Annotated in this window: 98 protein-coding genes and 2 pseudogenes (1 of these 100 running past the window's edge); 46 read left to right on the plus strand and 54 right to left on the minus strand. The window is 70.7% G+C overall.

Going from position 1 to position 115343, the window contains the following annotated elements:
- Positions 1-28: 28 nt before the first annotated feature.
- The gene (locus ACIOHC_RS11455; RefSeq protein ID WP_365689231.1) at positions 29-796 is read right to left on the minus strand and encodes a calcium-binding protein; all 768 of its coding nucleotides are present in this window, start codon (positions 794-796) and stop codon (positions 29-31) included.
- 313 nt (positions 797-1109) lie between these two features.
- On the opposite strand from ACIOHC_RS11455, the gene ACIOHC_RS11460 reads away from it, so the two are divergent.
- Positions 1110-2606 (plus strand): immunity 49 family protein, encoded by a 1497-nt coding sequence (locus ACIOHC_RS11460; RefSeq protein ID WP_351075977.1) that lies wholly within the window; start codon positions 1110-1112, stop codon positions 2604-2606.
- A 204-nt stretch (positions 2607-2810) separates the two neighbouring features.
- On the opposite strand, the gene ACIOHC_RS11465 is transcribed toward ACIOHC_RS11460, so the two are convergent.
- The 4 genes from ACIOHC_RS11465 to ACIOHC_RS11480 all read right to left on the minus strand — a co-directional run bounded on the left by ACIOHC_RS11465 (position 2811) and on the right by ACIOHC_RS11480 (position 6720).
- On the minus strand, positions 2811-3698 hold the full coding sequence (locus tag ACIOHC_RS11465; RefSeq protein ID WP_401842642.1) for an isocitrate lyase/phosphoenolpyruvate mutase family protein: 888 nt from the start codon (positions 3696-3698) through the stop codon (positions 2811-2813).
- A 38-nt stretch (positions 3699-3736) separates the two neighbouring features.
- Positions 3737-4456 carry a hypothetical protein gene (locus tag ACIOHC_RS11470; RefSeq protein WP_351075972.1) on the minus strand — a complete coding sequence of 240 codons (720 nt, stop codon included), beginning with the start codon at positions 4454-4456 and terminating at the stop codon, positions 3737-3739.
- A gap of 62 nt (positions 4457-4518) precedes the next feature.
- Positions 4519-4800: a hypothetical protein gene (locus ACIOHC_RS11475; protein WP_351075970.1), complete on the minus strand. Its 282-nt coding sequence runs from the start codon at positions 4798-4800 to the stop codon at positions 4519-4521.
- Positions 4801-4902: 102 nt separating this feature from the next.
- Positions 4903-6720, minus strand: coding sequence for an MFS transporter (locus ACIOHC_RS11480; RefSeq protein ID WP_401842566.1), 1818 nt, complete (start codon positions 6718-6720; stop codon positions 4903-4905).
- 270 nt (positions 6721-6990) lie between these two features.
- On the opposite strand from ACIOHC_RS11480, the gene ACIOHC_RS11485 reads away from it, so the two are divergent.
- On the plus strand, positions 6991-7353 hold the full coding sequence (locus ACIOHC_RS11485) for an acetyltransferase (RefSeq protein WP_401842567.1): 363 nt from the start codon (positions 6991-6993) through the stop codon (positions 7351-7353).
- A gap of 85 nt (positions 7354-7438) precedes the next feature.
- Here ACIOHC_RS11485 and ACIOHC_RS11490 read toward each other — a convergent pair whose 3' ends face one another.
- A complete protein-coding gene (locus ACIOHC_RS11490) occupies positions 7439-9940 on the minus strand; it encodes a serine hydrolase (protein WP_401842568.1) in 2502 nt (833 codons plus the stop codon).
- Between the two features lie 194 nt (positions 9941-10134).
- Here ACIOHC_RS11490 and ACIOHC_RS11495 point away from each other — a divergent pair, with 194 nt between their 5' ends.
- The 3 genes from ACIOHC_RS11495 (at position 10135) to ACIOHC_RS11505 (ending at position 12519) form a co-directional block, all read left to right on the plus strand.
- A complete protein-coding gene (locus tag ACIOHC_RS11495; protein WP_351075964.1) occupies positions 10135-10857 on the plus strand; it encodes a GPP34 family phosphoprotein in 723 nt (240 codons plus the stop codon).
- Between the two features lie 329 nt (positions 10858-11186).
- Entirely contained in the window at positions 11187-12056 is an 870-nt protein-coding gene (locus ACIOHC_RS11500; protein WP_351075962.1) for a helix-turn-helix transcriptional regulator, read from the plus strand.
- A 256-nt stretch (positions 12057-12312) separates the two neighbouring features.
- Complete coding sequence (locus ACIOHC_RS11505; protein ID WP_351075960.1) at positions 12313-12519, plus strand: DUF397 domain-containing protein; 207 nt, start codon at positions 12313-12315, stop codon at positions 12517-12519.
- A gap of 352 nt (positions 12520-12871) precedes the next feature.
- Here the strand turns inward: ACIOHC_RS11505 and ACIOHC_RS11510 are convergent, their stop codons facing one another.
- Complete coding sequence (locus ACIOHC_RS11510; RefSeq protein WP_351075958.1) at positions 12872-13711, minus strand: hypothetical protein; 840 nt, start codon at positions 13709-13711, stop codon at positions 12872-12874.
- 80 nt (positions 13712-13791) lie between these two features.
- Here ACIOHC_RS11510 and ACIOHC_RS11515 point away from each other — a divergent pair, with 80 nt between their 5' ends.
- Together ACIOHC_RS11515 and ACIOHC_RS11520 are read left to right on the plus strand one after the other, a co-directional pair.
- Positions 13792-14574, plus strand: a complete 783-nt coding sequence (locus ACIOHC_RS11515; protein WP_401842570.1) for an SDR family oxidoreductase — start codon at positions 13792-13794, stop codon at positions 14572-14574.
- 360 nt (positions 14575-14934) lie between these two features.
- Complete coding sequence (locus ACIOHC_RS11520; RefSeq protein ID WP_351075953.1) at positions 14935-16512, plus strand: sodium:solute symporter family protein; 1578 nt, start codon at positions 14935-14937, stop codon at positions 16510-16512.
- Between the two features lie 88 nt (positions 16513-16600).
- Here ACIOHC_RS11520 and ACIOHC_RS11525 read toward each other — a convergent pair whose 3' ends face one another.
- Positions 16601-17716, minus strand: coding sequence for an ADP-ribosylglycohydrolase family protein (locus ACIOHC_RS11525; RefSeq protein WP_351075951.1), 1116 nt, complete (start codon positions 17714-17716; stop codon positions 16601-16603).
- 469 nt (positions 17717-18185) lie between these two features.
- Complete coding sequence (locus ACIOHC_RS11530) at positions 18186-18977, minus strand: DUF2785 domain-containing protein (RefSeq protein WP_401842571.1); 792 nt, start codon at positions 18975-18977, stop codon at positions 18186-18188.
- Between the two features lie 231 nt (positions 18978-19208).
- Here ACIOHC_RS11530 and ACIOHC_RS11535 point away from each other — a divergent pair, with 231 nt between their 5' ends.
- Together ACIOHC_RS11535 and ACIOHC_RS11540 are read left to right on the plus strand one after the other, a co-directional pair.
- Positions 19209-19865 carry a helix-turn-helix domain-containing protein gene (locus ACIOHC_RS11535; RefSeq protein ID WP_351075947.1) on the plus strand — a complete coding sequence of 219 codons (657 nt, stop codon included), beginning with the start codon at positions 19209-19211 and terminating at the stop codon, positions 19863-19865.
- Positions 19862-21139: an MFS transporter gene (locus ACIOHC_RS11540; RefSeq protein WP_351075944.1), complete on the plus strand. Its 1278-nt coding sequence runs from the start codon at positions 19862-19864 to the stop codon at positions 21137-21139. Before ACIOHC_RS11535 ends, ACIOHC_RS11540 begins: the two co-directional genes overlap by 4 nt.
- A gap of 248 nt (positions 21140-21387) precedes the next feature.
- On the opposite strand, the gene ACIOHC_RS11545 is transcribed toward ACIOHC_RS11540, so the two are convergent.
- Positions 21388-22632, minus strand: a complete 1245-nt coding sequence (locus ACIOHC_RS11545; RefSeq protein WP_351075942.1) for an MFS transporter — start codon at positions 22630-22632, stop codon at positions 21388-21390.
- A gap of 106 nt (positions 22633-22738) precedes the next feature.
- Here ACIOHC_RS11545 and ACIOHC_RS11550 point away from each other — a divergent pair, with 106 nt between their 5' ends.
- On the plus strand, positions 22739-23263 hold the full coding sequence (locus ACIOHC_RS11550) for a MerR family transcriptional regulator (RefSeq protein WP_351075939.1): 525 nt from the start codon (positions 22739-22741) through the stop codon (positions 23261-23263).
- 500 nt (positions 23264-23763) lie between these two features.
- A complete protein-coding gene (locus tag ACIOHC_RS11555) occupies positions 23764-24654 on the plus strand; it encodes an alpha/beta hydrolase (protein WP_351075937.1) in 891 nt (296 codons plus the stop codon).
- A 133-nt stretch (positions 24655-24787) separates the two neighbouring features.
- Here the strand turns inward: ACIOHC_RS11555 and ACIOHC_RS11560 are convergent, their stop codons facing one another.
- The gene (locus ACIOHC_RS11560; RefSeq protein WP_365689215.1) at positions 24788-27370 is read right to left on the minus strand and encodes a bifunctional FO biosynthesis protein CofGH; all 2583 of its coding nucleotides are present in this window, start codon (positions 27368-27370) and stop codon (positions 24788-24790) included.
- 337 nt (positions 27371-27707) lie between these two features.
- On the opposite strand from ACIOHC_RS11560, the gene ACIOHC_RS11565 reads away from it, so the two are divergent.
- The 3 genes from ACIOHC_RS11565 to ACIOHC_RS11575 all read left to right on the plus strand — a co-directional run bounded on the left by ACIOHC_RS11565 (position 27708) and on the right by ACIOHC_RS11575 (position 29020).
- The gene (locus tag ACIOHC_RS11565; RefSeq protein WP_351075933.1) at positions 27708-27815 is read left to right on the plus strand and encodes a phosphogluconate dehydrogenase C-terminal domain-containing protein; all 108 of its coding nucleotides are present in this window, start codon (positions 27708-27710) and stop codon (positions 27813-27815) included.
- Between the two features lie 347 nt (positions 27816-28162).
- Entirely contained in the window at positions 28163-28564 is a 402-nt protein-coding gene (locus ACIOHC_RS11570; protein ID WP_389636554.1) for an RNHCP domain-containing protein, read from the plus strand.
- 39 nt (positions 28565-28603) lie between these two features.
- On the plus strand, positions 28604-29020 hold the full coding sequence (locus ACIOHC_RS11575; RefSeq protein WP_351075931.1) for an RNHCP domain-containing protein: 417 nt from the start codon (positions 28604-28606) through the stop codon (positions 29018-29020).
- Between the two features lie 768 nt (positions 29021-29788).
- Here ACIOHC_RS11575 and ACIOHC_RS11580 read toward each other — a convergent pair.
- Positions 29789-30643: an NmrA/HSCARG family protein gene (locus tag ACIOHC_RS11580; RefSeq protein WP_351075928.1), complete on the minus strand. Its 855-nt coding sequence runs from the start codon at positions 30641-30643 to the stop codon at positions 29789-29791.
- Between the two features lie 181 nt (positions 30644-30824).
- Here ACIOHC_RS11580 and ACIOHC_RS11585 point away from each other — a divergent pair, with 181 nt between their 5' ends.
- The gene (locus tag ACIOHC_RS11585; RefSeq protein WP_351076124.1) at positions 30825-31487 is read left to right on the plus strand and encodes an HAD family hydrolase; all 663 of its coding nucleotides are present in this window, start codon (positions 30825-30827) and stop codon (positions 31485-31487) included.
- Positions 31488-31769: 282 nt separating this feature from the next.
- Positions 31770-34541 carry a hypothetical protein gene (locus ACIOHC_RS11590; protein ID WP_401842574.1) on the plus strand — a complete coding sequence of 924 codons (2772 nt, stop codon included), beginning with the start codon at positions 31770-31772 and terminating at the stop codon, positions 34539-34541.
- Between the two features lie 139 nt (positions 34542-34680).
- On the opposite strand, the gene ACIOHC_RS11595 is transcribed toward ACIOHC_RS11590, so the two are convergent.
- Positions 34681-38175 (minus strand): hypothetical protein, encoded by a 3495-nt coding sequence (locus tag ACIOHC_RS11595; RefSeq protein ID WP_401842575.1) that lies wholly within the window; start codon positions 38173-38175, stop codon positions 34681-34683.
- A gap of 395 nt (positions 38176-38570) precedes the next feature.
- Between ACIOHC_RS11595 and ACIOHC_RS11600 the strand changes: the two genes are divergently transcribed.
- Entirely contained in the window at positions 38571-39356 is a 786-nt protein-coding gene (locus tag ACIOHC_RS11600; protein WP_365689211.1) for a hypothetical protein, read from the plus strand.
- 164 nt (positions 39357-39520) lie between these two features.
- On the opposite strand, the gene ACIOHC_RS11605 is transcribed toward ACIOHC_RS11600, so the two are convergent.
- Both ACIOHC_RS11605 and ACIOHC_RS11610 read right to left on the minus strand, forming a co-directional pair.
- Positions 39521-41005 carry a peptidoglycan D,D-transpeptidase FtsI family protein gene (locus tag ACIOHC_RS11605; protein ID WP_401842576.1) on the minus strand — a complete coding sequence of 495 codons (1485 nt, stop codon included), beginning with the start codon at positions 41003-41005 and terminating at the stop codon, positions 39521-39523.
- Between the two features lie 73 nt (positions 41006-41078).
- Positions 41079-41924, minus strand: coding sequence for an LLM class F420-dependent oxidoreductase (locus ACIOHC_RS11610; RefSeq protein ID WP_351075915.1), 846 nt, complete (start codon positions 41922-41924; stop codon positions 41079-41081).
- A gap of 214 nt (positions 41925-42138) precedes the next feature.
- Between ACIOHC_RS11610 and ACIOHC_RS11615 the strand changes: the two genes are divergently transcribed.
- Positions 42139-43629 (plus strand): CehA/McbA family metallohydrolase, encoded by a 1491-nt coding sequence (locus tag ACIOHC_RS11615; protein WP_351076121.1) that lies wholly within the window; start codon positions 42139-42141, stop codon positions 43627-43629.
- Here ACIOHC_RS11615 and ACIOHC_RS11620 read toward each other — a convergent pair.
- Complete coding sequence (locus ACIOHC_RS11620; protein WP_401842577.1) at positions 43626-45041, minus strand: MFS transporter; 1416 nt, start codon at positions 45039-45041, stop codon at positions 43626-43628. The genes ACIOHC_RS11615 and ACIOHC_RS11620 overlap by 4 nt on opposite strands.
- Positions 45042-45275: 234 nt before the next feature.
- Here ACIOHC_RS11620 and ACIOHC_RS11625 point away from each other — a divergent pair, with 234 nt between their 5' ends.
- Positions 45276-45920: a DNA polymerase ligase N-terminal domain-containing protein gene (locus ACIOHC_RS11625; protein ID WP_351075909.1), complete on the plus strand. Its 645-nt coding sequence runs from the start codon at positions 45276-45278 to the stop codon at positions 45918-45920.
- Positions 45917-46624 (plus strand): endonuclease, encoded by a 708-nt coding sequence (locus tag ACIOHC_RS11630; RefSeq protein WP_351075906.1) that lies wholly within the window; start codon positions 45917-45919, stop codon positions 46622-46624. The genes ACIOHC_RS11625 and ACIOHC_RS11630 overlap by 4 nt, the downstream gene beginning before the upstream one ends.
- A gap of 146 nt (positions 46625-46770) precedes the next feature.
- On the opposite strand, the gene ACIOHC_RS11635 is transcribed toward ACIOHC_RS11630, so the two are convergent.
- Complete coding sequence (locus ACIOHC_RS11635) at positions 46771-49554, minus strand: GNAT family N-acetyltransferase (RefSeq protein ID WP_351080146.1); 2784 nt, start codon at positions 49552-49554, stop codon at positions 46771-46773.
- Between the two features lie 97 nt (positions 49555-49651).
- On the opposite strand from ACIOHC_RS11635, the gene ACIOHC_RS11640 reads away from it, so the two are divergent.
- Positions 49652-50401 (plus strand): siderophore-interacting protein, encoded by a 750-nt coding sequence (locus ACIOHC_RS11640; protein WP_401842579.1) that lies wholly within the window; start codon positions 49652-49654, stop codon positions 50399-50401.
- 208 nt (positions 50402-50609) lie between these two features.
- Here the strand turns inward: ACIOHC_RS11640 and ACIOHC_RS11645 are convergent, their stop codons facing one another.
- From ACIOHC_RS11645 to ACIOHC_RS11690, 10 genes and pseudogenes are all read right to left on the minus strand, one after another.
- Positions 50610-52172 carry an APC family permease gene (locus tag ACIOHC_RS11645; protein ID WP_401842581.1) on the minus strand — a complete coding sequence of 521 codons (1563 nt, stop codon included), beginning with the start codon at positions 52170-52172 and terminating at the stop codon, positions 50610-50612.
- Positions 52173-52419: 247 nt separating this feature from the next.
- Positions 52420-53901, minus strand: coding sequence for an aldehyde dehydrogenase family protein (locus ACIOHC_RS11650; protein ID WP_351080140.1), 1482 nt, complete (start codon positions 53899-53901; stop codon positions 52420-52422).
- Positions 53898-55637 carry an amidohydrolase family protein gene (locus ACIOHC_RS11655; protein ID WP_401842582.1) on the minus strand — a complete coding sequence of 580 codons (1740 nt, stop codon included), beginning with the start codon at positions 55635-55637 and terminating at the stop codon, positions 53898-53900. The genes ACIOHC_RS11650 and ACIOHC_RS11655 overlap by 4 nt, the downstream gene beginning before the upstream one ends.
- A 297-nt stretch (positions 55638-55934) precedes the next feature.
- Positions 55935-57065 (minus strand): LLM class flavin-dependent oxidoreductase, encoded by a 1131-nt coding sequence (locus ACIOHC_RS11660; RefSeq protein ID WP_351080136.1) that lies wholly within the window; start codon positions 57063-57065, stop codon positions 55935-55937.
- Between the two features lie 109 nt (positions 57066-57174).
- Positions 57175-57960 (minus strand): glucose 1-dehydrogenase, encoded by a 786-nt coding sequence (locus ACIOHC_RS11665; RefSeq protein WP_351080134.1) that lies wholly within the window; start codon positions 57958-57960, stop codon positions 57175-57177.
- A gap of 11 nt (positions 57961-57971) precedes the next feature.
- On the minus strand, positions 57972-58916 hold the full coding sequence (locus ACIOHC_RS11670; protein ID WP_401842585.1) for an LLM class F420-dependent oxidoreductase: 945 nt from the start codon (positions 58914-58916) through the stop codon (positions 57972-57974).
- Positions 58917-59193: 277 nt separating this feature from the next.
- A complete protein-coding gene (locus ACIOHC_RS11675) occupies positions 59194-59928 on the minus strand; it encodes a helix-turn-helix domain-containing protein (RefSeq protein ID WP_351080130.1) in 735 nt (244 codons plus the stop codon).
- Positions 59929-60289: 361 nt separating this feature from the next.
- Entirely contained in the window at positions 60290-60805 is a 516-nt protein-coding gene (locus ACIOHC_RS11680) for a hypothetical protein (RefSeq protein WP_351080128.1), read from the minus strand.
- Positions 60806-61280: 475 nt separating this feature from the next.
- A complete protein-coding gene (locus ACIOHC_RS11685) occupies positions 61281-61430 on the minus strand; it encodes a hypothetical protein (protein ID WP_351080159.1) in 150 nt (49 codons plus the stop codon).
- 1305 nt (positions 61431-62735) lie between these two features.
- Positions 62736-63152, minus strand: a pseudogene (locus tag ACIOHC_RS11690) (SH3 domain-containing protein); the annotation flags it as partial.
- Positions 63153-63417: 265 nt separating this feature from the next.
- On the opposite strand from ACIOHC_RS11690, the gene ACIOHC_RS11695 reads away from it, so the two are divergent.
- Positions 63418-64593, plus strand: coding sequence for a glycosyltransferase (locus tag ACIOHC_RS11695; RefSeq protein WP_365691232.1), 1176 nt, complete (start codon positions 63418-63420; stop codon positions 64591-64593).
- Positions 64594-64758: 165 nt separating this feature from the next.
- Here the strand turns inward: ACIOHC_RS11695 and ACIOHC_RS11700 are convergent.
- Together ACIOHC_RS11700 and ACIOHC_RS11705 are read right to left on the minus strand one after the other, a co-directional pair.
- Positions 64759-65015, minus strand: a pseudogene (locus ACIOHC_RS11700) (long-chain fatty acid--CoA ligase); the annotation flags it as partial.
- A gap of 89 nt (positions 65016-65104) precedes the next feature.
- Positions 65105-66373: an acetyl-CoA C-acetyltransferase gene (locus ACIOHC_RS11705; protein ID WP_389637547.1), complete on the minus strand. Its 1269-nt coding sequence runs from the start codon at positions 66371-66373 to the stop codon at positions 65105-65107.
- 71 nt (positions 66374-66444) lie between these two features.
- Here ACIOHC_RS11705 and ACIOHC_RS11710 point away from each other — a divergent pair, with 71 nt between their 5' ends.
- Complete coding sequence (locus tag ACIOHC_RS11710; RefSeq protein ID WP_389637564.1) at positions 66445-67764, plus strand: 3-oxoacyl-ACP reductase; 1320 nt, start codon at positions 66445-66447, stop codon at positions 67762-67764.
- 6 nt (positions 67765-67770) lie between these two features.
- Positions 67771-68628 carry a MaoC/PaaZ C-terminal domain-containing protein gene (locus ACIOHC_RS11715; protein ID WP_351080123.1) on the plus strand — a complete coding sequence of 286 codons (858 nt, stop codon included), beginning with the start codon at positions 67771-67773 and terminating at the stop codon, positions 68626-68628.
- 60 nt (positions 68629-68688) lie between these two features.
- On the opposite strand, the gene ACIOHC_RS11720 is transcribed toward ACIOHC_RS11715, so the two are convergent.
- On the minus strand, positions 68689-69324 hold the full coding sequence (locus tag ACIOHC_RS11720) for a TetR/AcrR family transcriptional regulator (protein ID WP_351080157.1): 636 nt from the start codon (positions 69322-69324) through the stop codon (positions 68689-68691).
- A gap of 281 nt (positions 69325-69605) precedes the next feature.
- Here ACIOHC_RS11720 and ACIOHC_RS11725 point away from each other — a divergent pair, with 281 nt between their 5' ends.
- The 5 genes from ACIOHC_RS11725 to ACIOHC_RS11745 all read left to right on the plus strand — a co-directional run bounded on the left by ACIOHC_RS11725 (position 69606) and on the right by ACIOHC_RS11745 (position 73853).
- Positions 69606-70793 carry an alpha/beta hydrolase family protein gene (locus ACIOHC_RS11725; RefSeq protein ID WP_389637546.1) on the plus strand — a complete coding sequence of 396 codons (1188 nt, stop codon included), beginning with the start codon at positions 69606-69608 and terminating at the stop codon, positions 70791-70793.
- Between the two features lie 149 nt (positions 70794-70942).
- Complete coding sequence (locus ACIOHC_RS11730) at positions 70943-71284, plus strand: PadR family transcriptional regulator (protein WP_365691230.1); 342 nt, start codon at positions 70943-70945, stop codon at positions 71282-71284.
- Positions 71281-72243 carry a hypothetical protein gene (locus tag ACIOHC_RS11735; RefSeq protein ID WP_351080118.1) on the plus strand — a complete coding sequence of 321 codons (963 nt, stop codon included), beginning with the start codon at positions 71281-71283 and terminating at the stop codon, positions 72241-72243. The genes ACIOHC_RS11730 and ACIOHC_RS11735 overlap by 4 nt, the downstream gene beginning before the upstream one ends.
- 95 nt (positions 72244-72338) lie before the next feature.
- Positions 72339-73319, plus strand: a complete 981-nt coding sequence (locus ACIOHC_RS11740) for a phosphatase PAP2 family protein (RefSeq protein WP_389637562.1) — start codon at positions 72339-72341, stop codon at positions 73317-73319.
- 111 nt (positions 73320-73430) lie between these two features.
- The gene (locus ACIOHC_RS11745; protein WP_351080114.1) at positions 73431-73853 is read left to right on the plus strand and encodes a hypothetical protein; all 423 of its coding nucleotides are present in this window, start codon (positions 73431-73433) and stop codon (positions 73851-73853) included.
- 84 nt (positions 73854-73937) lie between these two features.
- On the opposite strand, the gene ACIOHC_RS11750 is transcribed toward ACIOHC_RS11745, so the two are convergent.
- The 5 genes from ACIOHC_RS11750 to ACIOHC_RS11770 form a co-directional block, all read right to left on the minus strand.
- Complete coding sequence (locus tag ACIOHC_RS11750) at positions 73938-75284, minus strand: dicarboxylate/amino acid:cation symporter (RefSeq protein WP_351080112.1); 1347 nt, start codon at positions 75282-75284, stop codon at positions 73938-73940.
- A 444-nt stretch (positions 75285-75728) separates the two neighbouring features.
- Positions 75729-76025, minus strand: coding sequence for a DUF4229 domain-containing protein (locus ACIOHC_RS11755; protein WP_351080110.1), 297 nt, complete (start codon positions 76023-76025; stop codon positions 75729-75731).
- 147 nt (positions 76026-76172) lie between these two features.
- Positions 76173-76697 (minus strand): GNAT family N-acetyltransferase, encoded by a 525-nt coding sequence (locus ACIOHC_RS11760; RefSeq protein ID WP_401842587.1) that lies wholly within the window; start codon positions 76695-76697, stop codon positions 76173-76175.
- A 111-nt stretch (positions 76698-76808) separates the two neighbouring features.
- Positions 76809-77972, minus strand: coding sequence for an aminofutalosine synthase MqnE (gene mqnE / locus ACIOHC_RS11765; protein WP_401842589.1), 1164 nt, complete (start codon positions 77970-77972; stop codon positions 76809-76811).
- 97 nt (positions 77973-78069) lie between these two features.
- Positions 78070-78525, minus strand: coding sequence for an Lrp/AsnC family transcriptional regulator (locus ACIOHC_RS11770; protein WP_351080104.1), 456 nt, complete (start codon positions 78523-78525; stop codon positions 78070-78072).
- A gap of 132 nt (positions 78526-78657) precedes the next feature.
- On the opposite strand from ACIOHC_RS11770, the gene ACIOHC_RS11775 reads away from it, so the two are divergent.
- On the plus strand, positions 78658-78792 hold the full coding sequence (locus ACIOHC_RS11775) for a hypothetical protein (protein ID WP_351080102.1): 135 nt from the start codon (positions 78658-78660) through the stop codon (positions 78790-78792).
- Between the two features lie 8 nt (positions 78793-78800).
- On the opposite strand, the gene ACIOHC_RS11780 is transcribed toward ACIOHC_RS11775, so the two are convergent.
- Positions 78801-79475: a UbiX family flavin prenyltransferase gene (locus ACIOHC_RS11780; protein ID WP_351080155.1), complete on the minus strand. Its 675-nt coding sequence runs from the start codon at positions 79473-79475 to the stop codon at positions 78801-78803.
- 191 nt (positions 79476-79666) lie between these two features.
- Between ACIOHC_RS11780 and ACIOHC_RS11785 the strand changes: the two genes are divergently transcribed.
- Complete coding sequence (locus ACIOHC_RS11785; protein ID WP_365691245.1) at positions 79667-80230, plus strand: rhomboid family intramembrane serine protease; 564 nt, start codon at positions 79667-79669, stop codon at positions 80228-80230.
- A gap of 54 nt (positions 80231-80284) precedes the next feature.
- Here the strand turns inward: ACIOHC_RS11785 and ACIOHC_RS11790 are convergent, their stop codons facing one another.
- The 3 genes from ACIOHC_RS11790 to ACIOHC_RS11800 all read right to left on the minus strand — a co-directional run bounded on the left by ACIOHC_RS11790 (position 80285) and on the right by ACIOHC_RS11800 (position 83734).
- On the minus strand, positions 80285-80962 hold the full coding sequence (locus tag ACIOHC_RS11790; protein WP_365691225.1) for a DUF4232 domain-containing protein: 678 nt from the start codon (positions 80960-80962) through the stop codon (positions 80285-80287).
- 397 nt (positions 80963-81359) lie between these two features.
- Positions 81360-82280 carry a menaquinone biosynthesis prenyltransferase MqnP gene (gene mqnP / locus ACIOHC_RS11795; protein ID WP_351080099.1) on the minus strand — a complete coding sequence of 307 codons (921 nt, stop codon included), beginning with the start codon at positions 82278-82280 and terminating at the stop codon, positions 81360-81362.
- Positions 82277-83734, minus strand: a complete 1458-nt coding sequence (locus tag ACIOHC_RS11800; RefSeq protein WP_351080098.1) for a menaquinone biosynthesis decarboxylase — start codon at positions 83732-83734, stop codon at positions 82277-82279. Before ACIOHC_RS11800 ends, mqnP begins: the two co-directional genes overlap by 4 nt.
- 235 nt (positions 83735-83969) lie before the next feature.
- On the opposite strand from ACIOHC_RS11800, the gene ACIOHC_RS11805 reads away from it, so the two are divergent.
- The 3 genes from ACIOHC_RS11805 to ACIOHC_RS11815 all read left to right on the plus strand — a co-directional run bounded on the left by ACIOHC_RS11805 (position 83970) and on the right by ACIOHC_RS11815 (position 88366).
- Positions 83970-84374, plus strand: a complete 405-nt coding sequence (locus tag ACIOHC_RS11805) for a PLD nuclease N-terminal domain-containing protein (protein WP_351080096.1) — start codon at positions 83970-83972, stop codon at positions 84372-84374.
- Between the two features lie 271 nt (positions 84375-84645).
- Complete coding sequence (locus tag ACIOHC_RS11810; RefSeq protein ID WP_401842591.1) at positions 84646-86814, plus strand: hypothetical protein; 2169 nt, start codon at positions 84646-84648, stop codon at positions 86812-86814.
- The gene (locus ACIOHC_RS11815; RefSeq protein WP_401842593.1) at positions 86807-88366 is read left to right on the plus strand and encodes a hypothetical protein; all 1560 of its coding nucleotides are present in this window, start codon (positions 86807-86809) and stop codon (positions 88364-88366) included. Before ACIOHC_RS11810 ends, ACIOHC_RS11815 begins: the two co-directional genes overlap by 8 nt.
- Positions 88367-88373: 7 nt before the next feature.
- Here the strand turns inward: ACIOHC_RS11815 and ACIOHC_RS11820 are convergent, their stop codons facing one another.
- The 8 genes from ACIOHC_RS11820 to hemL all read right to left on the minus strand — a co-directional run bounded on the left by ACIOHC_RS11820 (position 88374) and on the right by hemL (position 97069).
- Positions 88374-88901, minus strand: a complete 528-nt coding sequence (locus ACIOHC_RS11820; protein ID WP_401842594.1) for an SRPBCC domain-containing protein — start codon at positions 88899-88901, stop codon at positions 88374-88376.
- A gap of 55 nt (positions 88902-88956) precedes the next feature.
- Positions 88957-90042: a c-type cytochrome biogenesis protein CcsB gene (gene ccsB / locus ACIOHC_RS11825; protein ID WP_351080088.1), complete on the minus strand. Its 1086-nt coding sequence runs from the start codon at positions 90040-90042 to the stop codon at positions 88957-88959.
- Complete coding sequence (locus tag ACIOHC_RS11830; RefSeq protein WP_401842596.1) at positions 90039-91817, minus strand: cytochrome c biogenesis protein ResB; 1779 nt, start codon at positions 91815-91817, stop codon at positions 90039-90041. Before ACIOHC_RS11830 ends, ccsB begins: the two co-directional genes overlap by 4 nt.
- A gap of 5 nt (positions 91818-91822) precedes the next feature.
- Entirely contained in the window at positions 91823-92587 is a 765-nt protein-coding gene (locus ACIOHC_RS11835; protein ID WP_401842598.1) for a cytochrome c biogenesis CcdA family protein, read from the minus strand.
- Positions 92588-92591: 4 nt separating this feature from the next.
- Entirely contained in the window at positions 92592-93203 is a 612-nt protein-coding gene (locus tag ACIOHC_RS11840) for a TlpA disulfide reductase family protein (RefSeq protein ID WP_351080084.1), read from the minus strand.
- 67 nt (positions 93204-93270) lie between these two features.
- Positions 93271-94524 carry a hypothetical protein gene (locus tag ACIOHC_RS11845; protein ID WP_365691221.1) on the minus strand — a complete coding sequence of 418 codons (1254 nt, stop codon included), beginning with the start codon at positions 94522-94524 and terminating at the stop codon, positions 93271-93273.
- A gap of 548 nt (positions 94525-95072) precedes the next feature.
- Positions 95073-95765 carry a histidine phosphatase family protein gene (locus ACIOHC_RS11850; RefSeq protein ID WP_351080081.1) on the minus strand — a complete coding sequence of 231 codons (693 nt, stop codon included), beginning with the start codon at positions 95763-95765 and terminating at the stop codon, positions 95073-95075.
- Positions 95762-97069 carry a glutamate-1-semialdehyde 2,1-aminomutase gene (hemL, locus tag ACIOHC_RS11855; protein WP_351080150.1) on the minus strand — a complete coding sequence of 436 codons (1308 nt, stop codon included), beginning with the start codon at positions 97067-97069 and terminating at the stop codon, positions 95762-95764. The genes ACIOHC_RS11850 and hemL overlap by 4 nt, the downstream gene beginning before the upstream one ends.
- Positions 97070-97396: 327 nt before the next feature.
- Here hemL and ACIOHC_RS11860 point away from each other — a divergent pair, with 327 nt between their 5' ends.
- From ACIOHC_RS11860 to ACIOHC_RS11880, 5 genes are all read left to right on the plus strand, one after another.
- Entirely contained in the window at positions 97397-97987 is a 591-nt protein-coding gene (locus ACIOHC_RS11860) for a hypothetical protein (protein WP_365691220.1), read from the plus strand.
- A gap of 145 nt (positions 97988-98132) precedes the next feature.
- Entirely contained in the window at positions 98133-98645 is a 513-nt protein-coding gene (locus tag ACIOHC_RS11865; protein WP_351080079.1) for a hypothetical protein, read from the plus strand.
- 211 nt (positions 98646-98856) lie between these two features.
- A complete protein-coding gene (locus tag ACIOHC_RS11870; RefSeq protein WP_401842601.1) occupies positions 98857-99390 on the plus strand; it encodes a hypothetical protein in 534 nt (177 codons plus the stop codon).
- 22 nt (positions 99391-99412) lie between these two features.
- The gene (locus tag ACIOHC_RS11875; RefSeq protein WP_401842602.1) at positions 99413-100426 is read left to right on the plus strand and encodes a hypothetical protein; all 1014 of its coding nucleotides are present in this window, start codon (positions 99413-99415) and stop codon (positions 100424-100426) included.
- A gap of 17 nt (positions 100427-100443) precedes the next feature.
- On the plus strand, positions 100444-101778 hold the full coding sequence (locus tag ACIOHC_RS11880) for a Dyp-type peroxidase (RefSeq protein WP_351080074.1): 1335 nt from the start codon (positions 100444-100446) through the stop codon (positions 101776-101778).
- Positions 101779-101960: 182 nt separating this feature from the next.
- Here ACIOHC_RS11880 and ACIOHC_RS11885 read toward each other — a convergent pair whose 3' ends face one another.
- A complete protein-coding gene (locus tag ACIOHC_RS11885) occupies positions 101961-103211 on the minus strand; it encodes a mannosyltransferase family protein (RefSeq protein ID WP_401842603.1) in 1251 nt (416 codons plus the stop codon).
- A 102-nt stretch (positions 103212-103313) separates the two neighbouring features.
- On the opposite strand from ACIOHC_RS11885, the gene ACIOHC_RS11890 reads away from it, so the two are divergent.
- A complete protein-coding gene (locus ACIOHC_RS11890) occupies positions 103314-103673 on the plus strand; it encodes a hypothetical protein (protein ID WP_351080072.1) in 360 nt (119 codons plus the stop codon).
- 48 nt (positions 103674-103721) lie between these two features.
- On the opposite strand, the gene ACIOHC_RS11895 is transcribed toward ACIOHC_RS11890, so the two are convergent.
- The 3 genes from ACIOHC_RS11895 to ACIOHC_RS11905 all read right to left on the minus strand — a co-directional run bounded on the left by ACIOHC_RS11895 (position 103722) and on the right by ACIOHC_RS11905 (position 107924).
- Complete coding sequence (locus ACIOHC_RS11895; RefSeq protein ID WP_351080070.1) at positions 103722-104219, minus strand: SigE family RNA polymerase sigma factor; 498 nt, start codon at positions 104217-104219, stop codon at positions 103722-103724.
- Positions 104220-104601: 382 nt separating this feature from the next.
- Entirely contained in the window at positions 104602-107163 is a 2562-nt protein-coding gene (locus tag ACIOHC_RS11900) for a glycosyl hydrolase family 65 protein (RefSeq protein ID WP_351080066.1), read from the minus strand.
- Complete coding sequence (locus tag ACIOHC_RS11905) at positions 107160-107924, minus strand: HAD-IA family hydrolase (protein WP_351080065.1); 765 nt, start codon at positions 107922-107924, stop codon at positions 107160-107162. The genes ACIOHC_RS11900 and ACIOHC_RS11905 overlap by 4 nt, the downstream gene beginning before the upstream one ends.
- Before the next feature lie 290 nt (positions 107925-108214).
- Here ACIOHC_RS11905 and ACIOHC_RS11910 point away from each other — a divergent pair, with 290 nt between their 5' ends.
- From ACIOHC_RS11910 to ACIOHC_RS11925, 4 genes are all read left to right on the plus strand, one after another.
- On the plus strand, positions 108215-109216 hold the full coding sequence (locus ACIOHC_RS11910; protein WP_351080063.1) for an Acg family FMN-binding oxidoreductase: 1002 nt from the start codon (positions 108215-108217) through the stop codon (positions 109214-109216).
- Positions 109217-109295: 79 nt separating this feature from the next.
- Positions 109296-110210, plus strand: a complete 915-nt coding sequence (locus ACIOHC_RS11915; RefSeq protein WP_365691214.1) for a universal stress protein — start codon at positions 109296-109298, stop codon at positions 110208-110210.
- 135 nt (positions 110211-110345) lie between these two features.
- Positions 110346-111176 carry a helix-turn-helix domain-containing protein gene (locus tag ACIOHC_RS11920; protein WP_351080059.1) on the plus strand — a complete coding sequence of 277 codons (831 nt, stop codon included), beginning with the start codon at positions 110346-110348 and terminating at the stop codon, positions 111174-111176.
- Positions 111177-111305: 129 nt separating this feature from the next.
- Positions 111306-111842, plus strand: coding sequence for a GNAT family N-acetyltransferase (locus tag ACIOHC_RS11925; RefSeq protein WP_351080057.1), 537 nt, complete (start codon positions 111306-111308; stop codon positions 111840-111842).
- Positions 111843-111860: 18 nt separating this feature from the next.
- Here the strand turns inward: ACIOHC_RS11925 and ACIOHC_RS11930 are convergent, their stop codons facing one another.
- Entirely contained in the window at positions 111861-112298 is a 438-nt protein-coding gene (locus ACIOHC_RS11930) for a GNAT family N-acetyltransferase (protein WP_351080055.1), read from the minus strand.
- 199 nt (positions 112299-112497) lie between these two features.
- On the opposite strand from ACIOHC_RS11930, the gene ACIOHC_RS11935 reads away from it, so the two are divergent.
- Together ACIOHC_RS11935 and ACIOHC_RS11940 are read left to right on the plus strand one after the other, a co-directional pair.
- Positions 112498-113376 (plus strand): NAD(P)H-binding protein, encoded by an 879-nt coding sequence (locus tag ACIOHC_RS11935; RefSeq protein WP_401842606.1) that lies wholly within the window; start codon positions 112498-112500, stop codon positions 113374-113376.
- A gap of 157 nt (positions 113377-113533) precedes the next feature.
- Positions 113534-114277 (plus strand): Mut7-C RNAse domain-containing protein, encoded by a 744-nt coding sequence (locus ACIOHC_RS11940; protein ID WP_401842607.1) that lies wholly within the window; start codon positions 113534-113536, stop codon positions 114275-114277.
- 24 nt (positions 114278-114301) lie between these two features.
- Here ACIOHC_RS11940 and ACIOHC_RS11945 read toward each other — a convergent pair whose 3' ends face one another.
- Positions 114302-114862, minus strand: coding sequence for a MarR family transcriptional regulator (locus ACIOHC_RS11945; protein WP_351080050.1), 561 nt, complete (start codon positions 114860-114862; stop codon positions 114302-114304).
- Positions 114863-115026: 164 nt separating this feature from the next.
- On the minus strand, positions 115027-115343 hold the 3' portion of the coding sequence (locus ACIOHC_RS11950; protein WP_401842608.1) for a TetR family transcriptional regulator. The gene runs 256 nt beyond the window's last position; the window shows 317 of its 573 coding nt (coding positions 257-573); its start codon lies off the right edge, out of view; it ends in the stop codon at positions 115027-115029.

The following is a 115343-nucleotide window of genomic DNA, read 5'->3' on the forward strand; positions in this document are numbered from 1 at the left end:
AGGTCTCAGGGAAGCTCTCGGTACGCGGCTATCGGACGTCGACGAAGTCGCCGGTCGCGTTGACCGCCGGAGTCGTCGCCGTGCCCGCGAAGCTGTAGCGGAAGTAGCCGTCGGTGGAGGCGGTGACGGTCGTCCTGAGGTTGCCCGTCGAGTTGGACTTGATCGTCTTCACCGTGGTGTAGGTGTTGCTGCCCTTCTTGCGGAACTGCAGCTTCACCGACTGGTTCGCGTAGCCGTGGTACTTGTTGTCCTCCCAGTTGGCCCGGGAGAGCTTGCCGGTGACCGTGATGGTCTTGCCCTTCTTCACCGGCTCCGGCGAGGCGTCGACCGTCAGCTTCGAGTAGCGCTGCACCTTGAACGTGGTGGCCGCGTCCCGGTGGATGTAGTCGTAGTCGTTGGCGGAGACCAGCGTGCCGAGTTTCCAGGTGGCCGCCGCGCTGTTGTTGACGAAGCCGGTCGACGCCTGCGGGTCGAACGTCAGCGTGCCCGTGCAGGTCGACGTGGTGGCGCTCGCCTTGACGCATGTGATTTCGTCGTCCCAGACCTGCGCGAAGTTCGGCTTCGGACCGACGGCGCTGATGTACGTGGTCTTGGCGATGCCCGAATCGTCCGACGCGGTCACGGAGACCTTGGCGGACACCACCTTGGTGGTACCGACCACGACCGGCTTGCCGCCGTTGATGACGACCTTGTCGATCGTGATGTCGCCGCTGCCGCCGTCTTCCGCCTGGGCGGCGGTGGCGCCGATCGCGGTGGCGACCAGCGCGACGCCGGTGCCGAGCAGGGTAAGCCGCATGGTTGTACGCATGAATGTCCCCCCACGGAGTCTTTGATGGACCAGAGGGAGCGTACGGCGTCGGCCAATGGTCCACCACGCTGTCGGGGGCAGCTGCCAGTGGAGGCCGGTACCAGCCGGGCGGGCCGACGCCGAAACGCTCGCGGTCGAGCACTTTCCCCCCTGCCCCGGGCAACGTCGTCCAAGGCGGCCCGAACAGTGTCGCCGCTCGCGTCAAGTGCCTTATCTGGAAGTCCACTTGGACCCTCTGGTCCGACTGGCGCGGCCGGGGCCGCGTCACCCGTCGGTACACCACTTTCGTAGAGTCGGGGCAATGAACCCGGACCACACGCCCGACACCGACGAGCTGCTGCGCGGTACGTACGCCCGGCTGCTGCCCGCCGACTCGATCACACCCGAGATCGCCGGCTCCCTGCGCTACGCACGGCTCGTGGCCGACGGCCTCGTCTTCGCCTACGCCCTCGACCGGCCCACCGACGTACGGATCCTCACCGACCCGGACGTGGAGCGCGTCGGCCTGGAGGAGCTGGGGCAGGCGGCGTACGGGAACCTGATGCGCGTACCTGTCACACACGAGGAGATCCCCCTCGAAGGAACGATCCTGCATTCCTTCTACGGCGACTCGCACTTCGTCGGCAGCAAAGCCCTGTTCCTGTCCGCCGCGGTCCAGCAGGTCACCGGCGAGTCGCTTCCGCACTCCGGTGCCCTTGTCGTCATGCCGAGCCGCCACAACCTGGTGTACCACCCGATCGCCGACGGCACGGTGGTCGACGCCGTCAACAGCCTCGCCGCCTACGCGCTGGGGGCCTTCGAGGACGGGCCGGGCGCGCTGTCCCCGCGGGTCTACTGGTGGTACCGCGGCGGCCTGAAGTCGCTCACGGTCATCGACGAGGACACCCGGTCCTTCTCCATCCAGCCGCCGCCACGACTGCTCAGCCTGATGAAGGGCCTGGTCCGCCTCGACCGCGCCGGACGACTCGCGACCCGTACCGCCGACGAGGCAGCCGCCCCCGGCCTCGCCGAACTCGCCCGTGCCACAGCCGAGTCGACAGCAGGTCTCTCCCAGGCCCCGACCGCCGACCTGGGAGACTCCTTCGCCTCCGCCGTCGCCCACGCCCACGCCCGCTGTGCCACCGATCCCGGGGCAGCGCACATCGATACGTGGAATGCCTGGGCCACCGCCGTACAGCTCGGCTCCGCCCTCTTCACCGGTGCGCAGCCGCAGGACTGCCGACTGGGCGAGGACCTGATCCGGCAGCTGCCGGCCACCCCCGCAGCACCGCCCGCGGACGCCCGTGCCTGGCTCGACGCCCTCTACCTGGCGATCGTGTGCCGGGAGGGCGAGCGGATCCGCCGACTGTGCCAGGTGCCGCTGGAGACGCTGCGGCAGGACGACTCCGTCGACGAGTACGTGCTGTGCTGGATCGACACCCTGCAGACCTACTTCTCCGAACGCGACTCCATGGACGCGGTCGTGGAGAAGCTGGTCGCCACCATGAAGGCGTCCGGGCCCGACGTGAGTCACGCGCCGATGGAGTTCGTGAACGGGATCGACTACCAGCCGATCGCGCTCTTCCACCGTCTCATCGCGCGGGACCACGACATCTTCGCCGAGGCACTCGCCGAAGCCCTCGCGGAACACGGCTCCCACTGGGGCGAGTCGGCGGCACCGCGCGCCCAAGTGGCCCTGGGGCCACTGGCGATCGCGAGCCTCGCCTTCGACCACGGGTTCCCCATCGCTCCAAACCAGCCACACCTGCCCCTGTTCCTGCTGAACCGCGAACGGATCGAGGAGATCCCCAGCCCCTGACCCTGGTGGGGACGGAAGGCGCGTGATGCTGTGGCTTTGAGGAACCGGCAGGATCCGCACAGGCGTCGTCGCCGGAGCGACGTCGCGCAACCACATCAAGGAGGCAGGGTATGGAGCCGGACCCCTCGATAGGGGAGTTGCTGGTCACATTTCTCTTCGTGGGGATCATCGCCGTCGTGACGATGTCGTTGATCGTGTTCCCCATCATCGGGGTCGGGATCTGGACTGTGTCGCGAGTGCGCCGCAGACGTAGTCGCAGCCGTCAGTGACCGGACCGGTCAGGGTCTGCACCTGCGCATACGTGGGCCCTCCCCCGGCCACCGGCCTGCCCGCCCGGATGTCCGCCGCCGCGTCCAGCGCCGCCCCGAGCGCCGTCCGGAACAGCAGCGAGCCGAGGCTCACCCGGCGTACCCCGAGGTCACCGAGTTGGCGGACGGTGGGACCGGAGGGCGTGTAGAGAATGTTGAGAGGGGTTTCGAGCCGCTTCACCAGGGTGGCGATCTCCGAGGGATCGGTCAGCCCCGGTACGAACACACCGTCCGCGCCCGCCTGTTCGTACGCCTGGAGTCGGGACGTCGTCGCGGCCTTCTCCCGGCCGCCCAACCAGTACGTGTCCGTACGGGCGTTGACGAATAGGTGCGGTACGGCGGCCCTCACCGCGGCGATCTTCGCCGCGTGGAGCGCCACCGGAGCGAGGGTGCCGTCACTGCGGCCGTCCTCCAGATTGATGCCGACCGCCCCGGCGTCCGCCAGTTCACGGGCCAGTAGCGCCACCTCGTCGGGGTCGTCGCCGAACCCGGACTCGGCGTCCACGGAGAGCAGACAAGGCCCCGTCCCGAGCCGCCGGGCCAGCAGCAGCGTCTCTGCCCTGGTCGCTCCCGCACCGTCCGGCAGGCCCGCCGCGGCGGCCACTGCGAGGCTGGTCGTGGCGATGGCCGGAAAGCCCTGCCCGGCAAGGGCGGACGCCGAGGCATGGTCCCAGGCGTTGGGAATCAGGAACGGCGGACCGGACGAGCGGTGCAGCGCGGCAAACACGGTGGCGGCGGTGGCCATGGGCAGCGCGGCTTCGCCGGGCGCGTTGTGCGGTGTCATGGCTTCCGTGTCCGGCGTCATGGCTTCCGTGTCCGGCGTCACGGCTTCCGTGTCCGATCCGGGTGGGAAGCGGGTGCACCGGCCGCCGACAGGTCCCCCACGGAGTCCGCGTAGTACGCCGATCCCTCCAGATGGAAGGCGAGTTGGCGGAACGTCCACCCCTTTCCCGGCGACCGGTCGAGCTGGTCGGGTGTCAGGGCGTCCAGACGGTTCGCCCAGATCCTGGCCAGGCGGACGAGCCTGCTGCGCGCCTCGTCGAGGTCGGCCTCGGTGAACGGGGCGAGGTCCGCCTCGGTCGTGGTGGCGGAGGCGTGCCAGTGGTCCGGCTGCGTCTCCTCACCCACGAGTCTGGCCTCCATCTCCGCGAGATGGTCGACCATGTGGTCGGCGACACGACGGATCGCCTTGTGCGGGGTGTAGATCCGGTCGTCGGCGGGGATGGGGCGACCGTCCCATCCGGTCCAGGTCCCGGCGAGGCCCAGGACGTGGTCGACCATGGCCGTCAGGATCCGCGCGGGGTCGCGGTCGTCGGTCACCGGGGCTTCGTCGAGGGTGTCGGGGGCATCCTGCGTGACCAGGCCGGACGCGTCGGGCGCGTGCGATGCGTCGGACGTGTGTGGTGCGTCGGACGCGTGCAGTGCGTCGGGCTCGTGCAGTGCGTCGGGCTCGTGCAGTGCGTCGGACGCGTGCAGTGCGTCGGGCTCGTGCGGTGCTTCGAGTGCGTCGAGTACGTCGGGTGCGTGCTTCATGTCCGTCATGCCTCGACGCTAGATCCGTAAGGCTTCGGTGCCCGCCGAACCGTTGTCGGCGCTTCCCGGGTTCAGGACGACGTGACGTCCCTCGACCGCGGGCGCCGCCCCGGCGAGGCGCAGTTCGGGCACCAGTAGCCCTCCTGTCGGATGAATATCCATCCGAGCTCCCCGATGTACGGGGAGGCGACGGTCGCGCTGTGCAGCACATGGCCGAACAGGTCGGTCTCGATGTCCGGGGGCGGCTCGGCGACGACCAGGTCGAACACGGCTCGTGTCTGGCAGCCCCGGCGGTCGCACGCGAGGTGGAACCGCACAGGGCCGGGCGGCTCTCCGTCCGTGGTCAGGCTCATACGTCAACTATGACCGCGGAGTCGGCCCCGCGATGCGGATTCCGGGTCATCGAGCCACCGGCCCGGGATGTCACCCTCGACCGGGTGACTCCGGGGCCGGGTTCAGCGCAGTTCCTCCGGGCACGGTGTGCCGGGTGACAGCTGGTAGGGCGCGGCAAGCCGGTACACGCCCGGCCGCGGCGCGAGCAGTTCCGTCCACTCGTCGCCGTCCGCGTCCTCCTCGACCTTGATCAGGCAGCCGTTGGTGTTGAGATACGTCCGGGGGCTGTTCTCGTCCTCGCGCTGCTTGGACGCCTCGGTCTCCTGCGGCCGCTCCACGCTCTTGCCCTTCTCGTCCACCAGGGCGAGCCAGCGCGAGTACGGGATGCGGATCAGGATCCGGCCGGGTTTCTTCACATGGATGGTCAGTTCGCCGGCACCGGCCCGGTCCACGGTGGCCGGTGGGTCTGCCAGCGGTACCGGGCTGTCGACCTCGAAGAGCCGCCAGTTGGCGTCCGACCAGATCGGCTTCAGATAGGGCAGCCCCTCGTCGACCAGCTCCGCCTCCTGCACGGCGCCGGTGGAGTCCGGGGTTCCCTTGGGCAGCACCACGTAGTGCACGGCCCAGCGGTCGAGCCACTCGCGGTATTCGGCGCTGTTCAGGGTGTCGTCGTAGAAGAGCGGATTGCGTTCCATGTCCGCCTGCCGGTTCCAGCCACGGGCCAGATTGACGTACGGCGCGAGCGCGGACGCCTCCCGGTGGCTGCTGGCGGGCACGACCTCGACCCTGCCGCGTTCCGCGCCGACCTTCTGGAGCTCATTGACCAGGGGGGCCAGCTCACGCGTCCAGGAGGCGGCGGGAGCGGTCCGGACGATGTCGTCGACGCTCTTGAGGCCGATCCAGAAGTTCATCCCGACGAACGCCAGGACCAGTGCGTACCAGCGCCGGGAGCGAGGCTTCGCGTACGGCAGCGCGGCAAGCAGCACCACACCGGCGAACAGCATCGCCAGCCGGGTGACGTTCGAGCCGATCTGCGAGTCGATCACATAGGTCAGCAGCGTCCCGACCCCGTACACGGCGGCGGCGGTGCGGACCGTCTTCCAGTCGCGCGGTACGAGGACGAAGACGAGGGCCGCGAAGAGGAACGGCAGCGACAGGGTCGCGAGCGACATCGGCTGCGTGCCGGAGAACGGGAACAGCCACGCGGAGAGCGCCACGACCACGACCGGCGCCAGGCCCAGCGCGTACGCCCCGGGGCGCCGTTTGTTCAGGAAGAGCGCGGCGGCGACCACGCCGAGAAACAGTCCGGCCACGGGGCTGCTCGCCGTCGCCAGCCCGGCGAGCGGGGCGGCGACGGCCGCCTTCGCCCACCGCTTGTACCGCCAGCGGTGCGGCCAGCAGAACACCGCGGCGACCGCCCCCACCGCGAACATCATGCCGAGCCCGAACGTCACCCGCCCGGACAGCGCGTTGCACAGGTACGCGAAGACCCCGGCGAACGAGCAGGCGAGCGGGTTGCGTACGGCCCGGACCCGGACCAGGATCAGCGCCGTCAGCGCCGCCGAAACGGTCCCGGCGATCATCATCGTCGTCCGCACGCCGAGCACGGACATCAGATACGGCGACACGACGCTGTACGAGACGGGGTGCATGCCCCCGTACCAGGCGAGGTTGTACGCCGTACCGGGATGCCGGCCGACGAACTCCGCCCAGGCGTCCTGGGCCGCGAGGTCACCACCGCTGTTGGCGAAGAAGAAGAACCAGAGCAGGTGGGCGACCGCGGCGACCACGGTCGTCAGTAGGACCGGATGGCGGTGGCACCGCTGCGCGAATGCGGCCGCGGGACCTGCGCCGTCCGGCGCGGACCGCCGCGCGGAGCCCTGTTCGGGGTCCACGAGGCCCGTGCTGTGCTTCGCCCGTCGCGGCTCAGCAGTGGTCACTGCGACTCTCCCCGTCCTTGCCCGGACATGTGGTCGGAACCGACGGTGTACCGCGCGGGCCTCATGTGCCGGAAGACGCGTCCCGGGATCCACGCGTTGCTTCCGGGACGCTAGCACGCACCGCATCACTGCCCGAAAGGGGTCGTACGGAACGGGTCATTCCAAAGCGGGCTGTCGCAATCGCCCAAGATCTTTTATTCACACGATCAGGGAGTTCCCATGCGCGGATGACAAGCACGCACCGCAACGCTCGCGGCCTCGGTGGGCGTGATGGCGCTCGGCACCATGGCCGCCCCCGCCCAGGCCGCCGCCGCCGATCCGGTGGGCCTCTGCGGTTCGGGATATTCGGTCATCGACTCGCACAAGTTCCAGTCCGTCCCGGGCACCGTCTATCTGCTCTACAGCGCCAGTGCCGGCAAGAACTGCGTGGTCACGATCCGCAACACGGCCGGAAAGGCCGCCTACATGGAGGCGGGGCTCCAGGTGCAGGGCGGCGCGACCCAGTACGACAGCGGCTCCTTCACCGCGTACGCCGGGCCGGTGCGCCTGGCTGCGGGCGGCAAGTGTGTGAAGTGGGGAGGCATGCTCGGCAGTGACGAGTCGTGGACGAGCGGGTGGAGCCACTGCGGTTGACCGGTACGCCACCGGAACGAACCGGGCCACGCAGCGCCTGCCGCGCTGCGTGGCCCAGGTGCGTTCCGGACGCCTGTCTGCTCGATCAGCTGATTCGCGCCACTTTCTGGCCGAAGCCAGGAGCCTTCAGATCCTCCTGGAGCGCCACCGGGGCGCTGACCCTTCCGGTTCCCGTACCCACGGTCACCACGCCCACCTCGGTGCCCGCCGAGGCGTCGTGCGGGATCTTCTTGCCGTTGTCCGACACGGACAGCTCGACCTTGAGGCCGGGCCAGCCCTTCGCCTTCAGGTCGCGGGTCGCGACCACCGGGGTCCGGCCACCGAGACCGTCGTCCACATACCCGACGACGTCGCCCTTCTTCACGACCCGGGCCGAGGTGACGGCCTTCTGTGCGCCCTTGATCAGCTTGAGGCTGTTGTTCAGCGACATCACAAGGCTGTCGTACGGCTGGCCGGTGCCTGCCTGCTGCCCCATGACGGCGCCGTAGATCCAGAGCTTCTTCCCGTCCACGACGGTGTTCGCGGACCAGAGCAGGTTCCCGCCGGCCGGGGTGGACGAGCCGGTCTTGATGCCGCTGACCCCCGGCTCCAGCAGGATGGTGTTGTTGTTGTAGATCACCTGGTCGATGCCCGGGATCTTTATCTGCGGGGTGTCGACGATTTCCCGGAACACGTCGTTCTGCATGACCGCCCTGGCCAGCTTGAGCTGGTCCTCGGCGGTGGAGACGGTGGTCTTCTGCAGGCCGCTGGGGTCCGTGTACGTGGTGCTCGTCATCCCGAGCTCCTTGGCGGCGGCGTTCATCTTCGCGACGAACTCCTTCTCGGACGGCGAGTCCCAACGGGCGAAGAGCCGCGCCGCGTTGTTCCCGGAGGGGATCATCAGCAGCTGGAGCAGCTGCTTCTGGGTGAACTGCTGCCCCTTCGTGATCGGTGCCGTCGACTCGTCCTCACGCTTGGACTCGTCCTCCGCCTGCTGGTCGACCGTGATCTTCTCCCCCTCCTCCTTGCCGGTGAGGGGGTGGTCCTTGAGGACCACGTACGCCGTCATGACCTTGGCGACGCTGGCGATGGGCGCGGGCTTCTGCGCGCCCGCGCTGCCCATCGAACCGACACCGTCCACACTCACCGCCGACTGCCCCTGCGCCGGCCAGGAAAGGTTCAGGCCCTCTCCCTTGAAGGTGTAGGCCGGATCCACCGACAGCCCCAGCCCGGGGTCCGGGAGCGGGCGCACCATCTGCACGATCGCAAAGACGATCAGCAGAAGCAGGACCAGCGGGGTCCAGATCTTGACCCGGCGCACAGCGGTGCGGACCGGTGTCTCGGGCGGCGGAGGCGTGTTCGTCAGCTCGGCGAGCAGGTCGAGCGGCGGCTTGGGCGGCATCGGCTGCTGCGTGGTCCGCTCGGCGGTGGAGAGCGCGGGAGCGGGAGCAGTCGCGGCGGAGGCGGCCGCCGGTGCCTCGGGCTTGCGAGGTGCGGGCGCCGGCGCCCGCACCTCGTCGCCGCGCAGGGGTACGAACTTGCTGGTCCGCTCGGCGGCGGACTCGGGCTTCGACTCCGTGTCCGGCTTCTGCGCGGGCCGAGTGATCTTCAGCGCGGTCGTCGGCTGGTCGACCTTGGCCGCGGCGGGCGCCCTGAAGACGGCGGTCGGCTGATCGCCGCCGCGCTTGCCCTCGGAGGTGTCGTTCTTCTCTTCACCGTCCACGTCGTCGGCGTCGTCGGCGTCCTTCGCCCCGGCGGCGTCCTTCGCGTCGTCGGTGCGCTTGGCGTCGTCCGTGTCCTCGGCCTTCGCCGCGTCGTCCGCGCTCTCCGCCTTGTCGGCGTCGCCCGCACCGGCCGTGGCCTCGGCGCCGTCGACTTCTTCGGCGTCCTCGGTGTCCGAGGTCTTCTCGCGTGACCCGGTGACCCGGGCCTCGTCGGAAGCATCGTCGCCCGACACGGTCGCCCCGTCCGGGGCATCGTCGTCCGAAGCGTCCGCACCGGCGTCCGTGTCCGGCTCGGCCGCGCGCTCGGAGGTGGCGCCCTTCGCGTCGCCAGCGTCCTTCGAGCCCTCGCCGTTCTCGTCGCCGTCCTTCGACACCCAGGCGGCGACCGCCGCGCGCAGCCGCGCGTCGCCCGCCTCGGGCTCTGCGGCAGCGGCAGGCTCGGCAGCGTCCGTGCCCTCCGTGCCCTCCGTGCCCACTGCGCTCTCGGCGGGCCCAGGGGCCTCAGACGCCTTCTCCGGGCCCTGAGCGGCCTTCTCCGCCCCCTCGGCGCCCACAGCGGCTCCGGAGCCGTCAAGGTCGCCGGAGGCCTCGTCGTCGGAGGTCTCCCGAGCGGCCGGGCTCTCGTCGCGCTCCCCGTCCTCGTCGTCCCCGGACGGCCGCGTACGGAAGACGGCCGTCGCCGTGTCCGCCTTGCGGGCGTCTCCGTCCACGTCACCGTCGCCGGAGGAATCCGTACGGAAAACCGCTGTCGCCGTGTCCGTCCCGCCGCGGGTTTCCGCCCCGGCGGGCGGTTCACGGAAGACGGCAAGCCGCGGATCGCTCTCGCCGCGAGCCGTCCCCGACGACTTCTGCTGCTTCGACTTGTCGGGGGACTCGCCCGCCACCGATGCCTCCTCCATGCGGCACGGGGACATCCCCGCGCTGTCCGAACCATCTACCAGTGTCCCGTGTGAACCACCGGCCCGGCTGCTAGACGAGAACGACATACCTACTGGTTCCCATACAAAGCACCCAGGCACCCTCGACAGACCAATGTGAGAGGGGTCACCCTGTCATTCATCCACGCGGGGAGGCATGGATGGGCAGGAGCCGCAGAACAATTCCGGAGGAGCTTCTGCTGCTCGCTCTGGACCCGACCACGGGTACCACAGCGCAGCCGCAGTCGCTCGACCTCGGCCTCGCCGGAGCTCAGCTAGTGGAGCTGGCTCTGGCAGGACGGATAGCCCCTGACGGGGATCGTATCGCCGTGGTGATGCCACGGCCGACAGGAGATCCGACTCTGGACTCCGCACTGGAACTGCTGCGCCGACGCGGCAGCCCGGTCCGGGCGGTCCACTGGATTGGCGGGCCCCGGCTGGGGCTGCGTCAGATCTACCTCGCTCATCTGGAGCGATGCGGCATGGTGCATGCCGTGGCGGGCCAGATGTGCGGAGTTCTGCCGACAACTCGCTACCAGGCGACGGACACGGCGATCAGCCGGGACATCAGAGCCAGGCTGGACAGTGCGATCCGCACCGGCGTTCCGCCGGACCCGCGGACCGCGGCGCTCGCCGCGCTGGCCCACGCGGTCGGACTCGGCAAGCACCTGTACCCCGGGAACGAGGGGCGTTCATCACGCTCCAGGCTCCGGGACCTGATCAGGCACGACCCGATGGGCGGACTCGTGGCGCACGCCGTGATGGACGTCCAGAACGGGGCGGTCGCACAGCCACGCCGCAACCAGGCGGCCGGAATGCCGTTGCAACCGCAAGTGCAGTCGCAGTCACGTCGCGGCAGCATGGCGCACATCGCGGCCCACTAGGGCATTTCGTTCGGATCGGGCCGGAGCCAGGCATGATCCGAACGAGGGGCCCGACGGCCGCGCCCGGCGCCGCACGCACCGCAGCACACCGCACGGCAGCTCAGGGCACCACACGGCACGGCCGCATCAAGGCACGGACGCACCAATCGAATACCGCCGCACCGTCGTCCCCAAGACCCGGTTCGGGAGCCGCACCAAGCGCGGGGCAGCCGGAATCACGGCTGCCCCGCGCGCTTGCGTGTATCCATTTCCCAGCGCGGCCGGGGGAAGGGGTGGCAATCTGCTCAGCAGTAGATACGCACAGCTACATAGCCGGAGGTGCCGTTTCCGTGCCGTCCAATGTCAATCCCACCGTCAGGCGACGCCGGTTGGGCCAGGAATTGCGCCGACTGCGCGAACTCAAAGGTATGACGGCCGAGGAGGTGGCGGAGCGGCTGCTGGTGTCGCAGTCGAAGATCAGCCGCCTGGAGAACGGCCGCCGTTCCATCAGCCAGCGCGACGTACGCGATCTCTGCGGGGTGTACGAGGTCGAGGACCACCGGATCGTCGACTCGCTCATGCAGATGGCCAAGGACTCGCGCCAGCAGGGCTGGTGGCACGCCTTCGGCGACATCCCGTACAGCGTCTACATCGGCCTGGAGACGGATGCCGAGTCGCTGCGGGTGTACGAACCCCAGGTGGTACCGGGCCTGCTGCAGACGCGGAGTTACGCCGAGGCGCTGATCAACGGCGCCCTGCCGGAGGCCCCGCCGAGCGAGATCGACAAGCGCGTCAAGGTACGGGCCCGCCGCCAGGACCGGATCACCGACCCGGAGCATCCGCTGCGGCTGTGGGCGGTGATCGACGAGTCCGCGCTGCACCGGCTCGTCGGCGGCAGGCAGGTGATGATCGAGCAGTTGGAGCAACTGGTCGAACTGTCGCAACTGCCGCATGTCACCGTGCAGGTCCTGCCGTTCGAAATGGGCGCGCACCCCGGCATCAACGGGCAGTACGCCATCCTGGAATTTCCGGACGCCGCGGACTCCAGTGTCGTCTATATCGAGGGCGTCACCAGCGACCTCTACCTGGAGAAGTCCCATGACGTGCAGCGGTACAGCGTCATGTACGAGCACTTGCGGGCCCAGGCGCTGAACGTGGAGCAGACCCGGCACTTCATCAGCGACATCGCGAAGAAGTACGCCGGCGGCTCCGGCGCGTGAAACCCGGTGCGTCGGTGCGTAAAACCGGACAACCCAATGGTCCGGTATGCGGAAAATGAAGTGATGCAACGGGAAGGGCGGCGGTAAGGTACACCGCCGTCCACCCGCGGGGGAAGACCTCGGTTGTATATACCATCCGGTCGAGTGAACAGCCCCTTCACTCAAGAGACTTGGCGAGTAGCGTCGATCACGCCAAATGGAGCACTGACGGAAAGCTGTCGGTGCCCTTCACACGACTCTCTGAACCGGAGTGAACATGGCCATTCGTCAGGGTGCTACGGACAAGTGGACGAAGTCCTCGTATTCCGGGGGCAACGGCGCCTGCGTCGAAGTCAAGTCCCCTCTTGCCCAGGCAATCGCCGTACGCGACTCGAAGGCCCCCGAGGGTCCTTCGATCACGTTCGTCCCCGCCGCGTGGAACGCCTTCGTGCGTGACGTCGGCAAGGGCGCCATCGACGCCTGACCGCCGCTTTCCATCGTTCGCATCGCAGCATCGGTTCCGGTGCGTGCAGCCCTCTCGGCTGGTCCGCCGTCCTGGCCGAGGGTGCTCGATGCCTGCCCCGGGGAATTCCCGCCCCGGGGCACGCTTGTAACGCCACACGCGTCGCCGGGCACCGGGGCACATCGGCGGAATCGGCAACGGCCGCCCCGGAAAGCATCACCCCGGGAAGGGCCGGCGGAGGAATGTCCGGCGGAGCCGACAGGGAATGCCCTGCGGGGAATGCGGGGAATGCGGGGAATGCGGCGTATACCTTGCGGGGAATGTCCTGCGGGGATTGTCCGGCCGGGAACACCCGGCCGGAGCGAGCGGGTGTTCAGCGCAGTCGATCGACGTACTGGTCGGTGCCCGGCACCGTCGGGATGAACGGTGCCACCAGCTCCACCCGCCCCAGGCCTGATTCCGCGACCGTCGCGTCGAGCCCGGTGAAGTGCCCGGCCCAGCAGTCCCGCGGGTCCTCCTGGAGGAACCACAGCAGGGTCAGCCGGGTGTCGACGCCCTCGACCTGTTTCACATAGGTCATCCGGTCGCCCGGCAGCGGCGTGGGACGGAAGACGGTCACCATCGCCGCCGGGGAGCCGCTCAGCCGCCTCGGCAGATGCCGCGAGCGCAGCCACTCCAGCAACTCGGCCCGCCGCTGAGCGCCTTCGGTGTCGATCACCTGAAGGACCAGCCCGCGGTAGGGGTGGTCGAGCGCGTGGAAGTCCCGGGGTCCCGCGGCGCCGTCCCGGTAGACCGTCGCCTCGTGGTCCTGGAACGACGTGAACACATGGGTGCGGTCCTGGTGGACCCGGCCGTCCCGGTTCAGCCGCTTGTTGATTCCGACAGTCCACTTCATGTGGTCGTCGTAGCGCCCGTCCGTCACCCAGTACGTCGACAGATAGCAGCCGGCGCCGACCGGCTCGGCCACCGCGGACTTCTCCGGGTAGCGCAGTTCCCGCAGCTCCCGGGTGGCGACCCAGCGGCGTCCCGCGAACATCCAGGGCATCGCCATGGCGCCCGCGTAGTAGTGGTCGTCCTCGTACCAGCGGTTGTACGCGTACTCATGACCCGGGTGCGGTTCGACCATGGTGATCAGCGCATGGCCGGGATGGACTCCGTACGGTCCCAGCGCCGCCAGTTCGGCGTAGGTGTCGCTCCGCGTCTCGTCGTTCATGCCGTTCCCCTTCCGTACTCCGCAGCGGCGTCCTACTCTGACGCCCCGTCAGACGAACTGCCAGAGCCGGGAGGCCACCGATGTTGCTCGCGGGGAAGACCGTCATCGTGTCCGGCGTGGGCGCCGGGCTCGGACACCAGGTCGCGGCGACGGTCGTACGGGACGGCGGCAACGCGGTGCTCGGGGCGCGTACCGCGGCGAATCTCGCCAAGTCGGCCGCGGAGATCGATCCGGACGGACCGCACACCGCCCATCTGGCCACCGACATCACGGACGAGGCGCAGTGCGAGGCGCTCGCCGCGCTGGCGCTGGAACGGTTCGGGCGGATCGACGCGGTGGTCCATGTCGCCGCCTGGGACAGCTACTTCGGCGGGATCGAGGACGCCGACTTCGCCACCTGGCAGTCCGTCGTCGACGTCAATCTGCTCGGCACGCTGCGGATGACGCGCGCCTGCCTGCCCGGCCTCAAGGAGCGGGGCGGGGCGGTGGTCGTCATCGGTACGCAGTCCTCGGTGGCCGCCCCGTCCCAGGTGCGGCAGGCGGCGTACGCGGCCTCGAAGGGTGCGCTCACCTCGGCGATGTACTCCATGGCGCGGGAGTTCGGCCCGCACCGGATCCGCGTGAACACGGTGCTGCCCGGCTGGATGTGGGGTCCGCCGGTGCAGGCGTACGTGGAGCTCACCGCGCACACCGAGGGCGTACCCGAGGCCGAGGTACTCGGCAGGCTCGGCGCACGCATGGCGCTTCCGGAACTCGCCACGGACGGCGATGTCGCCGAGGCCGTCGCATTCCTGGCCTCGGACCGGGCACGGGCGATCACCGGACAGTCCCTGCTGGTCAACGCGGGCGAGCTGATGCGGTAGGGCCGGTTCGCACGACCGGCTCACAGGGCCAGTTCTCCTCCTTCTCGGCCGCACGGGACCCGCATCCCGTGCGGTCTTCCTGTGCTCCACGGTCCTTCTGACGCTCTGCACAGCCTGACGAAGTGCCCGCTCATCGTGTGGCCGCCGTCACGTCGGCGACAACGCCCACGCGAGTCAAGAACACGTAAAAACGTTCGCCTTGTTGATCCTCGTTCACATCTCTGACCGCTAAATCCTTGACCGGGGAGCCGCGCAGGCGGTTCAATCCCCGAAGTCCCCGCTCCCGCACGGGGATACCGCTGAGCGGCCTCACTGACGAAGTGCGCACCCGTTCACAAGGCGGACCCCGGGAGGGGACACATGAACAGTCTCGACTGGGTCGTGCTCATCGGCTACTTCGGCGTGATGATCGCGATCGGACTCTGGTCCCACAAGCGTGTGGACGATGTCAGCGACTTCTTCACGGCCGGCGGCAAGATGCCGTGGTGGCTGTCCGGCATCTCGCACCACATGTCCGGCTACAGCGCGGTGATGTTCACCGGTTACGCCGGAATCGCGTACCAGTACGGCGTCACCTCCTTCGTGACCTGGTCGCTGCCGATCGCCATCGGCATCGGCATCGGCGCCCAGCTCTTCGCGCCCCGGCTCAACCGGCTGCGTTCACGACTGCACGTCGCGTCCCCGCTCGAATACCTGAAGAACCGCTACAACATCCCGACCCAGCAGGCACTCGCCTGGTCGGGTCTGCTGCTGAAGATCGTGGACGTCGGTGCCAAGTGGGCGGCCATCGCCACCCTCCTCTCCGTCTTCACGGGGATCTCGATCACCCAGGGCATCTTCATCACCGGCTGCATCACCGCCGTCTACTGCACGGTCGGCGGCCTGTGGGCCGACGCGCTCACAGAACTGGGGCAGTTCGTCATCCAGCTCTTCGCCGGGGTCGCGATGCTCGTCACCGCCATGGCCGAGCTCGACGGTGTCAGCACCCTGTGGACCGTCTGGGACAAGCTGCCCGAAGGCCACACCGACCCGACGGCCGGCCCGTACACCGTGACCTTCCTGCTGGCGTACCTCTTCATCAAGACCTTCGAGTACAACGGCGGCATGTGGAACCAGGCCCAGCGCTACATGGCCACGGAGTCCGCCGCCGCGGCGAAGCGTTCGGCCCGGCTCTCGGCCGTGCTGTGGCTGGTCTGGCCCACCGTCCTGTTCTTCCCGATGTGGTGCGCCCCGTTGCTGGTCCACGCGCAGAAGCCGGACGCCTCGGACAGCTACGCCCTGATGACCGAGCAGTTGCTGCCGCACGGGCTGCTGGGCCTGGTCGTCGTCGGCTTCTTCTCGCACACCATGGCCATGTGCTCCTCGGACGCCAACGCGATCTCTGCGGTCTTCACCCGCGACATCGCGCCCATCCTCTCCAAGGCGGCGCGCAACTGGGGCAGCCGGGCCGGGCTGCTGGCGGCGCGGCTGTCCACGCTCGGTTTCCTCGCCCTGTCGATGGCGCTCGCCACCCAGATCAACTCGCCGACGTTCAAGGACATCATCTCCGTCGTCATCAAGTGGGTCGCCGGTCTGATGGGCCCGATCGCGATCCCGTTCATGCTGGGCCTGCTGCGCAGCTTCCGCAGGTCCGGACCGACGGCGGCGCTCACCAGCTGGGCGGCGGGCCTGCTGGCGTTCTACTTCACCAACTACGACTTCGACGGTTCGGTGAAGACGGACGTCGCGCTGCAGTACCAGGTGGCGCTGCCGCTGGCGATCTCGCTGGTCCTCTACATCGTGATCGGCTTCGTCAAGCCGGAGGACACCCCGGAGCGCGACGCCATCATCGAGAAGATCAACTCCGACGGTGACGGCACGGGAGCCGGAGCGACGGTTCCGGCGCAGGCGCAGGCCGGTTCCGGGGACGCGGCGGTCACGGAGGGCGTGAAGGACTGACGCCCGCCGCCCGTACGGGAAGGCGACGGGGGCGGGGTACGGCCGCGGCGGCGTCCGCACCCCGCCCGTCCCCCCGCGGTCCGAGGTCTCAGCCGCGCGGATACCGGGTCAGCCAGCCCGGTGCGGCGGCCGACGGGCTGTGCAGGGCGGGCCCCTGGGTCATCTCCATCGCGAAGTCGTCGGCGAGTTCCAGGACGGTGGCCCGGCCCTCCAGTTCGGCGAGCCAGGCCGGCGGCAGCGCGGTCTCGCCGTGCAACGCACCGAGCAGCGCTCCGCACAGGGATCCGGTGGCCGCGGAAGGCCCCCCGTGGTTGACGGCCAGCCGCAGCCCGTGCCGCACGTCCTCGCCCACCAACGCGCAGTACAGGGCGACGGAGAGGACCTCCTCGGCGGCGTCCGTGGCACCCAGCGACTCGATCAGGGCCGGTCCCGGAATGCCCTGCCGTACGGTGCCGAGGGCCCGCTTCAGCGCCTCGGTGACCGGTTCGTGCCCCGGGCGCTCGGCGAGCAGGGCCAGCGCGTGCTGGACGGAACCGTCCAGGGTCTCGCCCCGGGCCAGCCCGTGCACCATGACGGCGAGGGCGCCCGCGGACAGCAGCGCGGTGGGGTGGCCGTGGGTCTGCGCGGCGCACTCGACGGCCAGTTGGAGGACGAGCTGGGGCTCCCAGCCGACGAGCAGACCGAACGGAGCGGACCGGGTGAGGGCGGCCGAGTCCCGCGCGGCAGGGTTCTTGGGCTGGTCGAGGGTGCCCATGGTGGTGTCGCCGAGACCGGTCAGGCACTCGCGGGTGGGGGCCCGGCGGGCGTAGAGCCACTCCTGCAGGGCGAGCCAGCCGTTGTCCTTGCGCCGCTCGTCGGGTCCCCAGTCGCGCTGCGTGGCCGCCCACCGCAGATGGGCCCGGTGCACATCGGTGGGCGGATGCCAGGCGCCGGTGTCGCGGCGGACCTGGGCGCGGATCAGCCCGTCCACGGTGAACAGGGTGAGCTGCGTGACGGCGGTCACGACGCCGCGCCCACCGTGCGCGGGTACGAAGTCGGTGGCCCCGTCGACGCCGTGGGCCGCCCGGATCTCTTCGAGCGTGAGCCCGTCGACACCCGCTCCGAGCGCGTCGCCGATGGCCCCGCCGAGCAGAGCCCCACGTACCCGGCTGCGGAAGTCCTGCTGCTCGGCACGGCCCCAGACAGCTGTGGTCCCTGTGCTCACCGTGCCCCTCCCCGTCCGCGTACGCCGTCCGTGTGAGCCGTCCGCGTACGACTGCGCAGCTTTGACGCGCAGCACTGTAATCGAACCGGAACGACCGGTTGTGGGCCTGAACAGAATGTACGGAGTAGATCCTGCGATCACTTTTGAACGGCATTCTCCGGGGATTTCCGGGTCTCGGAGCGGCATTCGTGCGTGAGCCGTAGCGGCTCATCCTGACCGGCCGCGAGGGCGACCATCCCCCGGGCATCCTCACGGTCGACGTCGGCTCGCCCGGCATGCCGGGCTCCCACTGAGCCCCGGCTCCGGTTCCGGTCCGTCTCGTTCGCACCTCCTCAGCCGTCGGCCGTCAGCCGCAACCGCCGCAGTCGAGTTGATCGCCCCTCCATCTCGCCGGGCGGCCGGGAGAGCCTGCTGCGAGGGTTGTCCATGCCGAGGCAGCAGAGCCCGCTCGCTGTCGTGCACCAGGCCGTCAGCGCCTGACGATCCGGTCGAGGACGGTGGCGAGGCCGGACTTGACCGCGTCGCGGTGGTGGAGGGGTTCCGCGGGCAGTTCGCTGGTGGGGCGCACGCCCCGGTCGGCGAGGATGTAGAGCAGGCGCAGGGTGCGCAGGCAGTTGCTGATGTGGGCGGGCACCGGGGTGCTGATGCGGTCGGCCCCGAAGCGGTCGGCGATCGGGTCCAGCCAGCCGACGGCGTCGTGTTCGCTCAGGTCGGTGCGGGTGAGGACCCGGGCGATCCCCCGGGCCAGGCGGTCGTCCTCCATCTGGTCGTAGACGTGGTCGGTGGGTGCCGTCAGCCGCGCGGCGGCGAGGTCCAGCATCCGCACCGGCGCCACCTCGGGGTGGCGGCCGAAACCGGCGAGCAGGTCCGCGCCGTGCGCCACCGCGTGAAGCCAGCCGAGCTTCTCGTCGTGGCCGCGCAGATCCTGCTCCGCCGGGTACCAGTGCTCGAACGCGTCCACCCAGTCGGCCTTGAAGTCCCCCGCGGCCACCAGCATGTCGAGCACGAGGGGCGCGAAGGTACGGGCCTCGACCCGCGGGTCGGTGAACCGGGTGGCCATCTCGTCCCCCAGCTCCAGCCGCCGGGACGTCCCGATCGCCCCGCGGGCCATCCACGTCGCGAGGACGGTGTAGGGCGCGCCGTCCCGCACCAGTGGATCGGGATCCGCCAGGGCACGGGACAGCTCGCCGACGAGGTCGTCCATGGGCCGGTCGGCGGGCACGGCACAGTCGGCGGCCTCGACGCTCTTCCAGTCGGTCATGACGGGCAGATTAGGTCCTTGCCGTTGCCGCACGCCTGCGAATTATGTCCAGGTATCCACTCGACCCGTCAACTGCCTGGCCGGACTCGGCAGTTCTGGCGTCCGTATCGCCCTGCCCGCCGAACCCGGACAGGGCGATGCGCAGCGGCCCGGTCCAGCGCGCGATCGCCTTCCACGGGCGTTGGTAAAGAAACCTTGGCAAAGGAATCTTTCTAAAGGTATCTTTAGGTGGTGACTGGAGACCAAGCCGATCAGGCACGTGAAGCACGTAGAGCCCCCGAACCCCACGACCAGCGCACCGGCGTGCCGGATACGCCGGTGCGGGAGACCGTGCTCAGCGACCCCCGCGCATTGCGCGCGTATGCGCACCCCACGCGGATGCGGCTCGTAGGAATGCTGCGCCGGGAGGGGCCCTCCACGGCCACCAGGGCCGCCGAGCTGATCGGCGAGTCCGTCGCCAGCTGCTCCTACCACCTGCGCATGCTCGCCAAGTACGGGCTGGTCGAGCAGGCCGGCGGCGGGCAGGGCCGGGAGAAGCCGTGGCGCGCCGTCGCTTCGTACACGTCGTGGCCGGCGCACTCCGACGATACGGCCGTGGACGAGGCGGCGGTGGCGCTGAGCACAACGGTGGCCGAGCTGTACTTCGAACGCCTGACGCGCGCCATGGAACAGCGTCATCGGCTGCCGCGCGAGTGGCGGGAGGCGGAGGAGTTCGGCGACCAGCAGCTGTATCTGACCGCCGGCGAACTGGTCGAGCTGCGCGAGCGGATCAGGGAACTACTGAGGGCGTACGACGGGCGCAACGACGATCCGGCGCTGCGGCCCGAGGGCGCGCGCATCGTGGAGTTCCTGCGGATCGCCCACGTGGCTCCCGAGGACGCGCCGTGAAGCGGCCTCAGGCGCTGATACCCGCGCTGCTGCGGGACCGGACGTTCCGCCGGTACTGGACGGGACAGGCGGTTTCACTGGCGGGGGACCAGATATCACTGATCGCCATCCCGCTCGCCGCCGTGCTCGTCCTGGGGGCGGACGCGGCGGAGATGGGCTGGCTGAAGGCCGTCGAGCTGCTGCCCGCGCTGCTGTTCAACCTTCCGGCGGGGGCCTGGGCCGACCGGTGCGGGCGGCGCAGGGACGTCATGATCGCCACCGATCTGGCACGAGCCGCGCTGCTGGTCTCGCTCCCGGTGGCGTACGCGCTGGACGCCCTCACGTTCTGGCAGCTGTACGGCGTGGCCTTCGGGATCGGTGCGCTGACGGTGCTGTTCGAGGTGTGCAACGCGACACTGTTCGTGTCGCTGGTGCCGACCGAGCAGTTCGTGGAGGGCAACTCCCTGGTCAACGGCAGCCGCTCGATGGCCTGGCTCGCGGGTCCCGGTGCGGGCGGCGTGCTTGTGCAGATCCTGACCGCGCCCGTGGCGCTGCTCGCGGACGCACTCACGTACGTCGTCTCGGCCGGGCAGCTCGCGCGCATCCGGTCCGTGGAGCCGCCGCCCGTCGAACGGACCAAGGGACACTTCACGGCGGGGATGCGCTGGGTGTTCCGGGAGCCCTCGATGCGCGCGATGTTCATGGCGTCGGGCAATGTGCAGTTCTTCAACTACATCTTCCACACCCTCTTCGTCCTTTACGCGACACGTCAACTGGGCCTCAGTGCAGGCATGTTCGGAGCCGTGCTCAGTGTCGCTGCGGTGGGTGGGCTGATCGGGGCGGCGGTCAGCGGGGCGGTCGTCCGGACGATCGGCGTCGGGCCGTCCATCGTCGCGGGGTTCGCCCTCTTCACCGTGCCGCTGATGCTGGTGCCGCTCGCGGGCGGGGCATTGCCGGTGGTGCTCGGGATGCTCTTCGTCGCCGAGTTCGTCTCCTGCGTCGGCGTGATGTTCGTCGACATCGCGGCCGGTTCGCTCCAGACGGCGCTCATACCCGACGCGCTGCGCTCTCGCGTGACGGGCGCCTTCCGGACTCTGAACCATGGCTTCCGGCCTCTCGGAGCCCTGGCGGGCGGGGCGCTCGGGGAGGCGGCCGGGCTGCGGACCGCACTGTGGGTGGGCACGGCCGGGGCGGTGCTGAGCGTGGTGTGGATCCTGTGCTCCCCGGTGGCCGGGATCCGAAAGCTGCCCACTCGTAGTGCCGCGTCGGGCAACGATTGCCCTGCTGTGATGTGACGCGCCGCATGGGTCCTACAGGGGGCCGGTGCGGGGGCGGACGTCTTCGGGGCGGGGCGGTCGGCCCGGGCGAACGTGGGCTCAGCAGCGGGTCCATGTTGTGATCGGTGTCGACTTCGGCGAGACGACGTGATCACGCAAAGGCCGCCCCACTGCCCGGAGAACGGCGAGGCCCTTGGTCAACGGACCGACCACGGGCGGAGGTTGGACGCCGGGCCCGCACGCGGGGCGTCTCACCTCGTGGCGGCCTACCTGTCGTGACCGGCGTGCAGGCTTGCCAGGAGGCTCAGTGCGAGTACGGCGACGGCGGTGACGAGGGGTGCGGTCCACGCCCCCGTCACCGTGTGCAGCAGCGACGCTGTCGCCGGGCCCGTGGCAGCGAGGAGGTAGCCACCGGTCTGCGCGACCGCGGACAGGGCCGCCACATGGTCGTGGTCCTTGCCTCGCTTGACGTAGAGCACCCCGGCCAGTGCCTGGCCGCCGCCGAGACCGGTCCCGAGCACCAGCGCCCACACGGCGGGGACGGACGCGGGTGCGGTCAGCAGGCCCGTGCAACCCGTCGCGCAGATCAGGATGACCGCCACGATGTGCGGGCGCTGATCGGTACGTGCGGCCGCCAGCACCGGGACGGTGAAGCCGCCGACGGCGACTCCGACGATGAACAGCGACTGCACGCTTCCGGCCGTCGCCCCGGGGACACCCGCGTCGACGAGGATCGCGGGCAGCCAGGCGAGCGTGGTGTAGAAAAGCAGCGTCTGGAAGCCGAAGAAGGCGACCAGGCTCCGGGCCAGCGGCGTGCGCAGGACACCGCCGGCCCGTCCCCGTTCCCCTGCCTCGGCCCTCCGGGCCTCCGTCGGCTGCTGTGTCTTCCGTGCCGGACCGCCGGATCCCCGCAGTTGCAGTGCGACACCGATCGCCGCGAGCGACGCCGGGATCACCGCGAGGCCCATCGCGGTCTCCCACGAATGTCCGCTCGCCTGCCACACCGGCACCATCAGCGCCGCGACGAGCGCCGACCCGGCGCCCATGGACAGGGCGTAGACGCCCATCATGACGCCGACCCGCCGGTGGGCGAAGCGGCTGCGGACGAACACCGGTATCAGCACGTTCACCACCGCCGTGGCGATGCTGACGATCACCGTGCCCACGAACAGGCCGGGCAGTCCCAGCACGCGGACGACCGCTCCGGCGAGCAGCACGACACTGGCCGCGAACAGGCCGCGTTCCTCCCCGAACCGGCGCCGGACCAGTGAGGCGAGCGGCGCGAACGCGCCCATGCAGAGCGGTGGCAGCAGACTGAGCAGGGTGACGGTCCCGGTCCCGAAGCCCGCCACGGGCGCGAGCGGGCCGAGCTGCCCGAACGCCACGCGGGTGTTCAGGCTGAGGAGGACGAAGCCGGTCACCAGGACCACGGCGGAGGACGTCCCCCGGGGCGGCGGACCCTGGACGGGCGAAGAGGACCGGGCGGTGCGGCTGGGCGCGGGAACGGACACGGGAACCTTCCTGTGGTCGGCTGCCCTGCCAGCTTTCACGCTCAAGTAAACTTGAGCGCAAGCGTGCGGGGGCCGCAGCAGACCGGGGAACCCGGCGGAGGTGCCCATGAAGGATCTGTACTCGATCAGCGAGGTCGCCGGCGCGTTCGGACTCACGGTCCCGGCACTCCGGTTCTACGAGGAGCGCGGGCTCGTCCGGCACAGCGTGCGCCGGGGACGCGTCCGCTATTACACCCGCGAGGATCTCGCCCGGCTCGCCTACGCGCAGCTCTGGCACGACGACGGCATGCTGACCCTCGCGGAGACGAGCGCGATCGTCGACAGCGAGAAGGTCGAGGACCGCCTCGGGCTCATCACCGCCCAACGGGACGCGATGCGTCGGCGCATCGAGAAGCTCGACCGTGCCGTGGCGGTCCTGAACCACATGCTCGGCTGCCGCACCGACGATGCCCTGGCCTGCCCGATGACCGGCGACTACATCCGGGGCCGGGTCGACGCCGCGCTGAGCGGCACGCCACACATCACGGACTTCTTCCCGCCGGACGAGCGGGGCGGGCCGCACGAGTTGAACGAGCCGCATGAGCCGGGCAAGAACCGTGGAGCCCGCCCGGAAGACCCCACCGGACGTTAGGGCCGCCCGGGTGGACCATGCCGGGCCCGCGGTTCAGGGGCAGAGGCCGATTCCACCGTCTCCTCGATACATCGCTGGGTGGCCAGATCGGCCGGGAGGGTGGTCACCACGATGTTGGGGCCGACCGGCCCGGCCGATCAGTGTGCTCGGCCAGTCCTTCCGGATCCGCTGGTGGACGGGGTTCTCCGGATCGGCGTGCACGATGTGCAGATGGGCGAGACCTCTGTCGGCCGGGGCCGTGACGAGCTCGGGGCAGATCTCCTCGGTGCCACCCTCGTCGAGGCCGTTGACCGTGTTCCCCGGCGAGACGCGCAGCCCCACCCGGGGGAGGCCGGTCGCCCCGGCGCGGACGCCGAGGTGCGGGCGCGGGGTCCCGCACCTACGGTGACCAGAAAGGACCCGCCCGGTCGCCGGGCGGTCGGATCTCCCTTCGCGCCACAGCGCCGCTCCGCCCCCGCCGCGCCGCGTCGGCAGAACGCCTCCTCAGCCTTGGAGACCCCGTGAATTCCTGTGCTCCGGCCACCGTCCACCACCGCACGGTGCGGATCGACGGACTCGACGTCTTCTACCGGGAGGCGGGCGACCCGGCGGCACCGACCGTCGTCCTGCTCCACGGCATGCCCACCAGCTCCTTCATGTTCCGCAACCTGATCCCGCTCCTGTCGGACCGCTATCACGTCGTGGCCCCCGACATGATCGGCTTCGGGTTCTCGTCGGCACCGGCTCCCGACGCCTTCGACTACACCTTCGACTCCCTGGCCGAGATGGAGCACCGGCTCCTCGACGAGTTGGGCATCGGGACGTTCTCCCTGTACGTCCAGGACTACGGCGCCCCCATGGGCTGGCGGCTCGCCCTGCGCGACCCCGACCGGATCACCGCGATCGTCAGCCAGAACGGAAACGCCTACGAGGAGGGCTTCGTCCCCTCCTTCTGGGATCCGCTGTGGACGTACGCACGGAACCCGGACGACGAGTCGCTGGCCGAGCCGCTGCGCCGCAGCCTGGACCTCGACATGATCCGCTGGCAGTACGTCCATGGGGTGGCGGACCCCGAGACGGTCAGTCCCGACACCTGGCACCACGACCACGCGATGGTGAACCGTCCGGGCAACCCCGAGATCCAGCTCAGGCTCTACGCCGACTACCCCTCCAACGCACGTCAGTACCCGGCGGTGCAGGAGTACTTCCGCACCAGCCAGGTGCCCCTGCTCGCCGTCTGGGGGCGCAACGACGAGATCTTCGGCCCGGCCGGCGCAGAGGCCTTCCGCCGGGACCTGCCGACGGCCCGGGTGCATCTCCTGTCCGGCGGCCACTTCCTGCTGGAGAGCCGACTGCACACCGTGGCCGACCTGATGCGCGGCTTCCTCGCCGGAGTCACCGAACCCGCCTGAGCACCCCGGCACCGGGCGGAGGAAACGGCGGAGGAAACAGCGCAGGCGGCACGGGCCGGTCCCGCCCCGGCTGCCGCGGCCCCTCTCCCGCCGTCGTGGGGACGGCACGGCCCGATCGGAGTCGGCACACGGCTCAGTCCGGCAGCACGGGCAGCAGCTCCGGCAGGTGTCCGTCGGACGCCTTCGCCGCCGTCACCCGCTCCTCGGGCACCTCCCCGTACAGCGTCGTACGCGGCTTCGCCGGGCGGCCCGCGAGTTCAGCGATGGCGATCAGGTCCTGGACGGAGCGGTACGAGCCGTAACTGGAGCCCGCCATACGGGAGATGGTCTCCTCCATCAGCGTGCCTCCCAGGTCGTTGGCGCCCGAGCGCAGCATCTCGGCGGCGCCCTCCGTGCCGAGCTTCACCCAGCTGGTCTGGATGTTGGTGATGTGCGGGTGGAGCAGCAGGCGGGCCATGGCGGTGACGGCCCGGTTGTCGCGGTCGGTCGGGCCGGGGCGGGAGATGCCGGCCAGGTAGACCGGGGCGTTGGTGTGGATGAACGGGAGGGTGACGAACTCCGTGAAGCCACCCGTCTCCTGCTGGAGGTTCGCCAGCGTCCGCAGGTGGCCGAGCCAGTGGCGGGGCTGGTCCACGTGGCCGTACATCATCGTCGACGAGGAGCGCAGGCCCACCTCGTGGGCGGTGCGGATGACCTCCAGCCAGGTCGCCGTCGGCAGCTTGCCCTTGGTGAGGACCCAGCGGACCTCGTCGTCCAGGATCTCGGCCGCCGTGCCGGGGATCGAGCCGAGCCCGGCCTCCTCAGCGGCGATCAGCCAGTCGCGGATGGACATCCCGGTGCGGGTCGCCCCGTTGACGACCTCCATGGGTGAGAAGGCGTGCACATGGATGCCGGGGACGCGTTCCCTCACCGCACGCGCGATGTCGAAGTACGCGGTGCCGGGCAGGTCCGGGTGGATGCCGCCCTGCATGCAGACCTCGACCGCGCCGACGTCCCACGCCTGGGCGGCACGGTCGGCGACCTGGTCCAGGGAGAGGGTGTACGCGTCGGCGTCGGTGCGCCGCTGGGCGAAGGCGCAGAAGCGGCAGCCGGTGTAGCAGACGTTGGTGAAGTTGATGTTCCTGGTGACGATGTAGGTGACGTCGTCACCGACCACGTCGCGGCGCAGGGTGTCCGCGATCCGGCACAGCTCGTCGAGCGCCGGGCCGTCCGCGTGGAGCAGGGCGAGCGCCTGGTCGTCGGTGAGTCTCGTCGGGTCGTCGGCGGCCTGGCTCAGTGCCTGGCGCACATCGGCGTCGATGCGGGAGGGGACCATGCCGGGGGCGGCGGCCTCGCGCAGCGCCTCCCAGTCCCCGTACACCTCGTCGAAGTCCTCGCGGCGGTCGCCGGTACGGCCCTGGGTGTCGATCGTGCGGTGCAGGTCGGTGCGGCCACTGGCGCCGAACTCCTCGTCGGGCTCCTGCCAGGGCAGGCCGACGGGGATCGCGCCCTCCTTCGCGAGACCCGTCTCCGGGTCGGCGAGGGCGCGGACGTGCGGGAGCAGGCGGGGATCCAGCCAGGGCTCACCGCGCCGGATGAACTCCGGGTAGATGGTGAGGCGTTCACGGAGCGTGAAGCCCGACTCGGCGGTCTTCGCGGCGAGTTCGTCGATGTGCGGCCAGGGCCGTTCGGGGTTCACATGGTCGGGGGTGAGCGGGGAGACGCCGCCCCAGTCGTCGATGCCCGCGCCGATGAGCAGCGCGTACTCGGCGTCGACGAGGTTCGGCGGGGCCTGGATGCGGGCGGACGGGCCGAGGACGTGCCGGGCGACGGCGATGGCCGCGGCCAGCTCCTCCAGTTCGGCGTCCGGCATGCCGCGCATCGCCGTGTCCGGCTTGGCGCGGAAGTTCTGGACGATGACTTCCTGGATGCCGTGGTAGGCGCGGGCGGTCCTGCGGAGCTCGAAGAGGGAGTCGGCGCGCTCCTCGTAGGACTCGCCGATCCCGATCAGGATGCCGGTCGTGAACGGGACGTTGGAGCGGCCCGCGTCCTCCAGCACCCGCAGACGTACGGCGGGTTCCTTGTCCGGGGAGCCGTGGTGCGGGCCGCCCGGTTCGGACCACAGGCGGGTGGCGGTGGTCTCCAGCATCATGCCCATGGACGGGGCGACGGGCTTGAGGCGCTGGAGATCGGTCCAGGTCAGCACGCCCGGGTTGAGGTGCGGAAGGAGACCGGTCTCCTCCAGGACCCGGATCGCCATGGCGCGTACGTACGCGAGAGTGTCGTCGTACCCCTCGGCCTCCAGCCACTCCCGCGCCTCGGGCCAGCGGTCCTCGGGCCGGTCGCCGAGCGTGAACAGGGCTTCCTTGCAGCCCAGCGCCGCACCCTGGCGGGCGATGTCGAGCACCTCGTCGGGCGAGAGGAACATGCCGTGGCCCTCGCGGCGGAGCCTGCCGGGGACGGTGACGAAGGTGCAGTAGTGGCACTTGTCGCGGCAGAGCCGGGTCAGCGGGATGAAGACCTTGCGGGAGTAAGTGATGACGCCCGGCCGGCCTGCGGCTTCGAGACCGGCGTCGCGCACCCGGGCGGCCGAGGCCGCGAGATCCGTCAGGTCGCCACCTCGTGCCTGGAGCAGCACGGCGGCCTCGGTCACATCGAGAGCGACACCGTCGCGGGCCCGCTTGAGGGCCCGCCGCATGGAATTGGTGGTCGGACGTCCGTGCTGAGGATCGGTCATGGACCGAGCATACGAGCGGGGCGTACGCCCTGGACCAGGGACTCCGCTGAGCAGAACGTCCCGGCCCGGCCGGGGCGCGCAGCCATACGGGACGGCCCTTACGGCCTGGTGCACGGTAGAGAGTGGATCAGGCCGTCAGTTCGGCCGGTCCTCGCTGGGCGACAGGTTCAACCGCTCGCTCTCTGTGTCGGCGAGCTCGACCCGGTCGCCCCCGCCGAGGCGGCGGCCCGCACGGTCGCGGAATCGCCGCCCCGCAGGAGGTCGTCGCCTCCTTCGAGCCGGCCGCCGAGGCCGCCGACCCGAGGCCCAGGAGCTGGCGGAGGCCGTCATCGCCACGATGTACGCGCCGGTCGTCGAGGTCCACTGGGTGACCGTCAAGCAGCTCGCCGTCCTGGAGCCGACGCTCGTCGAGAGTACGCGTGTCGGCGCACGGCCGGTCGATTAATCGCTGGCCCCGGACTCGGGGCGTTGTTACGGTGCTCGGACCCCGACCGCGGTGTCGACCGTCGGTGACCTATGGGCGCTTGCCCTGGAAAGAAGTTGATGTATGCCCCGGCCAGTGGTTCCGAGCCTCCCTCGTCGCGCCTCCAACCGCGCCGGGGCGACCGGAGCTGTGTGCACGCGCACGCCCGCGGCATCGCGCTGACCCGCGTTCCCTGACCGGTACGCGTTCCCCCCTCGTCAGTACGTGATCTCCGGCTGACGACGCATGCCTCTCCGGCCCATGCCCCCGAGGGCCGCTCGGTACTTCCCTGCTGCATTGCTCATCCTCTTCGGCAAGGAGAAATCCGGGTGTCCACCGACAACCCCCACAACCGTCCGACCAAGTCCTCCGCCCACGGCGCCAGCGCCTGTCTGAGGACCGACACCTTCACCTGTCTGTGGTGCGGGCTGACCGTCGCCACGCTCGCGCCCGACGGCACCCGCCGCAACCACTGCCCCAGCTGCCTGCACTCGCAGCACTGCCTGGACCACGTGGAGGGCGGTCCGTCCGACTGCGGGGCACGCATGACCCCGATCTCGATCGCGGTGCTCCGCACCGGCGACTGGATGGTCATCCACCGCTGCACGCGCTGCGACGAGCTGACCTCGAACCCGGTCTGCGGGGACGACAACCAGCTGATCCTGATGCGGATGGCCGTGCGACCGCTGGCCCAACCGCCCTTCCCTCTCGAAGCGTTCGGTGCCCTGTGACCCACCGACGACGACCGAGGACAGGACGGAGGCCACACCGTGCCACGACGTAGACCCCGCCGACCGTCCCACCGACCGCAGCGGCGCAAGGACGTCCTGCACGGACCGGGCGGCGCCCACGGCGACGCGTTCCGCTGCGTCGGCTGCCGACTCGACGTACCGCTGAACGCACCGGGCACCGGGCACCGCAACCACTGCCCGCACTGCCTGACCAGCCTCCACGTCGACCGGCGGATACCGGGCGACCGGGCCGCCGACTGCCGGGGGCGGATGACGGCACTCAGCCTGTCCGTCCGGCAGGACGGGGAGTGGGCGATCATCCACGAGTGCCTGACCTGCGGCGAGCTGAGCGCCAACCGCATCGCGGGGGACGACAACGCCCTCGCCCTGATGCGGATGGCGGTACGCCCGCTGTCGGACAGCGCCGTCCCCGTACGAGCGTTGCTCACACTCTGACACGGGGGCGCCCGGTCACCGCCGTGATGACGGCGGCGGCGACCGGGCGCCGAGGGTGGTGCGCGCCGTCTCACGCGTCCCGGTCGGGTCGGCTGCTCGCTCAGGACAGCGTCGTAGCGGCGGTGCGGGCGGCGGCATCCTGCCGGCCCGGCGTCGAAGCCGCGCGGCGCGGGTGTGGTCGAGAACGAACGTGACATGCGGAGGGGGTGGTGTCACGTTGTGCGGGCCGGGTGGTGCCTGACCCGCGGCAAGCTCGACGCCAACCGCACCGCACCCTGATCACCCCCAAAGGCCGGCAGCGGGCGGTCTGCACAGAGCTCTACGGACATCCACGGCTGATCACGGCGATCCCGGCGGCCCGATTCCCCCCGACGGCGCAAGCCCATGCAGACCGTGCCCCCCGCGTGATCGCCACCCCGTAACCTCCCATCGGCCAGGGGATTTGCGGGGTACGCGGGGGTGCAGATCAGGTTCGTCGCGGTCTTCGCATTCTTCATACCCGGGGCGCTGCTCCTGGTACGCAGGCTGCCGCCGGTACGCGGCCGGATCGTGGCCGCACTGCTCGCGGTGTGGGCCGGTCGGCCACTGGCTCCTGTACCGCGCCGGCGATGTACTGCTGCTCGCCGTGGTGTGGTGGTCGCTGCGGTGGCTGCCCGCACTGCTGACCCGGGCCACTGTCCCGGCCGCACCCGCGAACGCCTCCCCGACGGCCGAGTCATCACCCGGACCTGCTCCTCCAACGAGGCGCTCGGAGCGAGCACCCGCGGTTCACGGGTGAGGTGTCGGCCAGTTCTGGGCGTCCGCCCACGCCCCGTACGAGGTCCAGGGGACATCGGGGAACTGCGTCCGCAACGCCTCCAGGTCCACCTGGTATCCGGTGTCCGTCAGGAATCTGTACATGGCGAACATGTCGGGGTTGATGGTGCGCAGGTCCTCCAGCGGCGTCCGCCGGAACGCGACCGTGCCCCCGGCGGCCCGGCCGATCTCCTCGGCCATCCGGACCGGTGTGGGATCGTCGCCCGCCACCTCGATCCGCTGCCCGGTCCAGCGGTCCGGATCGGCCACGACCGCGGCCACGACGCGGCCCAGATCCTGCCGAGCCACCTGCTGGAGCGGGGTGTCGCCGGGGAGCGGCATGGTGAGGAGGCCGGCGGCGACCTCGTCCATGGCTCCCAGCGCGTTGTCGTAGAAGTAGGTCGGTGCCACCACCGTCGCCGGAAGTCCGGAGTCGGCGAGCAGTTTCTCGGTCCTGGCCTTGGTCTCGAAGTGCGGGACTCCGGTGTCCCTGTCCGCACTGGCGACGGAGGCCAGCACCAGATGCGGCAGCGCGGCGTCCGCGGCTGCCCGGACGATCGCCGCGCCCTGGGCCACCTCCGCGTCCAGACCGTCCTGGAACGGGGTGGTGACGGCGAACGCGGCCGTCGTGCCCCGGAACGCCTCGGCGAGCGAGGCCGCGTCGAACAGATCCCCGGGGACCACCTCCGCTCCGGCCACCGCCAGCGCCTTGGCCCGTCCGCTGCCGGGATCGCGCACCACGGCGCGCACCCCGTGCCCAGCCTCCAGCAGGGCGCGGGCCACCGCGCCGCCCTGGCCTCCGGTCGCTCCGAGTACCGCGATGGACATGGGTTCTCCTTGATCGAGTGGCATGGGTCCATGCTGACCAGCCGTGGCCCGAAATGCCACCGGGACGCCCCCGGATGCCGCACGGCCGACGAACCGCGCCTCCCCGCCCCGCCCTGCTCGCCCCGTCCTCCTCGCGCCCTCGCCCGGCCGTCGGTGTCCCTATCCTGTCCGGATGACCGCGATGGCTGGGCCTCCCCTTGAACTCGTCATATTCGACTGTGACGGCGTGCTCGTCGACAGCGAGAAGATCGCCGTGCGCGTCCAGGTCCAAGTGGGCGCAGAACTGGGGTGGGCGCTGACGGAGGACGAGGTCGTCGAGAAGTTCGTGGGCCGGTCGAACGTATCCATCGGTGAACTGGTCGATGCCCGCCTGCCGGGCCGTTCCGCAGCCTGGCAGCAGCGCTTCGAGCAACTCCACCGCGATGCCGTCGATACCGAACTCGTCGCGGTGGACGGCATCCACGAAGCACTGGCCGCCCTCGCGCTCCCCACCTGCGTGGCGTCCAGCGGCAGCCACGAGAAGATGCGGCACACCCTCGGCCACACCCGGCTCCGCTCCCACTTCGAGGGCCGGATCTTCAGCGCGAGTGAGGTCGCGCACGGCAAGCCCGCCCCCGATCTCTTTCTCCACGCCGCCCGTCAGATGGGGGTCGAGCCGTCCGCCTGCGTCGTCGTCGAGGACAGCAAGTACGGTGTCCAGGCCGCCCGTTCGGCGGGGATGCGGTCGCTGGGATACGCCGGTGGCCTCACCCCGGCGCATTGGCTGGAGGGCCCGGACACCGTGGTCTTCGACGACATGCGCAAGCTGCCGACGCTGCTGTCCGGACTCTGCCCCTCGCTCTGACCTGCGGGGCGGCACGCGATGGTGATGCGCGTCGCAGCGGGGGGTCACGGTTCGCCGCACGGACGTCGGACCGCCGCTCCGGGCCAGGATCCCTCGATCAGTGGACCGGCCCCATGACGCCCGTCCGGCTCCTGTTTGCCTCCTGTTCGGCACCTGTCAGATTCCTGTCAGATTTCCCCATGCGGACAACCGGTGACGACACGTCATCCTCTCCCCGGTGCGAGGGGTGCTCCTGGGATTCCTGGGGCGCTGATGCACGAGCAACGACGAGGAGACACCATCGTGAGACAGCTCTCACGCGCGCTGACGGCTGCCTTGGCGGCCGTGGCGCTGGCGGCGGGTGCGCCAGGGCCGGCGCACGCGCAGCCGGCCGCCGATTCCATACCCGGCGCGCCGCCGGGCGCCTCCGGGGAGCGGCTGCCGGAGGGGTGGCGTGTCGAGGGCGGGGAGCTGATCTGGAGTTCGCCCGAGCCCGTGGGCATGGGCGGCGCCCTGGTCGAGTTCCGCTCGGGGGAGCGGACCCTCGGCGTCCCGAAGCCCTCCCCCGACCAACGCACCTTCCGGCTCCGCCTCGGCGGGGCGAGGGTCGGACCGCTGAGCGAACTCCAGGTGGTCGCCGGTTCGCGGCGGCTGGATGCCGCAGGGGCGGACCGGGCGCCCGGTAAGCGGCGCTCGTCGGCCGCGGCGGCGCCCCAGGACCCGTTCCCCGCCAACCCGGTCGACCCCGGTGTCTCCGGCAAGTACCGGACCGTCAGCGGCGAGTACGTCCTGAAGTCGGTCAGGCTGCCGGGCTACGCCGAGCCCGTGGAGATGCGCGCCACGGTCGTCGGCCCGACGGACGCCCCGGGGAAGCGACCGCTGGCGCTCTTCCTCCACGGCCGCAGCGCCACCTGCTACGAGCCCGGCAAGAACAGCGCGGGCATGCAGTGGCCGTGCAAGCCGGGCAACAAGGCGGTCCCGAGCTACCGCGGCTTTCTGCACGACCAGAAGCGCCTGGCGTCCCAGGGCTATGTGACGGTCTCCATCTCCGCGAACGGTGTCAACGCGCAGGACGGCCGCGCGGCCGACTTCGGGGCGCAGGCCCGTTCGTCCCTGGTGCGCCGGCACCTCGCCCGCTGGGCGGAGTGGGGCGCGAACCCCGCGAAGGCCCCCAAGGCCGTGCGCGCGACGGAGCCCGTGGACCTCTCCAAGGTGCTCCTGGTCGGCCACTCCCGGGGCGGCGAGGGCGTCAACCGGGCGGCCCTCGACAGCGTCTCCCCGCCGCCGCCCGCCGAGGACGGCTACCGGGGGCCGGTGAGCTGGCGGATCCGCGGAACCGTCCTGATCGGCCCCACCCTCTTCGGCCAGAACCCCACACCCGACGTGCCCTCCATGACCATCCTGCCGGGCTGTGACGGCGATGTGAGCGACCTCCAGGGCCAGATCTACCTCGACGGCACCCGGGGCACCGGCCGGGGCACGGCGCTGCACAGCGCGGTGTACATGGTCGGCGCCAACCACAACTTCTTCAACACGGAATGGACGCCCGGTCAGGCCGAGGCCCCGGCCGCCGACGACTTCTGGGACGACAAGAACAACCCGGACCCGGTCTGCTCGGCAGGGTCCAGGACCCGGCTGAGCGCCGAGCAGCAGCAGACGGCGGGCATCACCTACATCGCCGCCGCCGCGCGGCTCTTCCTCGCGGGCGACGACCGGGTCCGCCCGCTGCTCGACGGCTCCGACCGGCGCGCGCCCTCGGCCGGCCCCGTCCGGGTGCTGACCCACGCCGTCGGCGGCAACCGCACCCCGGCGATCCGGCCCGACGACCCGCTCTCGGTGACGAACGGGCGCGTGTGCCGGCAGATCACGACGAGCGCCGGCCGGGCCTGCAGGCCGGACTCCGACCCCGGCCGGTCGCCGCACTTCGCGTCCTGGGCGGACACCACCAGTGAGCCGGGCCGCAACGCGGTCACGGCGCGCTGGACCGAGCCGGGCACCCCGGTCCGGCTGACGCCGGAGCGTGCCTTCTCGCTGACGGGCTCCGACGCGCTGACCCTGCGGGTGATTGTGCCGCCGAACACCCAGGGCACCCGGCTCGACGTCGCTCTCACCGATACCTCCGGCAAGCGGGCGAGGCTCGGTCAGGTCACCGTCGACGGCCTTCCCGGCTCCGACTCGACGGCCGCGCACTGGGCGCGTGAGGTCCGCGTGCCGCTGAAGGCCGCCGTCAGCGCCGGCGTCGACCTGAAGCGGACGCAGTCGCTGGAGCTCACCCCGCGCAGCAGCTCCGGCGAGTTCTGGCTGATGGACGCCTGGGGCTGGCGCCCCGGCACCCCGGCGGTACGCCCCGTCGCGCTCCCGCGTGTCGACATCGGCAGGCTGGCGGTCAAGGAGGGCGACTCCGGCACCCGCACCTACCGCGTGCCCGTCCGAGTCACCGGCAAGGGCACCGGCGTGATCAAGCTCGCCGTCCGCGACCCGGAGACCTACAAGTCCACCGTCCGCACCGTGACGGTGAAGGCCGGTGGCTCCGTGGACGTGCCGATCACGGTCAAGGGCAACTCCCGCTACAACTACGACCTCCGCCACGAGATCGCGGCCAAGGCCGTGCGCGGCACGGTGGTCGGCAGCGCCTTCGGGGGCGTGCTCGTCGAGAACGACGACCCCATGCCCACGGTCACCGTGACCCCGGTCGCCGACTCGGTCACCGCGGGTCAGAAGCTCACCTGGAAGGTGGAGCTCTCGGAGCCCGCCGACACCAACATCGAGACGCGGTTCGACCTCCTGCCGGTGCGCGAGGGTGCGGAGTTGTCCACGAAGGACGTCGACGAGGAGTGGCTCTCCGGTCTCGGCGAGGCCGCCGACCCGGAGCGGCCCCTGTCCACGAACAGTCCCTCCCTCTGGGTGTCCGTCCCCAAGGGGGAAACGAGCACCGAAGTGTCCGTGCCCACGGTCAGCGGCGCGCTGACCGAGCCGGAGAAGTCCCTGCGGATGCAGGTGTACATCCTCAAGGGGGACGAGTGGTTGGAGGGCCCCCTCCTCACGGGGAAGGTCACCAACGCGCGCCAGGGCTGACGCCCGAGGTCCGCGTCCCGCGCTGACGGTGCCTGAGCGCACCGCCTGGACCGAGAACGCCGGGCACCCGTACGCGCAGGGGCCGGGCGCCGCACCGTCCGGTGCGGGGCGCCCGGCCCTTGCGTTCGGCTCGACTACGTCAGCGGGCGACCGCCTTGGTCGCCTTGCTGGTGGCGGAGCCACTGGCGTGGCCGGTGCGGCGGGCGGTCACCTTCACGGTGATCTTCTTGCCGCGCTGGGCGGACTTGAGCGTCAGCGCGGACTTGGTCGCGCCGGAGATCGCCTTGCCGTTCGCGTACCACTGGTATCCGTACGAGGTCGGGGCGGGCGTCCAGGTGCCGTGGGCGGCCTTGAGGGTGCGGCCCGCCTTCGCGGTGCCGGAGATCGTGGGCTGCTTGGTGGCCTTGGGTGCGCTGCCCGTGGCGATCTTCACCGCGGCGGTGGTCGCGGAGCCGTCGGTGTGGCCGGTGCGACGGGCCGTGACGGTGACAGTGATCTTCTTGCCGAGCAGCGACGCCGGGGCGGTGTACGTGGAAGCGGTCGCGCCCTTGATCGCCTTGCCGTCCGCCTTCCACTGGTAGGCGTACGCGGTGGCGGACGGTGTCCAACTGCCCGCCGCGGTCGCCAGCTTGGCGCCCACCTTCGCGGTTCCGGTGATCTTCGGGGCCGTGGTGGCCCTGGGCGCCGCACCCTGGGAGGGCGTGACCGTCGCCGAGGTGGCCTGGACGTCCGGGGTGCCGGTGCGACGGGCCGTGACGGTGACGGTGACCTTCTTGCCGAGCAGCGCGGCGGGGACGGTGTACGTCGACGCGGTCGCGCCGGACACCGCCTTGCCGTCGGCGTTCCACTGGTAGGCGTACGAGGCCGGGGCGGGGGTCCAGGTGCCGGTGGAGGCGGTGAGCCGCTCGCCCACCTTCGCGGTGCCGGTGATGGCCGGGGGCGCGTTGTTCTTGAGCGGGGCCTCGGTGACGGTGAAGTCGCCGCGCTGGTAGCCCCACCCGTTGTGGGTGCTGACGCCGACGTTCCAGGTCCCGACGGCGGCCCCGGTCAGGTCGAGTACGGCCGTCAAGGTCCGCCGGTCCGCCGAAACCGCGGTTGTGGTCGACGTGATCCGTTTGCCGTTGAGAGACAGCACGATCTCGTCGTCCTTGTGCAGGGACGTGCCACTCAGCCGAACCGTCGCCTTCGTGCCGCTGGCCCCGGTGGCCGGAGTGATCTGCCCGATGGTCACCTGCTCCGTGCCGCAGAGGACGGACGTGCAGACCGCCTCGGCCTCGTACGAGGTCTTCGATGCCTTCTCCGGCAGCGAAAGGACGAGGATGCTCGGGGTGGTCTCCTTGGTGTACGGCTCGTTCACGGCGCAGTCGTAGCCGCTCGGGATGTAGCGGATGCAGCCGTTGTCGAGGCTCGGGTCGTACAGCGCGGGTACCGCCGTCTCGGTGGCGCCCGTCGTGTCGCTGATCTCCATCGTGAAGTAGTCGCGGTACGCGGTGGGCAGTGCGGCGCAGACGGCGGTGTGCTGCTCGTCGAGGGTGCCGGTGACCGGGCCGTATCCGAAGGCGACGTTGGGGACCTTCTCGCACTCGGCGGCCGGTCCTTCCGCACCGGCGATGCGCAGGGCGTCGAAGCGGTACGAGTCGGCGGCCTTCAGCCCCGAACGGACGGTGACCAGGACCTGGTAGCGGGTGGAGCCGGTGACGGCGCACGCCTGGTTCTTGTTGCACAGGGCGGTGCCGTCCGCGCCGTACACCACCACGTTCGCGGTGCCGAGCGCGTCACGGACGTTCATGTGCAGGACGTCCTTGGCGTCGGCGGTGGTGACCTGACGACACCGCAGCTCGCCGGGGGCTCCCATGGCGCCGCCGGTGGACGGACCGCCGACCTTCGTCGCCGGGTTCGGGGTGCAGCCCTTGGCCGTCGCGGTGACATCGCGGCGGGTCAGGGTGTAGTCGGCGGCGGTGTCACGGCCCGTGACGAGCACGGTGTGGGCGACGCCGGGGGCCAGTGCGCAGGTCGTCCAGGTGGAGAGGGACGCGTATATGGAGCAGACCCGCTTGCCGTGGGGGTCCAGGACGGTGAAGTCGGCGGTGGACGTGGTGCCGGGGGCCGCCTGGAGCTGAAGGTTCTCGTAGTCGGCGTGGTCGTCGGCCGGGATGGTCAGGCAGTGCGAGAAGACACCGTCGCCGGTGGAGAACCGGGCCGTCGGGCTCGTCGCGGTGAAGTCGCCCGCCGGGATGGCCGCGCAGTCGCTCGCCGTGTCGGTGCGGTGCAGGGCGAGGGCGTACGGGCCGGTCGGATCCGACTGGCTGTCGGTGGAGACCAGGGCCCGGAACGGGGCCTTGCCGGTGAGTGCGCACGTACCTGCCGAGAGGTCGGTCCAGTCGCACCGCTGTACGCCGTCGGCGTCGACGACGGTCACGTCGGGGCGTGGCCCGGACCCGCTGAGGTCCTTCAGCACGGCCAGGCGGGCGTCCGAGGGAAGTGGCAGGGACAGGCAGTCGATCTCACCGGCCGCAGTGAACTCGGAACGATACAGGCCGAGTTCGACGGGCTCGCAGCCGGTGGTGGCGGAGCTGTCGAGGATCAGGGTGGGGTCGTCGGTGTGGACGGTGTAGTCACCGGCGGCGGGGAGGTCGCAGCTGTTCCGGGTGGCACAGACGGTCTTGCCGTCCCGGTCGTACACGGCGAGCGCCGAACGGGCGCCGTCGTGGACGCGGTACACGTCGTACCGTCCGGCGGCCGGGGCGGTGAACGTCTTGCAGCCGGAGGCCGGGACCGCGGTCGTCGGTGCGGAGTTGTATCCGTTCAGCGGGACGTGGGTGCAGCCGGCCGGGTCGGAGATGCGGCGGACGGTGAGGGTGTACTCGGCCGGGAAGCCGTGCTCCGCGGAGCTGACCTGGGAGAGGACCCGGTAGGGGCCGTCGCCGGGCAGTACGCAGCCCTCGCTGTCGTCCTCGTTGAAGTGCGGGCAGATCCGGGCGCCGGTCTCATCGGTGATCCACGACGCGCTCTGGCCGTACGCGGTCGTCCTGATGGTGTTGGTGATGCGCTCACCCGGCTTGCCCGCGAACGGCTGGCACTGGATGGCGTTCGCTCCGGTCGCCGAGCCGACGACGGGTGCGGTGTCCCAGGCGGTGCTGATCTCCGGGGCGCAGCCCTTGGTGGTACCGAGGGGCACGACGGCGACGGTGGGCTTGCTCGGCTCGGGCCAGTTGTTCGTCAGCCGGAGCGTGAAGGCTCCCGCACGGGGCAGTTCGCACCAGCCGGCGCCCCACTCGCGGTCGTAGCAGTCGATCTCCGTGTCGCCGTCGAAGACATGGGCGTACGTGTTCGCCGCGCTGTCGATGAGCACGACCTTGTGCAGGCCGGGCGCATCGGCCGTGATGGTCAGGCAGGCCGTCCCGTCCGCGGGAACGGTCACGGCGCCCTCCGTCGGGGCGGCTGCGCCGAAGGCCGAGAGCGGCAGAACGGAACAGTCCCCGTCGGCCGGAGCGGCTGCCGCTGCCGCGGGGGCCGCCCCGGTGTCCGCCTGGGCGGCGGTCGCGGGGATCAGCAACGAGAGCAGGACCGACAGCGTGAGCAACAGGGCGGTGTATGCCCCGGATCTCGCGGCCGCACGTGGGTGGCTGGACATTCCGTTCCCCCCGGACCGGTGAAGTGAAGGGTTCGCGCCAGGACTTCACGGACGACGCGCGAACGCGGTGCAGCCCGCAACGCAAGAAACATGTGCGCGAATTGTAAAGAACGCACATGATAATCGCACGCATGCCCGTCGAACAGGTCTACATCCTGGGCAGTTGACGCGCGCCCGGAGAAGCACCCCGCCACCGGCCCGCGAACGGCAGGCCACCGCCCCGCCACCGGACCGACGTGCGACTCGCCTCACACGCCGCCGACATGCGCACACCGTCGGTCCGCCTGCCGGAGATCCGACCGAGGTCGTCTCCGACTCCCTGCAGACAAGGCGGATCCGGGGATCGCCACCCTGTTCTCCCGCTGTCACGAGGCGGCGGAGAACAGGGGCGGGACATGCGCAGAAGAATCGCTGCGGCATGCGTGGTCGGGGCGGTGGCCACGGGGATCGCGGTAGCTCCGGCCGCTCACGCGGAGGGGCGGGGTGACATCCGGGTCACCAAGACCGTCGTGAACGGCGGCAGCAACGTGATCGTCGGGGTCAAGAACATCAAGCGGTTCCCGATCACCATGACGATCAAGGACAACTCGGGGGTGAAGGGGGTCACCGATGTGTCCGCGTTCAACACGGCCAACGCCCACGGACCGGTCGACCACCTCGGCACGACGTGCAGGAAGGTCGGCACGACAACGTCCGTGTGCACGGCGACGATGCAGATCGACCCGGCGTGGATCGACTCGTACGGAAGCGGCGACGAGGGCTGGGACGCCAACTCTGTCGCGGGGAATTGGCAGGTCAACTCCACGGTACAGGCAAATGACCGCGACTCCTGGATCTCCGACCGCATCGCCTTGTTCAAGGTGAAGCGCGCCGCGACCCTGACTACGGACGCCGCGCCCGAGCCGGTCAGGAAAGGCGGCACCCTGACCGTCACCGGGAAGCTGTCGCGGGCCAACTGGACGGACCTCAAGTACTACGCGTTCACCCGGCAGGTGGTGAAGCTGCAGTACAAGACGCCCGGCGGCTCCTACCACACCGTGAAGACGGCGACGACGGACAGCAAGGGCCATCTGCGCACGACGGTGAAGGCGACTGCCTCGGGCAGCTGGCGCTGGGCGTTCCTCGGTACGACCACGACCATGAAGGTCGTCTCCACCGGCGATGCCGTCACGGTGAAGTGATCTCGCGGCGGGCCGGGAACGGCCCGCCGACGGGGCATGGTCCCGCGCGGACCGGCCGCTGCCGCCCGGGGCGTAGTCCGGGGGTGCAGGGAGGCGGCGGGCCGGTGCACGCCGTCACCGTCGGCGAGGCGCGACGGGCGCCCCGTCGGGACGTGCGGTGCGCGCTACTCCCCCAGCACGGCCCGCATCACGTTCTTCGCGATCGGAGCGCCGAGGCGTCCGCCCGAGATGTCCTGGCGTGAGATGTTCATGTCCGTCGGGTCGATGAACACCGCGACCGCCACCGACCGGCCGTCGGCCTTCTTTCCGTACGAGACGAACCAGCCGTAGGGCACCTCGTCCTTCACGTTCACGCCGCGCTGCGCCGTACCGGTCTTGCCGCCGACCGTGACGCCGTCGATCAGGGCCCGCTGGGCGCTGCCCTCCTTGGCGGTGAACTCCATCATTTCCTGGACCTTCTTCGCCGTCGTCTCCGACACGGCCCGGCTCTTGAGCTTCGGCTCGTGCCTCTTCAGGACCGTCAGGTCCGGACCGCGCAGCTCTTCGACGATGTAGGGCTGCATCAGCTTGCCGTCGTTGGCGAGGGCGGCCGTCACCATGGCCATCTGCATCGGCGTGCTGGTGAGACTGCCCTGGCCCATACCGGTCAGCGCCGTTCCGGGCCTGTCCAGTTCCTTCGGGTAGAGGCTCCTGGTGGCGAGCATGTCTCCGAACTCGTCCGAGTACACATCGGAGTTGAAGCCGAATTTCTCCGCCGTCTCGCGCATCTTGGCGGCACCGACCTTGGACGCCGCGTCGAGGAAGACGTTGTTGCAGGAGTACTGCATCGCGGTCTTCATGGACGCCTTGGCGCACACCGCGTCACCGGCCTCGCTGCTGATCTTGTTCGTGGAGAGCGGCAGGGGGTACGGGGAGACGGCGTCGGACGCCGCGTCGACGTCGGTGACCACACCGTTCTCCAGGGCCGCGGCCGCCGTGAGGATCTTGAACGTCGAGCCGGGCGGGAAGGTCTCGCGCAGCGGACGGTTCGCCAGCGGCTTGCGCTTGTCCTTGACGAGGGCCTGGAAGCGGTCGCCCTCCTTGAACGAGTTCCCGGCGAAGACGGTGGGGTCGTACGAGGGCGTGGAGACGAGGGCCAGGACCTTTCCCGTACGCGGGTCCAGAGCGACCACCGCGCCCCGTGCGCCGAGAGCGGTCAGCCCCTGGTAGCCGGCCTTCTGCGCCTTCGGGTCGATCGTGGTGATCACGTCGCCGCCGCGCCGCTGCTCGCCGGTGAGGATGTCCTTGGCGTGCCGGAACGCGAACCGGTCGTCCTGGCCGCTGAGGATGGTGTCGTACGTCTTCTCCAGCAGGGACATGCCCTGCGCCTGGGAGGCGTAGCCGGTCACCGGGGCGTACATCGCGCCCTGCCGGAAGGTCCGCCGGTACTTGAAGTCGGTGCCGTCGACCGCCTTGGAGCCGGTGATCGCCCGGCTGCCCACGATGATGTCGCCGCGCGGGGTGGCGAACTGAGCGATCTTCACACGGCGGTTGTGCTCGTCGGTGGCCAGTGACTCGCTGCGGATGTGCTGGAGCCAGTTCGCCCGCAGCAGCAGGGCCAGCACCAGCAGTCCGCAGAAGATGGCCACATGTCGCACCGGCCTGTTCATCGTGCTCCCGTCCCCGGCCCCGATCGATCTCTGAATAGGGAAGATGCACGTACCGGTCCGGCGGTTGCACCGCTCACAGATGTTCCGCGTAGCCGTCCAGTGTGCGCAGCACCTCCCCTTCCCCCGCCGGGGGCAGTTGGAGTACGACTTCCTCGATGCCCAGCTCCGCGTAGTGCGCCAGCTTCCCCGGGCTCGGGAGTACCGCGTACGGCACCACCTGGAGTTGCTTCGGGTCCCGGCCGGCCGCCTCCCACACCTCGCGCAGCCTCGGTACGGACTCCGTCAGGCCGCGGCCGCCGATCGGGAGCCAGCCGTCCGCGTACTGCGTGATGTGCGTGAACAGCTTCGGGCCCGCCGCGCCGCCGATCAGGGTGCGGGGGCCGTTCACCGGGCCGCGTGGCCCCTGGACCGGCTTCGGGTACGCGTGGCTGGCCCTCACCGAGCCGAACTCGCCGTCGTACGCCGTCGGTTCGGCCGACCACAGGGCGCGCATCAGGGCCATCCGGTCGCGGGTGAGGTCACGGCGCGTCGACCAGTCCACCCCGTGGTCCGCGGCTTCCTCTACGTTCCAGCCGTAGCCGAGGCCCAGCGTGAACCGGCCGCCGGAGAGATGGTCGAGGGTGGCGATCCGCTTCGCCAGGTCGATCGGATCGTGCTGGGCGACGAGCGTGATGCCGGTGCCGAGGGCGAGGCGTTCGGTGACCGCGGCGGCCTGCGCGAGGGCGACGAAGGGGTCGAGTGTGCGGCCGTATTCGGGCGGGAGCTCGCCACCGGCCGGGTAGGGGGTGTCCCTGCTCACCGGGATATGGGTGTGCTCGGGCAGGTAGAGCCCGGCGAAACCGCGCTGTTCGAGCTCGCGGGCGAGCCGCAGCGGCGTGATCGTCTCATCGGTGAGGAAGATCGTTGTGGCGATCCGCATACGAGGACACCTCCGTCGTGGTCCGGTGACGGCCCCAACGTATGCCGTGCGGTGCGGAAAGCCGAGTGTCGCGGAGCACCGGCCCCGTTCGTGCCTCCCGGCGTTCTTCCGGAGTTCACGGCTTCCCGCCAGGGTCGAGCACGTCATCCTCGCCACCACGACAGCCCGGGGAGTCACCCGTATGTCCTCATCGCAATCCGCCCACGGCCGTCCGATGGCCAGGCGCGGCCTTCTCGTCGGGACGGCGGCCGCCGCTCTAACGTTGGGCACCGTGAGCTTCGCCGACGCCGCGACCGGCAACGACGCCCCCGACCGGACCGTGACCGTGCGCGGCACCCTGCCGACCGGGTCGCCCGACTACGTGTATCTGCCGGTCGAAGTACCTCGCGGGGTACGGGAGCTCGCCGTCTCGTACACGTACGGGAGGACGCCCGTCCCGGCCGGGACGCAGGGCAACGCCCTCGACATCGGCATCTTCGACGAACGCGGCACGGAGCTGGGCGGGCGCGGGTTCCGGGGCTGGTCCGGCGGCGCGCGCAGCGGCTTCTTCATCCGGGCCGACGAGGCGACGCCCGGCTACATCGCCGGTCCGGTACGGGCCGGGACCTGGCACATCGCCCTCGGGCCGTACACCGTCGCCCCGGAAGGGCTCCCGTACGAGGTGACGATCACCCTGCGCTTCGGGCCCACCGGGTCCACGCCGAAGCCCGTGTACCCGCCGGAGCGGGCGAAGGGGCGCGGGCGCGCCTGGTACCGCGGGGACTGTCATCTCCACTCCGTCCACTCGGACGGGAAGCGCACCCCGGCCGAGATCGCCGCCGCCGCTCGCGCGGCCGGGCTCGACTTCATCAACAGCAGCGAGCACAACACGTACTCCGCGCACGGCGCGTGGGACGGGCTGTGGGGTGACGATCTGCTCGTCCTCACGGGCGAGGAGGTCACCACCCGCAACGGGCACGTGATCGCGCTCGGCACCGACCCGGGCACGTTCGTCGACTGGCGCTACCGGGCCCGCGACAACCGGTTCGGGCACTACGCGAAGGCCGTGCGGCGGGCCGGCGGCCTGGTCGTGCCCGCGCATCCGCACGCCACCTGCATCGGCTGCCACTGGAAGTTCGGCTTCGGTGAGGCGGACGCGGTGGAGGTGTGGAACGGGGCCTGCACCCCGGAGGACGAGATCGCCCTGGCCGAATGGGACAACTCCCTTGTCGCCGCCGTCCGTTCGTCGAAGCCGTGGGTTCCGGCGATGGGCAACAGCGACGCGCACCGGGAGCCGGACAGGGTGGGAGTGCCGCAGACCGTCGTCCTCGCCGACGAGCTGTCGCGCGGGGCGATCACGGCCGGGATCCGGGCCGGGCGCTCGTACATCGCCGAGTCGTCCGCCGTCACCCTGTCGTTCGGCGCCTCGGGCGGGCGCGGACTGCACGCCGGGATCGGCGAGCGGCTGCGGGTGGACGGCGACGACACCCCGGTCACCGTGCGGCTGGAGGTGGCCGGGGCGCCCGGCTGCACCGCGCACTTCGTCACCGACCAGGGCACGCTGTTCACGGCCGTGCTGCCGGAGTCGGGGGCGGGGACGGTCCAGTGGCGTACGACGCCGGCCTACGCCGCCTATGTGCGGGCCGAGGTCCGGCACCCGGCGACGGTACCGGGGCTGCCGGGGGCGCTGACGGCGCTCACCAATCCGGTGTTCCTGGAGGGTTAGGGTCTTTCGTTCGGATCGGCGCGGCGTGATCCGAACGAAAGACCCTCGGAGGCCGGTCCGGGGGTGGCCCTCTCCACGGCGGCCCTCTCCACGGCGATCCTCTCCACGGCAGGCGGGGAGAGCGTGCGAAGCCGCCGCACGCAGGCGCGTCGCTGGACGGCCGAGGCCCCCGCGACCAGCGTGCCCAGCACCAGCCAGCCCGCCGGTCCGGCCGCCATCACCACGCCGGTCAGCAGCGGCGGGCCGGCGGACTTCTGTATGGACTGGGACATCCCCGCCACTCCCAGATACGCGGCGCGGGCGTCCTCGGGTGCGAGGAGGACCGCCAGTTCCCAGGAACTGACCGAACGCATCAGCTCGGCCAGGGTGACCACCAGCGCCGCGGCGAGCAGCACGGCCGTGGCCACCCAGGTCCCGCCCCGGGTGGCCACCGCCAGGAAGGCGCAGCACACGAATATCATGGCCCCGTACAGCAGCACCGCCCGGGTGGCCCGGCGCGGCCCCTCGGCCCGCTTCGACACGCTGATCTGCAACACCACGACCATCACGGTGTTGATGACCAGGAAGGCCGGGACGAGCGCGTGCGGTGCCGAGGTGCGGTTCACCAGCCACAACGGCAGGCCGACTCCGAGGATCGAGTCGTCCAGGTTCATCGGGATGTCCAGCAGCACGAAGGTGAGATAGCCGCGGTCCCGCCACGGGTTGGCCCTGCGGGCGGGCGGCTGCTCCCCGACCGGTGCCGCGCCGGCCGGTGCCCCGGTCACCTCGACGGTCCTCTCCCGCGGCTCGTCCGTACGCCGCACCAGCGCCGCGGCGACGACGAAGGACAGCGCGTTGCCCAGGATCAGGGCCCGGTAGGCGTCGGTCGTCCCCACCGCCAGGCCGATCGCCGCGATGCCGGCGCCGAGGCCGTATCCCGCGTTGGACGCGCTGCGGGACAGCGCCTGGTAGGCCGCGCGCCGCTCGCCCGCCGTCCGGGTGGCGAAGAGCATCTCCAGCATCTTCGCCGCCCTGTCCGCCAGGTACGTGACGGCGACGACGGGCAGCAGCGCCTCGAAGCTTCCGCACACCAGCACCAGGACGAGCGTCACCAGACGCAGCAGATGACAACCGATCAGCAGCGGTCTCACCGGGAAGCGGCCGGCCAGGCGGCCGGCCAACGGTGATCCCGCGATGCCCGCCACTCCGGCCACGCCCAGCAGCACACCGATCTGCTGGGCGCTGAGCCCTGTCACGAAGGTGAGATACAGGACCGAGGACGCGGCCCACAGCCCCGAGCCGGTCCGGTCCAGGGCCAGCGCGAGCAGCATGGTCCGCGCATTGCGCCCGCCCGGCGGATTGCGCAGCTGAGCCAGCAGTCCCTGTCCGCCCTGCGCGTTGTCCGGTTCTCCGCAGCCCCTGCCGCGCCGCATCGCACGCCCCCTCCGAGATGCCTCGACATCAAGAGATCAATGACCAGGGGGAAGCCTGCGGGAAGGTAATCTCGATGTCAAGATACTTGATGTCGACATACCAGCCGTCCGTGCTGCCGACGCGCTCTCACCCCCGTGCGTTCCCGTGCGTCCCCGTGTCCCTGTGCGCTTCGCGGCCGGGGGCGTCACAGTGGAAGAGGGGCACCGGGCGGGGCTGCCGGAGGAGGTGTCCGCATGGATGTGACCGGCGGGAACGACGACCGGCTCCGGGACTATCGCGGCAAACGGCACTTCGACGCGACGGCGGAGCCACGCGGCGACGGCGAGCGGACGGGCGCGGCGCCCTGCTTCGTCGTACAGATCCATCAGGCGCGCCGCATGCACTTCGATTTCCGGCTGGAGGTCGGCGGCGTACTGAAGTCCTGGGCGGTGCCGCGCGGACCTTCGGAGAATCCCCGCGAGCGGCGGCTGGCCGTCCCCACGGAGGACCATCCGCTGGAGTACCGCACGTTCGAGGGCGTCATCGCCAAGGGCGAGTACGGCGGCGGCACGGTGATCGTGTGGGACCAGGGCACCTACCGTCCGCTCAGCCACGACCGCCGGGGCAGACCGGTGCCGTTCGAACAGTCGTTGGAGGACGGGCACGCGACCTTCTGGCTCGACGGCACCAAGCTGCACGGCGAGTTCGCCCTCACGCGCTTCAAGGGGCGCGACGAGAGCGACGCGCCGGGCGGGGAGATATGGCTGCTGATCAAGGCCAAGGACGGACGCGCCACCCATGACGGACCGGGCACACCCGACCCGTACCGGGCAAGGTCGGCCCGGACGGGGCGCACGCTCCAGCAGGTCGCGGCCGAGGAAGGGGGCGGGTCCCGGTGACCGCCCGCAGCACCGTGGAGGTTCTGCTCAGCCGTTACGGCACCACGTATGCCGCCGAGGCCGGCATCCGGTTGCGGAACACTCCGCAGCCCCTGTACCAACTTCTCGTCCTCAGCGATCTGTTGAGCGCCCGCATCCGGGCTTCCGTGGCGGTGGCGGCGGCGCGCGCACTGTTCCGCCACGGCCTGCGGACCCCGGACCGGATGATCGGGGCGACCTGGCAGGAGCGCGTCGACGCGCTCGGCGAGGGTGGCTACCGGCGCTACGACGAACGGACCGCCACCCAGCTCGGCGACGGGGCGCAGCTCCTGCTGGTGGAGTACGGGGGCGATCTGCGGCGGCTGCGCAGGGAGGCCGACGGCGATCTGGACGTCCTGCGCGCCGGGCTGCGCAGGACTCCGGGCATGGGCCCGGCCGGTGCGGACATCTTCGTGCGCGAGGTACAGGCGGTATGGCCGGAGACGGCGCCGTTCCTGGACGGAAAGGCACTGCAGGGCGCCGAGAAACTCGGGCTGCCCGCCTCACCGGCGAGACTCGCACGGCTCGCGGAGCAGGCCGGGGAAGCCGGACAGGACGAACCGGCCGGGCAGGACGAGCAGGCCGAGCCGGCGGACGGTCACGGGCCCGCCGTGCTCGCGGCCGCTCTGGTGCGCGCGGCACTGGACCAGCACGTCGTGGACGACGTCAGGGAACGGGCCGCCTGAGAGCCTGTCGGGTGACCTCGGACCGGCTGGCGGACGCGGTCCGGTGCGTGCGATTCCAAGGCGCAGGAGGGAGTCGACGCGGAGCGTCGGCGACCGACGACAACGCGGGAAGCGTGCGTGCCAGGGCGTGACCGCCCGGTCCGAGGTCACCCGACAGGCTCTGAGGCCGGCCCGTTCGTACCCGGCCCCCTACGCCCCGCGGCAGTCACCCCCGCGGTGGCCGCCCGGCTCAGAAATGCCAGCCGGGCCCGCTTCTCCGGCTTGTCGATCTCCGGGCCGAGTTCGAAGCCCGCCCGGACCATCCGCGCGAGGGCCTTCTCGTTGCGGGCATCCGGCTCCACCACGATCCGCAGGTGCGCCGGGTCGCTGAAGACGTAGCAGATGAGCACCGAGAGCAGGGCGGCCGTGAAGCCGCGTTCGGTGGTGTCGCCGGGGCCGATCAGAAGGTGGACACCGAAGTCCCCGGGACGGACGTCGTAGCAGTCGGCCAGCGGGTCGGCGGCCGGTTCGTACGTCTGGAAGAGGGCGACCGGAACGCCGTCGCGCAGGGCCAGATGAGCGTGGTGCGTGGTGAGCGAGTCCAGGAACTCGTAGGTCTCCAGGACCTCTTCACGGCTCGCGTCGCCCATGCCCCAGAACTTGGCGCGCTCCTCGGTGACCCAGCCGTGGATCAGATCGAGGTCCGCGGCGGGGTCCACGGGGACGAGGCGGACGGTCCCGAAGCCGGGGACCCGCTGCTCGTGGACGGGGGTGCGCACGGCAGGGTCGGCGGTCATCCCGGTTCTCCTCTCCGTTCGGTGCAGCTTGTTCCAGTCGGTGACCACGGGCGCGAGCTCGCCCCGTACCCACAGCGGCAGTTGGTCACGGTGGTGGGCGTCGCCGCGGATCCCGGACGCCCCGAACGGAACCACCCACAGGCTGTCCTCGCGCCGGGCGAGATCCCAGACGTAGCGGGCGGCGGGTCCCCGGGCGAAACGGTCGGTGATGCCGGGAACGCTGGAGGTGGAGAGCACGCAGTCGTGGTCACCGGCCAGGCCCGGCCAGGCTTCCTCGGGGCCCGGGAGCGCCTGCCAGGGGGCCGCGCGGTGCGCCTCGCCCCAGGCGCGCGGCGAGGTGCCCGCCGCGCACCGGGCCGCCACCGCCTCGGCCGCCGCCGCGACGGCCGACTGCCGGTCGGCGTGCGGGAGCGGGCCGTGCGTCAGCAGGGTCTCCAGTGCGTACGCGATTCTCGGCACCGCCGCCAGCCAGGGGCGGAACACCGCCGGGTACGCGGGTGAGCGGGCCGGGTCGGCGGAGCCGGTGACGGCGGCCAGGGCGGGGTGGCCGGCCAGCCGGTGGACGAGATCGGCGCGCACGGCCGCGTAGAGCGTGGCGTCCGTGCTGTCGGCCTCCATGTGACGGTCCCAGCGCAGCAGCCGGTCCCGCAGCCGGGCGGCTTCGGGGCTGAGCCCCGTCGCCCCGGCCAGCAGCTCCAGCAACGGGCGGGCGGAAGCGAGACGGGTGTCGGTGTGGATGTCCACCATGCCCTTGGCGGACCAGTGGTCGGACCGGCCGAGCAGTTCCCGTATGCGCGCCGCCCGGTGCGGGGGCGCGAACTCGACACCGAGCGGGGCGGCGAGACCACGCGCGTTGGCCATCACCTCCACCTCCTCGATCTCGGCACGCGGCATCGGCGCATGGCGGCCACGCCAGGCGTACGCGGGGTCGTGCGCCGGTACGACGCGCAGCCGGTTCTCGCGCGGGCGCAGCGGAACGTGACCGGCGACGCGGTGCAGGGTGGCACCGCCGGTGTCGGCGGCGAGGACGACGTTGACCGGCTCCGCCCAGAGGTCCAGGGCGGTGTCCAGATCGGCGACGGTACGGGCCCGGAGCAGGGCGGGCAGCGCCTCGAAGCCCAGCTCGTGCGTGACGCGGGGCGGATAGCGGAGGCTGATGCCGTCCGCGTCACCGCTCACATCACCATCCGGTCCGCGGCCCGGTCCGCCGTCCAGGACAGCGTCCGGGCCGCGGTCCGCGCCGCCGATGATCACCGGCCCGCGTTCGGTCTCGATGATCTCGACCACGACCGGATCGGCGCCCGCCACCTCGATCGTCTCGGTGTGGACGGCGGCCGGTTCCCAGCCTCCGGGGCCCAGCGCCTCGACCCCGCCCGCCGCCGTGCGCCGCAACCGCTCCCGGTACAGGTCCTGGTAGTCGGCCATCGCGTTGGTGATCGCCCAGGCGACGCCACCCGTGTGCCCGAAGTGCGCGATGCCGGGCACGCCGGGGACGGCGAGGCCCACCACGTCGAACTCGGGGCAGGCCAGGTGGATCTGCTGGTAGACGCCCGGGTCCTCGATGAAGCGGTGCGGGTCGCCCGCGACGAGCGCTGACCCGGTGGCGGTGCGGTCGCCGGTCAGCAGCCAGCCGTTGGAACCGGCGGTGCCGGGGCCGTCGGCGGCGAAGAGCCCGATCGCCTCCGCGCCGAGCCGGCGGGCGACCTCCTCGCGCCAGAGCTTGGCGGGGAAGCCCGCGAACAGGATGTGGGTGGAGAGCCAGACTCCCAGCGGGGTCCAGGGCTCCCATCGCCCGGGACCGGTCCCGGCGGCCGTGAACTCCGGTGCGGCGGCGGCTCCTTCGGCCAGGCCCTCATTCACGCCCTCGACATACGCGACGACCCACTCGGCGGCGCGCGGCGCGACACGCTCCAGCCGGTCGAAGCAGCGCCGCGCGGTGTCGACCAGCCGGGCCCGGCGGGCGAACCGGTCCCAGTCCACGGCGTCCGCGCCGAGGAACGCGGCGGTGGTGCCGCACACCCGGTGCCGTTCGACCTCGATCTGCCAGGCGCGGTCCCGGGCCGCGTCGTGGCCCTGGGCGCGGGCGAGTTCGAGGACGTCGTCCGCCCGCAGATGAGGTATGCCCCAGTCGTCCCGGTGGACGTCTCCACGCATGCCGCATCCCGCCCCTTGCTCGATCGCCGTATTCCCGACCTTCTGAAATTTAGGTTAGCCTAACCTAATCAATTTTTCGGAGCAGGGAGGTCCGGCTGTGGGGCATGGCTGGGAGGGCGTCGTCCTCAAGCTGATGCGGGGACGGGACTTCACGTTCACCGTGACCGGGACCGAACGGGTCACCGAGGACTTCCACCGGGTGCACCTCACCGACGGCGGGCTGCTCGCCGCGACCGGCGGCGCGCACCCGACGATGTGGGTCAGGATCTGGTTCGAGCGCAACGGCGGCGGACCGCACCAGCGCGCCTACACCCTGGTCGACCCGGACCCGGCCGCCGGCACGTTCAGCCTGGAGTTCGCCCTGCACAACGGCGCCGCGAGCGACTGGGCCCGCCGGGCCGGGCCGGGCGACACGATCGAGGCGACCCTCCAGGGCACCGGCTTCCGCCTGCCCGAACCGGCGCCCGCCCGGCTCTTCGTGATCGGCGACCCGGCCTCGCTGCCCGCGATCAACTCCCTGCTGGACGCCGTCCCACGGACCCCGGCGACCATCTGGTTCGAGACGACGCACGCCTCGGACGAGAAGCTTCCGTTCCGTCTGGACCCGGCCCACCACACCCTGCACCGGGTACCGCGCCGCGACGGGGGCGCCTCTCTGGTCGCCGAGGTGAAGTCCGCACTCCCCGGCCTGCTGGGCGCCGCCCCGTCCGACGCGTACGTCTGGATCGCCTGCGACACGGCGACGACCAGGACCCTCGCCGCGTACGTGCGCAAGGACCTGGCCGTCGCCAAGGAGCGGGTGAACGCCCTGGGTTACTGGCGCGCGGGCCGAGATCCTGTCGGGTGACCTCCGACCGGGCGGCCACGCCCTGGCACGCGCGCTTCCCGCGTTGTCGTCGGTCGCCGACGCTCCGCGTCGACTCCCTCCTCCGCCCCGGAATCGCACACACCAAACCGCGCCCGCCATCCGATCCGAGGTCACCCGACAGGCTGAGCGGGCTCCGGCCCCGGAGCCGCTTCGTCCTGAGCTCCACGCACCCGAGGGCGTTCGGCCCTCAGTCCGCCACCACCAGCGCCGGAGTCTCCTTCGTCAGCACCTCACCGCGGAAGAACGCCGGGCTGCGGCGCTGCATCACCAGCATCAGCACCACCCCGAGCAGCAGCAGCCCGACACCGATCACGAAGACCGAGCCGACCCCGAAGACGGACGAGCCGGAGCCGTACGCCGGGTTCCACATGTCGTAGAGGGTCTTGCCGAAGACCGCGGCGAGCAGGATGCCGCCGAGGACCGGGAAGAGGCCCTTGAAGACCAGGTCGCGGACCGAGCGGGTCAGGTCGGCACGGAAGAACCAGGCGCAGGCGAAGGCCGTCAGCGCGTAGTAGAAGCAGATCATGAGGCCGAGCGCGTAGATCGTGTCGACCAGGACGTGCTCGCTGACCAGGGTCATGACCGTGTAGAAGACACCGGTCGCCACGCCCGCCGTGACGGTGGCCCTCCCCGGCGTCTTGAAGCGCGGGTGGACGCGGGCGTACGAGGCGGGCAGGGCCTCGTACGTGGACATCGCCAGGACCGTGCGGGCCACCGGGATGAAGGTGGTCTGCAGACTGGCGGCGGCGGAGGCCAGGACGGCGATGAAGAGCAGGACGCCGAGGCCGGGGCCCATGATCGGGCCTGCGAGTGCGGCGAAGACGTTGTCGGAGGTGTCCCGGTTGGCGAGACCCAGGCCCGAGCCGCCGGAGCCGACGGCCATCTGGGCGGCGATGCCGGTCGCCAGATAGGAGCCGACGAGCACGACCATCGCGATGAGGGCGGCGCGTCCGGGGGTCTTCTCGCTGCCGATGGTCTCCTCGTTGGCGGTCAGACAGGTGTCCCACCCCCAGAACATGAAGATGGACAGCGACAGGCCCGCCGTGAACGTCGCGAACGACTTCACCGCGAACGGGTTCAGCCAGGACCAGGAGAAGTGCAGCGAGGAGGCGAACTCCCCGCTGTGCGCCTTCTGCACGGCCATCACCACGAACAGCGCGAGGACGACGAGCTGAAGCCCCACCAGGGCGTACTGGATGCCCTTGGTGGCTGTCATCCCGCGATAGCTGATCGCCGTGGCGACCGCGATCAGGATCAGACAGGTGAGGATGTGGACGGGCTTGTTGTGGTCCAGGGCGGCGATCGAACCGCTGCCCGAGATCTCGCCCGCCAGGAGCCAGAAGTACGAGGTGGCGACACCCGCCAGGTTCGACAGCACGATGATCGTCGCGATGACCAGGCCCCAGCCGCACATCCAGCCGACGCGCGGGCCGAACGCCTTCACCGTCCAGGTGAAGGACGTGCCGCAGTCCGGCACGGCCTTGTTGAGTTCACGGTACGCGAATGCGACGAGCAGCATCGGCAGGAAGCCGGCCAGGAAGACGGCGGGCATCTGCACGCCGACCTCACCCGCGGTGGAACCGAGGGTGGAGGTGAGGCAGTAGACGGGGGCGACGGTGGAGATGCCGATGACGGCACTGCCCATCAGGCCGACGGAGTTCCCGCCGAGGCCCTTGCCGCGTACACCGTCGGCCGGGGCGGCGTCCCGTACCGGGTCTCCGGCCTGCGGCCGCGCGTCCAGCTGTGTCATGTAGAGGACGGTATGCGCTGCGATATCCACATTCGGAGGCTGAGACTCCGCCAACTCGCCCTTAACATTCAAGAAACATGACGGTCACACAGGATTGAATTGAAGGCTATTTTCATAAATCTCCTTCCAATGCGAGGCCGATGCTCGATCGCAACGCCGTACGGGAATCGCAGCACTGTCCGTTTTATGGTGATTCAAAATTTTCCCGCGGGTGTTCGCTCAGCGGACACCCGCGGGGTGCGCCCCCTCAGCCCGGCCAGACGATCGCCTGGAGTTCGCTGTACGCGTGCAGGGCGTACGAACCGACGTCGCGCCCGACACCGCTCTTCTTGAACCCGCCGAACGGGGCCTCCATGTTCCGCCCGATGGTGTTCACACCGACCCCGCCGGCCCGCAGCCGCCGGGCCACCCGGAATGCCCGTGCCACGTCCGAGGACCAGACGTAGTCGATCAGCCCGTAGTCGCTGTCGTTGGCGAGTGCGATGCCCTCCTCCTCGTCGTCGAAGGGGACGACCACGACGACCGGGCCGAAGATCTCCTCCCGGACGACGCGCATGTCGTTGGTGCAGTCGGCGAGGAGGGTGGGTGCGACGTAGAAGCCCCGGTCGAGACCGGCCGGACGTTCGCCGCCCGTGACGACCCTCGCCCCCTCCTTCCGGCCGAGTTCGACGTACGACTCGACACGGTCGCGGTGGGCGGCGGAGATCACCGGGCCGACGACCGTGCCCCGGGCCGTCGGGTCCCCGACCTTCAGATGCCCCGCGTACGCGGTGAGCTTCTCGATCAGGGCGTCATGGGCCGCGCGCTGGACGAGGACGCGGGTCGGGGCCGTACAGATCTGGCCGCTGTAGAAGGAGAACGTGGTGCCGATGCCCGCCGCCGCGGAGTCGAGGTCCGCGTCGTCGAGAACGACGGCGGCCCCCTTGCCACCCAGCTCCATCAGCTGCCGCTTCATGGAGCGCCCGCACACCTCGGCGATGCGCTGCCCGACGGCCGTGGAGCCGGTGAAGCTGACCATGTCGACGTCCGGTGAGCCGACGGCGGCCTCGCCCGCCTCGGGGCCCGATCCGGTGACGACGTTGACCACGCCCGCCGGAACGCCCGCCTCTTCGAGCGCCTCGGCCATCCGGTAGACGGAGAGCGGGTCCTGCGGCGCGGGCTTCACGACGACCGTGTTGCCCATGGCCAGGGCCGGAGCGACCTTGCCGGCCGGGTTGGCCCACGGGTTGTTGTACGAGGTGACGCAGGTGACGACGCCGACCGGCTGGCGTACGGCCAGTGCCCCGAAGACACCGGCCCGCCCCATCGGACCTGCCTCGTTGATCTGCGGTGCGACGGCCTCCTCGACCGGCTCCAGGGCCCCCCTGGCGTACCGGCGGAAGCGGGCGGCGCCGACGGCGACCTGCATGCCCCTGGCCGTACCCGTGGTGGCGCCGCTCTCCGCCTGGGCGAGTGCGGCGTTGCCTGCGAGGTCGCGCTGCATCAGGTCGGCGGCCCGGTCGAGGACGGCGGCCCGCTCCTCGGGACGGGTGCGCGACCAGCCGGCGAAGGCCTCACGGGCCGCGGACGCCGCGGCGTACACCTGCTCGCGGCTCGCCTCGGGAGCGAGGCCGACGACCTCCCCCGTGGCCGGGTTGATCACCTCGTAGTGGCCGTGGTCGGGTTCGGTCCACCGCCCGCCGATGAACAGACGCCGCTTCCCGTCGCGCGTCGGGCTTCCGTCGCTCATACGGTGCTCACCGTCCGGGTGTCGCGGCCGGAGCGCAGCACCGTACCGGGGACCGCGCCGGTCACCTTGTCGTCGCGCAGGGTCTCCACGCCGTTGACCCGGACCGACACGATGCCGATGGCCTTGGAGTCGAGGCGGGGGCTGTCGCCGGGCAGGTCGTGCACGAGGGTGGCGGGCCCGGCGTCGATGCGCTCGGGGTCGAAGAGGACGAGGTCGGCATGGAAGCCCTCCTCGATCCGGCCGCGGTCGCGGAGCCCGAAGAGACGGGCGGGATCGTCGGTGAGCATCCGGACGGCCTGTTCGAGGGGGAGGAGTTTGCGTCGGCGCAGGCAGTCGCCGAGGAAACGGGTGGTGTACGGGGCGCCGCACATCCGGTCCAGGTGCGCGCCCGCGTCGGAGCCGCCGAGCATGACGTCCTCGTGCGCCCAGGTGCGGCGGCGCAGCTCCCAGGAGTCGGGGTCGTTGTCGGTGGGCATGGGCCACAGCACCGTGCGCAGGTCGTCGGCGGCGCAGATCTCGACGAGGCAGTGGAAGGGCTCCTGTCCGCGCTCGGCGGCGATGTCGCCCACGACACGGCCGCTGAGCCCTTCGTTGGCCGCGCTGTAGGTGTCCCCGATGACGTACCGGCCGAAGTCGGCGAGGCGGCGGAAGACACCGGCCTCCTTGCTGTCGGCGCGGCGGAGCATCTCGGCGCGGGTGTCCGCGTCGCGCAGCCGCTCGATGCGTTCGGGGACGGGGAGGGCGAGGATGTCGCCCCAGCCGGGGATCAGGTTGAGGGCGCAGAAGGTGCCCAGAGACATGTTCATGGGCGTGAGGATCGGCATGGTGAGGGCGACGATCCGCCCGCCGGCCCGGCGGGCGCGTTCGCTGGGCACGAGCTGGCGCGGCACGCGTTCGGGCACGGCCGCGTCGATGGTGAGGACGTTCCAGTTCAGCGGGCGTCCGGCGGTGGCGGTCATGTCGACGAGAAGCTCGATCTCCTCGTCGGAGAACTGGTCGAGGCAGCCCGCGACGATCGCTTCGAGCTGGGTGCCCTCGTGTTCGCCGACGGCGCGGGAGAGCGCGAGGAGTTCCTCGGGGAGCGCGTGCCAGGAGGCGACCGGCTGTCCCTCCCCGTCGGCGTGGGTGGCGGACTGGGTGGTGGACAGACCCCAGGCCCCGGCGTCCATCGCGTCGTGGAGGAGGGCGAGCATCGCGTCGAGCTGCTCGGGGGTGGGCTGTCCGCCGATCGCGTCGGCGCCCATGACGTGTCTGCGCAGGGCGCAGTGGCCGACCATGAACCCGGCGTTGACGGCGATCCGCCCTTCGAGCGCGTCGAGGTACTCGCGGAAGCTGGACCAGCTCCAGTCGACGCCCTCCTCCAGGGCCTTGAGGGCCATGCCCTCCACCCGCGCCATCATGCGGCGGGTGTAGTCGGCGTCGCCGGGGCGTCCGGGGTGGAGCGGGGCGAGGGTGAATCCGCAGTTGCCCCCGGCGACGGTGGTGACACCGTGGTTCATGGACGGGGTGGCGTACGGGTCCCAGAAGAGCTGGGCGTCGTAGTGGGTGTGCGGGTCGACGAAGCCGGGCGCGAGGACCAGGCCGGTGGCGTCCTCGGCGGTGACGGCCTCCTCGGTGAGCGTGCCCGGTTCGGCGATGACGGCGATGCGGCCGTCGCGCAGGCCGACGTCGGCGGGGTACGAGGGTCCGCCTGTGCCGTCCACGACGGTCGCGCCGCGGATCAGGTGGTCGAGCATGACGGGGGTTCCCTTCCGTTCCGTGATCTGCCGCGAGTACGTGTTTCCCGTCGCGAGGGCGGGGGTGTGCGGCCGGGGTGCGCACGGCCGCGGTACGCACCCCGGCTGCACGGAGCGGCGACCCGGGAAGACGCCGCTGGTCTCTTTCCGGCCCCCGCGTCGATCGAGGAGCGCGGGTGCGGGGGGCGGAGCACCCGGTCACGGGAAGAGGCGGGGGCAGGCCCGCCACAGGCGCGTCCGGCCCGCGGATGCGCCGCACCCGCACCCCCGCTCACCCGCGTCGCCCCGGGACGCGCCCTACGCGCGGCCCGCCGCCCCCCGGAACCGCGAGGTCCGGTGCACCGGGTCCGTGTCGATCCTCGGAATCACGTGCTCACCGATCAGCTTGATCGAGTTCAGCGTGTCCTCACGGCTGATCCCGATCGGCAGCCCGAAGCTCAGCTGGTCGGCCCCCGCCTGTTCCCACCGCTTGCACTGCCGCAGCACCTCGTCCGGATCGCCGCAGATCATCAGCTCCTCGGCGATCAGGAGCTCGATGATCTCCTCGGAGTACTCCGGCAGCAGTTCGGGCCACTCCGGGATGCCCTCCGGCCGGGGAAACGTGTCGTGGTAGCGGAACAGCAGCGACTGCAGGTAGTTCAGCCCGCCGCCCACCGCGATCTCGACGGCCTTGGCGTGCGTCTCGGCGCAGATGGCCGTGGAGGTGACCATGACGTTGTCGTTGACGAAGTCCCCGACGGGTTCGGCCTCCTTGACGGCCGTCTTGTAGGACTCGACGACCCACTCCATGTCGGAGACCTTCTGCACGCTGAAGCCCAGCACGCCGAGCCCCTTCTTGCCCGCCATCGCGTACGAGGACGGCGAACCGGCCGCGTACCACATCGCCGGGTGCGACTTGCCGTACGGCTTGGGCAGGATCTTGCGCGGTGGCAGTGACCAGTGCTTGCCCTGGAAGCCGGCGTACTCGTCCTGGAGCCACATCTTGGGGAACTCGGCGATGGTCTCCTCCCAGAGTTCCTTGGTGTGGTTCATGTCGGTGATGCCCGGCATGAAGCCCAGGATCTCGTGGCTGCCGGCCCCGCGCCCGGAGCCGAATTCGAACCGGCCCTCGGAGAGGTGGTCGAGCATGGCGACCTTCTCGGCCACCTTCACCGGGTGGTTGACGGGAGCGAGTGGGTTGAAGATGCCGGATCCGAGGTGGATGCGGTCGGTGGCGTGCGCGAGGTAGCCCAGGTACACGTCGTTGGCCGAGAGGTGCGAGTACTCCTCCAGGAAGTGGTGCTCGGAGGCCCAGGCGTACTTGAAGCCGGACTTGTCCGCCTGGATGACGTACTCGGTCTCCTCGATCAGCGCCTTGTGCTCTGCCCCGGGGTCGGTCCTGGCCCGCGCGGCGGGCACGTACCCCTGTACAAAGAGCCCGAATTCCAAGGGGATTCACCGTCCTCAATCGTTTTCTGACACATCGTCAGATCGTGACGCGTCCGACTGTTCCACCGGCACCCGCACCCGTCAATACCTGACGCATCGTCAGGAACGTTCAGAACAGACTGACCCCGGCCAGCCATCCCCCGTCGATGACGAACGGCTGCCCGGTGATGTACGAGGAGTCGTCCGAGGTCAGGAAGAGCGCCAGCGCGGCCACCTCCTCCGGCTGCCCGATCCGCCCCAGCGGTACGAGCTTGCGGTACAACTCCGCCACCGCCGCCCTGGACTCCTCCGGGTCCGCGGCCGGGTCCAGTGTCGCCGGATTGGTCATCGCGGTGTCCACGGCCCCGGGGCACAGGGCGTTGACCCGTATGCCCTTCGCGGCCAGCTCCACCGCTGCCACCTTGGTCAGCCCGAGCACCGCGTGCTTGGTGGCGGCGTACGCCCCCACGAACGCCATGCCCGTCAGCCCCGTGTACGAGGCGGTGTTGACGATGGTCCCGCCGCCGGCGGCCTCGATCTCCGGCGCGACGTTCTTGATCCCGAGGAAGGCGCCCACCTGATTGACCTGCACCACCTGCTGGAACTCCTCCAGCGGCGTGGCCACCAGCTCGTTGAACCGGAGAATCCCCGCGTTGTTGACCAGCCCGTCGATCTTCCCGAAGGCGTCCTTCGCCGCGGCGACGGCGGACCGCCAGTCCTCCTCCCGGCTCACGTCCAGCCGCACGAACCGGGCCACGTCCTCCCCCAGCTCCTCGGCCAGCGCCTCGCCCTGCTCGTCGAGCACGTCGGCGATCACCACGCGCGCGCCCTCCGCGGCGAAGAGCCGCGCCTCCTGCTCACCCTGCCCGCGCGCCGCGCCGCTGATCAGTACGACCCGTCCGTCCAGCTTGCCCATGTCCTGACTCCTCAACTGTCGAGATGGGGTGCGACCTCGGCGGCGAACGCCGCCATCTGGTCGGTCAGTTCGCCACGGCTCCGACTGCGGAACCGCACCTGGATCTGATGGACGCCCATGGCTCCGTACGCGCGCAGCGACTCCGCGACGGCCTCCGGCTTCCCACTGAGGGTGCGCCGCCCGACGGACCATTCCGGCTCGCCGATGTACAGCGGCTCGGTGATCGCGCCGATGACGATCGGGGCCTCGATCCCGGCCGCCTCGCGCAGCTCCCTCAGCCGGCCGATCTGCGCGGGCAGCTTCTCCCGCGGATCGCCCTGCGGCAGCCACCCGTCGCCCCGCACCGCGGCCCGGCGCACGGCGGCGGGCGAGGATCCCCCCACCCAGACCGGCACCCGTTCCTGGGCCGGACGCGGTCGCTGCCCGAGACCGGCGAAGGAGAACCGCTCCCCCGCGAATTCCGGGTACTCCTCGGGGCCCAGCGCCGCCTTCAGTGCGTCGATGATCTCGTCGAGGACCCCGCCCCGCCCGTCGAAGTCCGCCCCGAGCGCCCCGAACTCCTCGGGCACGTGTCCGGCCCCGACCCCGAGGATCAGCCGGCCGCCGCAGAGGTGGTCGAGGGTGGCGTACTGCTTGGCGGTGACCAGCGGGTGCCGCAGGCCGACGACGGCGACATGGCTCATCAGCAGGACCCGCTCGGTGATCCCCGCGAGAAAGGCCAGGGTGGCGACCGGGTCGTACCAGACGGTGCTCATCACCCCGGCCAGCCGCCGCGGGATCGCGACGTGGTCACAGCTCGCCAGGTAGGCGAAGCCGGTGCGGTCTGCGGTGCGGGCGATCTCGGCGAGGTCGGTGGGGGTGGCCGCGGCCTCCCACTCCTCCGCGTAGATGGTGCTCTGCGACTGGATCGGGAGCTGCATCCCGTACGACAGCGGTCCGGTGGGCAGTATCGGCACCGAACGGCCTCCTTCCCGAGGGAATCTGACGTATCGTCACCTGACGGCGCGGGGGCCATCGTCGTACCTGACGTCACATCAGACAAGAGGCGGGGGCGAGGGCGATCCGGTGCGGCGTCCGGCGCGCACCCGGGCGGCCATCGCCACCGGGACGACCGCCGCCACGCCGAACACCGCGCCACCGGCCGCCCCGGTGGTGCGCGACGCCTCCGGACACCGCCCTCGACGTCCGGCCCGGCGGACCGCCGAGGCCGTCGGCCCGCGATCCGCAGGCGGCTCAGTCAGCGCTGTCCGAGGTCGTTCCGGGTTTCGTGTGGAGGACTTCACGGGCCTGGTCCGCGGCGCGGGCGATGCTCTCGGAGACGAAGTCGACGAAGCGGGCGATGTTCTCCAGGCGGGCGGCGGCCGGGGTGCCGGGGCCGAGGATGCCCACGCCCTGCCGGGCGACCTCGCCGAGGTGAGCGGTGGATCGGGCGCCGGCCATCGTGGATTGGTACATGACGTCGTCGTCGACGACATAGCGTTCGCGGCGGCGTTCGTCGCGTTCCCGGCGGATGAGGCCCTGGCCTTCGAGGAACGTGACCGCTTTGGAGACCGATGCCGGGCTGACCTGGAGGCGCCCGGCGAGTTCGGAGGCGGTGAGGCTGCCGGCGTCGGTGGTGTAGAGGCCGGCCAGCACCCGGGCCGTCATCCTGGGCAGACCCGATTGCATGAAGACGGTGGTGAACGTCTCCTCGTACTCGCGCACGGCTTCGGCATCGCGCCCATGGGCCTGCGCGGGCGAGCCGGGATCCCTGGGCGCGGCCTTTCTGCGGCGGTGGGCGCGGCGTTCGGTGGCACGGTGGGCGAGGTCGGCGCGGTAGGTGGTGGGGCCGCCGTTGCGCATCACCTCGCGCGTGATCGTCGAGGTCGGGCGGTCGAGGCGTCGGGCGATCTCCGCGTAGGCGAGGCCGTCGGCCAGTCCCAGCGCGATCTGCTGGCGTTCCTGCTGGGTGAGTCTGCCTCCCGGCATCGCGACCTCCTTCATGTCCGTGGCGTTCCCACCATAGCGTTCACCACCATTCAATTGCACCGAACAAGTTTGAGCTTGTTGCATTGAACTGAGAACAATTGCAATGATTCCCTTGACTCCACCTGGAACAATGATGGACGTACGCAACGAGACCATTGCCTCGGTCATGAATGCAACGTAGCGTTTCCATCATCAGAAACACCGAACACCCGACGGCGGCAAGGCCCTGACCACCGCGCTGAACCATGTCGACGACGCCGCACTGTCCATGGCAGGGGCGTTCCGGAGCGCGACGCAAGCCGCGCACCCGCGCGACCAGGGCATGTGCCGTGCGGTGCGGGTACGGCACAGGCGTCCAGGGTCAGGCGCGGGCGTCCCGGAACAGGAACTCGCCGTCGATCTCCACCCGGGTCGGGGGCTTGCTCCCGTCGTAGAAGTTCACGTCCTCGCAGACCGCGGTCCAACGCAGCCGGAAGCGGTCGCCATTGCGCGAGAGCACCGTGATCCGGTTGTCCCGCAGCGGCTCGTGCTCGTAGTAATAGAGCAGCGACATGCACGAGTCCTCGCCGTCCGCCGCACCCGGCATCACGAACGTGCGCCCGATCAGCCGGTCGACGTCCGCTTCGGCCACCGCCAGCCCGATGCCGACTTCCGCGGTCGGCGCCATGCCCGCATCCGCCGTGTCCTCGCACCGTTGGATGGCGTCGTCATCGGCGGCGAGCTCGAACCAGAGCACCGCGTCCACGTCCGGACCGCCGTCGGTCGCGCGGCCCAACCACATCTCCGCCGAGCTGAAGCGGTACACCTCGTCGCCGTTGAACCGATGCAGCACAAAACGTCCGTCGGGGTCCGTGCCCCCGCCTCGCGGCTCGTCCATGACCCACCCCTCCCGGGCCCACCCTCGCACGGCGCCACCAGCGCGCGAACGCCGCTCCCCCGGCGTCGGCCGACCCGGCGCCCTCGGGGCCGGTCTCCTCAGGGCCGGTCGTCTCAGGGCCGCGACGGTGCGGCGGCGCCCGACGGGCCCGGCGCACGGGCGGTGTTCTCCTTCGGATCACCGGCATCGCCGATGCGGGCCACCTCCGGCGACCGGGGTGACGGTCCTGCTCAGGAGCGGGGCGGGACGCCGGGCCCCGAGTACGCGAGCCGATCCCTTCGCAGGAGTTCGCTGGAGTGCGTCCGGCGCGCGCCGGCGCGGTCGCACCGGGTCGCGGACTCGGGGGCTGTGCGATGTACCGGAATGAACAGGAAGCTGCCGCAGCAGAAGAGCTTCATCTGCTGCGGCAGCGGCCACGGGGGACTCGTCCGAACCCTAGGCGGATCCCTGTTCGTTCCCCTTGGAACTAGTCACTTCACGCACCGGAGGAGGGGATGCAGACCGCGTACGACTGGACGGTCTGCGGGGTGGCGCCGTTGTTGTATGCGGAGACGTGCCAGGTGTTGGTGGAGGTGTCCGGAGAGCTCGCGGTCCAGATGATGTCCGGGTTCTGCAACTGGCTCACGGCGCCTCCGCCGGTCACCACGGTTCCGGCAGGGCATGTCGCCGTGACGTCCTGAACGCTGCCTCCAGCGGGCACGAGCGTGGCGGCGCTGGTTGCGGTCTGCGACGGGCCAACAGGTCCCGTCGGGCCGGTGGCGCCCGTCGCACCGGTGGCACCCGTCGGGCCGGCAGGCCCAGTAGCACCATCGGCGCCGTTGGTACCGGCGGCACCCGTCGGACCCGTCGGACCCGCAGGACCGGTAGCACCATCAGCACCATTGGTACCGGCAGCACCCGTCGGACCCGTCGGACCCGCAGGACCGGTAGCACCATCAGCACCATTGGTACCGGCAGCACCCGTGGCACCCGTCGGACCCGCAGGACCGGTAGCACCATCAGCACCATTGGTACCAGCGGCACCCGTCGCACCCGTCGCACCCGTCGGACCCGTCGGACCGGTCGGCCCCGTCGGACCGGTAGCACCATCAGCACCATTGGTACCAGCGGCACCCGTCGCACCCGTCGCACCCGTCGGACCCGTGGCGCCGTTGGCACCGGACGCGCCCGTGGCACCGGTCGCACCCTGCAGACCCGTCGCACCCGTCGGACCGGTCGGCCCGGTGGCGCCCGTCGCACCGTTGGCGCCGTTGGCACCGGCCGGACCCGTGGCACCGGTCGCACCCTGCAGACCCGTCGCACCCGTCGCACCCGTCGGCCCCGTCGGACCGGTGGCGCCCGTGGCGCCGTTGGCGCCGTTGGCACCAGCCGGACCCGTGGCACCGGTCGCACCCTGCAGACCCGTCGCACCCGTCGGACCGGTCGGCCCGGTGGCGCCCGTCGCACCGTTGGCGCCGTTGGCACCGGACGCGCCCGTGGCACCGGTCGCACCCTGCAGACCCGTCGCACCCGTCGGGCCCGTCGGCCCGGTAGGACCGTGAGCACCAACAGCGCCCGACGCGCCCGTGGCACCGGTCGCACCTTGCAGACCCGTCGCACCCGTCGGACCGGTCGGCCCCGTCGGACCGGTGGCGCCCGTGGCGCCGTTGGCACCGTTGGCACCGGCCGGACCCGTGGCACCGGTCGCACCCTGCAGACCCGTCGCACCGGTCGGACCGGCAGGACCGGTGGCGCCCGTGGCACCGTTGGCGCCGGCCGGGCCCGTGGCACCGGTGAGACCTGTCGCACCCGTCGGCCCCGTAGGACCGGTCGAACCCTTAGCACCCGTGGGGCCGGTCGGACCAGTGGGACCGGTCGGACCGGTCGGACCGGGGGAGCCCGGACCGCCTTCACAGAACGGCACGCTGCCCTGGGTGACGATGTAGCGGGCGCTCATCCAGCCGCTGCCGTTGGACAGCAGGTACCACAGCGGGTTCCCGCCGACGATCTCGCCTTCCACCTGACAGGCGATGGACACCGTGCCGCCGGACGGCACGCTGCCCACGATCGTCGACTGGGTGTCGGGAGCGCTGCGGATGTTCTGAGAGGTCTGGGAGATCACCGTCCCGGACACACTGGCCGCCACCCGGCTGGCCATCGCTCGGTTGTCCGCCGGCGTGTACGTGGGACTCGGCGCTCCGTGAGCGATGTCCATGGGGCACAGGGCCAGGGTCAGTCCCAGCGACATGGCGCCCAGGGTAGAACGGGACAGGATGTCCCAGCTTCTCGATTTGCGCATCTTGGATTCCTTACCGGATCTGCGTGGATCGGAGCCGCGACTGTGACAGGCGCAACACAGGAAAGGCATATGCGCCACGCCGCCGATCTACCGACTGGGTGCAGATAGCCCCCTGTGCGGAGGAGAAATCATTCGGCCATCTGCCGCCAGGACATGACCGGTTGATCATCTGAGCATTCCGGACAGGCCACTCCGGGAACCCCGTGTCGCGTCGCGGCCACCGGATTCCGGCGCACTAGCGTCGCTCTCCGCGGTGACCGGATCGGCTGATCCCGCACGCCGTGCCAATTCCCCGTGGGGTGTTACTCCATCGAAGCCAGATCGGGAAATGTACATGACAAATCTGATCGACCGTTCCACTGAAGAACGGTCACCCGCCCTGCACGGAAAGCCGTCGATCTGCCTGTGCATGATCGTCAAGGACGAGTCCAAGGTCATCGAGCGATGCCTGAACTCGCTGCGCGACCTGGTGGACACATGGGTCATCTCCGACACCGGCTCACGTGACGGAACACAGGAACTGATCCGCGCCACGATGAAGGGGATTCCAGGAGAGCTCCACGAGGACCCATGGACCAACTTCGGCCACAACCGGACCCTCAACATCCAGCGGGCACGCGGCAAGGCCGACTATCTCCTGCTCGTCGACGCCGACATGGCCGTCCGACGGGACGGCCCGCTGTCCGAACTGTCCGAGCTGAGTGCCGACTCCTACATGGTGCGCCATCTCGGCCCCCTTGAGTACCGCATCCCCAGGCTGGTCAGGGGCGACCTCCCATGGCGCTACGAGGGCGCGACGCACGAGTATCTGACCGCCGATCAGCAGCACGTCGTCGCCAACCTCTCGGCGTTCAGCATCGAGCACTTCGCCGACGGCGGCTCGCGCGGGGACAAGTTCACCCGGGACGCCCGACTGCTGCGCGAGGACCTCAAGCGCGATCCGGACAATCCCCGCACGGTCTTCTACCTCGCACAGACGCTCCGTGACATGGGCGAGACCCGAAAGGCGATCGCGGCCTACGAGCGCCGGGCCGGCATGGGCGGGTGGGACGAGGAGGTGTACTACGCCCTGCTGCAGGTGGGTGTGCTCAAGGCCGACCACGGTGACTGGCCCGACGCGATGGACGCTCTCACCCGTGCGTGGGAGAACCGGCCACAACGGCTGGAGGCCTGCTACGAACTGGCCTCCCGGCTGCGGAAGATGGGTCGTTATCAGGCGGCTCACGCCGTCGCCACCGCCGGCCTGGGCCGCCCCGCCCCCGAGGACTGGCTGTTCATGGAACCCTGGATCTACAGCTGGGGCCTGCTCTTCGAGCACTCCATCACCGCGTACTGGACCGGCGACCCGCGCGGTTCACTGGCCTCCTGTGACCGTCTCCTCGCCCTGCCCGACCTTCCGACCGCCCATCGCGATCAGACCCTCATGAACCGCAAATTCGCGGCCGACCGTGTCGCCGAGCTCTCCCGCCGGTCGGCGCCCGCCACTTTCGCCCGCTCGAAGATCGCGTGACATACGCGCGGGACTGCCGGGAGGGATCCCGCCGGGGTCTTCCGTTCGGATCAGGCCGGATCAGGGACCGGAACACACGATCCCGGCCTGATCCGACCGAGAGGCCCTGCGGCCCGGAGAACCGGTCTCGGCGACGCTGTGCCGAGACCACGGTCACTTCCGGTACAGCGCGTCGATCTCCGCCTCGAAGTCCCGCGCGGCGGCCGTCACGTCCTGCCAGCCGCCGTCCGGCCGCTTCCGGCTGAGGACGGCGTCGGACGGGGCTTCCCGGGCGTTGTCGAACGGGATCCCGGCGAGTGAGCCGCGGCGGACGGGGGCGCGAAGGAAGGTACGGAGACCTGTCGCACCGAGCCGTCCGCGGATCTGACCCTGGCCGGCTCGACGAGGGCGGGGACGGCGCCGGAGGCGGGTGGCGTGGACATGTGCGGCTCCTGAACGTGGGGTCGGGCGGCGTTGCCGGGTCCGTCCGGCGGCCGTTTCGTCCGGTGGCTCGTGTCGGGTTTCCGGGGTGTCACACGCGTTCGAGGATGGCGGTGACGCCTTGGCCGCCCGCTGCGCAGATGGAGATCAGGCCCCGGCCCGGCCCCTCGCGCTCGGCGAGGAGTTCGGCCAGGGTGGCGACGATTCGTGCGCCCGTCGCGGCGAACGGATGGCCGGTGGCCAGTGAGGAGCCGGCGACATTGAGCTTCGCCCGGTCGACGGGGGCCAGGCCCTGTTTCTCCCAGACCGCGAGCGTGGCCAGCACCTGGGAGGCGAAGGCCTCGTGGATCTCGAACAGGTCGAAGTCCTCGATGGTGAGCCCGGCGCGCTCCAGCATGCGCGGTACGGCGTACGCGGGGGCCATCAGGAGGCCGTCCTCGCCGCCCACGTGATCGACGGCCGCGGTCTCGTACAACGAGAGGTGGGCCAGCGGTTCCGGGCCGTGGGCGCGCGCCCAGTCCTCGCTCGCGAGCAGTACGGTCGCGGCGCCGTCCGTGAGCGGGGTGGAGTTGCCCGCGGTCATCGTCGCGCCGGGGTGGTCGGTGCCGAACACCGGTTTCAGCGTGGCGAGCTTCTCCGTCGTGGAGCCGGTACGCAGGTTCTGGTCGCGGGTCAGGCCCCGGAACGGGACGACGAGGTCGTCCAGGAAGCCGCGCTCGTACGCGGCCGCGAGCCGTTGGTGGCTGGTGGCCGCGAGGAGGTCCTGGTCCTCGCGGGCGATGCCCCAGCGGCGGGCGGTGATCGCCGCGTGCTCGCCCATCGAGAGGCCGGTGCGGGGTTCGGCGTTGCGCGGGATGTCCGGGACGAGGTGCCGGGGGCGTATCCCGGCGAGTGCCTTGATCCGGGCACCTGTCGACGTGGCCCGGCGGGCGGAGAGCAGCAGGGTGCGCAGCTCGTCGTTGACGCCGAGGGGCGCGTCGCTCGCGGTGTCCGTACCACCCGCGATCGCCGAGTCGACGGCACCGAGCATGATCTTGTCGGCGGCGGTGATGACGGCCTGGAGGCCGGTGCCGCAGGCCTGTTGGATGTCGTACGCGGGGGTGCGCGGGTCGAGTTCCGAGCCGAGCACGGTCTCGCGGGCCAGGTTGAAGTCGCGGCTGTGTTTGAGGACGGCTCCCGCGACGAACTCGCCGACCCGCTGCCCCTGGAGCCCGAACCGCTCGACCAGACCGCCCGGCGCGGCGGTGGGCAACTGCTGGTTGGAGACCTGTGCGTACGGGCCGTCGACGCGCGCGAACGGGATGCGACTGCCGCCGATGACCGCGACCCTGCGGGGCTGCGGGAGTGCGAGGGGGATCATCTCGACCAACTTCTGACTCTTGAGTAACTTTACTCTGGAGTAAATCCATGACCGCGCGGGGAGTCCGGACAATGGCCGATCACTATCTGCACTTCGCCGGCACAGCACCCGGCCGTTTCCTGACCCGGCGGCTCGGCCTCCCGCAGCCCGCCCCGTTGCGCCGCTGGTCGCCGGGGACCCCGTCGCTGGACGGGCCGTTGCTGCACCTCACCGCCGGGGAGTCCGCCGTCACGGAGGAACTCGGCGCACTTCTCACGGCGACCGGGCTCGACGTCACCGCGCGCGCCGAACGCCCTGCGGGGATGGTGGTGGACGCGACGGCCGTCGACACACCCCGCACACTCGCCGACGTCCGCGCGGCCCTGCATCCGGTGATCCGTTCGCTGGCGCCGGGCGGGCGCGTCGTGGTGGTGGGGGTGCGGCCGTCGGCCGACGACCATCACCAGGCCGCCGCCCAGCAGGCCCTCGAAGGGTTCGTACGCTCGCTGGGCAAGGAGATCGGCCGGGGCGCCACCGCACAGCTGCTCCGTGTCGTACCGGATGCCCTCGCCTCGGCCGGGTCGACCCTCCGCTTCCTGCTCTCCCCCCGGTCCGCGTACGTCAGTGGTCAGGTCATCGAGCTGACCTCGGCCGCCCCCGATCCCGTGGCCGACCGGGAGGTCCCGCTCGCCGGGCGCACCGCGCTGGTCACCGGCGCCGCACGCGGCATCGGCGCCTCGGTGGCCTCCGTGCTGGCGCGGGACGGCGCCCGGGTCGTCTGCCTCGACGTCCCGCAGGCGAAGGACGAGCTGGCCCGTACCGCGGACCGGCTCGGTGCCGCGGCCCTGTCGCCGGACATCACCGCGGACGACGCCGCGGAGCGGATCGCCGCGGCGGTGCCGGGCGGTCTCGACGTCCTCGTCCACAACGCGGGCATCACCCGCGACCGCCGGCTCGCCAACATGCCGGCCGACCGCTGGGCCTCGGTCATCGACGTCAATCCGGACAGCGTGCTGCGCACCACGGACGCCCTGCTCAAGGCGGGCGCCGTCCATCGCGGCGGCCGGATCGTCGCCACCGCGTCCATCGCCGGCATCGCGGGCAACATCGGGCAGACGAACTACGCGGCCGGCAAGGCGGGCATCATCGGCCTGGTCCGTTCGCTGGCTCCGCGCGCCGCCGCCGACCACGGCGTCACGGTCAACGCGGTGGCCCCCGGCTTCATCGAGACGAGGATGACCGCGGCCGTCCCCCTCTTCATCCGGGAGGCGGGCCGCCGGATGAACTCCCTCTCGCAGGGCGGTCTGCCGGTCGACGTCGCCGAGACGACCGCCTGGTTCGCCCAGCCCGCGTCGACGGCCGTCAACGGCCGGATCGTCCGGGTCTGCGGCCAGAGCCTGCTGGGGGCGTGACGCCCGATGACGGCTGCCACCCCTTCCCGGACCCTGACGGCATCACTCGTACGGGGCGCGCTCACGTCCCCGTTCAAGCGCGCCGGCCGGCCCGGTGCCACGCTCACCGCCGACCGGCTGACGGCCGGAGACGTCCGCGTCGCCCCCGGCGCCCTCGCCTCGTACAACCGGATCTGCGGCTTCCCCGATGCGGCCCCGCCGCCGCTCACCTACCCGCATGTGCTGGGCTTCCCGCTCGCGATGCGTCTGATGACCGCCCGGAGGTTCCCGCTGCCGGTCGTCGGGCTGGTCCACACCTGGATCGAGATCACCCGGCACCGGGCGGCGCCCGTCACGGATCCGCTCGAACTGACCGTGTACGCAGACGCATTGACGCCGCATCGACGCGGCACCGAGGTCACGATGGTGACGGAGGCCCGTTCGGGCGGTGAGCTGGTCTGGGAGTCGCGCAGCGGCTATCTGTCCCGTCGTCCGACCACGACCACCGTTGCTCCCGGCGCTGTCGGCGCAGCCCCTGCCACCGAGCTCCCCGCCGTCGCCGAATGGCGGCTCCCCGGCGATCTGGGACGTCGCTACGGTGCGGTGTCCGGTGACCGGAACCCCATCCATCTGCACCCGCTGACGGCCCGGCTGTTCGGCTTCCCGAGGGCCATCGCGCACGGCATGTGGACGGTCGCCCGCTGCCTGGCCGAGGCCGACGATCCGGGCCGGATCCGGGCCGTGCGCGCCGACTTCAAGGCACCGGTCCTGCTCCCGGCGACGGTGACGTACGCGGCGGACGGCTCCGGCTTCCGGCTCCGCAGCGGCAGCCGGGTCCACCTCACGGGGTCGACGACGCGGGAGGGTGAAGGAGCGGATTCTTGACCGGCCGCTGCTCCTGCGTCCTTCGTTCGGATCAGCCCGGCATGATGCGAACGAGAGGTCCTAGCCCTGATCGGTGGGGTGGTTCGGCGGCAGCCACGGACGCCCCTGCATGAGATTTCCGAGGCCCGCCCAGGCAAAGTTCATCAGGGTGGCCGCGGCTTCCTTCGCCGAGACGCCCGGGGTGTCGTTGACCCAGTCGGCAAGCGACTCCGCGGCCCCCACGAGGGCCTGCGCCAGACCCGCCACATCGCGGTCCGGCAGTGCCGGATCCTGGTGGGCCTCACGGGCCGCCGCACCGATCAGACCCGTCACGAACGCAACGATCTCGTCGCGCATCACCATGACCTCGGTGACGAACGGCTCCCCGTGCGTACGCGCCTGCCGGTGCAGTACCGCCCAGCCGTCCGGGTTCTCCGCGGTGTGCGTGAAGAACGCCCGCAGCCCCGCCCACAGTTGCCGATCCGCCGGAAGCTCCGGCTCCACCCCCGACCGGACCGCTGCGACCAGCGCTTTCGCCTCGCGCTGGATGCACGCGGTGAAGAGCTCCTCCTTGGAATTCAGATACAGATAGACCAGCGGCTTCGACACCCCGGCCAACTCCGCGATCTCGTCCATCGAGGCGGCCCGGTATCCGTGCCGCCCGAACGTCCGCACCGCGGCGTCCATCATCTGCTGCTCGCGCACGGCACGCGGCATCCGTTTGCTCTTCACAGCACCCACGTCCGACTTCCTCCCGCCCCCGCTGCCCCGCTCCCCGGCAAGAGTACGGCGCAGGCCCCACGCCCGTCGTACGGAGAGGGCTCCCGCGGCCGCCGAGCGGCCGGTCGCACCTCCACCGGAAGCCATGTCCTCCAGTTCCCGGGATCGCCCCGTACCACCACGGGGTGATCCCGGGACCCGAGGTCACCCCGTGGTGGGACGGCGGTTCCCCCCTGGGTGCGATGTTCCGGCGCGGCCGGATCCGTAGCGTCCTCACCATGATCAGTCTTCGCAGCCGGGCCACGGCCACGGCGTTCACCCTGGCCGTCCTGCTCGCCTCGCCCACGACCGCGTCAGCCGCCCCGGACCCCGCACCCCGTCCCGATGCGGCCCCTGCGGCGCACGCCGTCACCGGACCGTCCCTCGAAGTCCCCCGGCCGACCGGACCGTACGCAACGGGCCGGGACACCCTGCATCTGACCGACCGGAGCCGACCGGACCCCTGGGTCCCGGCCGCGGGCGCCCGGCAGTTGATGGTGTCGGTCCACTACCCGGCCCGGCCCGGCAGCGGCACGACGACCGCGCCGTACATGACCACGGAGGAGGCCCGGCTGATGCTGGAGTCCCGCGGCCTGGCGGACGTGGTCCCCGCGACCACGGTCAGCGCCACCCTCACCCACGCGCGGACGGCCGCCCGCCCGGCACCCGGCCGGTTCCCGCTGGTGGTGCTCTCCCCCGGCTTCGGCACGCCGCGGACAACGCTGACCGGCCTGGCCGAGGATCTGGCCAGCCGGGGATACGTCGTCGCGACGGTCGACCACGCCTACGAGTCCACCGGCACCGCCTTCCCCGGCGGGCGCCTGCTCACCTGCGCCGCCTGCGAACAGACCGAAACAACGGGGATCGCAGCCGTGGCCACGGGGCGGGCCGAGGACCTCTCCTTCGTACTGGACCGGCTGACCGGCCGTCACCCGGCCTGGCGTCACGCCCGCATGATCGACCCGGACCGGATCGGCATGGCCGGCCATTCCATCGGCGGCAACGCCACCGCCTCGACGATGGCCGCCGACCACCGCGTGCGCGCCGGGGTCGACATGGACGGCACCTTCTTCGACCCGGTCCCCGCCGGCGGACTGGACGGCAGACCGTTCCTGATGCTCGGCACCGCCTCCTACCACCGTCCCGGCGGTGAGGACGAGAGCTGGGACGAGGGCTGGGCGCGGCTGGACGGCTGGAAGCGCTGGCTGACCGTCACCGGCTCCGGCCACTTCACCTTCACCGATGTCCCCGTCCTGGGAGACCAGCTGGGCATCGTCGACCCCGAGACGCCCCTCTCCGGCGCACGCTCGATGCGGATCACTCGGGACTATGTCGCGGCCTTCTTCGATCTGCATCTGCGGGGCACGCCCCAGCCGCTCCTGGACGGCCCGACACCGGACAACCCCGAGGTCCTGTTCCACCACTGATCCGGCCCGGACCAGGCGCGTCGCGTCACGCACGCACGTGGTGCTCGGGGCCTGGGGAACCTCCGACGCCCGCCGCGGGAGCGGAGGCACCGCCGGCGACCTGACCGCAGCCGACAGATATATCTCGTCACTCGATATATGCTCGATGTGTGACACGACAGAATCCGTCCTTGACGGAACCGCAGTACTTCATCCTTGCCGCGCTCATGGACGGGCCGTTGCACGGTTACGGCATCATCAAGGCTGCCGAGCGGGCCACCGACGGGCGGCTCCGGATCGCTGTCGGCACTCTCTACGGTGCGCTGGAGCGGATGGAGCGGGCCGGGCTGGTGGTCTCCGACCATGAGGAGATCGTGGACGGGCGGGCGCGGCGCTACTACCGGCTCACCGAGGACGGCACCGCGATGCTCGGCCGGGAGGCGCTGCGGATGCAGCAGGCGGCGGCCCTCGTCATCGGGCGTTCGCGGGATGTCGGAGCGGCCCCGGCATGAACCGATTGCTGCTTGCGGCCTATCCCGAGTCCTACCGTTCCCGGCAGGGAGAGGAGTTGCTGACCTGCCTGGCCGAGGCGTATCCCGGCCGCTCCTGGCCCCCGCCGCGGGAGATCGCCGCCTTGGTGCGCGCCGGGGTGCAGGCCCGCGCCCGTGCCGCCGTCGACGACACGGCCCGGCCGTGGTGGCTGGACGGCATCCATCTGGCCGCCCTTGCCCTCGCCGCGCTGGCACTGGTTCCGTACCTGCAGGATGTGTGGCACTGGGCACTGCACATCGATCCCGGCCGGCATGCCATCGCCTTCCACTTCGCCGGCTGGTACCCGTGGGCACAAGGACCCGGCACGCAGACACGGCTGCTGCCCTACGGGCTGCTTCCGCTGGTCTGCCTCATCGCCCTGCTGCGCGGCAAGCCGTGGATCGCCCTGCCGGCCGCAGCGGCGATGGTCTACGCGGGGGCCACGCCCGGCAGTTCGACGACGCTCTTCGGTACCGAGGGCAAGGTGGGCCTGGGTTACTACGGGCTGGGCGCCCCGATAGCGGCCCGTGACCTGGTGCTGTCGGGGACATTGTTCACCGCGTGCATCGTGCTGGCCGCCTGCCGTCCCGGCCGGCTCCGGCGCCATTCGTACCGCCGGCTGGTCCCCGTCGTGCTCGCCATGTCCGTGGCCGGGGGCCTGCACATCATCTCCGCCGGTCCGGTCTTCCAACGCGGCCTGTTCGCCCTCGAAGTCGCCGCGCTGATCGCCGCGTGGGTGGCGACGGCCGCCACCGGCGACCACCGGTGGCTGATCCCCGTCGCAGCCTTCGCGATCGTCCGTACGCAGGCGATCGTTGTCCAGCCGAACTGGTTCATGAACTCCCTGCCGAGCCTGGTCGTGCTCCTCCTCCTGATCGCGCCCCTGCCGGCCCTGGCGATCACCGCGCAGCGCCGGCAGAGCCAGGCGCTCCTCGAATAGGAGCAGATCCCCGGTGGGCCGGCCGAGCCCGTCGGCCCACCGCGTGCCGGAAGAGGCGCGTGACCGAACTGCCCCACGAAGAAACAGAGAAGGCGATGACTCGGCACGATCCCCCGCCCCTGTCCACGCACCCGGACACCCCCGGCCAGGTCCCGGGAACCACGACCGAACCCAGCCTCGCGCGGACGACGCGGCCACGGACCTCAGCTCCGCTGTACCTTTTTGGGCTCCTGGCGGTCTATCTGATCGCTGTCTGCACCCCGTTCGGGCAACGGGCGGAGAACGCCCTGCTCAACGGTGTCGGCGCCGAGCCGGCATGGATCTACGACTGGTCGGGGACGGCTTATGGCTCGGCGGCCCTGCCGCCGCTCGAAGACACCGCCTTGCCCACCCTGCTCGTGGGTACGGCCGTCATCGTGGCCGTCGCCCTGGTGCGGCGGTGCTGGTGGCCGGGCTTCGCGGCGACCGGGGTCGTCGTGGTCACATTCGGGGGCACCGAGGTGCTCAGCAAGGTGGTCCTGCCCCGCCCCGATCTGGTGGACGCGCCCGACATGCTCACCGCGGTGAGTTTCCCCAGCGGGCACGTGGCCATTCCCGCCGGGCTGGCCCTCGCCGCCGCCCTCGTCGCCTCCCCCCGCATCCGCCCCTACGTCATCGCGGCCTGCATGCTGTGGCTCGCCGTCACCGCCGGCGCCGTCCAGGCCCTCTACCACCACCGGCCCAGCGACGTACTGGGAGCCACGCTGCTGGCCTGCGCCTGCTACAGCCTCGCGGCCCGGCTGCTGCCACCCGCCGACGCACCAGACATCACGCGGAGCCCTCGTGCGCTGCCGACGGTCGCCCTGGCACTGTCAGCGGCCGGCGCGCTCGCCGCCGGCGCGCGGAACGACTCCGTCACACAATCGCTGGTCTTCGCGGCAGCGGCCTTCCTGTGCGCGGCCCTGTTCTGGTTCACCGCAGCGGAGGGGCCCGTACACATCGCACGTCGCACACGCCCCGCAGTGCGCCGACCGCCCGGAGGACCGCACGCCGGCGCCGGCCGACGGCTGTACCGCCCCGAACTGCCGCACCCCTGACCGACCGTCGGCGCCCGCCGCCGTCCCCGGGGCGTCGGCGGTCCTTCGTCGGCGGCGGCATCCCTGTCGCGCAGGGGCGCCTCAGGCGCCTGCTCGGAGCCCGAGTGCCACGTGCGCGCGGTAGTGGCTGCCGCGCTGCGCGAGGCGCGACGCGTCCTGGTCGCCGACGGGCGGGCCGTCCTGGTCGGTCAGGACTGGGACACCTTCGTCATCGACTCCGACGGCCCCGCCCTCACCCGTGCCGTCGTGCACGCGAGGGCCGACACGGTACCGAGCCCCCGAGCCGCCCGCCGCCACCGGAGTCTGCTGCTGGACGCGGGATTCGAGGACGTCGGGGCGCAGGTGCGCACGACAGTCCTCACCGACGCCGCGGCGCTGCCGATGCACATCGGGCCGGCAGAGGCGGCCAGGGAGGCCGGCGCCCTCACCGCCGTGGAGGCCTCGGCCCGGACCGCGGACCAGCGCGCACGTGCCCGGACAGGGCGGCTGTTCCTCGCCCTTCCCCTCTTCGTCGCCTCGGGCACCGCTCCCTGAGGTGCCGGCCGGAGCCCGCGCAACGCCGAGCGCCCCCGGCCCGTCGGCGGACGGGCCGGGGGCGCTCGGCGCAAGCGGCGGTCGTTACGCGGCGACCGGCACGCTCACCGGCTCCGCGTCGCGCACCTCGTCGTCGACCGGGGACGAGGAGGCCGAGTTGTAGGCGTCGTGGTCGAGGATCTTCTCGCGGGCCGAGACGATCACCGGGATCAGCGCCTGGCCCGCAACATTGGTGGCCGTACGCATCATGTCCAGGATCGGGTCGATGGCCATGAGGAGACCGACGCCCTCCAGCGGGAGGCCCAGCGTCGACAGCGTGAGGGTCAGCATGACCGTCGCGCCGGTGAGACCGGCGGTGGCGGCGGAACCGATCACCGAGACGAACGCGATCAGGACGTAGTCGCCGACACCCAGCTGGACGTCGAAGATCTGCGCGATGAAGATCGCCGCTAGCGCCGGGTAGATCGCGGCGCAGCCGTCCATCTTGGTGGTGGCGCCGAACGGGACCGAGAAGGAGGCGTACTCCTTGGGCACGCCGAGGCGCTCGGTGACCTTCTGGGTGACCGGCATCGTGCCGACCGAGGAGCGGGAGACGAAGGCCAGCTGGATCGCCGGCCAGGCACCCTTGAAGAACTGCAGCGGGCTGAGCTTGGCGACGGTGGCGAGCAGGAGCGGGTACACACCGAACAGCACCAGGGCGCAGCCGATGTAGATGTCGGCGGTGAACGTCGCGTACTTGCCGATCAGGTCCCAGCCGTAGTCGGCGATCGCGTAGCCGATGAGGCCGATGGTGCCGATGGGTGCGAGGCGGATGACCCACCACAGGGCCTTCTGGAGGAGCTCCAGGACGGACTCGCTGAGAGTGAGGATCGGCTGGGCCTTCTCGCCGAGCTGCAGCGCGGCGATACCGGCGACGGCGGCCATGAAGACGATCTGGAGCACGTTCAGCTCGGTGAACGGGGTGATCACGTTGTCCGGGATGATGCCGGTGAGGAAGTCCAGCCAGGAGCCCGCGTGCTCCGGCAGCTTGCCGTCCTTCGGCGTGAGGCCGGTGCCGGAACCCGGGTTGGTGATCAGACCGATCGCGAGGCCGATGGCGACCGCGATCAGCGAGGTGATCATGAACCAGAGCAGGGTGCGGGTGGCCAGCCGGGCGGCGTTGTTGACCTTGCGCAGGTTGGTGATCGACACCAGGATCGCGAAGAAGACGAGCGGCGCGACGGCCAGCTTCAGCAGCTGGACGAAGATGTGGCCGACCTTGTCGAGCGTGGTGTGGAGCCAGTTGATGTCGTAGGTACGGGCGAGCCACCCGAGGACGACACCGAGGACGAGACCGGCGACGATCTGGGCCCAGAACGGGACCTTGGGTATGCGGAAACCGGAGCCGGACGGGCTGTCGGTCGCGGCGGTGGACGCGGGATTCGCGGACACGGACACACTCCTGATGTGACGCATCGGGGCGCACGGGGACGTTGTGCGGAGGGACGGGGGTGCGGCGCCCGCGTCAGGGGCGGCGCCGCTGCATGGTGCCGGTTCAGACGTTGCGGCAACAGACCGCGGACATACAGCGGCAGAGGTCGACATGCAGGCGCCCCACGAGCGCGACGCTCGCGCCGGGCCGAGGGCGCACAGTTGTCTCCATGCCGAACACGTTAACACTTGAACTTTGAGAACCTCAAAGGTCTTCTTTGGGCAGCACCGCGCACGCCGGAGCGCCCGACACGCCCGCGGAAACGGCGAAACCCCCGTCGGGAATGACGGAACCCCAGTACAGGAGCGGTTGCTCCGGCACTGGGGTTCGGTACGGAAAGCGTGCTGGGTGTGCTGGGTGTGTGAGGAAACTTACGCGGCCCTTATGCCACCCTCACCCGTTCGTCACGGGGTGACGTGGTCCTCGCGGGTCCGGTTCGCTTCGAGCCTCGCCTTGGTGCGGTCGACCGTGGACACGATCTGCTCGGACATCTCGTCACGCTGCTTGCGCAGCAGCACGTAGCTGAGCGGCGCGGACAGGACCAGGGCGAGCAGAATCACCCAGACGAGATTGGAACCGCCCGCCCCGGAGGGCAGGAGGCCGAAGTGAACGGCCACGGCTGCGACGAAGAAGCAGCCGACGAAGATGCTGAGGCGCATCGCGGTGTACCGAATTGTCGCGCTCGGCCTGGCAGCGGACACAGTTGGCCTCTCTCTCTACGTACGACAGTCCTGCGATCCTGCCCGACCAGTGAAGCATGCCCCGGAATCGATCACTTCGGAGGGCTGCGTCAAAGGGGTTCCGACGAGCCCCGCGGGCCCGGCCCGCGGGGGCGGCACCGGCAGCGCTCAGCCGAGCGGCAGCAGCATGATGATGTCGTCGCGGTCGTCCCCGTCGGCCACCCGGATCGCGTCGGGCACCCGCCCGACCTCCTTGTATCCGCACGACGCGTAGAACCGGTCGACACCGGTGCCGCCCCGGCAGGTGAGCCGGATGGCCTCCACCCCTTCGATCCCCCGGGCGGCACGGGCCGCGGCGTCCATCAGATCGCGCCCGTACCCCTTGCCCTGGTGTCGGGGGTGGACCATCACCGTGTAGAGCCATATCCAGTGCGCCATCAGCCGGTGGGTGTTGAAGGCCAGGAAGGCCGTGGCGGCCACGGCGCCCTCCTCGTCGTGACCGACCAGCAGCCGGGTGCGCCCCTCGGCCATGGCGACGAGGTGCTTGACCAGCTCGGGCCGGACGTCGTCGGTCGTGACGGGCGGCACGAAGCCGACCGCCCCGCCCGCGTTGGAGACATCGGTCCACAGCTCGGTGATGCCGTCCCGCAGGGTGCGGTCGAACTTGGGATCCAACTCAAAAGTAAGCGTCATAGCCGCAGATTACCTATTACCGAACTCGGGGCTCAAGCGCTGTCCGATACGCAAGAAAGCCCCGGCCGGCGGCCGGGGCTCTCATGCGGGGTGGCGCTGACGGCGTGCGGGTCAGACGCGCATCGGCTGCGGCGACTCGCGCCGCTCGGCGTCCGGGCCCGGGTACTCGCGGATGATCTCGTACCGGGTGTTGCGCTCGACGGGCCGGAAGCCCGCGTCACGGATCAGGTCGAGCAGATCCTCACGGCCGAGCTTGTTCGGCGTGCCGTAGTTGTCCGCGTCGTGCGTGATCTTGTACTCGACGACCGAGCCGTCCATGTCGTCCGCGCCGTGCTGCAGCGCGAGCTGGGCGGTCTGCACACCGTGCATCACCCAGAAGACCTTGACGTGCGGGACGTTGTCGAACAGGAGCCGCGAGACGGCGAAGGTCTTCAGCGCCTCGGCGCCGGTCGCCATCGTCGTGCGCGCCTGGAGCCTGTTGCGGACCTTGCCGTCCTTCATGTCCACGAAGTCGTGCTGGTAGCGCAGCGGGATGAAGACCTGGAAGCCACCGGTCTCGTCCTGCAGCTCACGCAGCCGCAGCACATGGTCGACACGGTGCCGGGGCTCCTCGATGTGCCCGTACAGCATCGTCGCCGGGGTCTTGAGCCCCTTCTCGTGCGCCAGGCGGTGGATGCGCGACCAGTCCTCCCAGTGGGTGTCGTGGTCCACGATGTGCTGACGGACCTCCCAGTCGAAGATCTCCGCGCCGCCACCGGTCAGCGACTCCAGACCGGCCTCGATCAGCTCGTCGAGGATCTTGGAGGCCGACAGCCCGGAGATGGTCTCGAAGTGGTGGATCTCGGTGGCGGTGAACGCCTTGAGGGAGACCTGCGGCAGGGCCTCCTTCAGCGCGCTGAGCGAGCGCGGGTAGTAACGCCACGGCAGGGTGGGGTGCAGCCCGTTGACGATGTGCAGTTCGGTGAGGTTCTCGCCCTCCATCGCCTTCGCGAGCCGGACGGCCTCCTCGATGCGCATGGTGTACGCGTCCTTCTCGCCCGGCTTGCGCTGGAACGAGCAGTACGCGCACGACGCGGTGCACACATTGGTCATGTTGAGGTGCCGGTTGACGTTGAAGTGCACGACGTCGCCGTTCTTGCGGGTGCGCACCTCATGGGCGAGACCGCCGAGCCAGGCCAGGTCGTCCGACTCGTAGAGGGCGATACCGTCCTCGCGGGTCAGCCGCTCTCCCGCGCGGACCTTCTCCTCCAGCTCGCGCTTGAGCCCAACGTCCATGCGGCTGCCTCCCAGTCGTCGACGTGCTGTGCGTATCCCGGTGACAGGTGATACCGGGCGAAACCCCCGGTCCCCCGGGGGCCCCACCACGTTACGCCTACGCCTCTTCGGGAAGTTCCCCGACCCGGTTCTCCCACTTGGTGGAGAGCACGATCGTGGTACGCGTGCGCGAGACGCCCCTCGTGCCGCTGAGCCGACGGATCGTCTTCTCCAGACCGTCCACGTCACCGACCCGCACCTTGAGCATGTACGAGTCGTCACCCGCGATGAACCAGGCGTCCTCGATCTCCGCGAGGTCCTTCAGCCTGCGCGCCACGTCCTCGTGATCGGCCGCGTCGGAGAGCGAGATGCCGATCAGGGCCGTGACCCCGAGCCCCAGGGACGCGGCGTCGACGGTGGCGCGGTAGCCGGTGATGACACCGGCGGTTTCCAGCCGGTTGATGCGGTCGGTGACGCTGGGCCCGGAGAGCCCGACGAGCCGCCCCAGCTCGGCGTACGAGGCCCTGCCGTTCTCCCTGAGGGCCTGGATGAGCTGCCTGTCCACCGCGTCCATATGACTGAAACCTTCCATTGTTCAGCAGTATCGCGAGTCTACGTGTAGAATCTAAGGCATGCGGGCTTCAGAGCCTGCAAATCTTCCCGAGCATCCAAAAAACGCTTTCGAATCTTCAGGAGTGAGAACACCGTGTACACGATCGAGATGGCCTACGCCCGAATGCGCGAGCTGCAGGACCTGGCCAACCGCTCGCGTGCCCACCAGCCCGCCGCCGCGCACCGGGTCGACAGGACCCGCAACCCGCGCGCCACGAAGAAGCGCTGACCACAGGCTCAGCCCCCGGAGCCACGAGAGCCCCCACCGAGCTCTCCCTCCCACCGGCGGTACAGGTCGTGCGGAACCCCCGCCGCGTCCAGCACCCGCCCCGCGACGAAGTCCACCAGATCCTGGATGTGCGTCGCCCCCGCATAGAACGCCGGAGAGGCGGGCAGCACCACGGCGCCCGCCTCGTCCAGACTCACCAGATGCTTCAGCGTCTGCCCGTTCAGCGGGGTCTCCCGCACCGCGACGACCAGCTTCCGCCGCTCCTTGAGCGTCACGCTCGCGGCCCGCTGGAGCAGATCCTTCGAGAGCCCGAGCGCCACCCCGGCCACGCACGCCGTCGAAGCGGGCACGATCAGCATCCCCTTCGCCGGGTACGACCCCGAGGACGGACCCGCCGCGAGGTCACCGGCCGCCCAGTGCCGTACGCCCTCGACGTCCACGTCGAAGGTGTGCGGCTTTCCGTCCGCCCCGCGCGCCAGCCAGCCGCGCAGGTCCTCCTGCCAGTGCGCGTCGCGGAACGCGATCCCGGTCTCGTCCAGCAGCGTCAGCCGCGACGCCCGGCTCACCACCAGGTCCACGCTCTCCCCCGCGGCCAGCAGACCGCGCAGCACGGCGGCGGCGAACGGGGTGCCCGAAGCGCCGGAAACCCCGACAATCCAAGGCTGCCGCTGCTGCTGACTCACTGAAGTCCCGGAATCCACGCACCCGAGCCTATCCGGCTGCGCGGAACCGGAACCGAGGAAGGGGCCTCAGGCGTTTTGAGGGAGGGAACAGGGGCGACACGGAACGACAGGAGGCAGCGGTGGCCGCATCGTCGGATCGATTCGCGTCGGCGTGGAGCACGGGCGAGCGCGCGAAGGCCGCGGCCAAGCTGATGGTGGGCTGGGTGGCGTTCCTCTGGATCCTCGAAGTCGTCGACGTGGCGACCGGCCACTCCCTGGACGCGTACGGGATCGAGCCGCGCCGGCCCGGTGAACTGCTGGACGTCGTGCCCGCGTCCTTCATCCACTTCGGCTTCGGCCATGTCGCGTCCAACAGCGTGCCGCTGCTGGTCTTCGGCTTCCTGGCCGCGCTGGGCGGCATCCGCCGCTTCGCGGCCGTGGCCGCGCTGATCATCGTGGTCGACGGCCTCGGCGTCTGGCTGGTGGCGCCGGACCACTCCAACACGGCGGGCGCGTCCGGCCTGGTCTTCGGCCTCTTCGGCTACCTGCTCGTGCGCGGCTTCGTGGACCGCAGACCGCTCGACATCGGCGTCGGCCTGGTGATCGGCGCGATATGGGGCTCGTCGATCCTGCTGGGGCTCTCCCCCGCCAACACCTCGGTCAGCTGGCAGGGCCACCTGTTCGGACTGGCGGCGGGCGTGGCGGCGGCCTTCGTCTTCCGCCGCCCCGCGTGCGGCCGGAGCACGGTGCCGCCCGCCCGGCCGCTCATACCGTAGAGCGCGTTCGGCCGCTGATGCCGTGGAGCGCGGACGGATCCCGTGGTGTCCGGGTCAGCCCTCGCCCTGACCGGCGCTCCCCATCGGGCCGACCTTCACCGGGGAGCCGGAGCCGTCCGTGACGGGCAGCGTGGCGGCGCCCGGCCATTCGAGGGAGAACGACTTCGTCTCGTCCGGCGGGGTCACCACCAGGGCCGTGATGCGGACGCCGGAGCCGCCCGACTTGTTGAGCGGGTAGTTGATGCCGAAGTACACCGACTTCCCGTTCTTGAGGGTCATCGGGGTGGCCTTCTCACCGGTACGCTGCGCGGGCAGTGACCCCGCGCTGGTCTTCAGGTCGACGCCCGCGTACCCGGAGAGCACGCAGTCCCGGCCGCCGTTCTTGAACTCCACCGCGACGGTGCCCTCGGTGTCGCCGTCGATGGTGCTGTCCGACGCGGTGATGTCCAGGTCGTCGGTGCGGCACTTGCCGACCTTGCTGTTCACGTTGGAGCCGGTCCCGGCGGCCGTGCCCTGCCCGCCGGACCCCTGCCCGCCGGACCCCTTCCCGGCGGAGTCCTTGCCGCCGTCCTGGTTCGTACCGCCCGAGCCCGAACCGCCGCTCGCGGACGACGCGGAGGACGCGGACGACGGGGCGGTCTGTCCCAGGTCGTCCTCGCCGTTCTGGCAGGCCGTGAGCGAGAGACCGGCGACAACGGCCAGGGCGGCGAAGGTGAGCTTCTGTACGCGCATCGTTTCTTCCTCGGTGTCAGTGGGGGGTGTCGGCCGCTCGGCACGGTCGGTACGAGCGAGCGTTTCTGATCACCAAGAGCTGCCCGGCCCGGCGACCCGTTCCGCCCAACCACCCGCTAATACACCCCTGTTACACGCACAGCCCAGGCACAACGCGCACCACCAACGGGCCTGCCCCGCCCGCACCCGCCCCTGCCGCACCCGCCCCTGCCGCCGTCCGGCAAGGGAAACAGGGGCCGGACACGGCTCGCCGCACCGCGCCGGGAAACGTCGCCGGCCGGCCGGGACCGCGGTTCCCGCCACCGTTCCGCACCTGTTGGCGCCCGCAGTCCACTGGGACGGACCCGTGACGCGGGGGTCCTTGACCACGACAGGTGACCTGCCTCGCCGGACAGGCTCAGACGGTCAGGCCCCGCACCAGCAGGTCCAGGAGAGCGCACGCGAAGAGCGCGATCCCGATGAAGCCGTTGACCGAGAAGAACGCGCGGTTCAGCCGGGACAGATCGTGCGGACGCACGACCCGGTGCTCGTACACGAAGGCGACGGCGACGATCACCATGCCGATCCAGTAGAAGAGCCCCGCCTGAGTGGCCAGCCCGAACCAGACGAGCAGCCCGGTCGTCACCACATGGCAGACCCGCGCCCCCCACAGCGCGGCCGGAATCCCGAACCGGGCCGGCACCGACAGCACCCCGTGCGCCCGGTCCGCCTGGACGTCCTGGCAGCCGAAGATCAGGTCGAAGCCACCGATCCAGATCCCGACCGCGAGACCGAGGATCACCGCGTCCCAGGACCAGCTGCCGGTCACCGCCAGCCAGGCACCGATCGGCCCTATGGCCTGCGCGATCCCCAGGATGGCGTGCGGGTAGTGGGTGAACCGCTTCCCGTACGGATAGACCACCATCGGCACCACCGCGACCGGCGCCAGCGCCAGGCAGAGCGGGTTCAGCAGGGCCGCCGCCCCGAGGAAGACCACGACGGCGACGAGCGCCCCCGTCCACGCCGACTTCACGGAGACCGCGCCGGTGACCAGCTCCCGGCTCGCGGTGCGCGGGTTACGGGCGTCGATCTCCCGGTCGATGATCCGGTTGCAGGCCATGGCGAACGTCCGAAGCCCCACCATCGCGATGGTGACGAGCAGCAGCGTGGCCCAGTGGATGGACCGGTCCGCCCGGAACATCGCGGTCAGCGCGGCGATGTACGCGAAGGGCAGCGCGAAGACCGAGTGCTCGATCATCACGAGCCGCAGAAACGCCTTGACCTTGCTGTTCGGCTGAACGGGCCCTGAGCCCAGTGCTGCTGCTTCGGCGGCGCTCACAGTCCGTATTCCTTCCACCGGCGGTCGACCTTCGCCGCCGTCTCGGGGTCGGACTCGACCATGTCCGGCCAGCCCCCGTCCCGGGTGTAGCCCTCCTCGGGCCACTTCTTCGTCGCGTCGATACCCGCCTTGCCACCCCAGAACTGCTGGTAGGAGGCGTGATCGAGATGATCGACCGGCCCCTCGGTGACGGTCAGGTCCCGCGCGTAGTCCGTGTTGCCGAGCGCCCGCCACGCCACCTCGTGCAGATCGTGGACGTCGCAGTCGGAGTCCACGACCACGATCAGCTTGGTCAGCGACATCATGTGCGCCCCCCAGATGGCACTCATCACCTTCTGGGCGTGCTTCGGGTACTTCTTGTCGATCGAGACGATCGCGCAGTTGTGGAAGCCGCCCGCCTCCGGCAGGTGGTAGTCCACGATGTCCGGCACGATGATCTTGAGGAGCGGCAGGAAGAACCGCTCGGTGGCCCGCCCCAGGGGCCCGTCCTCGGTCGGCGGCCGGCCCACCACGATCGACTGCAGCAGCGGGCGCTTCCGCATGGTCACGCAGTCGATGGTCAGCGCGGGGAACGGTTCCTGCGGCGTGTAGAAGCCGGTGTGGTCCCCGAAGGGCCCCTCGGGAAGCATCTTCCCGGGCTCCAGCCACCCCTCGATGACGACCTCCGCCTGCGCCGGGACCTGCAACGGCACGGTCTTGCAGTCGACCATCTCGATCCGCTTGCCCTGGATGAACCCGGCGAAGAGGTACTCGTCGATGTCCCCGGGCAGCGGCGCGGTGGACGCGTACGTCACCGCGGGCGGCGCCCCGAACGCGATGGCGACCGGCAGCCGCTCCCCGCGCTTCGCGGCGACCTGGTAGTGGTTGCGGCTGTCCTTGTGGATCTGCCAGTGCATCCCGATGGTGCGCCGGTCGTGACGCTGGAGCCGGTACAGCCCCAGGTTCCGTACGCCGGTCTCCGGGTGCTTGGTGTGCGTGAGCCCCAGGTTGAAGAAGGAGCCGCCGTCCTCGGGCCAGGTGAAGAGCGCGGGCAGCCGGTCCAGGTCCACGTCGTCGCCGGTGAGCACGACCTCCTGCACGGGTGCGCTCTCGGGCTTCACCTTCTTCGGCGGCACGTGCACCATCGAGCCGAGCTTCCCGAAGGCCTCCCGCACCCCGACGAAGCCGTGCGGCAGCTCCGGCTTCAGCAGCCCGCCGATCTTGTCGCTGATGTCGGAGTAGGACTTCAGCCCGAGCGCCTTGAGCAGCCGCTTGTCGGTCCCGAAGACGTTCATGGCCAGGGGCATCGAGGACCCCTTGACGTTCTCGAAGAGCAACGCGGGCCCGCCCGCCTTGTTCACCCGGTCGACGATCTCGCCGACCTCCAGGTAGGGGTCGACCTCGGCCTTGATGCGCTTGAGCTCGCCCTCGCGCTCCAGGGCCCGGAGGAGGGAACGAAGATCGTCGTAAGCCATGCCGTCCAGTTTGTCATCACCGCTGCCGATCACCCGGGGTGCCCCACCTCCCGTCGGCCGCGCAGGGCGTACACGCCCGGATGTCCACCGACGCGCGGACCTCGGCCCCCTGTCCGGGCCTGCTCACCGCCGGTTCCGTCCGCTCGCCGTGGGGTGTCGGCGGCACCGGCTACTCTGGGCCCGTCACCGGGGCGGGACAAGCCCCGCCAACTCTCCTCAGGGGGACCTTTCCAACATGTTCCGGGCCCTGATCTATCTCCTGCCGCTGGCGCTGACGATCTACGCGTTCATCGACTGCCTGAACACCCCGGAGGACGAGGCCAAGCACCTGCCGAAGATCGCTTGGGTCTTCATCATCCTGCTGTTCTGGATCGTGGGTCCGATCGTCTGGCTGGCCGCCGGCAAGATGCGCACGGTGCCCGCGGGGGGCCGTACGCCGTCCGAATGGCACCGCAACCACCGCTCGCAGTGGGTGGCACCGGACGACAATCCGGAGTTCCTGAAGGCACTGAAGGAAGAGAACAAGAAGGACGAGTCGCTCCTCAAGGACTGGGAGGCGGATCTGCGCCGCCGCGAGGAGGAGCTCAAGCGCCGCGAGCGCGAGTCGGGACCGGAGGAGTCGGCGCCGCCCGCCTTGTGACCGGAAGGGTCCGGACTCCGGCCGCCCACCGCACGCCACGCACGGCCACCGCCTGTCGCCCGACACGCGGTGGCCGTCGTCGTTCGCGTCCCCGAACCGGCGCCGCACCGGCCCCGCCCTCGCGTCGGGCCGTCCCGACAGCGGCCCCGGTGGCTCGGACCGTCCCCTTGACACCGATCGTTCGAAAATCTTCTCCTTGCTCCAACACCCTCCCGATATGCTGGTGTTGACGATGTGACAGATCGGATCGGGCATCGGCGCTGGGGGTGCTGTGGAGAGAGAGCTGTACGGGCGCGAGGCGATCTTCGGCAACGACGGACTTGCGGCGCGTCTGACAGGTCTCACTCCCCACGGCTCCGCCGGGGTCTCCTACGAGCACCGCGACGATCCGCCGGTCGCCGTGCTGACCGGGGGCCGCGGCATGGGCAAGACGGCCGTGCTCAAGCAACTGCGCCATCTGTACCGGGATATCACCCCGGTCGCCCTGGTCGACTGCGAGGCGGTCGTACCGCCCGCGGACCCGGGACCCGGCTGGACCCCGGTCACCGCGGCGCTGCCGGAGCTCGCCATCCAGCTGACCGCGAAGGTGCGTGCCGCACGGCCGGTGCAGTTTCCCCGGCTGAGCCTCGGCCTGGTGGCGGTCGCCTCGATCTCCTGGACGCGGGAGGACGAGACGCGGGCGCAGCGGGACCTGCAGTCGCTGGGCCCGGTGCTGGCGACCGTCGACACACGGGGGGACGCGGCGACGGGCTGGGTCACCAAGGTGCTGACGAAGCTGGCGGCGAGCGCCTTCGACTCCGTCGTGCCGCTGGCCGGGATGGTCGCCGAGGCCACGATCGAGACGGTGCTGGAGGAGTCGTTCAGCCGGTTCCAGCGGCGTTCGGCGGACTGGTACGGGAGCTATCCGCACGCGGGCGGCAACGGACGGATCGGGCTGCGGCAGCTGGCGGTCGATTTCGAGCGCGGTGGTGATCTGCGTCGCCGTGCCGAGGACCATCTGGTGCTCGCACTGGTCGCGGACCTGGTACGGGCGTACGGGGGTCTGGCGCGCGGTGCCCGCCGGGGCCGCCCGGTACTGCTGCTGGACAACGCGCACACGCGGCTGGGTCGGCAGCTGGTCGAGCCGGTGCTGCGGCAGCGGGCCGCCGGGGTGCGGGACCGGATCGCCGTGTTCGCCTCCTCGCGCGCCCGTGGTCACGAGGGGCTGAGCCATGCGGTGCGCCGGCGGCTGCCCGAGGTGGCGCACGGTTCGCACTGGGTCCGCGGCTCGGAGGTGACGTCCGGGATCCTGGCCGTGGAACTCACCGCGCTGGGCCCGGCCCATGTGCAGGCGGCGTTCGACCGGCACGATCCGGTGGGCCGCGCCCCGGCCGGCCTGGCCCGCGGGGTGCACCGGCTGACGGGCGGGCGCCCGCTGGGTGTGGCACTGCTGGCCCAGGCGGCGGGCGAGGCGTTGGTGCCGGGGTCGTCCCGCACGGGTGCGCCGCGACCGGGCTCGCTGGTGCCGGGGACGCTGCTGGACTGCACGGTGGAGCTGCGCGAGGACCGCGCGCCGGTGCGGGTGGCGGACGAGTTGCTGGCGCGGCTGCTGCCGGGACAGCAGCTCGACGTACTGAGTGTGCTGGCCGCCGCGCACGGCGAGGAGTCGGCGCGGCTGCTGGCCACGGCCCGGCTGCGCGGCCGGTCGCTGGAGGGCGACGTGGCGTTGCAGGCGCGCGACGCGCTGCGGGCGCAGGACTGGCCGGTCGGGCCGGACCACTTCGTCGCCGATCCGCTGCTGCGCGCGCTGCTGCTGTACCGGCTGCGGTTCCAGGACGACGACCATCCGTACTACGCGGTGTGGCGTGCGGTGCACGAGACGCTGCGCACGGCGTACGCGCCCGGGGGCCGCTTTCCGAGCGTCCCGCACCGGCTGCACCAGGAGCTGGTGCTGGGCAGGACGAGGGACTGCGTGACGCACCTGCGGGAGCGGTTCACCGAGCCGGACGTGACGGCGTGGCTCGGCTCGCTGCGGTTCATCGCCTCGGCCCCGTATCCGCGTCCGCCCGGTTACACCGGTCCCGATCCCCGGCGGGCGGTCGCGCTCGGCCGGGAGGCGTCCGGTTCGCTGCCGGACGGGGAGACGGGGCTCGCGGGGCTCGGCGAGCGGGCCGTGGAGCTCCAGCTGCAGCTGCGCCGGCTGCTGCACGCCGTATGGCTGCTGTCCGATCCGCTGGCCCTGCCGGACGAAGAGGTGATCGACAAGATGGCGCACGAACTGCGACAGCTGTCCGGCAGGCATCCGACGGGCAACAGCGTGCTGTGGGACGCGGCGACGCACTGGCCTCGGGACATCGGGGCCTGGCGGCAGCTCTCCATGCCGCCGGGGGCGTCGGGCACGGACGGACCGGCCACGGGCGGAAGCGGGCAGCGACGGGGGGACGGTGGTTCGCGTGCCTAATCCACTGCGTTATCGCGTCTGGTACACGGCGAGGCAGAAGGTCGTCACCAGCGTGGTGGTGGGCGCCCTGGTCATCACGTCCGGCTGGTACGGCATCGGCCGGCTCACCGCTCCCGAGGACCGCTCGTGTGCTCCGGGGGTGGAGCGGCCACGGGGCAGCGACGAGTGCGTGGGGGTCTCCGGCGGCGCCTACGACTTCGGCCGGCCGAAGCTGACCGAGGTCGCCGCGGCCATCGCGCGGGAGAACGACACCCTGAAGCCCGGCCGGTACGCGACGGTCGCCCTGCTGCTGCCGCTGACGTCGACGGACGAGGCCATGCAGACGAAGATGCAACGCGAGCTGCAGGGCGCGTTCGCCGAGCAGTACCGGGCCAATCGTCTGTCGAACGATCAGGTGCCGAAGATCCGGCTGGTGCTCGCCAACACGGGGAAGAACAACCTGCTGTGGCGGCCGACGGTGGACCGGCTGAAGAAGATGACCGGGGCCCCGGACCATCTGCGGGCCGTGTCCGGGGTCGCCACCAGCAGTCCGGAGGTCGCCTCGGCCATCAAGGAGCTGACCTCCGCGCACATCGCGGTCGTCGGGACCACGATCACCGCCGACGACATCGCCAACGGGCCGGCCGGCGATCCGTTCCCCGGTCTGGCGCGGGTGTCGCCGACCAACCGGGACGAGGCACGGGCGCTGGCGCACTTCGGAAAGGTGAAGGCGGACAAGGCGCTGCTGGTGCAGGACACCCGTACCGGCGACCACTACACGGACACGCTTCGGGCCGCGTTCGCCTCGCTGACGAAGGGCACGCGGTACGAGCCGCAGCTGTTCACCTCGCGCAAGGACCCGAACGACGAGGGCACCACGGCCAATACGTTCCAGCAGATCATCCACCTCATCTGCGACACGGACGCGGAGACGGTGTTCTTCGCCGGACGCCACACCCAGCTGCGGCAGTTCATCAACGCGCTCGGGGCCCGGGGCTGCCAGAGCCGCCCGTTCACGATCCTGACCGGCGACGAGGGCTCGTACCTCGGCAGCGACAAGAAGCTCGACCGGGGCGCGCTGCGCCGCAAGGTGACGGTCCGCTACGCCTCGCTGGCGCACCCGGACGCCTGGGCGGCGGCGAAGGGCGGGGCGGCGACGGGCGGCTCCCCGGCGGACTACCGGAGCCTGCTGGATCTGCTGGCCACGATCGGGAAGAAGCCCGTGGGCCCGGTCGGTCCGACCGGTCACCGGGAGCTGACCGACGGCCAGGTCATCATCGCGTACGACGCGATGTCGCTGGCGGTGCACGGCATCCGGCAGGCGACCCCGGAGGGCAAGCGGCTGCCGCAGCCCGCGGACGTGGGCGAGCAGTGGCCACGGGTGAAGGGGTCGCTGCGGGTGTCGGGGGCCAGCGGCTGGATCTGCCTGGACAACCACGGAAACCCTTACAACAAGGCGGTGCCGGTGGTGGAGCTGGCGCCCGAGGACGCCAGTCAGCGGTTCGTGACGATCGCCTGGCCGCAGGGCGCACCGCCGGACCCGAAGTGCCTGCCGCCCTCCTCGGCACCGTGACGCCGTGTCACCGCTCGGGCGCGGCGTACTCCTCGCGCAGCCCCGCCCACCGGACCGGGGTCCACTTCGACCAGTCGGCGGGGTAGCCGTCGAGCGCGTCCACGAGGTACTGGAAGTGGTCGTGCCAGCCGGCGAGGCAGTCCAGCCGCAGTGCGTCGTCGCCCCGGAACTCGTTGGTGAAGCGCAGCAGCACACGGTCGCCGCGCGGTGGCTCCAGGTGGAAGCGGATACGGCCGTGGAGTCCTTCGAGGGTGTATTCGGCGACGCGTTCGACGTCCCAGGCGGTGACGGTGCCGGAGGCGACCGTGGCGTTCCCGTCCCGGCCGGTGTTCAGCCAGCGCAGCGTGACCGCTCCGCCGACGCGCGCTTCGAACGGGTCGGCGGCGGCGAGCCAGCCGGACAGTCCCTCGGAACTGGCAACGGCTGCCCACACCCGGGGAACGGGGTGGGGCAGCCGTAGCGTGAACCGCAGAATGTGCCGGTCACCATGGGTCTCGCTGGTACCACGCTCGATGACGGGGGTCGCGTCGGTCATGGTTCCAGCGTGGCCCGGCGGTGCCCGATCCGCACCCGTACGGGTGCGGGGCCGGTCAGACGCCTGCGTAGGAGTGCTTGCCGGTGACGAAGATGTTGACGCCGTAGTAGTTGAAGAGCCAGCAGCCGAAGGCGATCAGTGCCAGGTAGGCGGCCTTGCGTCCCTTCCAGCCGGCGGTGGCGCGGGCGTGCAGGTAGCAGGCGTACGCGACCCAGGTGATGAAGGACCAGACCTCCTTGGGGTCCCAGCCCCAGTAGCGGCCCCACGCGTCGCCCGCCCAGATGGCGCCCGCGATGATCGTGAACGTCCACAGCGGGAAGACGGCGGCGTTGATGCGGTACGAGAACTTGTCGAGCGTCGAGGCGGCGGGCAGCCGGGAGAGCACGGACTGGGCGAACGAACCGGGCTGCACGCCGGCGGCGAGCTTGCTCTCGTAGCTGTCGCGGAAGAGGTAGAGCAGCGTGGCGACCGCGCCGATGTAGAAGACGGCACCGCAGATGATGGCGGTGGAGACGTGGATCCACAGCCAGTACGAGTGCAGTGCGGGCACCAGCTGGTCGCTGGAGGTGTAGAGCACCGTGGTCGCGATGCCGAGGTCCAGCAGGACGGTGGTGACCAGGAGCAGCCCCATCCAGCGGACGTTCTTCTTCAGCGCGAGCAGGACCAGGTAGGCGCCGACCGCCACCGTGGAGAAGGTGATGGAGAACTCGTACATGTTGCCCCAGGGGGCACGCTGCACGGAGAGCGCACGCGCGAGCACCCCGCCGGCCTGGACGAGGAAGGCGAGCACGGTCAGGGAGATCGCCATGCGTCCGTACAGATCGCCCTTGAACGTGCCGCCGGCCGCGCCGGGCCCGTCCGGGACGTCGCGGGAACCGGCCGCGGAGCGCGTGACGATCTTCGGGCGGTCGAGTACGGCGGTGCCGCCGCCCTTCTGTGCGACCTGCACCTTCACCGAGGCGCCGGCCCCGGCATCGGCCCCGGTCAGCGCGGCGGCGGTGCGGCCGACCTTGCTGCGGCTGCCGAACACCCATTCCGCGATGTGGGCGAAGAAGGCCAGGGTGTAGACGGCCATCGACGAATAGATCAGCACATTGCTGGTGTGCGCCAGGTTCTCGTTGGTTGCGGCGGCGAGATTCACTTCTCAGCCCCTTCGGCAGGTTCTACGGGGGATTCTCCGACAAAACCGGCATCGGATCCGGGGTCGGTGTCAGAGCCGGGCGCCGTGGGCGCCACGTCGTTGAGCGTGACCGCGAGATCGGCCAGCTCCTCGGGAAGCTTCGCGGACTCGCTGCGGCCGAGACCCGCCATTTCGACGACGGTGACGCCGTCCGCACCGCGCACGGCCCGCACCCAGACCCGGCGTCGCTGGATGAACAGCGAGCCCGCGAGCCCGGCGATGGCGGCGATGGATCCGGTGAGCGCCCAGCCGCTGGCGGGCTGCTCGGAGATCTGGAAGCTGGCCCACTCCTCGACACCCTCGAAGGTGATCGAGCCGGCTCCGTTTGGGAGCTTCATCGTGTCGCCGACCGCCAGGCGCTGCTTGAGCAGGTTGCCCTTGGTGTCCTTGAACGCCTTCATCTTGGACTTGTCCAGCTGGTACACGTTCTGTGCCAGCCCGGAGTCGGGCCCGAGGTAGCCGTAGTAGCCGTTGAGGGCGAGCCGCGGATTGTCGGCGGCGGGGAACTGGGAGAACATCGTGCCCTGGTTGTCGCCCGCGAAGGTCGGCACGAAGAAGGCCTGGAAGCCCAGCTGGGTCTTCTTGCCGTTCTTGTCGCGATAGCCGTCGAAGACCTTGATCGCACCGGTCGAGGTGACGTTGTTGTCGATGGGCAGCAGCGGCACGGCGCTCCGGTAGACCTCCTTGCCCTTGCCGTCCTTGACGGAGACGACGGGCGCGTAGCCGTGCGCGTTGAGGTAGACCTTGGTGCCGTCGATGACGAGGGGCTCGTTGACCTTGATGACGGACTTCTGCGGCTTGCCGTACGCGCCCTTCTCGTACGTCACATGGGCCTCGTAGGTCCGGGGCGTACCGATCTGGGGGCCGTTGCGCTCGTACGTGCCGATGAACTTGTCGAGCTTGAAGCTGAACGGTGCGAGCGAGTCGTAGTCGAACAGCGAACCGGACTTGAAGTCGTCGTACTGGGTGAGCGTGTTGGAGAAGCCGTCGCCCTCGACGATCAGCTTGCCGCCCTCGGACTTGAAGAGCTGACCGAAGGCGAAGGCCACCAGCATCACGATCAGGGCGATGTGGAAGACCAGATTCCCGGCCTCGCGCAGATAGCCCTTCTCCGCGGCGACCGCGTCGCCCACGGTGTGCGCGCGGTAGCGCCGCTTGCGCATGATCGCGAGCGCGGCCTCGCGGACCTGCTCGGGCTCGGCCTCGGTGCGCCAGGTGGTGTACGCGGGCAGCCGGGTCAGGCGCTTGGGGGCGCCCGGCGGACGGCTGCGCAGCTGGCCGATGAACTGGCCGGTGCGCGGGACGATGCAGCCGATGAGCGAGATGAACAGCAGGATGTAGATCGCGGAGAACCACACGGAGCTGTAGACGTCGAAGAACTGGAGCTTCTCGTAGATCGGCGCGACGGTGGTGTGGGCTTCCTTGAAGGTCTGCACCTTCAGTTCGTCCACGCTGTTCTGCGGGATCAGCGAGCCGGGGATGGCGCCGAGCGACAGGAGGAAGAGCAGGATCAGCGCGACCCGCATCGAGGTGAGCTGTCGCCAGAACCAGCGGGCCCAGCCCATGACGCCCATGGCCGGCGGATTGGCCACGCTCTCCTCGCGCGGGGCGGTGGAGAGCTGGGAGCCGGCCGCACCGAGTTCGCGGGCGTTCTCCCGGTCCTGTTCGTCCCGGATCTCCCGCTCGTCCGGACGCTCGCGCTCCGGGGCGGGGGGGTTGGACTTGGTGTTGCTCATGGAACTCAGATCCCCACCGTGAAGCCGTTGGACCAGCCCTGCAATTGCTGCATCATCGTGCCCCACACGCCGGTCAGCAGGAGAAGACCGGTCGCGATCATCATGACGCCGCCGATGCGCATGACCCATGCGTAGTGCCGCTTGACCCAGCCGAACGCGCCGAGCGCCTTGCGGAAGGCGACCGCCGCGAGCACGAAGGGCAGGCCGAGCCCGAGGCAGTACGCGACGGTCAGTATCGCCCCGCGCCCGGCGGTGCCCTGGTCCATCGCGAGGATGCTCACCGAGCTGAGCGTCGGGCCGAGGCACGGGGTCCAGCCGATCCCGAAGAGGGCGCCCAGCAGTGGTGCGCCCGCCAGCCCGGTCACCGGCCTCTTGTGGATACGGAACTCGCGCTGCGTCATCCACGGCATCAGGCCCATGAAGAAGATCCCCATGAGGATCATCAGCACACCGAGGATCTTGGAGAGCGTTCCGCTGTGCTCTTGGAGGGTCTGTCCGAAGAAGCCGAAGAGCGCGCCGCCGGAGACGAACACGGCGGTGAAGCCGAGCACGAAGAGCGAGGCACCCGCCACCATCCGCCCGCGCCGGGCCTGCGCCAGGTCCGTGCCGCTGACCCCGGTGACGTAACTGAGGTAACCGGGGACGAGCGGCAGGACGCACGGCGAGAAGAACGAGACGAGCCCGGCGAGCACGGCGACGGGCAGGGCGACGATCAGCGCCCCGTTCACGATGGTCAGGTTCTCGCCCTGGAGCGCGGCAAGGGTGTGCACGGAATCACTTCTCCGCGATCAGCGGGTCGATCATCTTGTGCAGCTTGTCGGAGTCGAGCGCGGTCAGGGAACGGGCGGCGATCTTCCCGTCCCGGTCCAGCACCACGGTCGACGGAATGGCCTGCGGACGCAGCGTGCCCTTGGGGAAGCGGAGCATGAGCTTGCCGGTCGGGTCGTAGAGGCTGGGGTAGGGGACCCCGTAGTCCTTCTCGAAGCTCTGCGCGGGGCCCTTCTGGGCGTCGCGCGTGTTGATCCCGACGAACTGGACGTCCTTGTCCTTCGTCTCCTTCGCCACCCTCGCGAAGTACTGGGCCTCCAGACGGCAGGGCCCGCACCACGAGCCCCACATGTTCAGCACGACGACCTTGCCCCTGTAGTCGGCGACGTCGAGCTGCTTGCCTTCGAGGGTCTCGCCGTCGAGCTTCGGGGCGGCCTTGCGGTCGCCCTTGGCCACGGTGGAGATTCCGCCACTGCCCGTGACGAAGTTCGTATTGCCGCCGCCACCCGCCTTGTTGTCGTCGCCCCCGCACGCCGTCAGCGTGAGGGCGAGCGCGACGACCGCTGCGGGGGCGGCGAGCAGGGTGAAGCGGCGTCGAGATGCCCGGCCATAGCTCATGTGAAAAGTTTCGCATGGCGGTTCCGGCGATCTCGGGCACCCCCCTCGGTGCCCGTAAAGCCCGTTGTCAGGCCTGTTTAAAGAAGGCGTTCCAGCCGCCTTCGGGTGACTGTCCGACGCCCAGCGTCCGAAGCTTGTCGAGCACGGCCGGGGTCTGGACATCGAGCCAGTCGACGAACTGCTTGAAGGAGACGAGCCGCACATCCGGCTTCCCCGCGATTTTCTTGAGCGCTTCCTCGACCGCGTCCATATAGATGCCGCCGTTCCACTCCTCGAAGTGGTTTCCGATGTAGAAGGGCGCGCGATTCGTCGTGTACGCACGGTCGAAACCGGCGAGATACGACTTGGCGGCCTGCTCCCGCCAGCCCGGGTAGCGCGAGGGCATGCCCTTGGTCGAATTCTGCGACTGGTTGGCGAGGATGTTGTAGTCCATCGAAAGGACTTCGAAGGTGTGCCCCGGGAACGGCATGCCCTGCAGCGGCAGATCCCAGATGCCCTGGCGCTTCTGGGGCCACACCTGGGTACCGCCGGGCGAGCTGGCGTCGTAGCGCCAGCCCAGCTTGCTCGCCGTGGGCAGCAGATTGTCCTGGCCGAGCAGACAGGGGGCGCGGCCGCCGATCAGTTCCTTGCGGTAGTCGAATGGCAACGGATCGAGATCGGTCCACCCGGTGTTGGTGCGCCATTCGGTGACGAAGGAGACCGCCTGATCGATTTCACTCCGCCACTGGGCGGGCGACCAGTTCGCGACCGATCCGGAGCCGGCGCAGAAATGCCCGTTGAAGTGAGTGCCGATCTCATGCCCGTCCAGCCAGGCCTGACGGACGTACTTCAGTGTCTGCTTGATGTGGTCATCGGTCAGATATCCGATGTCGGAAGCACCGATCGGGTTGTTGGGCGGCCGGTACATGGACTTCTTCGACTCGGGAAGCAGATACAGGCCGGAGAGGAAGAAGGTCATCGCCGCGTCGTGATTCCTGGCGAGTTCCAGGAATCGCGGGAAGAGCCCGTTGCCGACCTCGCCCGCCCCGTCCCAGGAGAAGATCACGAACTGCGGCGGCGTCTGCCCGGGTTCGAGCGGAACCGGAGCCGAAGGCTGGTGCGGCTGCTTCCCGGTGTCGGCGGTGGAACCGTCCCCGATCTTCCGGACGTCCTTCTTCGCGGGTCCGGTCCCCCGGGTGTGCCCGTCGGCGCCCTTCTCCCCCGCAGACCCCGTGTCCGCCCCCGGCCGGCCGGTATCGAAGGAACCGCAACCCGCCAGACCGATCGTGGCCGCAGCCCCGAGCCCGGCTCCGAGCAAACCCCTTCGGCTGATCTCGCGCATGCGTTCCCCATCTGCGGTCGTTTTACATCAAGTCCATACAAACTGACAAAGGCTTAGATGATGAAAACAACACGAGGGTTCCGCGATTTAGCACAAGTTTCTGTGGGTGACCAGACCGGTACGCACACGAACGTATGACTGATAGGTCACCCGGGGCGGTGGCACGATCGTCGCGTTGCCCTCGGTCCCCGGCCCGCGACGGCGCCGGTCCCGTCGCGGCAGCACGATCGCCGGACGGGCGGAAGGGTCACGCCCGTCCGGCGATCGAGGACAGCACGGCAGGAGAAGGCCACGAGCCGGCGGCGGACCGGTGCGGCCGGGGCGCGGAGGACCGGCGAGAGGCCCCGGGGTACGGAGGGCCGGCGAGGAAGAGGCCCCGGGGTGGGAACGGCGGGGATTGGAGGACCGGTCAGGCTCGGAGGACCGGCGGAGGAACCGGAAGACCGGTCAGGCGCGGAGGACCGGCGGGGGCCCGGAGGACCCGTCGGACGCGGGACACCGCCCCCGGGCCGGGGGACGCACACCGCGCCCCGCCGGCCAAGGTCCCGCTACGCGCCGAACGCCTTCGACTTCCCCTTCACCGGCTTCGCCCCCGCCCGCAGATGCGCGGGCACCAGGTCACGCGCCGGCTCCGTGTACCCGACCGAGACGATCTTGTCGCCCTGGTACGTGAAGCTGGTCAGCGACGCGAGCGTGCACTGCCGCTTGCGCGGGTCGTGCCACAGCCGCCGCCGCTCCACGAAGCTCCGCACGATCCAGATCGGCAGCTGATGGCTGACGCACACCGCCTCGTGACCGCGGGCCGCGTCACGCGCGGCGTCCAGGGCGCCCATCATCCGCACGACCTGCTCGATGTACGGCTCGCCCCACGACGGCCGGAACGGATTCGTCAGGTGCTTCCAGTTGTCCGGCTTGCGCAGCGCCCCGTCGCCGACACCGAAGGTCTTGCCCTCGAAGACGTTGGCGGCCTCGATGAGCCGTTCGTCGGTGGCCAGGTCGAGGCCGTGCGTCTTGGCGATCGGCGTGGCCGTCTCCTGGGCGCGCTCCAGCGGTGAGGCCACGACATGGGTGATGTCGCGGCTCTCCAGGTGTGCGGCGACCCGGTCGGCCATCTGCCGGCCGAGCTCGGAGAGGTGGTAGCCGGGGCGGCGTCCGTAGAGCACGCCCTCCGGGTTGTGCACTTCTCCGTGCCGCATCAGATGGACGACGGTGATGTCCTTGGGCCTGCTGTTCTCGCTCATGCGGTGGCCTCCGAGGCAGCGCGGGCAGCGGCGGGCAGGGCCGCGGCGATGCGCTCGACGGCCTGCGTGTCGTGGGCGGTGGAGACGAACCAGGACTCGAAGGCGGACGGCGGCAGGTAGACACCCTGCGACAGCAGCGAGTGGAAGAAGGCGGTGAAGCGGAAAGCTTCCTGCTGCTTTGCGTCCTCGTAGTTCCGCACCGGCCGGTCGGTGAAGAAGACGGAGAACATGTTGCTCGCCGCCTGCACGACGTGCGCCACGCCTTCCTTGGTCAGCGCCTCGCCGACCAGGCCGCGGATCTCCGCGGAGACCGCGTCCACCTTCGCGTACGCCACGTCGTCGAGCAGCCGCAACTGGGCGAGGCCGGCGGCGGTGGCGATCGGATTGCCGGAAAGGGTGCCCGCCTGGTAGACGGGACCGGCCGGGGCGAGGTGCGCCATCACGTCCGCACGCCCGCCGAAGGCCGCGGCCGGGAAGCCGCCGCCCATGACCTTGCCGAAGGTCATCAGGTCGGGCCGCACTCCGTCGACGCCGAACCAGCCGGCCTTCGAGGTACGGAATCCGGTCATGACCTCGTCGGAGATGTAGAGCGCACCGTTGGCGGCGCAGATCTCCTTGAGTCCGGCGTTGAAACCGTCCAGCGGCGGCACCACACCCATGTTGCCGGGCGACGCCTCGGTGATCACACAGGCGATCTCGCCGGGCTGCGCGGCGAACGCCTCCCGTACGGCCTCCAGGTCGTTGTACGGCAGCACGATCGTGTCGCCGGCCTGCGCGCCGGTGACCCCCGGGGTGTCGGGAAGGCCGAAGGTCGCGACCCCGGACCCGGCGGCGGCGAGCAGCGCGTCGACGTGGCCGTGGTAGCAGCCGGCGAACTTCACCACCTTGGCGCGGCCGGTGAACCCACGGGCGAGACGGATCGCGGACATGGTCGCCTCGGTGCCGGACGACACCAGCCGCACCCGCTCCACGGGCTCGACCCGGGCCACGATCTCCTCGGCGAGCGCGACCTCGCCCTCACCGGGCGTACCGAACGAGGTGCCGCGGGCCACGGCCTCCTGGACCGCGGCGACGACCTCGGGGTGGGAGTGACCGAGGATCATCGGCCCCCACGAGCACACGAGGTCGACATACTCCCGGCCGTCGGCGTCGGTGAGGTAGGGACCGGTACCGGACACCATGAAGCGGGGCGTGCCGCCCACGGCCCGGAAGGCACGGACGGGAGAATTCACGCCGCCGGGCGTCACGAGGGACGCGCGGTCGAAAAGCGTCTGCGAAACTGGGGCTTCATATCGATAAGGCAGTTCGGTCATGACCTGCGACTTCTCCGACTCCGGGGGCTAGTGACCTCCCCAGGGTAGGTCAGCCCTCCCGAGCGGCCGGGAGCGGAAGATCCCGGCCCCTGAAAGCCCCGCGAGCACATCCGTCGCGCAACGACCGGGCGCCGGCCCCCTCACATCTGCGAAACTGGTGACTTCAAGGGGAAAGCTCACACACGCCATGGTGCCGGGGTCACGGAAGGTCTTGCGGGCAGGTGTTTCACCGCACGCCCGCGGGGGAGGTCACTGACACGATGATCGGGTTGCGCGGCGGGGGCTGGGTCTCCTAAGTAGTAGTCGGGTGGATGAGATATGCATCGCGGTGGCGGAGTGGGCGAAGGGACCGACGACCTGGGGCCCGAGCCTGCCCGGCGGGGTCGGCACCGGCGTGAGGCGGAGCGCAGACAGGGCACACAGGCCAATGGTGCGCAGGGTGGCGGAGCCGGAAGCAGGAGTGGTGGCCGGGTGGGGGTGACCTACAAGTACTTCGGGGCCCCGGACGGGGCCACGGCCGCACGCGTGCCCATTTCGATGCGTCCCGAGGAACTCGGCGGCGACGAACTGGGCATGGGCGGCATGTTCACCAAGATCAAGCCGGAGACGGTCGCGGCGATGGTCCTCACCGGCATCCAGGGCATACCCCTGCACAGGGTCCCCCCGCTGGAACTGGTCGTGCTGCACCCCGACTACGCGGTGGTCAAACTTCCGATGACGGTCGTCGACCCGCTGCGCGGCGTGGGCGAGGAGTCGGTGGGCGCCGCGGCCTTCATCTGGTCCACGGTCCCGGACCGGGGCGGCCCGCGCGACGCGTTCAACGTCTACCAACTGCTGCACGAGTGGCAGGACTTCTCCCACCGGCTGCACGACGCGGGGCACCAGGCGTACTGCCTGGTCTGGCCCTGACCCAGGGCCTTGATGGGTGCGGGCGGGGCTTTCGGGTCCTGCGTCCGCACATGCCCGGGGAGGCGGCCGACAGGAGATCGAACGCGTCCGGATGCCGGAGACGTGTGGCCGTGCGACACGCAACAGGCGTGCCCACACTGGAATCATGGACGGTCGGCCTCCCGCACAGGATCCGCACGTGGACGCCACGGAGCGGCGTGATTACACGGGCGCCGTGTACGGCTCGCTGCTCGCCGCCTCGGTGGTGGTCGGAGCCGGATCGCTCAGGTATTTCCCACGGCTGGAACTCGTTCTCCTGCTGCTGGGCACCGGGGTGGTGTTCTGGGCCGCTCATGTGCTCACCCGGCTGCTCGGGGAGCGGATCATGTACACATCTCTGGACGGGAGGGAGATCCGGCGGGTGTGCACGGCCGAGTGGCCCATCGTCAAGGCGGCCGTCCCACCTGCCGTGGCCGTCGCCGTCACCCCTCTGCTGGGCCTCGGCCCGGAAGGGGCGTTGTGGCTGGCCCTGGGCGTCGCGCTGGCCGGTCAGGTCGGCTGGGCCTCGGTCGCCGCTCTGCACGCGGGGGCCACGGGCCGCGTGGTGGTGGCCGCCGGGGCGGTCAACCTGGTACTCGGCCTGCTCATCGTGCTCCTCAAGGTCGCCCTGACGCACTGACGTCGTCCGTCACCGCGGTCCGAGTCGTTGATGAGCGGCGTTGCTCAGCCGTCGAACGCCGGTGGTCTCTCACACCTGTGCCGCGCAGACCGCCCGGCTTCCGTGGTCGGCACCGGAGCCGTCGGCTCCGTCCCGCCCAGCAGGCACGGTCAGGCATCGGGTGCAAGGCTGGAAGTGAGTCCCCACCTCTGGAATGCGGAGAGGAGCGGACATGGAACTCAAGCCGCAGGCCGTCGTCATCCCCAAGGAGACCGACCATCTGGAACAGGGGAAGTACGGACCCGTCTTCCCGAGAACTCCAGCCTGCTACGGCTTCACCATCGTCGCGACGGTCAAACCGGGCAGGGCCGACGCGATGCGGGAGTACGGCCGCGCCCTGGCCGAGGCGCTGGAGCAGGATCCGTATCTTCTCGCGCCGTTGAAGCTGCACTATCTGCGCTGGGTTCTCTTCGACGACGACACGCGCTTCATGTACCAGGGCATCTTCGACACCGACTTCGACAAGTACACGGAGGATGCCGTCGCGCTGTTCTCCAAGGCCGGCGTCAGCACCGCCTTCGAGAATCTCGAAGGCTTTCCCGAGGACTGGCGGACGAACCCCGAGGCGTTCATCCGGTTCGTACGGAAACACCACTGTCCGAGCTTCATCGAGTACGGGGAGTACCCGTACGTGACGTCGGACGAGATCAAGAAGGCTCTGCAGGTCAGGAGCGCCCTGTCGGAGATGCTCGATCAGATGCAGTGAGACGATCAGTGAGACGATCGAAATGAGCGAGGTCAAGACAGCGCGCACGTACAACCAGAGGCATGTTCCGCGGGAGTACACCCCTGGTGGACGCCGAGTGAGCATCTACGTCTCGTGGAGCTATCCGGCAGAGGCCGGTCGCAACACGGCCGAGCTGGACAACCGCTTCTCCACGATGACCGAGGTCAGGCGGGTCACATGGCCGGCCTACGAGGATCCCAAGTGGTCGGATCCGTACCGGTTCCAGCAGGGCATCGCCGGGTCACTGGAGCTGTTCTTCTGGGCATGGGTGCCGTTCCAGGAGTTCGTCGAGGAGGTCACCGGGCATCCCGTCCCGGTGTATCAGCGCATCGACCAGGCGGGTTTCCAGACCCCACTCGACGAGCGGGTGCTCGACGACACGGACGTCATGTTCGTGTTCGGGCTGGACCACGCGGTCACCGAGCAGGAGGCCCGGCCCGGGGAGATCGAGGCCCTACGGGCGTTCCTCGGCCGGGAGAACACCTGCCTCGTCCTGGGCCCGCACCACGACGTCGGCGCATCGGACGACCTGTCGGTCCGCGAGATGGAGTACCGCCATCACGGAGATCCCCTGGTACCCCGTCAGCAGCGATTCGCCACCTATGTCAGGGACTTGATGCAGGGCCTCGGCGTGCCGGTCATGAACCGGTACGGGTTGCGCCCGGCGACACACGAGGACAACCGGATCGTTCCTCTGTCCACGGTCAGGGAACTGGACCCGAAGGGCTGGCTGGACGGGGTGACGAACTTCAACTTCCACATGCATCTGCCTCACTACGACGTGACGACCGACGAACCGGACGCCGTCCGCGTGCTGGCCAGGCAGCCGATCGACATGTCCAGGCCGCATCCGTTCACCGAGGCCGGCAACACGGAGTTCAACATGTTCCTGTGGATGCCTCCTGACGGTGACCGCGCGGCCGACCTGCTGCTGGCGGACTCGACGATCTTCAGCTCCTTGTTCGGCGGGGACGAAAGCCTGCGGAACTTCTGGCGCAACCTCGTCTCCAAGTAGGGCCCAGGAGGTCAACCGTGAGCGTGCACACGGGGGTCACGCTGGAGCTCGACGACATCCAGCGCGGGGTTCTCAGTCCCCGGCCGACGCCGTACGCGGCGACTTACCTCGCCTTCCGCATCGATGACCCGGGCCCCGGACGGGAGTTGATGCGGCGCGCGAGTACGGCGGTGACATCCGCGGCGGACCCGGTCAGCCCGTTGGGGGACACCTGGGTGAGCGTGGCCCTCACCTGTCGCGGACTGGAGGCGCTGGGGGTGCCGCGCGCCTCGCTGGACACGTTCGCCTGGGAGTTCCGGCAGGGGATGGCGGTCCGCGCCAAAGCGCTGGGCGATGTGGGCGAGAGCAGCCCGGAGCACTGGGAAGCGCCGCTGGGCAGCCCCGATGGCCATGTGGTGATCACAGCGGTCGCGCCCGACCCCGCGCAGCTCGAAGCGGCCGTCGACCGCGCCCGCCCCACCTACGACGGGCTTTCCGGCGTGACGGCGATATGGCGGCAGGACTGCTACGCACTGCCCACCGAGACCGAGCATTTCGGCTATCGCGACGGGGTCAGTCATCCGGCCGTCGAAGGCAGCGGCATACCGGGATCCAACCCGTTGGAAGTGCCGCTCAAGGCCGGTGAGTTCGTCCTCGGCTACCGGGACGAGATCGGCGGCATCCAGAGCCCACAGCCGACCGCACTGGGACGCAACGGCAGTTACGCGGTCTTCCGCAAGCTCCATCAGAACGTCGCCGGGTTCCGGCGCTATCTGAAGGACAACTCCACCGGGCCCCAGGACGAAGAGCTGATCGCCGCGAAGATCATGGGGCGCTGGCGCAGCGGTGCTCCCTTGGCGCTGGCTCCGCAGCACGACGATCCCGCGCTCGGCGTCGACCCGCACCGCCGCAACGCCTTCCTGTACGAGAGCGACGATCCGGCGGGTTTCAAGACGCCGGGCGGCAGCCACATCCGCCGGGCCAACCCCCGCGACGCCGCGGTGGCAGGAGAGGTGCGACTCCACCGCATGATCCGGCGCGGCGCGGTCTACGGTCCGCCGCTGCCCGAGGGAGTACTGGAGGACGACGGAGCCGACCGCGGCCTCATGTTCGCGTTCATCGGCGCGCATCTGGGGCGGCAGTTCGAGTTCGTCCAGTCGCAATGGATGAACGACGGCGTCTTCTTCGGCGCGAATGACGCCAAGGACCCCGTCACCGGATCCCACGACGGCTCCGTCGGCTTCACCATTCCCCGCCGACCACTGCGCCGACGCCTTACCCCACTGCCACGGTTCGTCGTCACCCGAGGAGGCGAGTACTGCTTCCTGCCGAGCCTGACCGCCCTGCGCCGGCTCGGCGACCTGCACGACTGACAGCGTGGCGACGGGCGCTCCGCCACCCCGCCCGGTCATCCCCGCAGGCGGCTCCCATCTGCTCATGGCTCGCGCCGCAGGGGCCGGCGGTCCTGGCGACCACGACAGGAGCCGCGACGGAATCGCGCGTCGTGCGCCGCGACGGGCCCCTGTGCGGGGCGCACCGCCCGGCGGGACGAGGGTCAGCCGGCCCAGCGTCCCGAGAGGAACGTGACGGCCAGGACCGTCATCACCGGTGCCACGACAACGAGATAGGCGGTCCTGACACGAGGACTTCGCAGGCTCCAGGCGGCGAGACCGGTCCACAGGGGCCACCACAACAGGGTCGCGCGGGGGATGGAGGTGTACCAGTAGGAAGTGCCCAGGGCCCACAGGCTGAGGCCGATGTACACGGCCTCGGCCCAGCGACGCCGCCGGATCAGCAGGGCGCACAGACCGATGCCGACCAGCATGGCGAGGAGCTCGGCCTGGAACATCAGGGCGTACCCGGTGGTCTGGGAATGCCCGAACGCGGCGTGCCAGGTGTTCTGCCAGGCCTCCCAGGGGGCATGGAAGTCGCGGTACCAGCCGCGCTCCTCGGCGTGCTTCCAGGCCATCCAGTCACCGGTGTGCGCGTGCAGGTACCAGCTGTGGAGAAAGGGCGGGAGGGCGGGCAGCGCCAGCCAGGGAAGAGCGCGCCACTGGGCGGTGGTGCGGGCGGTGACCAGGAAGTGGACCGCGACGGCCGCGGCGAGGAAGAGGCCGCTGACCCGGACGGTGGTGGCCAGACAGGTCAGAGCGGCCGCGAGCGGCCAGTTGAGGCGCTGGGCCGCCAGCCAGGCCGGCAGAGCCAGGGCGAGGAAGAGCGCTTCGGTGTACCCGGCGGCCAGGAAGACCGCGCAGGGGGAGAGCAGGAAGAACAGGGCCGTACGCTGCCCCGCTTCGTCCTGCGGCAGATGCAGCCGGGCGATCCGGGCCAGGGCCAGTACGGCGACGCCCCCGGCGACGAAGGAGATCAGCGCACCGGCCGCGGGCCAGCTCGGGACGACGGTGTGGACGGCCCGCAGCAGGAACGGGAAGCCGGGGAAGAAGGCTTCTCTGTTGTCCCAGCCGGACGTCCAGGGGCCGCTCGCTCCGGGGAAGTATCCGTCCTGGGCTATGTGCAGGTAGTGCCACCAGTCCCACCGCTGCCACGGGGAGAAGAACGAGTCGGGGTGGTGGGCCTTGCGGTCGTCGGCGAACAGCCAGCGGGTGCAGTAGGCGGTTACCCAGATGCCTGCCCGGGTCATCAGGTACAGCCACAGCACCTCGCGGTCGGCGGGCTTGAGCCGGAGCAGCAGCCGGGCGAGGAAGGTCGTGCCCGATGACGTGGCCTCATGGGGCGATCGCCCGGAAGCGGTCCCGGTGGGGCCGGGCGGACACTCGCTCTTCCGGTGAGGGGACGAAAGGCTCACAACAGGGTCTCCTGGGTCGGATGTGCGCGTGCCGGACCGGCCGGGCAGGCGCCGCTGGGGCACGGAAGGCGTGGAGGTCAGCCGGGCGAGCTGTTGCCCGGCGTGGGTGTGTTCGATACCCGCGAAGGGCCCGAACCGGGGAGGGCCGGGGTCTCCGATGCGCTCCGGTCGGGGAAGGTCGGTGTTCCCGACGCGCTCCGGCCGAAGGAGGGAGGACTCGTCGACGGCGAGCCGGTGCGGGGCGAGTCCGGCAGGGAGGACGCGGGAGAGGGCCGGGGCGGGGTGGGGGTCGTGGCCGGGACGGAGGCATCGGGGCTCGCGGGCAGCAAGGAGGCTGCGGCCGCGCCCGCGCCGGAGAAGACCAGACAGGCTCCGACAGCCAGCGCGACGACCCGGCGCCTGTGTGCTCGCTCCCCGCGCTCGGTGATGAACGAGGGCGGGGCGGAAAGGGCGCGGGACTGACCCGCGGCGGCGGCTTCCTTGAACAGTGACCGCAACGGGTCGTCGGGTTCAGACACAGGGCCCCTCCTCGGTACGCGGATCCTGCAGACGGTGCGAGAGCGTGGCCCGCCCCCGGGCGAGATGCGTCTTGACGGTGCTGGCCGCCAGACCGGTCTCCGCGGCGATCTGTTCGACGGTCAGATCGCATACGTAGTGCAAGGCCAGCGTGCGGCGCTGTTTGGGCGGAAGATCCCGCAGCACTTCGACGAAGGCCACCGAATCCGGGCCGGGCGCCTCCACATGGGGTGGGGCGCCGCTGCGCCGCCAGGCGTCCGCCGTACGGCGCCGACCGCGCCACCGACTCACCGCCAGGCGCCAGGCGACCGTGCGGATCCACGCCTCGGGCTGCCCGTCGCGGTCGAGCTGACGCCGTCGGTTCCAGCCCTTGACGAAAGCTTCCTGCACCACGTCCTGCGCCTCGTGCTGGTCTCCGAGCATCACAAACAGCTGCCCCGTCAGCCGGGCAACGGTCTGCGCGTAGAACTCTTCGAACTCCTCGACGGTCAAAAACAGCTCCTGGATCTCTTCGTTCCACCGGGCATACGCCCGGCACCCCGTGTTCGGACGACACCGGACCCGAAGAAACCTGGGTGACGGTCATCACACAGGCCCCCGGACCGGCACACACCACCGCCGAACTGCCGACGCGCCTCGACCGTCAGGTCCCGGACAGCAAGTCCCGGACAGCAGGTCTCGGACAGCAAGTCTCGGACAACAGGTCGAAGAAATGATCGCCTGTGGGTCAGGTGAACGTCCCGGGCGCACCCCGATTCATCGAACGGCGGGCGCTGACGAGCCGCGGCGACAGCTGTCCGAGCGGTGTCTCACGGGTGGTCCCGGTCCACCACGGCCGCAATCGCGGGAGGGCTGTTCGGACCGGCAGTCGCAGTCACGGGGCGGGGCAGTCGCACCTCGCGTGGCCCGGCGGGAAGGAGCCGTGCCCGGTCGGGGACAGATCGAGCCATCGGGCCGTACCCGGGGCGATCACATGGGTGTGGCCTCCCAGCACGACCCGGACGGCCGGGTGCGACGAGTCGGGTACGGCGATCCGGACGCGCTGGGCGCGGAAGCTCAGGTCCACGTCCCAGTGCCGGCGGAATCTGACGCGTATCCCGAATTTCGAGAGCTGGGGCAGTGTGGCGGGCGACAGCCACAGTGCGCGGTCGCGGGTCTCCAGCCCCGTCATCCCGCGCTGCACGAAATCGAGGGTGCCCGCCATCGCCCCCAGGTGGATGCCTTCCTCGGTGGTGCCGCCCTGGATGTCGGCCACGTCCCCGATCAGCGCTTCCTCGCAGTACCTCCACGCCTCCTCGCGGTGCGCCCGGGCCAGCACCCACGCGTGGACCAGGGAGCTGAGCGTGGAACCGTGGCTCGTACGCGCGAGGTAGTAGTCGACGGTGGCGCGCCAGATGTCGTCGTCCAGCACATGCCCGAGCCGCCGGAAGAGGCCCGCCAGTTCCTGCGGCGAGAAGAGGTAGCCGAGCATCAGCACATCGGCCTGTTTGGACGCCTGGTAGCGGTTGACGGTGTCGCCCTCCGCCTCCAGGATGCGGTCCAGCCGACGGATGTCCTCGTACCGTCTCCGGTACCCCTCCCAGTCGAGCTCGGCCAGTTCCCCGTAACCGGCGAACTGGCTGATGACACCCCGGTGGTACGGCACATGCAGTCGGCGGGAGATGTCCTCCCAGCTTTCCGGTTCGTCGCGGCCGAGCCGGATCCGGTCGAGCAGCCGGCGTCGCCGCGCCTCGGGCAGGGCGCGGTACAGCTCCGTCGCACGTGACAGGACCCAGGCCGCTGTCACGTTCGTGTACGTGTTGTCGTCGAGGCCCGCGGACCCGGTGTCCGGATATGCGTCGTGGTACTCGTCCGGTCCGACGACCCCGCGGATGCGATACCGGGCCAGGGACTCGTCCCACTCGGCGCTGTCCGCCCAGAACCTGGCGATCTGTACCAGCATCTCCGCGCCTTTGGAGTGCAGGTACTCCGTGTCCCCGGTGGCCTGGCAGTACTGCCACACGTTGTACGCGACGGCCGAGCCGACATGGTGCTGCAGCCGCGAGCTGTCGGGCAGCCAGCGCCCGGAGTGCGGATTGAGATGGAGTTCCTGGGTCTCCTCATGTCCGTCGTCGGCGCTCTGCCAGGGGTACATCGCCCCGGCCCTGCCCGCCTCGTGTGCCGCGTGACAGGCCGCGGGCAGCCTCCTGTAGCGGTAGTCGAGAAGCCCTCGGGACACTTCGGGAAGATGCAGGTTCAGGAACGGCAGTACGAACAACTCGTCCCAGAAGACGTGGCCCCGGTACGCCTCGCCGTGCAGCCCTCTCGCCGGTACGCCCACGTCGAGTTCGGCCGTGTGCGGGGAGAGCGTCTGCAGCAGGTGGAAGAGATGCAGCCGGAGAACGCGACCCGCTTCGCCCGGGACCTCCAGCCGGACCTGCCGCCACAGATCGGCCCAGGCCCGCTGGTGCGAGGACAGCAGACGTGAGAAGTCAGGGGCGTCCCGCACCTCGGCGACGGCTGCCCGCAGCGGGCTGCCGATCGCGGGGTCCCGGGTGGTGTGGAGGGCCACCGTCTTGTCGACGACGACGTCGGAGTCCGGGCTCAGCGGCAGCACCAGCCGCCGGAAGACCGCCTTCTCCGTCTGCCGGAAGCGGGGGCCGGGATCGGGACCGGGACGGGGACGGGGACGGGAACCCGGTTCGGGTTCGGGTTCAGGGCCGAGGCCGGGTTCGGGGCCGGGGCCGGGGCCGGGTTGGGGGACCTCTCCGCCCTCGTCACCGCACCCCGCCAGCGTGCGGGCCGCCAGCGCGACACCGACGTCCGACTCCACCGTGCGGCACCGCAGCGACACCACACCGTCCTCCTCCGTGCCGGTCACCCAGCCGGTGAGGTGCCGGTTCGACAGATCCCGGTACCGTGCGACGCCGGAGTTGCGGACGTCCCCGTCGATCCCCGCCTCCACCTCGACCACGCCCGTCCACCCCTGTGCCCGGAACACCGTGTGGAGCGCTGCGAGACGCGGATCGCCCATGTGCACCAGACGGCACTGCTCCACCTTCAGCCGGCGGCCCGCCTCGTCCTCGTAGACGGACCGACGGGACAGCGTGCCCCCGAGCAGATCGAGTGACTGACCGTGTTCCACGAGGTGCGGGTGGTCCGGGGTGAGCCATGGCCCGGGGGCCGTGCCCGCCGGGTGGATGCGGTAGCGCAGCGGCAGCCAGTTCGGCAGATTGACGAGGTCCTCGTTCTCGACCCGGCGGCCCCGGACCGACGAGGTCAGCCGGTTGTAGCAGCCCGCCACATAGGTGCCCGGGTAGTGCGAACGGCCCTCGGACGTCTCGGGTGCGGCCCCACGCGTGGCGAAGCGGCCGTTGCCGAGTGTGCAGAGCGCCTCCCGCAGCCGTTCCTCCTGCGGGTCGTACCCCTCGTACGACCAGGTCCAGGCCCGTGTCATCCGCCGCCCCCGGCCGTCAGCAGGTCCCCCGGATCGGACACCACGACGTCGGCGCCGTGACGGCGCAGTCCGGCGGCGTGGACCGGGTCGCCCGTACGGTTCACGCCGACCACGAGGCCGAAACCGCCGCGACGCCCGGCCTCGACCCCGGCCAGCGCGTCCTCCACCACAGCCGTGTCCCCTGCCGGGACCCGCAGACGCCTCGCCGCTTCGACGAAGAGCGCGGGGTCCGGTTTCCCGGGCAGCCTCAGCCGACGGGCCTCGTTCCCGTCGACCACGGCGTCGAACCGGTCGTCGAGACCCGCCCGCACGAGCAGTTCCGCCGCGTGCCGGGACGCGGAGACGGCGGCGCAGGGCACCCGCTCGGCGCGCAGCACGTCGAGAAGACGGACCGTGCCGGGCCATACGTCGACCGGCCCCGTGCGCAGGCTCTGCGTGAAGAGCTCGTCCTTGCGGGCGGCGACCGCCCACACCGTGCCGGTTCCCGGTGGGTCGTCGGGGCGGCCCTCGGGAAGGTCCAGCCCCCTCGACCGCAGGAACTCCGCCGCACCGTCCCTCCGCGAGCGGCCGTCGACATGGCGCAGATAGTCGTCGACCTCGTCGAACGGCCGCTGGCCCCCGGCAGCCGAAAGGCAGGCGTCGAAGGCCTTCTTCCAGGCCGCGGCGTGGCGCCGGGCGGAGTCGGTGATCACTCCGTCGGTGTCGAAGACCACGGCCCGCACGGAACGCAGGCACGGTGCCAGGGGCGGTGCGGCTGCCATGACCGGACGGTCCCTTCGTCAGGGGCTCTCCTTCATGGCACCACGGTTCCGGCCTACGGGCGCGGCGTGAATGGTCGACTCCGGTTCGGCCGCGGGACGGCCCACGGAGCGGAGACCCGGTGGCGGGCCGGCAGAGCCACAAATGGACCAGCGTGGCCGTGAGACGACAAGCAGGACCACGATAAAAGGTCACAATAAAGGGATGAAAGACCCATGACATCGAGGCACTGTCCGTTCCGTGCCGACATGCTGAAGAGACCATCGACCGTTCCCGACCTCCGGGAGTTCCGATGCTCAGCCAGTCACTCGACGACGCGACGCTCTCCGGCCTCGTCGCCGACGCCGGCGCCGCCCCGTCCATGCACAACGCCCAGCCCTGGCGGTTCCGCTACACGCGCGCCGGCCGCACCCTCACACTTCTGGCGGAATTCGGCCGCGCGATGCCGGAGGCCGACCCCACGAACCGCGCACTGCACGTGGGCTGCGGCGCGGCCCTGCTGAATCTGCGGGTGTCCGCCGCCCACCGCGGTCTGGACACGGTCACCACGCTGCTGCCCGAACCGTCGGACCCGGCGGTACTGGCCACCGTGCGCCTCGGGATCCGCCCCGATACCGCACAGAGGCCCGAGGACGGAGCCCTCGCCGCTCTCCACCGCGCCATCCGGGACCGGCACACCAGCCGCTATCCGTTCGATGAACAGGTGATCCCCGAGAACGTCCGCGCGCGCTTCACCGAAGCGGCCCGCGCCGAGGGCGCGGACTTCACGTTCCTGGCCCCGCCGCATCTGGAGACCGTGGTCGGGCTGATCCAGGACGCCGAGGGATACGACCGCGGGGATCCGGCGCGGAAGGCGGAACAGGAGCGGTGGACCCGGAACACGAGGACCGAGGCTCCCGTGGACGGAATCCCCGACTACGCCTTCGGCCCCCGCGACACCTCCGAACGGGCGATCACTCGCGATTTCGCGCGGCCGGGCGCCATCCCCGGCCGGGCACGCATCCCGTTCGAGAAGCAGCCGCAGCTCGCCCTGCTGAGCACCCCCGGCGACCACGCGACGGACTGGCTGCGTGCGGGCCAGGCGCTGGAGCGCGTTCTGCTCACCGCCACGATCCACCATGTGTCCGCCTCGTTCGCCACGCAGCCCGTCGAATGGCCGGACCTGCGATGGCTCCTGCGCGACCCGGTCTTCGGCTCGGGGTACGCACAGATGATCGTCCGTATGGGATACGGGCCCACGGGACCGCGCACGCCGCGCCGCCCGTTGGACCACGTGCTGACGATCGATCCGTAGAAGCGCCCCGGCGTACGCCGGAACGATGCGCCCGAGCCCGGGGTGGAGCGAGCACCCAGTACGGAAGGCGGTGGGAGCGATGCCGCTCCCCGTAGTGGTCGGAGTGGACGGATCGGAGGGCAGTCTGCGCGCCCTCGACTGGGCAGCGGCCCAGGCGGCACGCTCACGGGTTCCCCTGCGCGTCGTCCACGCGTCGCTGTGGGAGCGCTATGAAGGCCTGCGCCTCGACTCCGACACCGAGCGCCCCACCGAGCAGGTCCTGGCCGAGCATCTTGTCGCCACCGCCCGGGAACGCGCGCAACGGCTCGGCCCCGAGCTGTCCGTGGTGACCGAGGTGCAGCCCGAGGACCCGGTGGCCGCGCTCGTCAGGGAGAGCCACGAGGCAGTCCTGATCGTCCTCGGCTCACGCGGCAGGGGCCATATCGTCGGGATGCTCCTGGGGTCCGTCAGCCTCGCGCTCGCCGACCGCTCCCACTGCCCGGTCGTGGTGGTCCCGGCGAGGAAGCCGAGCACCCCGCCGCGGCCCGGTCGCGTCGTCGTCGGGATCAGCGGCGCCGAGAAGCCGTCGGCGGCCGCGGTCTTCGCCCTCGACCAGGCGGCCACGCGCAACGGCGAGCTGATCGCCGTACGGGCCTGGCGCTGCCCCGCCCACGAGGCCATGAGTCATCCGCTCCTGTCGGGGTCCCCGGCTGCCGCGCACCGTAGGCGGGCCGAGGAGCACCTCGAAGAAGTCCTGGCGGGGCTGGACCGGTCCGGCTCCCCCGACGTCGTCATCCACCGCTCGGTGGTGCAGGGTCCGGCTCACCAGGAATTGCTCGAAGCCGCCGAGGGTGCCGAACTGCTGGTCGTCGGCACCCGGCGGACCGGTGGTCGGCACGGCTTCCACCTGGGCCCGGTGAACCACGCGATGCTGCACTACGCGCCCTGCCCGGTCGCCGTCGTCCCCGACACGTACGGCCGCCCCGGGCCCGATCCCTACGCGGGCCCGGACTGACTCCGACCGGGCGGCGCGGTACCCGCCGGCCGCCCACGCCGCGAGGAGGCCCGGCGTGGGCACGGGAACGGGTCGGCCGACGGCCGTTCTCCCAGCGGCTCGCCGGCGAGTTCCGCACACCATAGGATCGCCGCCATGGCTGGTCCGCGACGTGACACCCGAGGCATCGTCGACGCCTCCGAACTCTTCGCGCAGGTACGTTTCCGCCGCCACGAGCCCTGCCCCGAACTGCGGCCGTACCTGGAGCACTACTGGCTCATCGACTGGGACCTGCGGGAGCCCTACGCCTCCCATCTGGTGCCGCACCCGTCCGTGAACCTGGTCTTTCAGCGGTACGAGGACGGCCGGGGCCACGACACCGGGTGCGTGGAGGTCTCGGGCATCGGCCTGGAGCTCTTCACGCAGAAGCTGGAGGGCCGGGGGCGGGTCTGCGGGGTGCAGTTCCGGCCCGGCGGATTCCGCCCGTTCGCACCGGACCGGCCCGTCTCCCGGTGGACGGGGCGACGGCTGCCCGTGGACGAGGTCTTCGCCCCGTCCGCCTCATCGGCCCCGGCCACCTCGCCGTCGACCGTGCTGGACCCGGTGGACGAGGACGCGCGGGTGGCCGCCCTCGACACGTACCTGTTGGCGCTCGGCCCGGAACCGGACCCGCTGGCCGACCGCGCGATGGCCTTGGTCGACCTGGTCCGTACGGACCGCACGGTGCGCCGTGTCGACCGACTCGCACGCGCCGAAGGGCTGTCGCCGCGCTCGCTCCAACGGCTCTTCGCCGCATACGTCGGCGTCGGGCCGAAGTGGGTCATCCTCCGCTACCGCATCCACGAGGCACTGGAGCGGGCCGAGTCGGACCCGGAGGTGGACTGGGCGGCCCTTGCCGCGGAGCTCGGCTACAGCGACCAGGCCCACCTGGTCAGAGACTTCACGGCAACGGTCGGCGTTCCTCCGACCGCGTTCGCCCGGCACTGACCACCAGGCCCCCGGGACGACTGCCGGCCCGACCGTCCGCCCGGCGAAGAGGCCGTCCGACCGGCGAGTCGACCGTCCGGCCACTGGCGGGGCCGTCCGGGTGTCAGTGCCGCGTCCTACAGTTCCGGCATGGAACACACCGCTGCATCGTCCGTACGGATCGAGGCCTGGTCGGACACCGACCTGGAGCTGCTCCGCCGCGCCAACGCACCGGAACTGATGGCCCATCTCGGCGGCCCCGAGTCGGAGGAGCAGCTCATGGCGCGCCACGAGCGCTATGTGGCGTTGAGCGCGGACCGGACGGGCAGGGGCAGGATGTTCCGCATCGTTCTGACCGACGGGGACGAGGCCGTGGGCACCATCGGCTTCTGGGAGCGGACCTGGCAGGGCCGGGAGGTGTACGAGACGGGGTGGGCCGTCCTCCCGGGACACCAGGGCCTGGGCATCGCCACGGCCGCCACGAAAGCCGTCGCGGAGCTGGCCCGCGCCGAGCACAAGCACCGCCGTCTGCACGCCTATCCGTCCGTCGACAACGGCGCGTCGAACGCCGTGTGCCGCAAGACGGGCTTCACCCTGATCGGTACGTGCGAGTTCGAGTACCCGCCCGGCCATGCGCTGCTGACGAACGACTGGCGCCTGGACCTCGCTCCGGACGGGGCAAGCTGACCTCGGGACCGGACCGAGTCACTTCGGATCAAGGACCTTGTCGAAGTTGAACGCGACGATGTTCAGCCGTTCCCGTAGGTAGAAGCGGTGGGCTTCGGTGCGTTGCGTGCCCGAGTCCAGAGTGAGGTGCAGACAGCCGGCCTCCCTGGCCCGCTCTTCGAGATGTCCGAGAAGCCGACGGCCTACGCCGGTGGAACGGGCGCCGTCCGCAGTGACCAGATCGTCGACGTAGAGCATCCGGATCTGGCTGGTGTTGTCGATGACGCGCCAACCGGCCGCACCCACGCAGATGCCCTCGTCGTCGTAGGCGGCGCTGAACCGGAGGCCCTGCGCGTACCCCTTCTCGTACACCTCGCGGAAGAGGTTCTCGGTGAGGTGCGGGCGGAGTTCACGCAGGACGGGAAGCAGGTCTGCGGCCAATCGGGCATCGCCGGGTCCGAGGTCGAGGATCTTCATGCGGGAACTGTAGGTGCCGGGCCGCTCACCGACCACCGGCCCGGGGGGTCATTCCTGAGCTCATCCCGTAGTCCGCCTCGGAGTCCATCTCAAAGTCCGAGGGAAAACGTTTGACGCGCGACACCGGCTTGAGGATATTTATCTGCGTCGCGCAGCTTATGCGCATCACAGGTAACAACGGCCCGGAGGAGACCCACCCGTGCCCACTCTCGTCACCGGATGCCGTGGAAACGTCGGCTCCACGCTCACTTCTCTCCTGCACCGGGGCGGCCACGCCGTACGCGCCGCCTCACGCAACCCCGAAGAACTCACCCGACAGCACACCGAGGGGGCCACCGCGGTGCCCGCCCGCCTGCCCACCGGTGTACCGGTCGTCGCCCTGGATCTCGGTGATGCGGCCACGTTCGCGACCGCTCTCGACGGGATCGACTCCGTCTTCCTCTACGCCGAGGCGTCCGCCGTCGACGCCTTCCTCTCCGCGGCCGAGGCCGCCGGCGTCGGCCATGTCGTGCTGCTGTCCTCCAGTTCGGTCCTCGCCCCGGACGCTTATGACAACCCGATCGCCGCCTCCCACCACGCGGTGGAACAGGCCCTGATGGCCTCGCCCCTCACGACGACGCTGCTCCGGCCGGGCGCCTTCGCGAGCAACGCGTACCAATGGGCGGAGTCGGTACGGACCCGTGGCTCCGTCGACCTTCCCCACCCCCTCAACCACTCCAGCCCGATCCATGGGACGGACATCGCCGAGGCGGCCCTCGCCGTTCTCACCGACCCCCTGCTGCGGGGCACGGCGTACCACCTCACCGGGCCCGCATCACTCACGGCCGCTGAACAGGTCGGCCTGCTGGCGACGGCATCCGGGCATCCCATCACCATCAACACCGTGACCGGAGCGGCCTGGAAGAAGTCGGTGGCGCCCTTCGTCCCGGAGCCGGTCGCCGATGCCCTGCTCGCCTACGCGGCCGCCACGGACGGCACCCCGGCCGAGGTGACCGGTGACACGGAGAAACTGACCGGCCACCCGGCCCGCACCTTCGCCACCTGGGCCGAGGAGCACGCAGCCGCCTTCCGCCCCTGAGTCCGTCCCCCTGCGCCCCGAACGCCCATACGCCCCCGTGCCTCCGTACGCCCCGGCACCAAAAGCCCGAGCCGAGACCCCGGCAGCGCATCCCCGGCGACGTGTCCGGCACCGAATTGCCTGGCCGAGGCACCCCGCCCGATGACATCCTGACGAGGTGAACGGACCGGAGATCCACCTCGAAGTCGCCCCCGAGCTGCGGCTCTTCGTCGCCCATGAACGCCGCCGAGGACGGTCGACCGTGGCCACCGACGGCTTCTCCACGCTCGGCCATGTCGTGGAGTCGGTGGGTATCCCGCTCACCGAGGCCGGACAGATCCTGGTCGACGGCCGTCCCGTGACCGTCTCGCACATCCCGGGGGCGGGCGAACTGGTCGAGGTGCGCGCCGTGGAACGCCCCCAGCGCGTCCCGGGCGCGCCCCTGCGCTTCCTGCTCGACGTCCACCTCGGCACGCTCGCCCGGCGCCTGCGGCTGCTGGGTGTCGATGCGGCGTACGAGAGCGAGGACATCGGCGATGCCGCGCTGGCCACCCGGTCGGCGGACGAGCGCCGCGTGCTGCTCTCCCGGGACCGCGGACTGCTGCACCGGCGGGAGCTCTGGGCCGGGGCGTACGTCTACAGCGACCGCCCCGAGGACCAACTGCGGGACGTGCTGGAGCGGTTCACACCGAGCCTGGCGCCCTGGACCAGATGCACCGCCTGCAACGGGCCGCTGAAGGCGGCCGACAAGGACTCCGTCAGCGATCAGCTGGAGCACGGCACCCGGAGCTCGTACGACGTGTTCGCACAGTGCACGGAGTGCGACCGCGTCTACTGGCGGGGCGCCCACCACACCCACCTGGACGCGATCGTCACGAGGGCGCTCCGCGACTTCGCGCCCACTCCACCGGACGCTGCCTGAGGGAGCGACCAGAACGGCAAACCGTCAATCCCGCCCGGAGCCTCCGGGATCCCCAGGACCTCCGGGGCTTCCGGGGCTTCCGGCACCACTGGGGCCGAGGACCGACGGGCCGGACTCCCGCAACGCCGCGACCTGCAGCGCACTCAGCTCGACCGTTCGCCGCATATGGGCGATGAGCAGGGCCACTTCCTCATCGTCGTACGCCTCGAACATCGCCGCCCACGCCCCGCCCAGCCGCTCCCACACCGCGCCGATCTCAGCCATTCGCTCCGGCACGGTGGCGACGAGCACCCGCCGCCGGTCGACCGTGTCCCGCTCGCGCGTCACAAAGCCGCCTCGCTCCAGCCGGTCGACCAGCCGGGTCGCCGACCCCGTCGTGAGCCCGGTCAGCTCCGCGATACGGCCCGTGGTGACCGGCATCGTCTCCAGACCGAGCAGGTTGAGGCACTGCAGATCGGTCGGGTGAAGCCGCAGATGATCCGCGACGGCCTGGTTGAAAAGGGCGTACGCAGCCATGTAGCGGCGCGACTCGGCGGTCAGTTCGGCCATCAGCGCGCTGCGCCGGGCCGGGGACTTCTGCGGCATGCGGAGAGTCTACGAAGCGGATACTGCCGGGCATCGCGCGTCACCGGCCCGGCACAACACACCCGCCCCGCACCGAGACATCACGCCCCACACGCCCGCACTCCCCGCACTCCCCCCACTCCCCGCTCTGCCGCCTCCCGCTCGTCCGCTCCGCCGCCTCCGCGCTACGGCTGCTCGGCGGTCAGATACCGCTGGATGGTGGGTGCGAGCCAGGCGATCACTTCCTCGCGCGACATCGAGACCGCGGGCGGGAACCGCAGGACGTAACGCGCGAGCGCCATCCCCAGGATCTGCGAGGCGATGAGGGCCGCCCGGCGCGGGGCCTCGGCCGGGTCGGGGCAGACACCGGCCGTCATCGCACCGAGCTGTTCGGCGAAGACCGTCCTCATCCGCTCGGCTCCGGCGTCATTGGTGGCACCGACCCTGAGCATGCCCGTGAGCACGTCGTCACCCTCCCAGCGGTCCAGGAAGTGCGCGACGA

Origin of the sequence: Streptomyces sp. NPDC088252 (assembly GCF_044740965.1) — a bacterium.
Lineage (GTDB): Bacteria > Actinomycetota > Actinomycetes > Streptomycetales > Streptomycetaceae > Streptomyces.

Coding starts and splice junctions, on each gene's coding strand:
- ACIOHC_RS11455 (WP_365689231.1), bottom strand. CDS start 796: ATGCGGCTTACCCTGCTCGGCACCGGCGTCGCGCTGGTCGCCACCGCG.
- ACIOHC_RS11460 (WP_351075977.1), top strand. CDS start 1,110: ATGAACCCGGACCACACGCCCGACACCGACGAGCTGCTGCGCGGTACG.
- ACIOHC_RS11465 (WP_401842642.1), bottom strand. CDS start 3,698: ATGACACCGCACAACGCGCCCGGCGAAGCCGCGCTGCCCATGGCCACC.
- ACIOHC_RS11470 (WP_351075972.1), bottom strand. CDS start 4,456: ATGACGGACATGAAGCACGCACCCGACGTACTCGACGCACTCGAAGCA.
- ACIOHC_RS11475 (WP_351075970.1), bottom strand. CDS start 4,800: ATGAGCCTGACCACGGACGGAGAGCCGCCCGGCCCTGTGCGGTTCCAC.
- ACIOHC_RS11485 (WP_401842567.1), top strand. CDS start 6,991: ATGGCGCTCGGCACCATGGCCGCCCCCGCCCAGGCCGCCGCCGCCGAT.
- ACIOHC_RS11495 (WP_351075964.1), top strand. CDS start 10,135: ATGGGCAGGAGCCGCAGAACAATTCCGGAGGAGCTTCTGCTGCTCGCT.
- ACIOHC_RS11505 (WP_351075960.1), top strand. CDS start 12,313: ATGGCCATTCGTCAGGGTGCTACGGACAAGTGGACGAAGTCCTCGTAT.
- ACIOHC_RS11510 (WP_351075958.1), bottom strand. CDS start 13,711: ATGAACGACGAGACGCGGAGCGACACCTACGCCGAACTGGCGGCGCTG.
- ACIOHC_RS11515 (WP_401842570.1), top strand. CDS start 13,792: ATGTTGCTCGCGGGGAAGACCGTCATCGTGTCCGGCGTGGGCGCCGGG.
- ACIOHC_RS11520 (WP_351075953.1), top strand. CDS start 14,935: ATGAACAGTCTCGACTGGGTCGTGCTCATCGGCTACTTCGGCGTGATG.
- ACIOHC_RS11530 (WP_401842571.1), bottom strand. CDS start 18,977: ATGACCGACTGGAAGAGCGTCGAGGCCGCCGACTGTGCCGTGCCCGCC.
- ACIOHC_RS11550 (WP_351075939.1), top strand. CDS start 22,739: ATGAAGGATCTGTACTCGATCAGCGAGGTCGCCGGCGCGTTCGGACTC.
- ACIOHC_RS11560 (WP_365689215.1), bottom strand. CDS start 27,370: ATGACCGATCCTCAGCACGGACGTCCGACCACCAATTCCATGCGGCGG.
- ACIOHC_RS11565 (WP_351075933.1), top strand. CDS start 27,708: ATGTACGCGCCGGTCGTCGAGGTCCACTGGGTGACCGTCAAGCAGCTC.
- ACIOHC_RS11580 (WP_351075928.1), bottom strand. CDS start 30,643: ATGTCCATCGCGGTACTCGGAGCGACCGGAGGCCAGGGCGGCGCGGTG.
- ACIOHC_RS11585 (WP_351076124.1), top strand. CDS start 30,825: ATGGCTGGGCCTCCCCTTGAACTCGTCATATTCGACTGTGACGGCGTG.
- ACIOHC_RS11595 (WP_401842575.1), bottom strand. CDS start 38,175: ATGTCCAGCCACCCACGTGCGGCCGCGAGATCCGGGGCATACACCGCC.
- ACIOHC_RS11600 (WP_365689211.1), top strand. CDS start 38,571: ATGCGCAGAAGAATCGCTGCGGCATGCGTGGTCGGGGCGGTGGCCACG.
- ACIOHC_RS11605 (WP_401842576.1), bottom strand. CDS start 41,005: ATGAACAGGCCGGTGCGACATGTGGCCATCTTCTGCGGACTGCTGGTG.
- ACIOHC_RS11610 (WP_351075915.1), bottom strand. CDS start 41,924: ATGCGGATCGCCACAACGATCTTCCTCACCGATGAGACGATCACGCCG.
- ACIOHC_RS11615 (WP_351076121.1), top strand. CDS start 42,139: ATGGCCAGGCGCGGCCTTCTCGTCGGGACGGCGGCCGCCGCTCTAACG.
- ACIOHC_RS11620 (WP_401842577.1), bottom strand. CDS start 45,041: ATGCGGCGCGGCAGGGGCTGCGGAGAACCGGACAACGCGCAGGGCGGA.
- ACIOHC_RS11625 (WP_351075909.1), top strand. CDS start 45,276: ATGGATGTGACCGGCGGGAACGACGACCGGCTCCGGGACTATCGCGGC.
- ACIOHC_RS11635 (WP_351080146.1), bottom strand. CDS start 49,554: ATGCGTGGAGACGTCCACCGGGACGACTGGGGCATACCTCATCTGCGG.
- ACIOHC_RS11645 (WP_401842581.1), bottom strand. CDS start 52,172: ATGACACAGCTGGACGCGCGGCCGCAGGCCGGAGACCCGGTACGGGAC.
- ACIOHC_RS11650 (WP_351080140.1), bottom strand. CDS start 53,901: ATGAGCGACGGAAGCCCGACGCGCGACGGGAAGCGGCGTCTGTTCATC.
- ACIOHC_RS11655 (WP_401842582.1), bottom strand. CDS start 55,637: ATGCTCGACCACCTGATCCGCGGCGCGACCGTCGTGGACGGCACAGGC.
- ACIOHC_RS11665 (WP_351080134.1), bottom strand. CDS start 57,960: ATGGGCAAGCTGGACGGACGGGTCGTACTGATCAGCGGCGCGGCGCGC.
- ACIOHC_RS11675 (WP_351080130.1), bottom strand. CDS start 59,928: ATGCCGGGAGGCAGACTCACCCAGCAGGAACGCCAGCAGATCGCGCTG.
- ACIOHC_RS11680 (WP_351080128.1), bottom strand. CDS start 60,805: ATGGACGAGCCGCGAGGCGGGGGCACGGACCCCGACGGACGTTTTGTG.
- ACIOHC_RS11695 (WP_365691232.1), top strand. CDS start 63,418: ATGACAAATCTGATCGACCGTTCCACTGAAGAACGGTCACCCGCCCTG.
- ACIOHC_RS11705 (WP_389637547.1), bottom strand. CDS start 66,373: ATGATCCCCCTCGCACTCCCGCAGCCCCGCAGGGTCGCGGTCATCGGC.
- ACIOHC_RS11710 (WP_389637564.1), top strand. CDS start 66,445: ATGGCCGATCACTATCTGCACTTCGCCGGCACAGCACCCGGCCGTTTC.
- ACIOHC_RS11715 (WP_351080123.1), top strand. CDS start 67,771: ATGACGGCTGCCACCCCTTCCCGGACCCTGACGGCATCACTCGTACGG.
- ACIOHC_RS11720 (WP_351080157.1), bottom strand. CDS start 69,324: ATGCCGCGTGCCGTGCGCGAGCAGCAGATGATGGACGCCGCGGTGCGG.
- ACIOHC_RS11725 (WP_389637546.1), top strand. CDS start 69,606: ATGATCAGTCTTCGCAGCCGGGCCACGGCCACGGCGTTCACCCTGGCC.
- ACIOHC_RS11735 (WP_351080118.1), top strand. CDS start 71,281: ATGAACCGATTGCTGCTTGCGGCCTATCCCGAGTCCTACCGTTCCCGG.
- ACIOHC_RS11740 (WP_389637562.1), top strand. CDS start 72,339: ATGACTCGGCACGATCCCCCGCCCCTGTCCACGCACCCGGACACCCCC.
- ACIOHC_RS11760 (WP_401842587.1), bottom strand. CDS start 76,697: ATGACGCTTACTTTTGAGTTGGATCCCAAGTTCGACCGCACCCTGCGG.
- mqnE (WP_401842589.1), bottom strand. CDS start 77,972: ATGGACGTTGGGCTCAAGCGCGAGCTGGAGGAGAAGGTCCGCGCGGGA.
- ACIOHC_RS11770 (WP_351080104.1), bottom strand. CDS start 78,525: ATGGACGCGGTGGACAGGCAGCTCATCCAGGCCCTCAGGGAGAACGGC.
- ACIOHC_RS11785 (WP_365691245.1), top strand. CDS start 79,667: ATGGTGGGCTGGGTGGCGTTCCTCTGGATCCTCGAAGTCGTCGACGTG.
- ACIOHC_RS11790 (WP_365691225.1), bottom strand. CDS start 80,962: ATGCGCGTACAGAAGCTCACCTTCGCCGCCCTGGCCGTTGTCGCCGGT.
- ACIOHC_RS11800 (WP_351080098.1), bottom strand. CDS start 83,734: ATGGCTTACGACGATCTTCGTTCCCTCCTCCGGGCCCTGGAGCGCGAG.
- ACIOHC_RS11805 (WP_351080096.1), top strand. CDS start 83,970: ATGTTCCGGGCCCTGATCTATCTCCTGCCGCTGGCGCTGACGATCTAC.
- ACIOHC_RS11820 (WP_401842594.1), bottom strand. CDS start 88,901: ATGACCGACGCGACCCCCGTCATCGAGCGTGGTACCAGCGAGACCCAT.
- ACIOHC_RS11830 (WP_401842596.1), bottom strand. CDS start 91,817: ATGAGCAACACCAAGTCCAACCCCCCCGCCCCGGAGCGCGAGCGTCCG.
- ACIOHC_RS11840 (WP_351080084.1), bottom strand. CDS start 93,203: ATGAGCTATGGCCGGGCATCTCGACGCCGCTTCACCCTGCTCGCCGCC.
- ACIOHC_RS11845 (WP_365691221.1), bottom strand. CDS start 94,524: ATGCGCGAGATCAGCCGAAGGGGTTTGCTCGGAGCCGGGCTCGGGGCT.
- ACIOHC_RS11850 (WP_351080081.1), bottom strand. CDS start 95,765: ATGAGCGAGAACAGCAGGCCCAAGGACATCACCGTCGTCCATCTGATG.
- ACIOHC_RS11860 (WP_365691220.1), top strand. CDS start 97,397: ATGCATCGCGGTGGCGGAGTGGGCGAAGGGACCGACGACCTGGGGCCC.
- ACIOHC_RS11865 (WP_351080079.1), top strand. CDS start 98,133: ATGGACGGTCGGCCTCCCGCACAGGATCCGCACGTGGACGCCACGGAG.
- ACIOHC_RS11870 (WP_401842601.1), top strand. CDS start 98,857: ATGGAACTCAAGCCGCAGGCCGTCGTCATCCCCAAGGAGACCGACCAT.
- ACIOHC_RS11875 (WP_401842602.1), top strand. CDS start 99,413: ATGAGCGAGGTCAAGACAGCGCGCACGTACAACCAGAGGCATGTTCCG.
- ACIOHC_RS11900 (WP_351080066.1), bottom strand. CDS start 107,163: ATGACACGGGCCTGGACCTGGTCGTACGAGGGGTACGACCCGCAGGAG.
- ACIOHC_RS11905 (WP_351080065.1), bottom strand. CDS start 107,924: ATGGCAGCCGCACCGCCCCTGGCACCGTGCCTGCGTTCCGTGCGGGCC.
- ACIOHC_RS11910 (WP_351080063.1), top strand. CDS start 108,215: ATGCTCAGCCAGTCACTCGACGACGCGACGCTCTCCGGCCTCGTCGCC.
- ACIOHC_RS11915 (WP_365691214.1), top strand. CDS start 109,296: ATGCCGCTCCCCGTAGTGGTCGGAGTGGACGGATCGGAGGGCAGTCTG.
- ACIOHC_RS11920 (WP_351080059.1), top strand. CDS start 110,346: ATGGCTGGTCCGCGACGTGACACCCGAGGCATCGTCGACGCCTCCGAA.
- ACIOHC_RS11925 (WP_351080057.1), top strand. CDS start 111,306: ATGGAACACACCGCTGCATCGTCCGTACGGATCGAGGCCTGGTCGGAC.
- ACIOHC_RS11930 (WP_351080055.1), bottom strand. CDS start 112,298: ATGAAGATCCTCGACCTCGGACCCGGCGATGCCCGATTGGCCGCAGAC.
- ACIOHC_RS11945 (WP_351080050.1), bottom strand. CDS start 114,862: ATGCCGCAGAAGTCCCCGGCCCGGCGCAGCGCGCTGATGGCCGAACTG.